General features: G+C 37.4%; 103 protein-coding genes (2 of these 103 only partly in view). 17 read left to right on the top strand and 86 right to left on the bottom strand.

Translation table 11 applies throughout. The annotated features are described in order from the left end of the window. From WC623_RS05925 to WC623_RS05815, 23 genes are all read right to left on the bottom strand, one after another. Positions 1-2301: the 5' portion of a PAS domain S-box protein gene (locus WC623_RS05925; RefSeq protein ID WP_372848912.1), read on the bottom strand. 60 nt of this gene lie to the left of the window's left edge; only the first 2301 of its 2361 coding nucleotides appear in the window; the start codon lies at positions 2299-2301; the stop codon falls past the left edge of the window. Positions 2302-2607: 306 nt separating this feature from the next. Then, positions 2608-3693, bottom strand: coding sequence for a metallophosphoesterase (locus WC623_RS05920; RefSeq protein ID WP_372848910.1), 1086 nt, complete (start codon positions 3691-3693; stop codon positions 2608-2610). 41 nt (positions 3694-3734) lie between these two features. Next, on the bottom strand, positions 3735-4517 hold the full coding sequence (locus WC623_RS05915) for a hypothetical protein (protein ID WP_372848908.1): 783 nt from the start codon (positions 4515-4517) through the stop codon (positions 3735-3737). A 78-nt stretch (positions 4518-4595) separates the two neighbouring features. After that, on the bottom strand, positions 4596-6821 hold the full coding sequence (locus WC623_RS05910; protein WP_372848906.1) for an alginate lyase family protein: 2226 nt from the start codon (positions 6819-6821) through the stop codon (positions 4596-4598). A 13-nt stretch (positions 6822-6834) separates the two neighbouring features. Continuing rightward, complete coding sequence (locus tag WC623_RS05905) at positions 6835-7800, bottom strand: DUF5017 domain-containing protein (protein ID WP_372848904.1); 966 nt, start codon at positions 7798-7800, stop codon at positions 6835-6837. 20 nt (positions 7801-7820) lie between these two features. Continuing rightward, positions 7821-9710, bottom strand: a complete 1890-nt coding sequence (locus WC623_RS05900; RefSeq protein ID WP_372848902.1) for a RagB/SusD family nutrient uptake outer membrane protein — start codon at positions 9708-9710, stop codon at positions 7821-7823. A gap of 17 nt (positions 9711-9727) precedes the next feature. Beyond that, the gene (locus tag WC623_RS05895) at positions 9728-13150 is read right to left on the bottom strand and encodes a TonB-dependent receptor (RefSeq protein WP_372848900.1); all 3423 of its coding nucleotides are present in this window, start codon (positions 13148-13150) and stop codon (positions 9728-9730) included. 200 nt (positions 13151-13350) lie between these two features. Continuing rightward, entirely contained in the window at positions 13351-14484 is a 1134-nt protein-coding gene (locus tag WC623_RS05890) for a FecR family protein (RefSeq protein ID WP_372848898.1), read from the bottom strand. Between the two features lie 76 nt (positions 14485-14560). Continuing rightward, on the bottom strand, positions 14561-15127 hold the full coding sequence (locus WC623_RS05885) for an RNA polymerase sigma factor (protein WP_372848895.1): 567 nt from the start codon (positions 15125-15127) through the stop codon (positions 14561-14563). Between the two features lie 6 nt (positions 15128-15133). Further along, positions 15134-16258 (bottom strand): SGNH/GDSL hydrolase family protein, encoded by a 1125-nt coding sequence (locus tag WC623_RS05880; protein ID WP_372848893.1) that lies wholly within the window; start codon positions 16256-16258, stop codon positions 15134-15136. A 136-nt stretch (positions 16259-16394) separates the two neighbouring features. Then, a complete protein-coding gene (locus WC623_RS05875; RefSeq protein ID WP_372848891.1) occupies positions 16395-16739 on the bottom strand; it encodes a hypothetical protein in 345 nt (114 codons plus the stop codon). 6 nt (positions 16740-16745) lie between these two features. After that, a complete protein-coding gene (locus WC623_RS05870; RefSeq protein WP_372848889.1) occupies positions 16746-17093 on the bottom strand; it encodes a hypothetical protein in 348 nt (115 codons plus the stop codon). A 164-nt stretch (positions 17094-17257) separates the two neighbouring features. Next, positions 17258-19597: a serine aminopeptidase domain-containing protein gene (locus tag WC623_RS05865; protein WP_372848887.1), complete on the bottom strand. Its 2340-nt coding sequence runs from the start codon at positions 19595-19597 to the stop codon at positions 17258-17260. A 216-nt stretch (positions 19598-19813) separates the two neighbouring features. Next, positions 19814-20557 (bottom strand): iron-sulfur cluster repair di-iron protein, encoded by a 744-nt coding sequence (gene ric, locus WC623_RS05860; protein WP_372848885.1) that lies wholly within the window; start codon positions 20555-20557, stop codon positions 19814-19816. A gap of 123 nt (positions 20558-20680) precedes the next feature. Then, on the bottom strand, positions 20681-21277 hold the full coding sequence (locus tag WC623_RS05855) for a Crp/Fnr family transcriptional regulator (protein WP_372848883.1): 597 nt from the start codon (positions 21275-21277) through the stop codon (positions 20681-20683). A 181-nt stretch (positions 21278-21458) separates the two neighbouring features. Beyond that, positions 21459-22283, bottom strand: coding sequence for a formyltetrahydrofolate deformylase (purU, locus tag WC623_RS05850; RefSeq protein ID WP_372848881.1), 825 nt, complete (start codon positions 22281-22283; stop codon positions 21459-21461). 9 nt (positions 22284-22292) lie between these two features. Then, positions 22293-23429 carry a GDP-mannose 4,6-dehydratase gene (gene gmd, locus WC623_RS05845; RefSeq protein ID WP_372848879.1) on the bottom strand — a complete coding sequence of 379 codons (1137 nt, stop codon included), beginning with the start codon at positions 23427-23429 and terminating at the stop codon, positions 22293-22295. A 56-nt stretch (positions 23430-23485) separates the two neighbouring features. Beyond that, positions 23486-24760, bottom strand: a complete 1275-nt coding sequence (locus WC623_RS05840) for a nucleotide sugar dehydrogenase (RefSeq protein ID WP_372848877.1) — start codon at positions 24758-24760, stop codon at positions 23486-23488. Between the two features lie 154 nt (positions 24761-24914). Further along, positions 24915-26801: a redoxin family protein gene (locus tag WC623_RS05835; RefSeq protein ID WP_372848875.1), complete on the bottom strand. Its 1887-nt coding sequence runs from the start codon at positions 26799-26801 to the stop codon at positions 24915-24917. Between the two features lie 29 nt (positions 26802-26830). Continuing rightward, entirely contained in the window at positions 26831-28279 is a 1449-nt protein-coding gene (locus WC623_RS05830; RefSeq protein WP_372848873.1) for a RagB/SusD family nutrient uptake outer membrane protein, read from the bottom strand. Positions 28280-28290: 11 nt separating this feature from the next. Continuing rightward, complete coding sequence (locus WC623_RS05825; protein ID WP_372848871.1) at positions 28291-31518, bottom strand: TonB-dependent receptor; 3228 nt, start codon at positions 31516-31518, stop codon at positions 28291-28293. Between the two features lie 234 nt (positions 31519-31752). Further along, positions 31753-32754 (bottom strand): FecR family protein, encoded by a 1002-nt coding sequence (locus WC623_RS05820; RefSeq protein WP_372848869.1) that lies wholly within the window; start codon positions 32752-32754, stop codon positions 31753-31755. 101 nt (positions 32755-32855) lie between these two features. After that, a complete protein-coding gene (locus WC623_RS05815; RefSeq protein ID WP_372848867.1) occupies positions 32856-33437 on the bottom strand; it encodes an RNA polymerase sigma factor in 582 nt (193 codons plus the stop codon). 168 nt (positions 33438-33605) lie between these two features. Between WC623_RS05815 and WC623_RS05810 the strand changes: the two genes are divergently transcribed. Beyond that, positions 33606-35381: an aminopeptidase P family N-terminal domain-containing protein gene (locus tag WC623_RS05810; protein WP_372848865.1), complete on the top strand. Its 1776-nt coding sequence runs from the start codon at positions 33606-33608 to the stop codon at positions 35379-35381. Positions 35382-35463: 82 nt separating this feature from the next. On the opposite strand, the gene WC623_RS05805 is transcribed toward WC623_RS05810, so the two are convergent. The 22 genes from WC623_RS05805 to uvrB form a co-directional block, all read right to left on the bottom strand. Next, positions 35464-36246: an SDR family oxidoreductase gene (locus tag WC623_RS05805; protein WP_372848863.1), complete on the bottom strand. Its 783-nt coding sequence runs from the start codon at positions 36244-36246 to the stop codon at positions 35464-35466. 12 nt (positions 36247-36258) lie between these two features. Beyond that, on the bottom strand, positions 36259-37089 hold the full coding sequence (locus tag WC623_RS05800) for an amidohydrolase (protein ID WP_372848861.1): 831 nt from the start codon (positions 37087-37089) through the stop codon (positions 36259-36261). Beyond that, the gene (locus tag WC623_RS05795; protein WP_372848859.1) at positions 37076-37933 is read right to left on the bottom strand and encodes a fumarylacetoacetate hydrolase family protein; all 858 of its coding nucleotides are present in this window, start codon (positions 37931-37933) and stop codon (positions 37076-37078) included. Before WC623_RS05795 ends, WC623_RS05800 begins: the two co-directional genes overlap by 14 nt. A gap of 211 nt (positions 37934-38144) precedes the next feature. Then, on the bottom strand, positions 38145-38909 hold the full coding sequence (locus tag WC623_RS05790) for an SDR family NAD(P)-dependent oxidoreductase (protein WP_372848857.1): 765 nt from the start codon (positions 38907-38909) through the stop codon (positions 38145-38147). Between the two features lie 9 nt (positions 38910-38918). Next, the gene (locus tag WC623_RS05785) at positions 38919-40571 is read right to left on the bottom strand and encodes a UxaA family hydrolase (RefSeq protein WP_372848855.1); all 1653 of its coding nucleotides are present in this window, start codon (positions 40569-40571) and stop codon (positions 38919-38921) included. 2 nt (positions 40572-40573) lie between these two features. Further along, positions 40574-40915 carry an L-rhamnose mutarotase gene (locus WC623_RS05780; protein ID WP_372848853.1) on the bottom strand — a complete coding sequence of 114 codons (342 nt, stop codon included), beginning with the start codon at positions 40913-40915 and terminating at the stop codon, positions 40574-40576. Next, entirely contained in the window at positions 40908-42164 is a 1257-nt protein-coding gene (fucP, locus tag WC623_RS05775; RefSeq protein WP_372848850.1) for an L-fucose:H+ symporter permease, read from the bottom strand. Before fucP ends, WC623_RS05780 begins: the two co-directional genes overlap by 8 nt. A 531-nt stretch (positions 42165-42695) precedes the next feature. Beyond that, positions 42696-43556: a glucose-1-phosphate thymidylyltransferase RfbA gene (gene rfbA / locus WC623_RS05770; RefSeq protein WP_372848848.1), complete on the bottom strand. Its 861-nt coding sequence runs from the start codon at positions 43554-43556 to the stop codon at positions 42696-42698. Between the two features lie 51 nt (positions 43557-43607). Further along, positions 43608-44174 (bottom strand): DUF3109 family protein, encoded by a 567-nt coding sequence (locus tag WC623_RS05765; RefSeq protein WP_372848846.1) that lies wholly within the window; start codon positions 44172-44174, stop codon positions 43608-43610. A gap of 4 nt (positions 44175-44178) precedes the next feature. After that, positions 44179-44955, bottom strand: coding sequence for a DUF3108 domain-containing protein (locus tag WC623_RS05760; RefSeq protein WP_372848844.1), 777 nt, complete (start codon positions 44953-44955; stop codon positions 44179-44181). A gap of 28 nt (positions 44956-44983) precedes the next feature. Further along, on the bottom strand, positions 44984-45499 hold the full coding sequence (locus tag WC623_RS05755; protein ID WP_372848842.1) for a DUF2480 family protein: 516 nt from the start codon (positions 45497-45499) through the stop codon (positions 44984-44986). 72 nt (positions 45500-45571) lie between these two features. Beyond that, entirely contained in the window at positions 45572-47668 is a 2097-nt protein-coding gene (locus WC623_RS05750; protein WP_372848840.1) for a peptidylprolyl isomerase, read from the bottom strand. 72 nt (positions 47669-47740) lie between these two features. Continuing rightward, positions 47741-48343 (bottom strand): hypothetical protein, encoded by a 603-nt coding sequence (locus WC623_RS05745; RefSeq protein ID WP_372848838.1) that lies wholly within the window; start codon positions 48341-48343, stop codon positions 47741-47743. A 10-nt stretch (positions 48344-48353) separates the two neighbouring features. Next, positions 48354-49673: a hypothetical protein gene (locus WC623_RS05740; RefSeq protein WP_372848836.1), complete on the bottom strand. Its 1320-nt coding sequence runs from the start codon at positions 49671-49673 to the stop codon at positions 48354-48356. After that, the gene (locus WC623_RS05735; protein ID WP_372848834.1) at positions 49636-50388 is read right to left on the bottom strand and encodes a type III pantothenate kinase; all 753 of its coding nucleotides are present in this window, start codon (positions 50386-50388) and stop codon (positions 49636-49638) included. The genes WC623_RS05740 and WC623_RS05735 overlap by 38 nt, the downstream gene beginning before the upstream one ends. Before the next feature lie 74 nt (positions 50389-50462). Continuing rightward, the gene (locus WC623_RS05730; RefSeq protein ID WP_372848832.1) at positions 50463-51443 is read right to left on the bottom strand and encodes a DUF6427 family protein; all 981 of its coding nucleotides are present in this window, start codon (positions 51441-51443) and stop codon (positions 50463-50465) included. 23 nt (positions 51444-51466) lie between these two features. Then, positions 51467-52453, bottom strand: a complete 987-nt coding sequence (locus WC623_RS05725) for a glycosyltransferase family protein (RefSeq protein ID WP_372848831.1) — start codon at positions 52451-52453, stop codon at positions 51467-51469. A 62-nt stretch (positions 52454-52515) separates the two neighbouring features. Continuing rightward, positions 52516-53370 carry a UDP-2,3-diacylglucosamine diphosphatase gene (locus WC623_RS05720; RefSeq protein ID WP_372848829.1) on the bottom strand — a complete coding sequence of 285 codons (855 nt, stop codon included), beginning with the start codon at positions 53368-53370 and terminating at the stop codon, positions 52516-52518. 189 nt (positions 53371-53559) lie between these two features. Further along, positions 53560-56055 carry a hypothetical protein gene (locus WC623_RS05715; RefSeq protein ID WP_372848827.1) on the bottom strand — a complete coding sequence of 832 codons (2496 nt, stop codon included), beginning with the start codon at positions 56053-56055 and terminating at the stop codon, positions 53560-53562. 107 nt (positions 56056-56162) lie between these two features. Continuing rightward, entirely contained in the window at positions 56163-56423 is a 261-nt protein-coding gene (locus WC623_RS05710) for a DUF4834 family protein (protein WP_349788350.1), read from the bottom strand. A gap of 97 nt (positions 56424-56520) precedes the next feature. Continuing rightward, positions 56521-56721, bottom strand: a complete 201-nt coding sequence (locus WC623_RS05705) for a YwbE family protein (protein ID WP_372848825.1) — start codon at positions 56719-56721, stop codon at positions 56521-56523. A gap of 9 nt (positions 56722-56730) precedes the next feature. Then, positions 56731-58773 carry an excinuclease ABC subunit UvrB gene (gene uvrB, locus WC623_RS05700; protein WP_372848823.1) on the bottom strand — a complete coding sequence of 681 codons (2043 nt, stop codon included), beginning with the start codon at positions 58771-58773 and terminating at the stop codon, positions 56731-56733. Between the two features lie 206 nt (positions 58774-58979). Here uvrB and WC623_RS05695 point away from each other — a divergent pair, with 206 nt between their 5' ends. Genes WC623_RS05695 through WC623_RS05685 form a run of 3 tightly spaced genes read left to right on the top strand, consistent with a single transcriptional unit; the run spans position 58980 to position 61374 of the window. Next, a complete protein-coding gene (locus WC623_RS05695; protein WP_372848821.1) occupies positions 58980-60005 on the top strand; it encodes a hypothetical protein in 1026 nt (341 codons plus the stop codon). Further along, positions 59986-60630, top strand: coding sequence for a uracil phosphoribosyltransferase (upp, locus tag WC623_RS05690; protein ID WP_372848819.1), 645 nt, complete (start codon positions 59986-59988; stop codon positions 60628-60630). Before WC623_RS05695 ends, upp begins: the two co-directional genes overlap by 20 nt. 54 nt (positions 60631-60684) lie before the next feature. Continuing rightward, on the top strand, positions 60685-61374 hold the full coding sequence (locus tag WC623_RS05685) for a YjjG family noncanonical pyrimidine nucleotidase (RefSeq protein ID WP_372848817.1): 690 nt from the start codon (positions 60685-60687) through the stop codon (positions 61372-61374). Between the two features lie 13 nt (positions 61375-61387). Here WC623_RS05685 and WC623_RS05680 read toward each other — a convergent pair whose 3' ends face one another. The 4 genes from WC623_RS05680 to WC623_RS05665 all read right to left on the bottom strand — a co-directional run bounded on the left by WC623_RS05680 (position 61388) and on the right by WC623_RS05665 (position 65437). Further along, entirely contained in the window at positions 61388-62137 is a 750-nt protein-coding gene (locus WC623_RS05680; RefSeq protein WP_372848815.1) for a glycosyltransferase family 2 protein, read from the bottom strand. A 13-nt stretch (positions 62138-62150) separates the two neighbouring features. Then, positions 62151-63422: a glycosyltransferase family 4 protein gene (locus tag WC623_RS05675; RefSeq protein ID WP_372848813.1), complete on the bottom strand. Its 1272-nt coding sequence runs from the start codon at positions 63420-63422 to the stop codon at positions 62151-62153. 20 nt (positions 63423-63442) lie between these two features. Next, the gene (locus tag WC623_RS05670; RefSeq protein ID WP_372848811.1) at positions 63443-64360 is read right to left on the bottom strand and encodes a glycosyltransferase; all 918 of its coding nucleotides are present in this window, start codon (positions 64358-64360) and stop codon (positions 63443-63445) included. Between the two features lie 63 nt (positions 64361-64423). Continuing rightward, on the bottom strand, positions 64424-65437 hold the full coding sequence (locus WC623_RS05665) for a glycosyltransferase (RefSeq protein WP_372848809.1): 1014 nt from the start codon (positions 65435-65437) through the stop codon (positions 64424-64426). Between the two features lie 95 nt (positions 65438-65532). Here WC623_RS05665 and WC623_RS05660 point away from each other — a divergent pair, with 95 nt between their 5' ends. Further along, positions 65533-67020: a polysaccharide biosynthesis protein gene (locus tag WC623_RS05660; protein WP_372848807.1), complete on the top strand. Its 1488-nt coding sequence runs from the start codon at positions 65533-65535 to the stop codon at positions 67018-67020. Between the two features lie 2 nt (positions 67021-67022). On the opposite strand, the gene WC623_RS05655 is transcribed toward WC623_RS05660, so the two are convergent. From WC623_RS05655 to WC623_RS05645, 3 genes are all read right to left on the bottom strand, one after another. Further along, positions 67023-67802, bottom strand: coding sequence for a class I SAM-dependent methyltransferase (locus WC623_RS05655; protein WP_372848805.1), 780 nt, complete (start codon positions 67800-67802; stop codon positions 67023-67025). Positions 67803-67949: 147 nt separating this feature from the next. Further along, complete coding sequence (gene typA, locus WC623_RS05650) at positions 67950-69755, bottom strand: translational GTPase TypA (RefSeq protein WP_372848803.1); 1806 nt, start codon at positions 69753-69755, stop codon at positions 67950-67952. Positions 69756-69856: 101 nt separating this feature from the next. Next, on the bottom strand, positions 69857-70771 hold the full coding sequence (locus tag WC623_RS05645; protein WP_372848801.1) for an alpha/beta hydrolase: 915 nt from the start codon (positions 70769-70771) through the stop codon (positions 69857-69859). A gap of 81 nt (positions 70772-70852) precedes the next feature. Between WC623_RS05645 and WC623_RS05640 the strand changes: the two genes are divergently transcribed. The 9 genes from WC623_RS05640 to WC623_RS05600 all read left to right on the top strand — a co-directional run bounded on the left by WC623_RS05640 (position 70853) and on the right by WC623_RS05600 (position 78131). Then, positions 70853-71560: an esterase family protein gene (locus WC623_RS05640; protein WP_372848799.1), complete on the top strand. Its 708-nt coding sequence runs from the start codon at positions 70853-70855 to the stop codon at positions 71558-71560. Positions 71561-71606: 46 nt separating this feature from the next. After that, a complete protein-coding gene (locus tag WC623_RS05635; protein ID WP_372848797.1) occupies positions 71607-72584 on the top strand; it encodes a RimK family alpha-L-glutamate ligase in 978 nt (325 codons plus the stop codon). A 55-nt stretch (positions 72585-72639) separates the two neighbouring features. Then, positions 72640-73743 carry a carboxylate-amine ligase gene (locus WC623_RS05630; protein ID WP_372848795.1) on the top strand — a complete coding sequence of 368 codons (1104 nt, stop codon included), beginning with the start codon at positions 72640-72642 and terminating at the stop codon, positions 73741-73743. Between the two features lie 5 nt (positions 73744-73748). Continuing rightward, entirely contained in the window at positions 73749-74588 is an 840-nt protein-coding gene (locus WC623_RS05625; protein ID WP_372848793.1) for a type 1 glutamine amidotransferase, read from the top strand. After that, entirely contained in the window at positions 74581-75768 is a 1188-nt protein-coding gene (locus tag WC623_RS05620; RefSeq protein ID WP_372848791.1) for a hypothetical protein, read from the top strand. The genes WC623_RS05625 and WC623_RS05620 overlap by 8 nt, the downstream gene beginning before the upstream one ends. 50 nt (positions 75769-75818) lie before the next feature. After that, positions 75819-75980 carry a FeoB-associated Cys-rich membrane protein gene (locus tag WC623_RS05615; protein WP_372848789.1) on the top strand — a complete coding sequence of 54 codons (162 nt, stop codon included), beginning with the start codon at positions 75819-75821 and terminating at the stop codon, positions 75978-75980. Between the two features lie 17 nt (positions 75981-75997). Then, positions 75998-76588, top strand: a complete 591-nt coding sequence (locus tag WC623_RS05610) for a Crp/Fnr family transcriptional regulator (protein ID WP_372848787.1) — start codon at positions 75998-76000, stop codon at positions 76586-76588. A gap of 92 nt (positions 76589-76680) precedes the next feature. Continuing rightward, a complete protein-coding gene (locus tag WC623_RS05605; protein WP_372848785.1) occupies positions 76681-77211 on the top strand; it encodes a YceI family protein in 531 nt (176 codons plus the stop codon). A gap of 47 nt (positions 77212-77258) precedes the next feature. Further along, the gene (locus WC623_RS05600; protein ID WP_372848783.1) at positions 77259-78131 is read left to right on the top strand and encodes a pirin family protein; all 873 of its coding nucleotides are present in this window, start codon (positions 77259-77261) and stop codon (positions 78129-78131) included. 390 nt (positions 78132-78521) lie between these two features. Here WC623_RS05600 and ispF read toward each other — a convergent pair whose 3' ends face one another. Together ispF and porV are read right to left on the bottom strand one after the other, a co-directional pair. Further along, positions 78522-79001, bottom strand: coding sequence for a 2-C-methyl-D-erythritol 2,4-cyclodiphosphate synthase (gene ispF / locus WC623_RS05595; RefSeq protein WP_372848781.1), 480 nt, complete (start codon positions 78999-79001; stop codon positions 78522-78524). Between the two features lie 68 nt (positions 79002-79069). Then, positions 79070-80251, bottom strand: a complete 1182-nt coding sequence (gene porV, locus WC623_RS05590) for a type IX secretion system outer membrane channel protein PorV (RefSeq protein WP_372848779.1) — start codon at positions 80249-80251, stop codon at positions 79070-79072. A 224-nt stretch (positions 80252-80475) separates the two neighbouring features. On the opposite strand from porV, the gene WC623_RS05585 reads away from it, so the two are divergent. Then, positions 80476-82044, top strand: coding sequence for an SUMF1/EgtB/PvdO family nonheme iron enzyme (locus WC623_RS05585; RefSeq protein ID WP_372848777.1), 1569 nt, complete (start codon positions 80476-80478; stop codon positions 82042-82044). An 84-nt stretch (positions 82045-82128) separates the two neighbouring features. On the opposite strand, the gene WC623_RS05580 is transcribed toward WC623_RS05585, so the two are convergent. From WC623_RS05580 to WC623_RS05440, 29 genes are all read right to left on the bottom strand, one after another. Next, positions 82129-82623 carry a biotin/lipoyl-containing protein gene (locus WC623_RS05580; protein WP_372848775.1) on the bottom strand — a complete coding sequence of 165 codons (495 nt, stop codon included), beginning with the start codon at positions 82621-82623 and terminating at the stop codon, positions 82129-82131. Positions 82624-82625: 2 nt separating this feature from the next. Then, the gene (locus tag WC623_RS05575) at positions 82626-83276 is read right to left on the bottom strand and encodes a DUF4159 domain-containing protein (RefSeq protein WP_372848773.1); all 651 of its coding nucleotides are present in this window, start codon (positions 83274-83276) and stop codon (positions 82626-82628) included. Beyond that, positions 83273-83977: a 16S rRNA (uracil(1498)-N(3))-methyltransferase gene (locus WC623_RS05570; RefSeq protein ID WP_372848771.1), complete on the bottom strand. Its 705-nt coding sequence runs from the start codon at positions 83975-83977 to the stop codon at positions 83273-83275. The genes WC623_RS05575 and WC623_RS05570 overlap by 4 nt, the downstream gene beginning before the upstream one ends. Before the next feature lie 9 nt (positions 83978-83986). Further along, complete coding sequence (locus WC623_RS05565) at positions 83987-85393, bottom strand: hemolysin family protein (RefSeq protein WP_372848769.1); 1407 nt, start codon at positions 85391-85393, stop codon at positions 83987-83989. Between the two features lie 17 nt (positions 85394-85410). Beyond that, complete coding sequence (locus WC623_RS05560) at positions 85411-85962, bottom strand: inorganic diphosphatase (protein ID WP_372848767.1); 552 nt, start codon at positions 85960-85962, stop codon at positions 85411-85413. A 2-nt stretch (positions 85963-85964) separates the two neighbouring features. Beyond that, entirely contained in the window at positions 85965-86627 is a 663-nt protein-coding gene (locus WC623_RS05555; RefSeq protein ID WP_372848765.1) for a DedA family protein, read from the bottom strand. A 45-nt stretch (positions 86628-86672) separates the two neighbouring features. Beyond that, positions 86673-88046, bottom strand: a complete 1374-nt coding sequence (locus WC623_RS05550) for an NADH-quinone oxidoreductase subunit N (protein WP_372848763.1) — start codon at positions 88044-88046, stop codon at positions 86673-86675. A gap of 4 nt (positions 88047-88050) precedes the next feature. Then, the gene (locus WC623_RS05545) at positions 88051-89517 is read right to left on the bottom strand and encodes a NuoM family protein (protein ID WP_372848761.1); all 1467 of its coding nucleotides are present in this window, start codon (positions 89515-89517) and stop codon (positions 88051-88053) included. A gap of 21 nt (positions 89518-89538) precedes the next feature. After that, positions 89539-91431, bottom strand: coding sequence for an NADH-quinone oxidoreductase subunit L (gene nuoL, locus WC623_RS05540; RefSeq protein WP_372848759.1), 1893 nt, complete (start codon positions 91429-91431; stop codon positions 89539-89541). Positions 91432-91450: 19 nt separating this feature from the next. Further along, positions 91451-91780, bottom strand: a complete 330-nt coding sequence (gene nuoK, locus WC623_RS05535; RefSeq protein ID WP_372848757.1) for an NADH-quinone oxidoreductase subunit NuoK — start codon at positions 91778-91780, stop codon at positions 91451-91453. Next, positions 91780-92277, bottom strand: a complete 498-nt coding sequence (locus tag WC623_RS05530) for an NADH-quinone oxidoreductase subunit J (protein WP_372848755.1) — start codon at positions 92275-92277, stop codon at positions 91780-91782. The genes nuoK and WC623_RS05530 overlap by 1 nt, the downstream gene beginning before the upstream one ends. Positions 92278-92328: 51 nt before the next feature. After that, positions 92329-92829 (bottom strand): NADH-quinone oxidoreductase subunit I, encoded by a 501-nt coding sequence (locus WC623_RS05525; RefSeq protein ID WP_372848753.1) that lies wholly within the window; start codon positions 92827-92829, stop codon positions 92329-92331. Positions 92830-92864: 35 nt separating this feature from the next. After that, positions 92865-93902, bottom strand: a complete 1038-nt coding sequence (gene nuoH, locus WC623_RS05520; RefSeq protein WP_372848751.1) for an NADH-quinone oxidoreductase subunit NuoH — start codon at positions 93900-93902, stop codon at positions 92865-92867. After that, positions 93902-94906 carry a 2Fe-2S iron-sulfur cluster-binding protein gene (locus tag WC623_RS05515; RefSeq protein ID WP_349788309.1) on the bottom strand — a complete coding sequence of 335 codons (1005 nt, stop codon included), beginning with the start codon at positions 94904-94906 and terminating at the stop codon, positions 93902-93904. The genes nuoH and WC623_RS05515 overlap by 1 nt, the downstream gene beginning before the upstream one ends. 26 nt (positions 94907-94932) lie before the next feature. Further along, on the bottom strand, positions 94933-96297 hold the full coding sequence (gene nuoF, locus WC623_RS05510) for an NADH-quinone oxidoreductase subunit NuoF (protein WP_372848749.1): 1365 nt from the start codon (positions 96295-96297) through the stop codon (positions 94933-94935). After that, the gene (gene nuoE, locus WC623_RS05505; protein ID WP_372848747.1) at positions 96297-96809 is read right to left on the bottom strand and encodes an NADH-quinone oxidoreductase subunit NuoE; all 513 of its coding nucleotides are present in this window, start codon (positions 96807-96809) and stop codon (positions 96297-96299) included. Before nuoE ends, nuoF begins: the two co-directional genes overlap by 1 nt. Beyond that, positions 96802-98016 carry an NADH-quinone oxidoreductase subunit D gene (locus WC623_RS05500; protein WP_372848745.1) on the bottom strand — a complete coding sequence of 405 codons (1215 nt, stop codon included), beginning with the start codon at positions 98014-98016 and terminating at the stop codon, positions 96802-96804. Before WC623_RS05500 ends, nuoE begins: the two co-directional genes overlap by 8 nt. A 4-nt stretch (positions 98017-98020) precedes the next feature. After that, on the bottom strand, positions 98021-98524 hold the full coding sequence (locus WC623_RS05495; protein ID WP_372848743.1) for an NADH-quinone oxidoreductase subunit C: 504 nt from the start codon (positions 98522-98524) through the stop codon (positions 98021-98023). After that, on the bottom strand, positions 98524-99066 hold the full coding sequence (locus WC623_RS05490) for an NADH-quinone oxidoreductase subunit B (protein WP_372848741.1): 543 nt from the start codon (positions 99064-99066) through the stop codon (positions 98524-98526). Before WC623_RS05490 ends, WC623_RS05495 begins: the two co-directional genes overlap by 1 nt. A gap of 106 nt (positions 99067-99172) precedes the next feature. Beyond that, complete coding sequence (locus tag WC623_RS05485; protein ID WP_372848739.1) at positions 99173-99544, bottom strand: NADH-quinone oxidoreductase subunit A; 372 nt, start codon at positions 99542-99544, stop codon at positions 99173-99175. Positions 99545-99622: 78 nt separating this feature from the next. Continuing rightward, positions 99623-101347, bottom strand: coding sequence for a hypothetical protein (locus WC623_RS05480; protein ID WP_372848737.1), 1725 nt, complete (start codon positions 101345-101347; stop codon positions 99623-99625). A 69-nt stretch (positions 101348-101416) separates the two neighbouring features. Next, complete coding sequence (locus tag WC623_RS05475) at positions 101417-102325, bottom strand: substrate-binding domain-containing protein (protein ID WP_372848735.1); 909 nt, start codon at positions 102323-102325, stop codon at positions 101417-101419. 249 nt (positions 102326-102574) lie between these two features. Beyond that, on the bottom strand, positions 102575-103396 hold the full coding sequence (locus tag WC623_RS05470) for a TonB family protein (RefSeq protein WP_349788299.1): 822 nt from the start codon (positions 103394-103396) through the stop codon (positions 102575-102577). Between the two features lie 34 nt (positions 103397-103430). Then, positions 103431-103967, bottom strand: coding sequence for an ExbD/TolR family protein (locus WC623_RS05465; protein WP_372848734.1), 537 nt, complete (start codon positions 103965-103967; stop codon positions 103431-103433). Positions 103968-103979: 12 nt separating this feature from the next. Then, a complete protein-coding gene (locus WC623_RS05460) occupies positions 103980-104594 on the bottom strand; it encodes a biopolymer transporter ExbD (protein ID WP_372848732.1) in 615 nt (204 codons plus the stop codon). Between the two features lie 86 nt (positions 104595-104680). Next, positions 104681-105508 carry a MotA/TolQ/ExbB proton channel family protein gene (locus WC623_RS05455; protein WP_372848730.1) on the bottom strand — a complete coding sequence of 276 codons (828 nt, stop codon included), beginning with the start codon at positions 105506-105508 and terminating at the stop codon, positions 104681-104683. 273 nt (positions 105509-105781) lie between these two features. After that, a complete protein-coding gene (gene pckA, locus WC623_RS05450; protein ID WP_372848728.1) occupies positions 105782-107386 on the bottom strand; it encodes a phosphoenolpyruvate carboxykinase (ATP) in 1605 nt (534 codons plus the stop codon). A gap of 144 nt (positions 107387-107530) precedes the next feature. Beyond that, positions 107531-107884, bottom strand: coding sequence for a translation initiation factor (locus WC623_RS05445; protein ID WP_372848726.1), 354 nt, complete (start codon positions 107882-107884; stop codon positions 107531-107533). Further along, positions 107874-108764 (bottom strand): diacylglycerol kinase family protein, encoded by an 891-nt coding sequence (locus WC623_RS05440; RefSeq protein ID WP_372848724.1) that lies wholly within the window; start codon positions 108762-108764, stop codon positions 107874-107876. Before WC623_RS05440 ends, WC623_RS05445 begins: the two co-directional genes overlap by 11 nt. 229 nt (positions 108765-108993) lie before the next feature. Here WC623_RS05440 and metK point away from each other — a divergent pair, with 229 nt between their 5' ends. Next, positions 108994-110244 carry a methionine adenosyltransferase gene (metK, locus tag WC623_RS05435; RefSeq protein WP_372848722.1) on the top strand — a complete coding sequence of 417 codons (1251 nt, stop codon included), beginning with the start codon at positions 108994-108996 and terminating at the stop codon, positions 110242-110244. Between the two features lie 400 nt (positions 110245-110644). After that, complete coding sequence (locus WC623_RS05430; RefSeq protein WP_349788291.1) at positions 110645-110989, top strand: hypothetical protein; 345 nt, start codon at positions 110645-110647, stop codon at positions 110987-110989. Positions 110990-111010: 21 nt separating this feature from the next. On the opposite strand, the gene WC623_RS05425 is transcribed toward WC623_RS05430, so the two are convergent. The 3 genes in view from WC623_RS05425 to WC623_RS05415 are tightly spaced (at most 51 nt apart) and all read right to left on the bottom strand, a layout consistent with a single transcriptional unit that may run on beyond the window. Further along, positions 111011-113650: an outer membrane beta-barrel protein gene (locus WC623_RS05425; RefSeq protein WP_372848720.1), complete on the bottom strand. Its 2640-nt coding sequence runs from the start codon at positions 113648-113650 to the stop codon at positions 111011-111013. Positions 113651-113652: 2 nt separating this feature from the next. Beyond that, complete coding sequence (locus WC623_RS05420) at positions 113653-114681, bottom strand: FecR family protein (protein WP_372848718.1); 1029 nt, start codon at positions 114679-114681, stop codon at positions 113653-113655. 51 nt (positions 114682-114732) lie between these two features. Continuing rightward, on the bottom strand, positions 114733-115343 hold the 3' portion of the coding sequence (locus tag WC623_RS05415; protein ID WP_372848716.1) for an RNA polymerase sigma-70 factor. The gene runs 13 nt beyond the window's last position; the window shows 611 of its 624 coding nt (coding positions 14-624); its start codon lies off the right edge, out of view — the gene reads right to left on this strand; its stop codon occupies positions 114733-114735.

Here is a 115343-nt window from a genome sequence, read left to right as displayed (position 1 = left end):
ACCACCCATCGCTTCAATTTGGTTTTTAGCTATAAAAAGACCAATGCCCTTGGCATCCGGATTTCCATTAAATGTTTTATACATCCCAAACAGCTTGTCACCATGCTTTTCCAGGTCAATCCCGATTCCATTATCTGATATCTGTAAAACCAACTGATTATTTTCTTTGAAACAATCAATTTTTACTTCCGGCTTTCTACCGGGATGACTATACCTTATGGCATTAAATATAAAATTCTGTAGGATGCTTTCCAGGTAGGCAGGATTATAATCGACTAGAACATCACAATTTACAGGCTCCTTAATAACAGCATCCTTGGCAACGATTTCCTGATGGAGTGCGTTAATAGTTTTACTAATGTAATACTGAAGATTTAATGGTTCAACATTTATATGGATACTGTTTTTTATATTAACAATCTGGTTGAGGTTCATCAATGTTTCATTGAGTGAGGTTGAGGCTCTTTTCAACATACTCCCCAATTCTTTTCTTTCTTCCTCATTGCTAGCTTCGGCAATTAAACTTATTATGCCATCTATATTACTGGCATGGGAACGTAAATTATGTGAGACGATGTAGGAGAAGTCGACCAACCTCTTATTCTGTTCTGTAACCAATGTAATGGAATCATTCAATATTTTCTCTGCTTCTTTATGGGCAGTTATATCAATCATAATTCCACGTAACAAAGTGGGTTTCTGCCCATCAGAAATCACATTAACAATATCCCTTAACCAAACTAGAGTCCCATTCTTATTTAACATTCTATATTCGAATTCGTGAGACTTAAGTTCTTTTGTACACATCATACAATAATCCACAACCCAACTTCTATCATCCGCATAAATATGATCTGCCCAAAATGTTGGTGAAGCCAACCATTCTTCGGGAGTATAACCTAGTATTTGCTCCGACTTTTTACTGATAAAAGTAAACTCGAAATTGTCAGGTCTACCTTCCCAAACAATTCCATCTATGGTATTGATCAAAGAGGCTATTCTTAATTGCGAATGTTTCGCTTCTTGTTCTGCAGACATCCTTTCCGTCACATCTTCAACTATGCCAATGTGACTAGTTTGAATCCCTACATCATTCCATAATGATTTAACAGTTAAATTAGCCCATAATAAATGTCCGTCTTTATGCTTATAGCGCTTTAACAGTGTAAACTCATCAATTTCACCAGATTTCATTTTTTTCATCTTTTCAAAATCATCCGTTAGATCATCCTGAAAAGTGATAGACTGAAAATCGGTTTGATAAAGTTCTTCTTCAGTATATCCTAAAATAGAGCAAAATTTATGGTTAACACGGATGAAATTCCCTGTTTTCGAATCTACCTCCGCAATGCCAATTGGTGCTTTTTCAAATATGGTTTTAAAACGAAGTTCACTTTCCATGAGTTCATTGGCTTGTTTATTTACCAGCTGTCTCAATTTTTCCGGTTTCTGAAATAACCTATAGGCTTGTAATCCAAATACAGTTGCAAGTGCAAGTCCCAGTAAGAAAGAATAAACAAGCTGTATCCATATTCCGTTTTCATCGGCAACTACTATATATAATTTCCAGTCACCATCTGGTATAAGGATACTTTCGTAAGTAGCATTTTTGAAGTCCTTTTTAGTGCGTAAAAAGAATGTTTCCTTGCCATTCTTTTCGTTTTTCTTTGAAAATTGAAAAAAGAATTTGTTATTTTTATTGTTATAAATTCCTGCTTGTTCTAAAAACTTGTCTAACTTAAGTACAACCGCAGAAAACCCCCAGAATTTCCCATTATCAAATAATGGTAAACGCCCAATAATTCCGTATCCACCTTGTACCAATGGAATCGGACCGGAAAAATACATCCTTCTGCTATTTATAGTTCTTAAAGCACCGGCTGCAACTTCATTTGATCCTTTAAGGATATTTAGGCCTAAAGCTTTTTCGTTTCCTTTTAAAGGGTAGGTATATTTAATAGTGCCACCTGGCACCAACTGCACAGTCTGGATCATTGAATTCGAATCCACTAATTTCGCTCCCACTTTTTCGAAATCCACTGGTACTCCATTTTCGTCAAGTGTTATAGCAAGTGTTAATGTAGCTGTATAACTGTTCTTTAAGGATTGCTCTATATTTTGCTTTACAACATTAAGAATGCTCAACATTTCCTGCCTTTCAGCATCCCTAATGATAAGGTATTTCTGTTTCGTTATGAAACCTATAATAAGGAGCAGGAATAAAAACACGGATAAACCGGCAACTTTTGGTCGACTAAAAACCGCAGCCAACGAATCGAAAATACTTTTCTTTGAACTCATACAATTTGCATCATCAGGAACTAAAATTAGTTTCTGCAATGGGAGTCTCTAATATAACAAAATTGATATTGATATTTTAATGTGTCTACATCATCTGATTTTATTTATAATGATACTATTTTTACTTAAAATGAAGCTAATTAAGATTATTTTTAAGAAATTGACAACTGAATCTATTCCCATATTATAAAAGCGATGTTCCAAAGGATGAAAACATTTCTTAGTTTCCTAATCGCATTATGCTTTTTTGCCTGCAATTCTTAGACAGAAAAACAGTTGACCATTGAGGGGTTACAAATGCATTTCTTAGTGAAGCTTTTCAGAATGGATTGTTATGGGCGAAATACGATTTACGGTGCCATTAAACCCTGTAACACTCTTTGGTAAGCTTTCATGTTGAATCTGACTATGAGCATCTGCTTTATAGCCTTGGATCTCGGCTTTTCCAGGACTAGATTTTCTAGCTATTTTGATAATCTCATAAGATTTATAAGCGGGCTCATCATGGCCAATCAAACTCCTTGGGCCACCTCCCAGGCAGCCAGAATGCAAAAGTGTAACTTGTTCCTTCGATGCTGGATAATAGACATGTTGATGTCCTGATATATACATATCTACTCCATGATTTTTTAAGAAAAAAAGTGTCTTATCCGCCTCATCTAATACTTCTCCAGGTTTATTCTTTGCATCAACAATAGCATATAAGGGTAGATGTCCCAAAACAATCTTTCCCCGTGCTTTAATAGCAACTGAAGATAAGAGTTGACCTTGCATCCAGGTTTTGACTTCATCTGGAATAATTGCAGAAGAGGCATCCCAACTTATAAAGAATATATTATTCTTTATATAGGAAAAGTAATATGGGAAATGATGATCATCCACAAAAGTTAGGTTGATCTTTCTCTTATTCTGCAACCAAAATTTAGAAGCCGAGTTTCGATCATTAATGTAATTAGGCGAGGCATCATGATTACCAAGCGTAAACCCAAATGGGATACCTTGTTTATGAAGCGGATCTAACACAGTCGATTGAAAGCCATTCCACATGTTGTCCAATTGTTGGATGGTAAGTGATTTCTTTTGCCCTGCAACCATATCTCCTGCACATAAGACAAGATCAGGTTTAATGATTTCAATTTTGCTAATGATATCATGTACCTCGTTGCTATAGCTTACTGACCCATAACTATCATTCAAATCCGAAATCAATAATATTTTTAAATCCTTGTTACGTTTCTCTTTGTTGAGCCTGCTTGCGGAATTCAACTGGTAAGCCTTATCCTTGGTCCACATCTGTGTATTTTCAGGATGGGATTGTGCAGAGCTACTCTGAAAAAAGAGATTTGTCAGAACCAATAAAAACAGGCTATTTTTTAAAAGCATCTTATACATTTGATTATGTTAATCATGAAAGTTCAAATAGATTGTAGTTTTTACATTCTACTAAAAGTACGATGACGATTCTTTAAGCCATTTATCGCTACGAAAATAAAAATAATAAGCCCAACAATATAGCATGTATATACAATAGATTCATTTTCCTGATTACTTTGATTAGAGACTGAGATTGCTAGCAAAGCCCAAATACCGACCAACGCATACTCACGGAGATTTCTCATTCTGATCATAATAATATTGATAAGACCTGCAATACAAATCATGATTATAGTCCAGCTAAGATCAGAAATACCCCATCCGTCCCAATTGATCTTGGTAAGGAAAGCTGCAATATTAGCAATCAAAGCAACAGAAATCCATCCAGCATACAGTGCAAATGGCCAAAATACCAAAAGATACTTGATAAATGGATGTTCATCTAACTCCATACGTAGATTGATAATTATTTTTAACAGAGAAACCAGTATAACCACCATAAGAAGTACAGACATGCCTGTATAATCATACAACCAAGCTATGACCCACAGAGAATTAGCCATACACGATAATACAAACCACCAACCTACTTTACCTAATAAAGGATCCTCAACGTCTTTTTTAAAAAGTCCCCGCCCTGTGTAAAAAACAAAACCCAGTAAGCCAAGATAAATAAGTCCCCAGATAGAAAAGGCATATCCTGCTGGAGTAAAATAGTTGAAATATTTATCCGACATAGTTTTCATTGTATTACCGTTTAATATGCCGGTGTTAGAAAGGTAGTTAATCACTATGGTGAAAACTAAGGCAATGCCATTGGTTACTGGAAGTACTTTCTTCATATTTTCAATTATCACATCAGCACTTAATCAAAAAAATAAAAGCGCTGATATGATTACAACAATGACATCGTATTTGTTTTATTTTACTATCTCAATTTCATCACCTGTGCTTTTCATCCTAACTTTTATTCTTCCCGAGGTCGTTAAGTCAGCACCTGAAATTACTTTGCCAGCTTGCTGCTGTGCGATAAATGATAGAGATAACCCATTAGGACCAATCAGCTTTGCTCCTATCCCTCCATCAACAGGTATCATTTTAACCTGGTGCGCAACAGAAGCATTCTTTTCTCCTGGGATTATAAAATAAGCCTGGACAGTTTTCCCTTTCGATTTCTGGTGGATAACTCCTGTAGATATTGGAGTGTTTTTCTCTTGCTCTACTTTATAAATCCAACCTCTTCTTAAAGGCTCGGTTTGTCCACTCGCCGCACTTGCCTGCAAGCCATTTCCTTTAGTCGGCACCGGAAGTATTTGAAGATTAGATTTTTTACCCGTTAATACCAGGTTATCCTTACTAACCTGGTATTCAAATTCACTTTGAAATAGGGACTCGTACAAATGCTCCTTTGTATCTTCAGGATCCAGCCAGTCTAACACCAGCCATACCCCTGGTTTAATAAATAAAATATCTCTTTGATGACTGATTTTAACCAGAGGATCTGGGTTCTTTTCACCGATATAACGATAATCTGCATAACCATTTTTGTAAGTGGCACTTAGAAAATCAGATTTATCATTACTTACCCAGATAGCATCATTTGGTTTATTATTTTCATATAAAATCCGTTGTCCATAACGATACTGGCTTAATCCATCTGGAATGACGGTATTATGTGCCAAAGAAGATTGATAGTACTTTCTCCATGGGCTCTTTCTATTGTATATATAAAATCCTGGATCTATTAAAAATAGTTCACCATTGGCAAACAGCTCAAAGCTCAGTTTATCTTCCTGTTGATGAGCAGCACCATATGGCCCTGCTTTTATTACCATATAGTTATCATTTTTACCCCAACCAGACCGCATGACATAATAACCAGCCCAATTTAGCGCTACAGAATTATAAGGGGGTTTAGTCCCACTTGTCCCGCTGCTACCAAACCAATTTAAAACACCATTATCATTTATAGCTCTGGAGATCCCCCTGATTTTTTTACGGATATCCTTACTATCGCCATGCGATTGTACCATTTCATTGAAAGCTGGAATAGTGCCATCTGGCCTGGAAATCTTAACCAAAAACTCTCCCATACTTTTCAGTTTCCCGGTAAATGCGTCAGGTGCAGAAATTCCGGCAGATTGAGATACAGCCATGAATTGTGCAAAGCTACCCATTACCCCTTGATGATACCTTGGACATAATTCCTTTTCCACTCCGTCCGGATAAACGACATGCTCCATCTGATCTAATCCTCTTTCTAGTGCCCATTTGGCCCATTCTGTAGATTTTTTTAGTTCAGGAATTGCTAAAGATGCTTTTTGTAATACTTGTGCATCTACAACACCCATATTATGATAGCCCAGATAAGGATATTTTTCCATCCTCAACAAATGATTGTTTATTCCCTGAAGAATGGTTACAAAGTCTTTACTACTTAAAGAAGGAGATTCCATCACCGAAAATAAGCCTAGAATGGTCGCGTTAAGCCTGGCTGATACTGATAACTTACTATAGACGAGCCAGTCTATTTCTACCGGAATGCGACTATCTTGTTTTTCATTTAAAGGAACCGGGAATTTCTCTATAAAATCCCGCATTAGATAAATGGCTTCTGCAGCAAAGCGTTCATCATTGGTTTTTCTATAAGCAGAGACAATTTCAGGTAGGACTCTAAATCTAACCGTATTTACAACCCATTCCGGATTTACATCCTTCCCCCCTTTGGCAGTTGGATTGTATAACCAATCAATTCCATTACTGAAAGTATGGGTGGCACCCTGATATGAATAAGTCCGCTCCAATAAGCGTTCTGCTTCTTTTTGTTTTATACCATCGGACCTTAACTCTGATATGCTATATACCTTTTGTGCATAGCTTTTGTGCTTAATGAAATAAGCATGGAGCTCCTTGGCTGCTTTTGAAAAATCTTTCTTTTCGACCGCAGACTTTACCTTGCTTAAACCGGATATTTTATAATCAAACTGACTGTAGAAGTCTTCCTGGCTTAAGGAAAAAACAGGGTAATCATACAAGGGCTTTTCCATCTTTATCAAGGCGGATACTTTGGTAAAACTGGAAAGCATAATGCTCGTTAGCAATAAGGTTAGTAACCTTACTAAATGTTTTTTTTCTATATAATTCATTCAAGAAATCTATTTAAGGCTCTACTTTAATTTCAACTTCTTTAACAATCTGCTGACTGGCATATAAATTTGTATTGGCAGCAATAAAAACTACCTTATAAATCCCATCTTTGGCAAATGTATAGCTGAAATCATTAACTGTAGGATTGCCATAGCCCTTAATTGCTGTGGCGTAATCAGTCCCGAGATTAATATCGTCAGCAAAGTATGCCGGACTGATTCCCCATTCATCTATAGTCGGTTTTTGAGGCGTTCCATTTGCGGGAGCTATTGGATTAAAAATCATGATTGAAGCTGACCATCCATCTGAACGGGAAGTGATCGGGTTATCGCGCGAAACCAATTTAAACTTAGTATTTGAGTAGGTCCCCAGATTTGAGCGAACTCCTGAAGCGGTTAATAAATCCAACTTAAAAGAAGACATCCTCCACCTCGTACTGGCAACAGCTGGTCCAGTTGGAGAGTCAAATTTAAATGCAATATAAAAAGGCTTTCCAGGTAGCTTTAAATCAGAAATATTAACCACCCCTGATTCAAACCAACCTAAATTACTTCCCCAGGCGCGAGGTTGAGCGATGATAAATCTACTGCTGATGTCTTGCCAAGTAGCATTATTGACATGATCATATTCATAAACCCCATCAAAATTTGTAGAGAACATCACCTTAAAAGTAGCTGGAGAAGCAACAGGCAATGATGGGGCAGTAGCCTCCTGGTCGTGTGTTTGAAAAGAAAGCGTCACTTCAGTAATATTATCTATCCGAGGCTCTTGTCTGAAACGATAGTCGCTACCAGCTTCTCCTGAGAAGAAGGATATCGTTCCCGGATCTCCTGAAAATTTAAACTTTACAGGCTCATTAACTTTAACGGTTGCAGATTCTACACTCACATCAAAGCTTAGCTCAGGCAGTTCTTCTTTTTTACTGCATGCTCCTAAGGATACCGTTAAGAGCAGTGCTAAATATATATGTAATTTCATCGAAATGTTTTTAGTAAATATTACCACCCTGGATTTTGCACTAAACCCTGATTTAAACCTATCTCCCTTGCAGGTATTGGCCATACCTCATCTTTCTGCCGAACATTTGTAAAATAGCGGCTATGTACTGACCATGTGCTGGCAGCACCTGTTACCATATCCTGGGCTTCATTTTGCATATTCTGATAGAATATCCCCCAACGTACCAGGTCACTCTTTCTTAAATTCTCAAATGCCAGTTCTCTGGTACGTTCATCTTGTAACAATTTGAGAAAATCTGCTTTGGTGCCAATCTCAGCAATGGTAAAATCTGCTTTTGTAGCTGCAATCTGGCTAATAACAGCAGTTGCAGTAGCACTTTTACCACCAGTACCTGTAATGGTAACTATCGGTGCAGAAGTATAACCAGAGCCCTCATCAGTGATGGAAATATCTGTGATCTTACCACCAACTACTGTTGCGGTTGCAGTAGCCCCTGTTCCACCTCCACCCGTAATAGCGACTGTAGTTGTAGCTGGATAGCCTGTACCTTGATTAGTAATTACTATATTTCTCACCAATTCTGCCTTCAGATTTTTCCCATATCCTCTTCTTCTTACTTTATTCAGCGCTTCTACTGCTTCAGGTGTTGGTCCTTCATTAACCATATTATCTGCCTCTGCAAACATCAGCAGCACATCAGAAAAACGTAATAAAGGATAGTTCTGAGGAGTATCATTTTTTGATTTAGGTTTAATCAGTTCATACTCCCTTCTCCATTTTCCGCTTAATCTGCGGTACATATCTGCAACTGTGGCTGGCGGATAAACTTTTGCTCCATTATGTGCAGCGCCATAGTAAAAAGGTGCTATAGTCCAGTCTCTTCTTAGATCATTAGAATATTCTAAAACTACCGATCCAATGGTTTTGCTTTCCGAACCATAAAGCATAAAGTGACTGGCTGTAGTTTGTATATAGCCATAAGCATATCCAATCAAATCGTTTGTTGCATTATCTGTGTGATGTGCCCTGATGCCATTGTTACTGCCCACCCGTTTAGACTCGGAATATGTACCATCTGCAAAACCCCAGAATTCAACCTCCCAGATACTTTCTTTCATATCATATAGATCCTGGGCATAATTGATAAAAATTTGCTTGTAACTGGGATTCAAAGCATGGACATAACCATCAGCAGGATCAGGATCCATTACCATTTTGGCCCATTTACGAGCCTCTGCATATTTAGACACATCATTAACAGGATGACCGGCCATGTGTAGACAAACCCTGGCCAGGATTCCTCTAACGGCCGACTTAGATATTTTACCACCAAAGCCAACTTTACCTGCAGTACTAACCATAGCTTCGGCTTCGGTCATTTCTTTAATGATAAAATCATAAATCTCTCTTTTAGAAACACGAGGGAAATTCGTTTCGGTCGGCGAATCGTTGGTTTTTATTTTTAGAGGAACATCGCCAAAATTAGTCACCAATAAAAAGTAATAATAAGCCCTTAAAAACTTGGCTTCTCCAATTATCGTATTTCTCTTACCTTCGTTCATTGTAGGTCGGCTGACGTTCTCCAATAGCACATTTGCACGATTGATACCATCATACATGGCTTGCCAAAATGCAGTCACCAATGGATCAGTAGCAGCCGTTTCGTACACAGAAACTCCAGTTTTTTCATTTCTTCCATAAAATGCCTGATCAGCATCCAGCCCCATCCGGCCTAACATATTTGAGCCATAAGTATTATTACTCCCCAAAATATCATAAACAGAAATCAGAGCTCTGTTTAAATGGTCTTCTGTAGTATAGTAATTCTGTTTGGATAGAAAATCTTTAGGCTCTGTATCAAGAAAGCTTTTACAACCACCTAATGCAAAGACTACAATAAGTACAATAGATTTAAATATATATTTCATATTCGTTGATTTTAATATTAAAACGTTACCTGTGCACCAAAAACAAATGTCCTCATACGTGGATAGGATGACCAATCGAGCCCCGGAGTAAGGATACTATGACGAACTGAAACCTCTGGATCCATCCCCGAGTATTTTGTCCATGTGAATAGATTTTGCCCGGATGCAGATAAACGCACTGTACTTATCTTTGCTTTTGAGGTCAATCTCTTTGGAAGAGTATAACCTAGAGCAACTGTTTTTAGCCTGAGAAAAGAACCATCCTCTATTAATCGTGTGGAATAAACTCCTGCTGGCCCTCCGCCATTGACCCTAAAAATTTTACTGGAGGTATTTTCTTCTGTCCACCGATCTTGATAGGAAGCAAATTGATTCAATAATATTCTGCTCGACTGATTTCCTTCAAAAAAAGCTTTGTTCACATTCAGGATATCATTCCCATAAGACCATTGGAGAAATACGTTAAGATCGATTCCTTTATATGCGAATGTGTTTGAAAAACCTCCGGTATGTATTGGTGCAGTTCTACCAATATTTACGCGGTCATTGCCATTAATTACACCATCACTGTTGACATCGCGATACTTGATATCCCCTGGTCTAGGCTTTATTGTAACATCAGGATTATTTGTAGGCAATCCGGGTTTTAAAATGTATTTCCCATCTGGGGCAACATCAAAATCTTCATAACCATATACCCCTTCCCAGATCATCCCAAAAAAAGTAGCGGCTGATTCACCAACACGTGCTATATATGGGAAGTCTGTATATAAATTATCAAAGGCAACAGATGAAAGCATAAACTGCTCATCTTTTGTTAGTGCCAGGATCTTGTTCCTGTTGAAACTGATGTTAAAACTACTGGTCCAGCTGAATTTCTTATTTTTAACATTAATTGTTTGCAAAGTGATCTCTAAGCCTTCATTTTGAAGCTTCCCTATATTCTTATATGCAGTTGAAAACCCAGTTACATAAGGAACATTTGCATTTAACAATAGATCGGAAGTCGTTTTTCGGTATACGTCTACTGTTAATTCAATTTTATTCTTTAAAAAACCTAAATCTATCCCCAAATCTGCTTGTGTTGTCGGCTCCCATTTCAGGTCTTTATTACCCATATTAGTCTGACGGATACCAGGAATAGGAGTTGCATTATTAAAAGAATAAGAGCCATCAAATGGCATTCCTAAGGCGGGGTCATAGCTAAAGTCGCCAACCCTATTGTTACCCGTCACTCCAATACTTGCTCTTAATTTTGCGTCTGAAATGAACTTGATATCCTTCATAAAAGATTCCCGACTCATTCTCCATGCTAAAGCAGCTGAAGGAAAATACCCCCATTTCTTTAAAAATTTTGAAGAACCATCTGCACGGTACGTTAGGGTCGCCAGATATTTACTATCATAAGAATAATTGACACGACCAAATACAGATGTCATAGTTGACAAGATGTATCTGGAAGAATTTGGACGTGGAATTCCTTCATTTAATCCCCATACACCCAATTGTTCATTAGGCAAATTCTGGGCACTTAATCCAAACCCTTCTCCAGTTATAGATTGTAAACTAAATCCTCCCATCACATCAAAACGGTTTTTCTTATTCAAGATCTTTTTCCAGGTAATGGTATTTTCATTTGAATACACTCCCCTTTCTGAATAGTTGACACCTCCATTTACACCGGCTGTATTTCCTGGGCGATCAGGAGTACCACGATGAGTTTTAGAATTGTAAAAAATCTTACTCTTGTCCAATACATTATCTATTCCTCCCTGTATTTTTATCTCCAGGTCTTTCATAAGATTATATGTAAACCATGCATTTGTACGAAAGTTAGTTGTATACCGTTCTCTGAGTTCGTTTTCTACAGACAGCATTGGATTGATTCTATAATCTGCTGTTTGGTCTATACTAGAGTCGTATAAATCATCTTCAATATCCCAATCTTCTTCATCTACCGGTCCAATACCTTTAACCGGTCGATAGCCCCATGCCGAATAGAAAAGAGAGCTACTTGCAGCACTCGCAGCCCCTGTAGATGAAATCAAACCATAGTTCATATTATGGCTATAATTAACATCAATTCCGGCCCTTAATTTTGAATTTACTGTTTGTATCAAAGCCACTTTACCTTGATACCGTTTAGATCCGGAATTGATAATACTACCACCTTGATTAAATATAGAGCCTGATACAGCATAACGAGTTTGTTTTGTACCTCCTCTTAAAGCCAGACTATGAATATTTGTGCTCCCATTTTGCAATATTTTATCCTGCCAATTTACACCTTTAATGCCTCTATAACGTTCCAGATCACTGACTGTAGCAATTCCATCTACATCAAAAATATCCCTGAAAAAGACCTGAGTAGCGATAGAAGGTGACCTTTCCAATTCATATTTAACAAACTCAAAAGGATTCATCATTTCCATTCTTTTATTGGCTTGCGCAATCCCTACTCGTCCGCTATAAGAAATTGTCGGCATGCCTTCGTTACCTTGCTTGGTTTGTACTACGATAACACCATTTGCACCTCTGGCTCCATAAATTGCCGTCGATGAAGCATCCTTTAAAACGTTAATGGATTCAACATCATCAGGGTTTAGTGATTTCGCATCAAAATCTTCAATCGGGAATCCATCAATTACATATAGTGGGGCAGTACTTTGTGTTAATGAGCCTGCTCCACGTATTACAATATTCATCCCAGATCCCGGCTGGTCTTCATTTGAAGTTACATTCACTCCTGCTACTCTACCCGCCAAGGCCTGCTCAAAAGATTGAACTGGCGCATTTGCTATGTCCTTTATACTTACAGAACCTACTGCTCCAGTAAGATCACCACGTTTAACTGTTCCGTACCCAACAACCAATACTTCGTCTAAGTCAGTCTGTATCGGTTTTAAAGCAACATTAATAGTAGTTCGGACACCGACTTTAAAAGATTGGGGAGCATAGCCTAAATAAGAGAATATCAATATGTCTTCAGGATTTGCTGAAATACTATACCTCCCAATGTCTCCTGAAACTACTACTTTGTTTGTAGTTTTATTTTTTATGCTTACTCCAGATAAGGGTTCTTTTGTTTCACTATTGATGATTACTCCCACTATATTTTTAACGACGGCTTGAATAGCCGCCGGTTTATTCCTTTCACGAATCATTACAGCCTTATCTTCTATTTTATAGATGAGTGGCTGGTCTTTAAAACATATATTAAGAATTTCCTCTATCGAAGCTCCTTTAATATTTATGGTTACCGGCTTCGTACTTTTTATGAGTTTTAGGTCATAGAAGAAGTCATAGCCACTTTGAACCCGAATGGTATTGAACACCTTCTCCATAGATTCATTTTTAACATTCATGGTTATTTTTTGTGCAAAGCTGCTTGCACTAACCTGTGAAATCATTATAGTTAAAAAGAAAAAAATCAATCTCATAACCTGTATTAATTTTGTTAAAGCGGAAACAGAACCGTGACGCTTAAATTGAGTGTAAAATTCCATACATTTGATTTGTTGGGTTTGGGTTTAAAATGTTGATTGCTTAATATTTATCCTTGTCAATAAGGCAAAAGACTCAATTTATAGCCAGAGGTGTTCCTACGCACTTCTGGTTTTTTATGCCTCTGCCAGTAAAATTATCTTGTAACTGTTACCACCCTCCCCTCTACTTTAAAATGTACCTTTCCGGTATATTCCATAATTTTTAATATCGCATCAATATCTCTGGTTCTTGAAATTTTACCAGCAAAAACCAGGTCTGCATCGGGTTTTAACTCATACACAACATCCACATTATACCATCTGGAGATCTTATTCATAATGCTCTCCAAATTTTCGTTGAATTTAAAATAACCATTTTTCCAGGCTATGACATCCTCCAGATCAACCTCTTCATTTACCTCGATTTCATCACTATTATATACCACTGATTGTTCACCAGGGGTTAATAATTTTGAATATTTAGCATTACTAACTTTAACAGAGCCCTCAATTAAGCTTGTTTTTATTACCTTTTCATCAGGATAGGCCATTACATTAAAATGTGTCCCTAAAACTTCAATAGTTTGTTCTGCACTAAATACCTTAAATGTTTTATTCTTTATTTTTGCGACTTCGAAATAGCCTTCCCCTTTCAGCTCCACCCTACGTTCATCCCCAATAAACTTAACAGGATAGCGTAATCTTGAAGCTGCATTGAGCCAAACCTTTGTTCCATCAGGGAGATAAACCTGATATTGCCCACCTAAAGGAGTTTCAATCGTATTGTATTCCATTTTCTTGCTCGACTTTGCTCCGCCCGCAACTTCAACAACCTTATAGATCAACTGCCCATCAGCTGTTTTTGAAATGCTGATTCCTGATTGTTCAGCAAGCTGTCCATGTGTTACATCTGAAAGATTAATTTTACTTCCATCAGCAAGTGTAAGTACCGCTTTATCTCCACCCGGTTTAATCTCCTGGGCATAATTGCTTTGATCTTTTTGAGGTGTCTTTTTAAAAAAGTAAAACAATAATCCTGTACTTAAGGCAAGAATGATCATACCAGCCGCAGCGATCCTTGGCCATAGCTTACTGATTAAGTGTTTTTTTGAATGAATTGGCAAACTATTCCAGACTTCGTCCAGTTGCTTTTCTTTTTCTATTTCAGAAATCTCAGGCAAAGACATGTTTTGTCTGACATACCAGGTTTCAAGGATAGCTATTTCTTCTTCAGAACAAATACCTGCGCAATATTTTTTTAATAATTCTTTAGCCTCTGAATCTTGCATAATAATAGAATGTTTTCCCTATTTATACTAAGACAGCTAGCTACCAGGCCAACAGGTAGATGAAATGAAAAATAATTCAAAAAAAGAAGAAGAAAAAGATATTCAACTTTACTTTTAGGATTTTAAGCGCATTTGTAATTTGCTTAGATACGGTTTGTTCTGAGATCTCTAATTGTTCTGCGATTTCTTTATGAGACAGGTACCCTTTTCGACTCAGCTTAAAGACCATTTGCATTTTTATTGGTAATGCATTGATTTCCTGATCAATCATCTCCGAAAATTCCTTCTCTCTGATTTGGAGATCAGTGACATAATTGGCTTCATTTATAAATTCCTGAAGAGACTCTATATACCTGGAAGAGACATTACGATGAGCAATGATATTAAATGCCTTATTACGCACAGCAACATATAAGTAACCAGAAAGATTTATTGTTTCCGGAAGCTCATTTCTTTTTGTCCACAGCTGAGTAAAAAGCTCCTGAAGCACATCTTTAACCTCTTCAAAATTGCCTAGTTTTTTATAAACATGATGCTGCAGAATACTTTTGTACCGATTGTAGATCTCTGCAAATGCTTCCTTATCATCATTTCTTAGAAGTGATATTAGTTCAGAATTGCTTAAGTCATGGTACTTAGACATTTTAAATTATTTAGTGCCTAATATCTTTTTTATTAATGTCTCGTATGCCGTTGCATACCTTAACATTCCCAAATCAGTCGGGTGTGAACCATCAACGGTACCATCTGTGCCTAATCCTATTTCCTGAGTGGACAATTGATAAATATCTTTTATCCCAGCTTTCACAAGCTGTTGGTATGCCGCAGCAGAGGTTTGGTTGGAAGTCGTAACAGTTCTACGGACTGCTGCATCCATTCTATTTTCTATAAACCCAGCATTATCAGTAAGGATTATAGGTGTTTTAGGATGCTTTTTTCTCAATGTATTAACCGATGCCAATATCCTTTTACTTACTTCCTCAGGTTTAAATCCACCCAGGTTTGGTAAGCAATCTAACACAAAAACACTGGCATCAATCTCGGCAATTAAATCAATCAATTCTTTCTCTAACTGTCCATTACCCGAAAAGCCCAGATTGATCATAGGAATTCCAAGTTTTCTTTCCAGAATAGCTGTCCATGCCATACCAGGACGTGAAGCACATCCTCCCTGGGCTATAGATGTTCCGTAGACTATTACCGGCTTCTCTTTACGAGGGGCTAAGGGTAAGAAATCTGCATTTTCAGCAACTCCAACCTCTAACCAGGACACATTGTTGTATAAAGGCAGATAAAGGTGGTATTCCCTCCCATCCTTATATTTCTTAGTATCAAGATCTAAATTGCTAAAAGTATAGGTTATGGTATCACCAAATTTATACTTCCCATTTGCCCAGGCCCAGCTTCCATCATTATTTGGGGAATATAGATCGACACCACTGACACCTGTAGCAGGGAAGTGAAGCATTGCAAAATTTTTCTTTTCAACTATGTATCTGACCACAATTTGTCTGGCCTTTGTTTTAAAGCGAAATTTTAAACCGGCAGAATTTCTGGAAAGGCTCCACACTGGTTTTCTCAAAGCATTTTCTGCTCTAACTGGAATTCTATCATAGAAATTTTGCAATCCCTTACTCCAACCTTGTCCTTCTAAGACCGGAAATTCATTTTTAGAAGGGTTCCACCATTTCATTTTTACATTTGAAGTTTGGGCAAACACCGGCATGGCAAAAAGACATACAACCGCAAACGCTATTATTTTTTGGATTCTCATGATAAGCTTTGATAATATTTCCAATTGGTGTCTACCTTCATCAACTGGTGTTAAGATTGACAATATGACTAAAATGAGCATATTGGGTAAAAAAAATAAGCTGTATCCTGGTTTCGATACAGCTTATAAGCAGTTATTATTTGGTATTATTTTTATTCATTTCGGCCTGCATTACTTTCAATTTAGCTTTCTGCTCCTCTGTCAAAATTTTAAAATACTTAACAGCCCTCTCGCCATAAAGCACTTTTAATTTGGCCTTTTTCTCATCTGCAGTTAAAGATGCATCTTTATTAACTTCAATAAGTTGAGGTTGGAATTCTTTAACTAAGGCCACAATTTTTGCCTTTTGGTCTGCTGTTGCCCCTATTTCATCCAGCAATTCAGTATCATAGTATTTAAGGACAGCTGGCTTCTTCTCCTGTGCGCTTGTAGCAAAGTTCAATGCCAGCAGCACCATAGTCATTAATAAAACCCTCTTCATGATGAATTATTTGTTTGCTTTATTTTTTTCTATTTCTTTTTTCATCTCTATTAATTTGGCCTTCTGCTCTGCATTTAAGATTTGATAATAGATTTTGCCCCTATCCCCTGAAACGGCTTTGAGTTTAGCCTTCTTATCCTCTGGACTTAAAGATGCATCATTATTTACTTCATCAAATTTTGGTTTAAACTCTTTAACCAAATCAGCAATTTTTGCTTTCTGCTCAGCTGTTGCTCCTATTTCATCCAATAATTCAACATCGTAATATTTAATGTTAGTACGTTTTTTTTCCTGAGCATCTGCCGCAAAATTTAATGCAAATAACACCATTGCAGTCAATAAAATTTTTTTCATGATTAATTTTTTTAGGTTAAAATTTGGTTCATCTTACACAATAGTGGAAAACACTTATCGTGTACGTACCCTAAAATAGAGAACATATATATTAAATCCAAATATTATTTTTTCAATAATAACATTTACAATATATTTCCATCATAAATCCCAATACATTCACATCATCTGCCCTTTTCATACAAATTTTCGTAGAAGTTTGCGAGCTCAACATTCATTCCATCTGATAATCTATTTATTTCATTCGGATATTTTGCTATCAGATTATCTTTTTTATTGTACAAGTTATAGATTACAGATGCAGACTGTATGTCTTTTTTCACCGCTGGGATATCAGCATATCTATCCAGGTTGGGAGCAATAATCATTATAGGTTTAGGTGCTACTGCCGCTATAATTTCAGCAAAATCGACTGGCACCCGCTCTGGTCTTTCAGCAAACAGCCCTAATCTTGGCATAAAGCCATGCAGGTGCGAGTAGTTCTTTAAGCTTTCATATTGCTTACTTGAAGTTCTCCAAGGCGAGAAGGCAGCAACAATTGCTAGTCCTGCGACACGATCATCTAGAGCGGTAGTCATTAATGCTACACTACCACCAATTGTATTTCCCAATAAATAAATACCATTATGGTCTATATAATCAAGGCTTTCCAAAGCGTCGATACATCCTTTCACATCACTGATCATTTTCCCCATTTTAGACCATTGCGGAAACCTGGTATAAAAGTTTGTGGCCTCATCTATTCTTGTTCCGAAACCAAACATATCAATAGCCAGTACTGCAAAACCTTTTTTCACCATTTCCTGGAATAGCAATTTATTAGCCATCCCACCATTTTTTCCATACCCTTTGGCGTACCCGGTTGAATGAGCATACTGATGTAAATAGATCACCACTGGTATCTTGCCCTTTTCAGTACTGATCTTTCCCGACTTATCTGCCGGACAATATAATATACCAGCAACATGATCTCCTATAGCAGTATATGGGCCTAGATAAATCTCCTTAGCACCATTAACTTCCGGTCTGCCAATGGTTTTATCGATCCAGTCGCGTCTTGACGGATCCGCTACAGCCACATTTGCTGCCTTCACACCAGTTGGTTCATCTCCAAGAATCCATTTAAGATTTGCTATTATTTTTTTCCTGTCTCTAGAAAAAGTAACTGTGTCTGAATAAGCCCCTTTTAACTTAATAGGAGATATACTGATTGCCAATTTCTGATCTGCAGGATGTTGTTTTTGCCAGTCAGCATAACTATAAGTATAATACAACTGATTATGCCATATTAGGTTATTTCGTTTAAACTGAATATCGAGAAAATCTATAGTTTTTTCGACATCCCTTGCAGCCACTGCATGTTCGCCCATTCTAGTCAACACCCCTATACTATTTGGAGCATTCAAAAAGTCGTAAACTTTCTTTACCGAATAATAATTTTGTTCATTGGCCCAGGGATTGAGGCCTCGTTCTACTATAGAGTAATGATAGAGCAGCCCCCTTGGCGCTATTAAAGCACCTAACAGATTCTGATCTACAGGTAACTTATCTTCTCTACCTGAAAAAAACCGCAGGCGTGGATGAAACCAATGACCGTTTAGTGCCGTGACATAATCCAGGGTCTCACTTACATATTGAGGGTCGCTAAAACGCCAGGGAGCATCCCCTCCTGTGCTTGAACTATTTGATATTGCAGCAGCAATTCTTTCATCAAACGCAGCTGCCCATAATGATTGTTTCCCATTCCGCGAATGTCCTGAAACTGCAATCTGTTTTTTATTAACCTCTTTTCTTGTCAGCAAATAATCGACAACCCTGGAAGCCCCCCATGCTCTTCTCATTAACATACTAAAATCGTAATCAGGATAAAGTGCCTGATAAGCTTCAGTATCATCCTTTGAATCCGCAGCAGCGTATACACAAGCAATGTATCCTCTTCTGACGGCCAGTTGTGCCCATCCCCTATGGGTCCATTGTGTCATGTATACCGGCAATACACCTTTTGCTTTAGGAATCATCAATTCAATATTCATGACAGCTTTATCCTGAGGTCCGAATTTAAGTCTGATTCGTTGTATCAAAGTCTCACCTTCTGTCCGCTCTGAAAGTATCTCGGCTTTTACACTCTTTGGAGCAGGAGGAAATTGTCCAGATATCCAGTGTTGATATTCTTTTTTAATCCATTCTCTCTTTTCTTCCCATTCTTCCTTTGTTTTGATCTCCACTTCCTTGCCATACTTATACTGGATTAATGGATCTGGCAGCATTGGAGAAGAACGCATTTTAGAAAAATCTGGAGGTAGTTCCTTTGTTCTTGTTAACCATTCCTGCCAGGTACTATCTTTTAAATTAACGCGTCTTGTATTCTCCTTAAAGCGCTGAGGGAGATTAATCTCCAAAATATCCTTCAGATATTGCTGTTGTCTTTCCATGGCATTCTGGGCCAAAATATTTCCAGACATACAGAAAGCAATGCAAAAAAATAATCCAATAGCTTTGATCATACAGTTTAGGTTTGGTTAGCGCCCTCAAATCAGGCAAACCACAATAGGTTAGAACAATTTGGGTACGTACCCGAAATTATTAAAAAAACTAATCCAATCAAAATATTTAAACTGTGAGAAAATAGACTATGTGCATAACAGCTCAATTACATCTGACTATCTCAGTAATTGAGCTGTGTTTAAATCCTCAATTGGTCATTTTGAGGTATTATAAAATTAAACTCCTGAAGCTTGTAACTCCTCTTCAGTTAAAATTGATTTAGGAAATAAGATATTATTCTCGAGGTGCACATGTTTATGCAAATCATTTTCAAATTCATCTAATTTTTTATAAAGAATGGTGTATGAGTTACATGCATCTGCCGGAAGGGTAAAATTAGCTGTAATCTCACGGATAATTTTCAATGCCTCTCCAGCCTCTTCATGTTCTAATTCCATCATTCGAATAGGATTAGCCACTTTACCAAATGCACTTGTAGATAAAGCACCTCCGTTACGCTGAACAGTAGCCAATTCCTTTATAAAAGGAAAAAGCATTTTCTCTTCTTTGTTTAGATGTGAAATCAGCTCCATTGCTACTTGCGTAAAAATCTGTGCGACTCTTATCAGTTCAGGATGTTGGCTACCATGAACCTTTGCCACTTTATTAGCCAGTTCCATGATAAACTGAGTATTGTCTTTTACATATTGATGATGAGTATTGATGATGTAATCTGTCAAAAATCCTATATCCCATTTTTGATAATCATTTCCTATACTGTCCACCCTATCGGCTACTTCTTCAAGTGCTTTTTTAAGTGCATTAACCTCTATACCTTTACTTTCACAAACTTCAGTGATGGTCTTTTTACCCCCACAGCAGAAGTCGATATTAAAACTTTTAAATACCTGTGCTTTCCTATAATCCTGGGTTACGATTTCACCGACAGTTTCTTCCTTGATATTTATTAAATTATCCATTTTTGGTTATTTTAATGATAACTGATTTTGTTAATTGATATCAAAGTTACTGTACTATAAACCTATTTTTTATGACTGTAATCATAAAGAACATCGATTATAAATATGATTTTTACATGCTGTTTATCTGTATACTTTGCGATTAATGATCGTTAATTCGCCTTTCTTTTCTAATGCTTTTATAGCACGAATAACTGTTTCGACTCTTAGTCCGGTTAGATCAGCTATTTGTTGCCGGGTAATTTCGACCTTATACTTGGTGTTTATTGGTGTCTTATTTATTTTAGTTCTAAAATAATCAATGAGTTTTAAAACACGGTGCTCAGGTTCCTGAGATGAAATTTCTGATGCCATAATAGATTTGTAATAGAGTCTACGGGCTAGATTGGTAGTCATGCAGAGGTGAATTTGCGGATTAGCCATTAGCAAGTCCATAAATTTATCTCTTGATAAAAGATAAATCTGCGAATTTACAATAGCTTCTGCATTTGCGGGATAAGTATCTTTCAGAAAAAGAGGTGGCTCTCCAAAACTCTCCCCTGTAGTGAAAAATCCTTGAACGAACTCCTTTCCTTCATCGTTGAAGTTATTCATCTTCACTTCACCATTAAGGATCTGGAAGTAATATCTTGGTGTATCACCTTGACTAAATAAGATTTCACCTTTGTTAAAGGTTGCAAGCCTAGCCCCAAACTGAATCAAAAGTTTTTCATCAATCATACCTGTTAAGATACAAATGCCTATCCAAATAACATATTACTTTGAAGCTAATGTCCTCCTCTTACTGATTTTTAGAGGCTAACAGCTTTGGTTTTGTGTCCCTATATATTTTCTTGCATTATATAAAACCTACTTTCTTTAAGCCCAGCAAAGTGGAATAAGCATCAGCCGAAACAGCTGATTACTCAAAGACAACCGTTTTGTTTTTATAAACAAACACCCTATCATTAAATACTAGTCTTAATGCTTTGGCAAGTACAGCTGTTTCAATTTCTTTACCTGATTTCACCATATCAGCGGCTGTATAAGAGTGATTTACCGGAATGATCTGCTGTGCTATTATTGGACCTTCATCCAGATCATCTGTTACAAAATGCGCTGTTGCGCCAATCAGCTTTACACCTCTTTCAAATGCTTGTTTATAAGGGCTTGCACCTGCAAAAGCCGGTAAAAATGAATGGTGAATATTGATGATTCTATGGGAAAAGTTCTTTACAAAAGCTGGTGATAAAATTCGCATAAACTTTGCAAGAACGACATAGTCGGGATTATAGGAATTGATTTTTCTGATAATTTCCTGCTCAGAGATTTCTTTATCATCATGATAAGGAATCAAAAAGAAAGGAATACCAAACCGGTCGCAAATCTGTTGCAAGATCGAATGATTACCGATTACACTAAGAACAGTTGCACCGAGTGTCCCAAAGTTATTTCGTACCAATATATCTGCCAGGCAATGGTATTCTTTTGTAACCATTACCACAATCTTCTTATCTGGAACTGGGTTAACATGTATAAGAGCACCTTCTGGTAAGATCTGTTCCATCTGATCTTTCAGTTGTAACTCTTCTGCTGTGCCATCAACTTCCAGACGCATAAAGAAACGACTTTCTGCCTTATCCACATGCTCGCGCATAGAAACAATATTTAACTCTGCTTCTGATAAGATCCTGGAAATATCTGCAACCAGACCAACACGGTCCTTACATTGGATGATAACAATCATGCTTGCTCCCTATTCGAAATAATTAAGGGTTTTGAAGCCTCCTTCTTTCAGGTATTCATCTTTCTTCATCAGGTGCAAATCTGACTGAATCATATCCTGAACTAATAATGGAAGATCGTATCTAGGTTTCCAGCCTAGTTTTGTTTTAGCTTTTGTAGGATCACCTAACAATAAATCTACTTCTGTAGGGCGGAAATACTTTTCATCAACCTGTACCACTACAGTTCCAGGTTTTAGATAAGTATCGTTGAGACCAAGTTTGACAACCATTTGCTGGTCTACATCAATGATAACACCGCGCTCATGCTCATCTTTCCCACTAAACTCAACTTCAATTCCCAATTCTGCGAAACTCATTTTTACGAAATCTCTCACTGTTGTCGTTACCCCTGTTGCAATTACGTAATCCTCGGCTTGTTCTTGCTGTAGAATCAACCACATTGCTTCGATATAGTCTTTAGCATGTCCCCAATCTCTTTGTGCAGAAAGATTACCTAGATATAGGCAGTTTTGCAAGCCAAGTGCTATTTTACAGGCTGCACGGGTAATTTTACGTGTTACGAATGTTTCACCTCTAAGCGGACTTTCATGGTTGAACAATATTCCGTTACAAGCATACATCTTATAAGCTTCTCTATAGTTAACAGTTATCCAGTATGCATACATTTTAGCTGCTGCATAAGGAGAACGAGGATAGAAAGGTGTTGTTTCACTTTGTGGAACAGCCTGTACTAATCCATACAATTCTGAAGTTGAAGCCTGATAGATTTTAGTCTTTTTCTCCATCCCTAATATGCGGATGGCTTCCAGCAACCTTAAAGTACCTATACCATCTGCATTTGCTGTGTATTCTGGCATTTCGAAACTTACGTGCACATGGCTCATTGCTGCAAGGTTATAAATTTCGTCGGGTTGAGTTTCCTGGATGATACGGATTAGATTGGTTGAATCAGTTAGATCACCATAGTGCAATTTAAAGTTTACACCATTTTCGTGTTGATCCTGATACAAATGATCTACCCTATCGGTATTGAATGACGAGGCTCTTCTTTTTAAACCATGTACAAAATACCCTTTTTTAAGCAAAAACTCTGCTAAATATGCACCATCTTGTCCTGTAACACCTGTTATTAAAGCTACCTTCATCAATATTATTTTTTTTTAAATTGTTGGCGTAAACATACGGAATTATTTATTTTTTTCTAGAGCCTTGCATCAGCAAATCTGCGATCTATAAATGATTTAGTATCAAAGATAATCGCACCTCTTTCTTTATACTTTGCATAATCCAGATTTAAGAATTCATCATGTGCTACTGCGATGATAATTGCCTTGTAATCGATATCCATAATTTTCTCCTCTAAGGTAATACCATACTCTTCTTTAACTTCACTAGCAACAGCCCATGGATCATAAACATCTACATCCATTCCATATTGGCGAAGTTCTTTATAAATATCTACAACCTTTGTATTTCTTATATCTGGGCAGTTTTCTTTAAAAGCTACTCCTAATATCAATGCTTTCTGGTCTTTAATCAAAGAACCCTTTGCAATTAACATTTTTACTACCTTGCTGGCAACAAAAATACCCATATTTTCATTTACCATCCTTCCAGATAAGATAACCTGCGGAGAGTAACCCAAAGCATTAGATTTATGAGCCAGGTAATACGGATCGACACCGATACAGTGTCCTCCTACTAATCCCGGTTTATATTTTAAGAAGTTCCATTTTGTTCCGGCCGCAGCAATTACATCGGAAGTGTCAATTCCCATTTTATCGAAAATCAATGCCAACTCATTTACAAAGGAAATGTTTACATCTCGTTGTGCATTTTCTATGGCTTTTGATGCCTCCGCGACTTTTATGCTTGGTGCTTTATGAGTCCCTGCAGTGATGATACTAGAATATAATGCATCAATCCAATCAGCCACTTCAGGTGTTGAGCCTGAGGTAACCTTCATGATTTTCGTTAAGGTATTAACTTTATCTCCAGGATTGATCCTTTCGGGAGAGTATCCACAGTAAAAGTCTACGTTATACTTTAAGCCTGAATATTTTTCTAAAACGGGCACGCAATCTTCTTCGGTACAACCTGGATATACGGTTGATTCATATATTACAATATCCCCTTTTGATAGGAATGGAGCGAGCATTTTTGTAGCACCCAAAAGCGGTCTCAAATCAGGTGCTTTAAATTCGTCTATAGGTGTTGGAACCGTTACAATATAAACATTACAATCACTTAAAGATTTTGTCTCAGCAGAAAGTGCAAGTCCTTTGCCGAGTACCCCTTGCAGAGCATCTAAGTCAGCTTCCCTTGTGATGTCTTCATTTTTAGAAAGTTCATTTATTCTTGTTTCATTGATATCGAAACCAAGAACCTGATATTGTTTAGCAAATTCGATGGCTAGTGGTAATCCGACGTAACCTAAACCGATGATTGCGATGTGTGGCTTTTTTGCTGCTGACATGGCTGCAAACTTACGAAATAATTTAATTCAGTATAGGTGGGTTTTTATGAGATTAAAAATTCTAAGTAAAACAAAATGCCCCCATAAAGTGTCTAACTTTTTGGGGGCACTGCAAAATTTGACACAGGGCATTTTATTTAAATGATTTATTGCTTTATTCTAATAGAATATCAATCTGTGCAGCGAGCTTATGTTCCAACTCTGCTCCTTCGAAACCTATTGTCCTGAATTGCATGAGTCCTTTTTGATCAATCACCGCTATTGTAGGGATTAGTGTAAAACCAATTTTCTCTCCTATATCAGGATCATTGTTAAAGTAAAGAGGAAAAGTATACTGAGGGTTTTTAGCTTCCCAGCCAATGGCATCCTTGATGGTGTTTCGCGCACCACTGTTCACAACCATAAACATGACCTTTGGGTTATTTTTATACTTGTCATATACTTTTTGCAAATAAGGCATTTCCTGCATACAAGGCACGCACCAGGTTGCCCAGAAATCAAGAATAACAACTTTACCTTTCATCATTTCTGCTGTCACAGCTTTCCCTTTAAGATCGGTTAACTGATTTAATCCAGGCCCAGGCTTATTCATCATCTGTTTTGTCAGGGATGCTTTTAGCTGAGCTAGCTTTAATCCTTCCAGCTTTTTGAGTTTTGCATTGAATTCTGTTTCAGAAGAATTGAACTTTAGAAAATTAGTTTTCGCTGATCTGATTGCAACAGTATCCGAAGGATCTTTTAATAACACCATCCAAATGGCATCAAAAGCTTTTTCAGGTTTCCCCGCTAGTTCGTAAACTTGGGCTACATTCATCAAGCTCTCTTTATTTGCACCATTGCCTTCAGCTTTAACTGCAAGCTTTATCGCTTCGTCTTTATTTCCCAGATAAAACTTATTTAGGGCTATGATGGCATTAAGACTTGATTTTGCTTCAGTAACCGTCTTAATCCGCACACTATCGGCCACAAAAGGTAAAATATGACCGTACTCGGGAAAATACCTGATGACACCTACCGGCCACTGATCAGCAATCTTTAAAGATGCTTCGGCATAAGCAAGCACGGTATCGGCGGCGAGCCTTTGCGCTGTCAATTTTTCAGCAATCGTTTTTAATTTCTGAGGTGTATAGGGCTCTGGCGCCCCAATGCTTTTACGGGCATGATAAACGGCTTTCGCCTCGTTTTTGAGTTTGGCATAATGCTCAAAAAGCATCCGGTGGATTTCTGTCGAATTTTCACCTGATTCCCTACCTTTTTTTAGTAATGCTTCGAGTTGGGCTACTTTTTTGGTTTCATCCGTCTCTTTGGAAATAGCAGAGATCAGATAGTCTTTTGCCAGATCTGATTCGGGGAAACGTTTAGAAACAACCTTACGGATAGAGTCTAGCCTGTAATTTTCTCCAATAATCAGATAGCCCATGGTCACTTTATTGAGGTTACCACCGAAGGTGGGGTTTTCCTCAAACTTTGCGGCGATGATTTTTCTGGCCTCCAGGCGATGTTTCATCTTTTCCTCAGGCGTTTTAGCCAGAGTCATCAACACGCTTTGCTCACGTACTTTAGCTTCGTAATTATTGGGATAGTTGGTCAGCTCTTTTTTTAGTAATGCCAGCTGCAAGGCAGGCAATTTCGGCGATTTGGGAATCTGAACCCCAAGGCTATAGGATTCATGTAAAAACCCATCTCTTACCCGCTTATTACCATTATATACTGCAATTGTATAGTGCCGATCGGCCACAGGCTTATCAATGATTTCAGCGCTCTGCAGATAAAAGGAAGCAAAGGTAGCGTAACGCTGTAAAACAAAAGACGCGATCCATTTGTCGCCCTGTTTGGTCATCGCTAGCTTCCAGGGCTGATCGTAAAAAGTCGAATAGGTAAAGTTGACGATGATGCTGCTGGCATCTTTGCCGATTGCAGCTCCCGCGACGCCGGGATGATAGGTGATCGTCACCTTTTCTCCGCGTTGCGGCCTCTCGGGGGTAATTTGTACCACCTGTCCTTGTACTTGCAAAATTGCAAGTACAAGAAGGCAGCTCATTAGCATTTGTTTTAACATAGGGATGCGAATTAGTTGTATCCCGGATTTGGGACCAAACTGTTATTACTGTTTAAAGCTGTAGATGGGATCGGGAAAAGAATGGCAGTTGATTTCCACGCTGGTTTCGTCAGACTCAATACGTCATCTGCCCTGGTTTTACTTGGGTCGCCAGTAACGCTTTTCCAACGTTTTAAATCAAACCAGCGGTGGCCCCACTCCGTGAAAAGCTCCAGTCTTCTTTCATTTTCCACCTGTGCCATAGCGACAGCCGGATCTGCTGTTACTGGTAGCGGATTTAATCCTGCTCTCTGACGGATCACATCCAAATCTTCCTTCATTCCGGAGTAATTTTGCTGTTGCGCACGGGCTTCGGCACGGATCAGAAAGGCTTCTGCAAAGCGAAGTACCATGGAATATTCAGTAGGTGCACTAACAGCCCCCACCCTCACTTTGTATTTAAAGGGGAAATAATGAATCACCGGAGGAACGGCTGTTGTTGCATATTCTCCAACCCAATTTGTTTTCCTCAGGTCAGTTGTCCCAAATGCTTCTACTAAGCTCCCTGCACCTTTATTCAGTCGATAAAATGGCGCACCAGTAGATAATAGTGTATTGCCTTCCCAGGTATTTCTTCCAGTACTGGTATTAATAGCCTGCAGTTGCCATACCGCTTCTGTACTATTTTTCTGAAAAACCTTGGTCATGTGTGCCATACTATTAGGATCAAAAGCGTTAAGTATAGCGTATCCGGTGGTACTGATAACCTCAGCGGCTTCCTGCTCTGCAAGTGCATTGTTTCCGTTGTATAGATAAGCTCGGGCAAGCAACAGCGTTGCGGCCGTTTTATTTGGGCGTATGCGCTCCTTATTAATTCCCGGATAAGCAAGAACCAATACTTTTTTTGCATCTGTCAAATCCTTAATGATGGAAGCGTATACTTCGGCCTTTGGTGTTCTCGGCAGATTCGTATTTTTAAGCACATCAGAATCCAGGATCAATGGCACATCACCGAAAAAATTTACGAGGTAAAAATGGCAAAAGGCCCTTACAAACAAGGCTTCACCAAGCAATTGGTTTTTAACTTCGGGTGTGAGTGTGGTAGATGCGGATACACCTTCTATAGCCAGGTTTGCACGATAAATGAAACTGTAAGGTTGATCCCACATGATTTTGACATACTGATTTCCTGGAGTAAGTGAATTGTTCTTAAACTCATCAAAAGGTGCCGATGCAGAAGCATAGGTAAATTCGTCGGCAGCCATGGCACACATAAAGGTAGTGACTACATTAGCAAACTGATAGTTGAATCCGTTCATATCACTGTAAATCCCCGTTAGCACAGCTGTAGCAGATGCATCATTTACAAAGACTAGTTTACTGATCAGTTGATCTTTTGGATCATCAATATCTACAAATTTCTTACATGAACCCAGTGTGCTTAAAATCGCTATACAAAGCACAGAATATAATATTTTCATAATTTCTTTTTTTAAAATGCCAATTGTAAACCTGCGGTATAAACGCTTAATGGTGGTAATGCAAAACCCTTTGTTTCCGGATCAAAACCATCATATGAGGTGATGGTAAACAGATTCTGGGCCTGAACATATACACTAAGGTTCTTAAATTTCGAATTCTTTATCACATCCGAAAGGTTGTATTTCAGGGAAACATTTTTCAACCGGATAAATGAAGCGTCGACCCAATTGGCATTTGACAACCTATATAAGTTTTGAGAGGCATTAAAAATCGCCTTGCCTGAAGTTGCACTGGCCCCCGGAATGGAAGTCTCCTGCCCCGGGCTCTGCCATCTATCTAATGCACTCAGATCTTTATTCTTCAAAAGTCCATTAGAGGAAGCCAGGCTGCCATAGTTAAGCCCCGGTCCCTCTTGCTTAGCAAACTGGAAAAAGAAGTCGAGGCTAATTTTTTTGTATGTCAGACTATTCGACAATCCCCCGTAAAACTTCGGCATGGTATTGCCCATCACGACCATATCCATCTTATCATCAAATAATCCATCTCCATTCAAATCTCTGAATAAGGGTACACCTGTGGCGGGATTTATGCCAATAAAGTCATAACCTTTCACAATGGTAAGTGGCTGTCCGATCACATATCTATTTGAATTTGCAGTTGTAGCCAGGTTTGGATATTCTATCAATTTATTTCTGGCGATGGTCAGATTCGCGGAAGTATTCCAGGTAAAGTTTCCCCCACGCACATTGGCTGAAGTAATTTCGAACTCGAAACCCTGATTCTGCACCACTGCAGGTAAATTCGCTGTATATTCTGGAAATCCGGATTGCGGAGACAATGGGTAGCCAACCAACTGATTACCTGAACGGCCGCGGTAGAAATTTGCCGTTAGCATAAACCGATCTTGAACGAATCCTAAATCTATTCCAAATTCAAGTTTCTTATTCATTTCCCAGCTGTAATCGGGATTCGGGAAACGACTAGGATAAATTCCCGCAGAACCACCATAAGGAAGTGAAGTTGAGGACCAGCTGTCTAAGAACTGGTAGCTTCCGATCTGATCATTACCTACTGTTCCGTAGCTTGTCCTTAATTTAGCAAAGGATAAGAATTTCAACTGATCTTTGACAAAAGATTCATTGCTGATGAGCCAGGCTGCACCCACAGATCCGAAATTACCAAATCGTTTCCCTGGTCCGAACCTGGAAGAACCATCACGACGAAATGTACCGTTGATGATGTATTTTTCATCAAAATTATACGTTAAACGCCCGAAGAAAGAAGCATACCTGTATTTGGTGTAGGTATAAGTACGAGGTGTGACTACCGTTGCTGCTTTGATATTTTCTAATTGTTCATCGCTCACATAGCCTCCGCCGATCACTGATTGTGCTTCGGTAATGCTGTGCTGAAAAGTTCCCCCGGCCAGGGCAGAAAGATTGCCTTTTCCCAATTGAATGGTATAATCCAGCTGAGGCTCCAGGATATAGGAGTTGAATGAGCCATTTCCGTAGTTTCCAGAACTTCCGCTATAAGTAGCGGGATTGAAGCTGATTTTAGGCAGCGTTTGCACTTGTTTCGTTTCCAGACGGTTATATCCGGCACTTAATTTTGCATTCAATCCTTTGATAATGATATAGGCTAATGAGGTGTTGACAAACAGATTATTGGTATTGGTCACATTTGTGCGTTCGAGCAAAGCCATTGGGTTCTGCTCAACAGTGTTAAACCAATAATAATTGCCTTTTGCATCGTATATCGGCATATTAGGCGCCAGATTGAACGAACCGGCCAGATCTGTTATTGCCGTATTGTTCTCGTCAATCACATATTTTATTGAGCTGGTCATTCTGAATTTATTGTCTTTCGAATTGTAATTCAGTGAAGAATTCAAGGATCCTCTTGTATAACCAGTATTGCCAGGCAATACGGATTTCTCATTGCGAAATGCACCGCCAACCAGAAAATTAGTCTGTTCAGTTCCGCCACTTAAACTTAACTGTGCTTCGGTCAGACCTGCAGATTTTCCAAATAATTTTTCTTGCCAGTTCTGATCAAGATCCGGACTCCAGGTTAGCAGATCGGGAGCCTGCGTTTCAGTTGGCGTGACTGCATCATTTTTAAAGGCTTCGCGTCTCAATTCCAGATATTGCGCAGTATTGAGCATGTCAACTTTATGATTCACCTGCGCGAATCCCTGGTATACGTTCATGTTTACTTCCGCCTTTCCAGACCTACCTTTTTTGGTCGTAATTAAAATCACACCATTTGCACCTCTGGATCCATAGATAGAGGTCGCATCCGCATCTTTCAACACATCAATTCGTTCTATATCGGAGGGGTTGATGCTACTCAGAGGACTTTGCGTTCCATTTGCTCCGGTAAACTGGCTTAAACTTTCTGAAATAAATGGGATTCCATCCACAATATATAATGGCGAATTACCTGAGGATATGGAATTCTGTCCGCGCAGACGCACATTATATCCAGAACCAGGATATCCTGTTACCACAGAAATGTCTAAACCTGCCACTCTGCCTTGTAATGCTGCCAGTGGATCTGCTACCGGTTGATTTGCAATACTTTTAGCCGTGATGGAACTTACCGATCCAGTATTATTTCTTTTTGTTGTGGTTCCATAACCGATAACAACCACATCATCAAGCGTACCCACATCAGGCCTTAAAGAAACATTCGTCATGCGCCCGTTTTTTACCGGGGCTTCTGCTGTAACATATCCGATATAGCTAAAAACAAGTATCACATTTTCATTAGCGACTGTTATAATGTATTTACCCTCACCGTCTGTAGTAACCCCGGTATTTGTTCCTTTTACTTTAACAGACACCCCCGGCAATGGAAGGTTATTTTCATCCTTGACAACACCATTGATAGTTATATTCTGGGTCTTGGCAGGCGCTTCTTTAAAAATAATGACACTATTGTTGACCTGTTTATAATTTAAGCCTGTCCCTTTTAACAACTCATCCAACATACTTTTTACGGAACGATTATCTCCGTTAATGTTTAGATTTTTAAATTTAGCAATCAGCTCATTTCTGTAAGCAAACCTAAAATCTGTTTGCTTTTCAATCTGAGAAAAAGCAGAGCGAAGTGTTCCATTATTGATATCAATAGAGACATTCACATCGGAAAGTGTCTGAGCGGAACCCGGTGATGCGGTTAAGCTGCTAACTGTAAATAAGGTGATCAATAAGAGGATCGCATTCACTTTCATATAAAACTTTAATTTTTTAATATTAAAAGGAGCGTAAAATGCCGGAACACACCGGCTTGCAAATCGAGTAGAATTGTAATACATTGCGTTGGTTTTAGTTGGAACTGATAGGAAAATTTAAGACCAATGCAAACTCCGGTTGCAGCCGGGGTTTGCTTTTAATAGTCTGGACCACGAATGCTTTTATGGTGATGCTTTGTTGTTCATGTAGTTGTTTAGGTTTAGTTTATTGATTTAACATCCTGGACCATCAATAGTGACCAGATTATCTTTTAAAGTCAGCGTTGATCCTGTAATATCTCCTACTACACTCAGCACTTGATTGATATCATTTCGATTTAGAAAGGCTGCTGTAAATCTGCAGTTTTTAACCTTTTCATTCTTGAACTGAATTTTTACGCCATAACGATCAGCTATCATTTGCGCAGCGTTTTCCATGCTCATATCATCCATAATCAGATCATGTTTTTTCCATTCTACTACGGTCTCAGCTTTCACATTTACTTTTGTAGGTTCCGGAAGTTTAACATTCCATGCCAATTGCTGATCTGGTGTTAATACAGCCAGCACCTTCTTTTCGTCTTCAACTTTAACTTTACCTCTGGTTACTGTTACAGTTACTGATTCATTAACATGATATGCATTGATGTTGAAGGCTGTACCAAGTACTGTAGTTTTTATTTTACCAGTATAAATAACAAAAGGATGCTTTGCATCATGCTTAATGTCAAAATAGGCCTCTCCTGTCAAACGGACTTCCCTAAGGGCTTTTCCTCCAAAAGATTCTGGATACTCGAGATAACTATCTACATTTAACTGAACTGAACTTCCATCAGGTAATTTCACCCATTTATGTGTCGTATCTTTTGTCTCTTCAGATTTTTCATTATTCACTTCGGCTAGTCGTGGCCCCTCGACTTCAGGTTTTATAAGTAATAAGCCAATGCTCATGGCTAGAAAGACTAAAGCTGCTGCGACCAACCAAATGCGTTTTGTATTAAAAAAAGGTCTTTTTGTACCAATAGTGGTATTTATTTTATCAAAGATTCCCTCCTCATTTATAATCAATGATTGATGATCGGCATTTGCAAATTCCTTTTCTGTTTCTTCCATCGCCTCGAACCATTCCTGCTCATAGCCTCCAGAACTTACCATTTCCTTAACCTCTGCAATTTCCTGTGGACTGCAACGATTAAGAATGAATTTTACAAATAATTGCTTGATGGGATTTTCCAATTTGCTATCTGTTTTAATACATCTGTTTGAAACCGATATCGAACAGACCTATACATTACAAATAACTGGAGAGGTACATTTACTCTGATTGAAAATATTTTTTATTTAGTGTAGAACAATATCAATAATAAAGCTCCATTACGTACCATAAAATCTTTAATAGTCTTAAGTGCTTTTACCATCTGACTGTTTACAGTACTGTCCTTTATCCCAAGTTTATCGGCAGTCTGCTTATAAGAGTAACCATAATTACGACAAAGGTCGTAAATGATTCTACGCTGTGGAGGAAGCTGATCAACAGCCTTTCCAATAATCTCACCAGTCTGTTTCCGTTCTGTATACTGCAAACCATCCTCTTGCGCAGACTCCACATGTGAAAATATTTCATCGGAAATAAAGGTTTGCTTAGAAGCCTGTTTAATCACATTTAAAGACAAATTTCTAGCAATGGTAAAAAGAAATGGCTGAATAGAGCGATCTGATTTGATTGATGAAGCATGTTCCCATAACTTCACAAAAGTATCCTGCGTAACATCTTCGGCAAGGGAAGGAGATTTTAAAATTCCCAACGCATAGGCATATATTTTCTTAACATACAAGTCATACAGCTGCGAAAATGCTCTTGAATCTTGTAATTTAAGTTCTTCTAATAATTCTATTTCCCTATTGATGGACAATCGCATACTCTACAAATCTAGTAGATTTTATTTAAAACCCAACCCTTACGATTATTAAAACGAAAGTTACACAATTATTAACAGGATTTAAAATATAGAAGCACGGGGAATAGATGATCCCTTTGGGCTAAACATATTTTCCATAAATTTGCAACAGACATAAAAGAACTGACTATGACTTATCAGGAAAAACTAAAAGAAATACGTAATCAAATGAAGGCTGATAATGTACAAGCATACATTATTCCATCTGCTGACCCTCATATTAGTGAATATTTACCAAAGCATTATAAGTGCATCCCGTTTGCTTCGGGTTTTAAAGGATCTGCAGGAACATTAGTTATTACTCATGATCATGCTGGTTTATGGACCGACTTCCGCTATTTTGAACAAGCGGCGGATGAATTAAAAGGTAGTGGATTTGAACTGATGAAACAAAAGGTTCAGCATGCTCCCGAATACATTCAGTGGCTAACTGAGAAACTAGAAAAGGGAAGCATCGTTGCTGCCGATGATAAATTACTTTCTGTTTTACTGGGCGACCTGCTTACTCAGCAACTTTCTGTAAAAGGAATTAGCCTGAGTAGTAAAGATTATTTAAGTCCAATTTGGGAAAACCGTCCTGCATTACCTTCAGAAAAAGCATTCCTTATTGAAGATTTGCATATCGGTCAATCAGTTAGATCTAAGCTAGCTCAGGTAAGAACGAGCTTACAGAAACAAGGTGCGACACACCACCTCATATCTTCTTTAGATGATCTTGCCTGGCTGTTTAACATTCGCGGAAAGGATGTAAGTTATAATCCTGTGGTTTTGAGTTTCGCATTGATTAATCAAGATCACGCTACACTATACATGGATATCGATAAGCTTAGTGGAGCGGAAAAAGAAAATCTGTTAAGCAGTGGCGTAGAAATATTACCTTATGAAGATATTGAAAGTGCTATTTCAAATATCCCTGACAACAGTTCAATTTTTATTGATCCAAAACGTAACTGTTTTGCTTTCTATAAACTGATCCCATCATCAGTTAAAATCATTAAAGATACCAATCCGACCACAAACTTAAAGGCTATAAAAAACGAAACTGAGCTAGCCAACACTCGTAAAGCAATGCTTAAAGACGGTGTTGCCATTACTCAATTCTTAAAATGGTTATCAGAAAACATTGGTAACATTACGATTACCGAACTTTCTGCTGCTGCTGAATTGCGTAAATTCAGAGTTGCACAAGAAAGCTTTATTGGAGATAGCTTTAACACCATCAGTGCTTACAAAGCACATGGTGCTTTACCACATTATGGCGCTTCGGAAGAAAGCAATGTAGAGGTAAAAGCTGAAGGTCTTTTTCTGGTAGATTCAGGTGGTCAGTATTTTTATGGAACTACCGATATTACCCGTACTATCCCTATGGGTAATAATACTGAAGAAGAGTGTACAGATTATACCCTGGTTTTAAAAGGCATGATTGATGGATGTAAATTACGTTTCCCTAAAGGTACTTGTGGTTATCAGATTGATGCTATTACCAGGAAACCACTTTGGGATTATGCTATTAACTATGGTCATGGAACAGGTCATGGCGTTGGTTATTTACTAAATGTACATGAAGGCCCTCAGGTATTTAATCCTACTCCTAACCCAATAGCTATTGAATTAGGCATGATTACTTCAGTTGAACCAGGTATTTATCGTCCGGGGAAACATGGTATTCGTATCGAAAATCTTGTGAACACAATTACTGATATCAGTAATGAGTTTAATGAGTTTTATGCATTTGAGGCTTTAACAATTGCCCCGATCAGCACTAAAATTGTAAAAAAAGACTTGTTAGAGAAATCGCAAATTGACTGGCTAAACAGTTACAACGCTTTGGTATTTGAAAAGCTTAGTCCACTATTAAATGCTGATGAAGCAGCCTGGCTAAAAGAAGAAACTAAAGCTATATAATCATAACCACCTAAGCGATTAGCAAAAAACCTGATATGTTGCGAAAAGACATATCAGGTTTTTTAATATTTATGCGTTATGTTTAACTAATAGACCTATCCAGATGTACATACCCTCCATCAACATAAACCAACTGACCGGTTGTATGGCTGGATGCATTGGATAATAAGAATACTGTTGCATTTCCAATTTCTTCAGACGTTGTCATCCTTTGTCCAAAAGGTATTTTGGCCTTAATAGATGCTAATGTTTCTTCAGAATTTGGCAGAGAATTAACCCAAGTTTGATACAAAGGTGTAAAACACTCTGCTACAATAACCGCATTTACACGAATCTCATAAGGCAATAGTTCCAATGCCCATTCTCGTGTTAAAGCGTTCCTTGCACCATTAGAAGCAGCATAGGCAGAAGTTCCGCCTTGCCCTGTATCTGCTACTTTAGAACCAATATTTACAATTGCTCCTTTTGAAGCTTTTAAAGCTGGCAAAGCATGCTGTGCCATCAAATAATAATGGATTACATTTTTATGCAAACTCTCCACAAAACCCTCATAATTACCATTTTCCAAACCAATTCCATCATTTACTCCGGCATTATTTACCAACCCATCAATTCTTCCAAATTTCTCCAGAACCTGTGCAATTGCCTTTGCTGAATCTGTGGGCTTTGTAAGTTCTGCAACAACCTGAAAAACCTGTCCACCATCTGCAATGATATCATCAGCCAATTTCTGATTATCTTGTGCATTACGCCCTAAGATAACAGGAATTGCACCCTCCTTTGCCAAGACCCTTACAATGCCTTCTCCAATACCTTTTGCACCCCCGGTAACAATGACTACCTTATCTTTTAATTGCAAATCCATAGCAGCTGAAATTTATAAGTTGTAAAATTTTGTTGCATTACCACCCCAAAACATCGCTTGTTCATTGGGAGATAATTTTAAAGTATATTCTTCCATAACGTCAACCACCTGATTATAGGTAGCTGCGACAAGACAAACCGGCCAGTCTGATCCATACATGAGTCTTTCTACTCCAAAAGCTTCAAAAACCACATCCAGATAAGGATTAAAGTTATCTGCTTTCCAATGTTTCCAGTCGGCTTCTGTTACCATCCCTGATACTTTACAGTAAACATTTTCATGCTTTGCTAGCTCCGCGATATCTTTTTTCCACTGATCAATTACTCCGTTTTTAATATCTGGTTTAGCAATATGGTCAAGTACTAAAGGCTGATCGGGGAACATCGCTGCAAACTCTGCAGCATATTTCAGCTGATCCGGAAAAATGAGGATATCGTAGGTATAACCAAATTGTTTTAGTTTACCAATGCCATTTACAAATTCTGGCTTTAGCATTAATGCACGGTCTTCTTCACCTTGTAAAATATGACGAAACCCTTTTAGCTTATTATGAATGGACCATTCAGATAACTGTTCTTCAACATCTACGGCACACAGGTCAACCCAACCAACAACCCCTTTTATGAAGGCATTGTTGGCCGCGTTTTCAAGTTGAAATATATTTTCAGCCGGAGTTTGGTCCGACTGGACCACTACACTTCCATCAAAATTATGCTGCTGAAGCTCAGCTAACAAACGATCGGGGCTGAAATTATCCCGGATTATAGACATATCGTCTGTAATCCAGCTATCTCTTACCTCATCATATATCCAGAAATGTTGATGGGAATCAATTTTTAACATAGTTTTTCACCTTTTGCTTAGATGTACCCAGTCCGTCAATACCCAACTCTACAACATCACCCTCTTTAAGGTAAATTGGCGGATTAAAGCCCAGGCCAACACCTGCTGGGGTACCTGTAGAAATTACATCCCCTGGAAGTAAAGTCATGAACTGACTCAAATAAGCAACTACGAAAGGAACATTGAAAATAAAATTAGATGTATTACCATCCTGCATCTTCTGACCGTTAACTGTCAACCAAATACGGAGATTATCAACGTCAGCTATTTCCTCTTTAGTTGCAAGGAATGGGCCAAGCGGAGCAAATGTATCGCAGCCTTTTCCTTTATCCCAGGTACCATTTCTTTCCAGTTGGAATTCACGTTCTGACACATCATTGTGTAAAACATAACCAGCTACATAATCCAGCGCTTCTGCCTCATCAACATAAGAAGCTTTTTTGCCGATTACTATTGCAAGCTCTACTTCCCAATCTGTTTTAACGGAGTTTTTAGGAATTACGATATCATCGAAAGGACCAACCATAGAGGTTGTCGATTTCATAAAAATAATTGGCTCTGAAGGAATTGCAGCTCCTGTTTCTTTTGCATGATCGGCATAATTTAGTCCGATGCAAAGTATTTTTGAAGGACGGGCCACTGGTGAGCCTAATCTTGTTCCGGAAGGAATAACATTTAATTTGCCTTCATTAGCTTTCACAAATTCAGCAAGTCTTTCCAATCCGTTATCATTAAAAAACTGTTCGTTGTAATCTCCGCCAAAAGCAGAAGTATCATACCACGTATCATTTACAATAACACCGATTTTCTCCTGATCGGCAGCGCCCCATCTGATTAATTTCATTTTTTGTGTCTATTTAATTTTCAATTCAATAATGGTATCAATGTCGTCCATTGTTACCTCTTCTAAGTATATTATGGTTTGGTCTTTTGTTTGCTTAAATTTCAATTTCGTTCCACTTTACATTTCAGTTGCAGAAATCACTTTTTCTTTAAGCTCTGGTAAAGTAATAAAAGGTTACCCACTTTTTAGCATCATAAGCCGTAGGTTGTTCTTAATTATTTAATTTTATAAAACCGCCATCTAAAGGATAGTCATTTCCTGTTACAAACCCTGCTTCAGCAGAACATAGATAAAGTGCTAACGAAGCAACCTCTTCAGGTTTCCCCATTCGGCCTATTGGCTGACTTTTAGATAATTTTTCAAATATTTCTGCTTCCTGACCCGCATAGTTCTTAGCAATAAAACCATCTACAAACGGAGTATGCACCCTTGCAGGAGATATACTATTGCAACGAATTCCATCAGCCATATAATCCTTCGCAACAGAAAGCGTCATTGCATATATCGCCCCTTTACTCATAGAGTAAGCAAAACGGTCTGATAAACCCACTAATGCACCTATAGAAGCCATGTTTAGTATCACACCATAATTATTTGCTTTCATTACCGGAATGGCAGCAAATAAGCAGTTGTAAGCACCTTTAACATTTACATCGAATACTTTATTGAAATCAGCCTCATTGGTATTATCAGCTCTACCAATATGTGCAATACCAGCATTATTTACCAGGATATCAATTTTACCTATTTGCTTAAATACTGACACCACAGTTTCCTGATCCACTACATTGCAACTGTGAACATTGGCCAGTCCCCCCGCCTCTTTGATTTCATTTACAGTCTGTAGACCTGCGTCTTCATTCAATTCAATAATGTGAACATGGGCTCCTTGTTTGGCAAAAAGCACTGAAATTGCTTTCCCGATTCCACTTCCACCACCTGTAATAATTGCTGATTTTCCTTTTAAACTAAACATTTTTAATAATTATAATGAAACTCCTCTTTTCCATGGAATAAAGTCGTCCTGGTTCAATTGCACTGCCTTAGGTATTTCTTCTCCACTCGCCGCTTTAATACAGTATTCAAGAATTTCCGTCCCCATCTCTTCAATCGTTTTCTCTCCGCGGATAATTGCCCCTGTATCAATGTCAATAATGTCGCTCATTCTTGTTGCTAAAGCTGTATTTGTAGCTACTTTAATAACCGGACAAACCGGGTTTCCTGTTGGGGTACCCAATCCGGTAGTAAATAAAATTAATGTCGCTCCACTTGCTGCTTTCCCTGTTGTTGCTTCCACATCATTCCCAGGCGTACAGACCAAACTCAATCCAGCTTTTGTTACCGGTTCTGTATAATCCAACACATCTACCACAGGAGATGTCCCAGCCTTTTTTGCTGCCCCAGTACTTTTAATCGCATCGGTAATCAGGCCATCTTTTATATTCCCAGGTGAAGGGTTCATATGAAAACCTGATCCTACAGCGTGTGCCTGTGCATCATACTCTTGCATCAAACGAATGAACTTCTCGGCCGTAGGTTGATCTACACTTCTATCAATTAAATTTTGCTCGGCACCACACAGTTCCGGGAACTCCGCCAACAGAACTTTAGCCCCTAAAGCTACTAATAAATCTGAAGTATATCCAACAGCAGGATTAGCACTTATACCACTAAACCCATCGCTACCTCCACACTTAACTCCTACACAAAGTTTGCTCAATGGCGCTGGCTGTCTTTCTATTTTATTGATTTCTGTTAAACCTATAAAAGTTTGAAGGATTGCATCTTTAATTAGCTGTTCTTCACTCTGACTTTTTTGTTGCTCAAATACCAGCACAGGTTTATTGAAAGATGGATTTCTTACTTTAATATCATCCAGTAAATTTTGAGTTTGCAGGTGTTGACAACCCAGACTTAATATAGTAATTCCGGCAACATTAGGATGATCTGCGTAAGCAGCCAATAGCTGACTAAGTAATGCCGAATCTTGCCTTGTCCCACCACAACCGCCTTGGTGATTTAGAAATTTGATCCCATCAACATTTTTAAAAACCCTTTTCTTTAAAGGTTCAACTGGAGCCAGTTTATCGATTTCAAATGCTGAAACATCTTCACAAGATTGGTAGGCTTCCAACAGTTGCTCAGTAAACTGCTTGTACTTGTCGGTTACAGTATAACCCAAATTGTTATACAGAGCTTCTTTTATCACGTCCAGATTTCTGTTTTCACAAAAAACAGTTGGTACAAAAAGCCAATAATTCGCTGTTCCTACACTGCCATCAGCACGATGGTAACCATTAAAAGTTCTATCCGTAAAATTTGAAACATCAGGGGTATTCCATTCATAATTCACTTTGCGGTAAGCATAATCCTGGGAGGCATGATGCACATTTTCAGTCGTCATTAACCCACCTTTAGGAATAGCTATGATTGCTTTCCCAACTAGCACCCCATACATCAAAATTTCATCTCCCTCCTCCATCGCATCAATAAAGAATTTATGCTTGGCGTATATATCATCCTGTAAGGTGATCAACTGTCCATTCCAATCTATAATTTGTCCTTTCGGCAAATCCTTCAAAGCCACCAAGACATTGTCTTTAGGGTGTATTTGCAAATAGCTTTTTACTTTATCCACTGCTAATAATCCTTTAACTCAAATATTCTATCCATCATTATCCATTTCTCTCCAGGCTTTGCTCCTGGAACAGGCTGTTGATATTTCCACATCAGCGTTTCCCACTCCTGTACCTTTTCATTAACAGCATCCATGTTCGACTTACGATCGAAACTAAACGTATCATTTACCTCCATAATCATAACCAATCGGTTTCCTGTTCGATAGATTTGCATATCTACAATTCCTGAGGAGGTAATGCTCTCAATTATTTCCGGCCACACCTTGAGGTGTATCGCTTCATATTCAGCAATGAGTCTTTCATCAGGTATGAGATCCAGTGTTAAACAATATCTTTTATTCATAATCCACTCTTTTAACAACTTTATGTCCTTTTAATCCAAACACAAGTACCACCACAAAACAAACTAGTGGGACGATGTATCCGATTTGAATATTATGCGTTACATCAGCAATATAGCCCATTACTGGTGGCAATATTGCCCCCCCAACAATAGACATGATAATTAGGCTGCTTCCTAATTTCGTATCACGTCCAAGGTCTTTGATCCCAAGAGAAAAAATAGTAGGGAACATGATTGACATAAAAAAAGAAATGCCAATTACGGAAACCAATGCCAATATCCCCCCTGCAGTAATTGCCACGATACACAAAGCCACATTGATCAATGAATAAATCACTAATAATGATTCGGCTTTTATAAATTTCATCAATGATGTTCCAATAATCCTCCCGAATAAAAAGGCAAGTCCCATTCCATAACCAGCATAGTCTCCAGCTGTTTTCTGGTCAATACCTGCCGCTTCAGTAGCATACAATATAAAAAAACTGAAGACACAGACCTGAGCACCTACATAAAAGAATTGTGCAGCAACTGCCCAGCTTAAATGCTTATGCCTTAAGGCATGGAATATTCCCTTTTTCTCTCCTTGTTTTTCTTCCTCTTCTATAATTTCAGGTAGTTTTAAGAAGATAAATATGACGGCAATTACCAAGATTATAGCCCCTAAAATCAGATAAGGCATTTTTACCGATGAAGCTTCCGAAGCTAAAGCCAATTGCTTGGCCGACTCTGTCATCTTACTCAACTCTTCATCTGTAGCTCCCTGTATTAAAATTACCCTAACACCAATCATAGGTGCTAATGTTGCAGCCAGTCCATTGAAGGTTTGCGCGAAGTTTAAACGAAACGTGGCACTCTCTGGCGGCCCCAATAAGGACGCATAAGGATTTGCAGCTGTTTCAAGGATAGTAAGCCCGCAAGCAATAACAAACAATGCTCCTAAAAAGAATACATATAATTGCGTATTGGCTGCTGGAATAAATAAAAATGAACCAATTGCGAAGACAATCAGTCCTATAATAATGCCTGTTTTATAACCATACTTCCTCATGATAAAACCTGCAGGCAATGCCATAACGAAGTATGCAATAAACACTGCTGAATCTACCAGGGAAGCTTGTAAAGTACTCAGACTAAATGATCTTTTTAAATGCGGAATAAGAATAGGATCGAGATTATGTACAAAACCCCACATAAAGAATAGTGAGGTAATCATTATAAAGGGAAATAGATATTTATTTTTCGTCATTCGATTAAATATTTGGTTATTCAAAGGACGGAAATTTAGAATGTATTTATTTTATGATATTATCTAATGATTAAGCGATTTTAGCATGAAAAATAACCATTCTCTTCAGCGTCTGGCATCTGTTGCTGAAGGGCAACACCGCCTAAGGCCGCTTCAGAGAAGGTGATTTTTCTGTCAGCAGGGAGCAGAAGTAAAGCGCAAAACTGTAGTGCAAAAGCAAATTCCATAAGCACAAGTAGGGCGAAAGTATCTTGTAAAGAACAGAAGCAAAGCGCAAAACCAGTTTAGCACAAAACAAAAAAGCTTCGGTTTCCCGAAGCTGTAACTTTATAATTAAACCTTATGTGCTATAAATATATCCCCATAAGTAATTTTAAATAACAATGTATCAACTCTTCTGCACTTTCCACAACCTCCCTCTCTCTGCATCATGCTTAAAGAAAAAATCACCTTCTCTGAAGAGCATTGGAACTTTTGTCCTCCTTCAGAGCAAAAGATTCCCGTGATGAAGAGAACGGTTATTTTTTCCCTTTACTTTATAATTTTCAGCAAATACGCTCCATAACCACTCTTTACTAAAGGCGTTGCAACCTCACGTAACTGTTCTTTGTCAATGAATCCCATACGGTAAGCGACCTCCTCAATACAGCCTATCTTTAAGCCTTGTCTATCTTCAATAACCTGGACAAACTGACCTGCCTGCATTAATGAAGCAAAAGTTCCGGTATCTAACCAGGCTGTTCCTCTGCTCAAAACGCCAACCTTTAGTTTTCCTTGTTCCAAATAAACTCTGTTTACATCGGTTATTTCATATTCCCCTCTTGCCGAAGGCTTAATATTCCTGGCAATTTCAACAACACTATTGTCGTAAAAATACAACCCAGGAACTGCATAATCGGATTTGGGAACGGCAGGTTTCTCTTCAATAGAGATCGCCTTATTATCTTTGTCAAATTCGACAACGCCATATCTTTCAGGGTCAGAAACTCTATAAGCAAATACTACGCCACCGTCAGGATCTGCACTTGATTGAAGTAATTTCGACATTCCATCACCATAAAAAATATTGTCACCAAGAACAAGAGCAACCTTATCATTGCCAATAAAATCAGCACCAATTACAAATGCTTGAGCCAGACCATTTGGTTGTTCTTGTACAGCATAGGAAAACTTACAACCTAAACGAGAACCATCTCCCAATAATTTTTCAAAATTGGGCAGATCATGTGGTGTTGAAATAATCAAAATCTCTTTAATGCCTGCAAGCATTAAAATAGACAATGGATAATAAATCATCGGCTTATCATAAACAGGCATCATTTGCTTGCTCATGACTAACGTTAAAGGGTGAAGTCGGGTACCGCTCCCTCCAGCTAAAATTATTCCTTTCAATGGGTATATGTTTGAGGTTAATACTTGTTATAGACTGTTTTACAGAATAAACTACTTATCCGAAGATACACTATTTTCTAACTCCGTATACCATTCAGCTCCATATTTTCTAATAAGTGGACCTTTCAAAAATTGATATACTGGCACTTTTAGTTCGCGCCCAAATGAACATGCATCATGACATATGTGCCATCTATCATAATTCAGTACATCAAACTCAGGGTACTGAGTAATTCTGATTGGGTATAAATGACAGGAAATAGGCTTTTGCCAATCTACCAAACCTTGCTCATAGCCTTTTTCAATACCGCATTTAGTAATGCCATTTTCGAAAGTAACATAAGCACATTCTTTATTCCCATCAACACAAGGAGTGGTTAAATCACCATCAGCATCAACAACTGAAGTCCCCTGTTCTTCAATAGCTGCAATCCCCTTAGGTTCCAACAGGTGCTTAATTTTTGGATAAACATCCTTTAGAATTGCTGTTTCAGCAACATCAAGCGGTGCTCCCGCATCTCCTTCTACACAACAAATTCCTTTGCACTTGCTCAGGTTACAGACAAACTGTTCTGTAATTACATCTTCATGAACAAGTGTATTTTGTACTTCTATCATTATATTATTTAACTATAGCTAATGGATATTTTAATCCAGCAGCCGATTTGATCTCCATGGTTACAGATCCAACTATAATCTCTACCTGAGCCTTTACAGGCACCCTGTTTCCATCGTCTGTTATCCAAAGGTATAATTTACTGTCTTTTCTAAAAACACGCCCAGGCTTGATAGACGGGCTGAATTTTAAACATTTTATTTTACCCAACTTGGTCTTCACCACTTCTCTTCCTACAAACTGTATTTCCAATTGACTAATCTCATCTCCCAAAAAGTAATTCAGCTTCACAAAGTCGCCAATTTTCATTTTAGAGATATCCAGGCTTCTTGCAAAGTAATAAGCAGATACCAGGTCAAAAGTCTGAGTAGTTGGCGTGGTAAAAGTACCCTGAGTAGCTACCACTTTCTTTCCATCCTGATTAAACCTAGCCTTATCCTGTCTTCGGTATCCACCTTCACGTATATTTTCCTGGTAGAAAAATGGTTTTAAGTTCTCTTTATCGATAAAAGAATCATAATGATCTCTTATTTTGTAGAATATATCAAATGTACCAGAGGTCTCTCCATCAACCAATAACTTAAAAGCAGGTTTACCATCAAATTTAATATCAGACTCCTGCACCTTTAAAGTCCCTTCAGCAGCAGTAATAAACCCGTATTTCAATTTATATTGGAGAACCTCACCGGCCTTGAAAACAGGCTCCTTTACAAAAGGCAACTCCTGTGCCTGCACTTTGAAGCTTAGTAATAAAATAAGGACACACAATAAGGATTTTCTCATAACTAAGCTAAAACAAAAAGCAAACCAATTAATCTTTACGCTTATAAATAGGCACCGTAGAGCATGGCTCACCATACATGATGCTCTTAACCACAGGAGTAAGCAGATTCGTAATCTCTATATAAGCAGCAACGGTAACATCAATATCAGCACACCCCTTAATTACCACACGTTCGTTAGCAAATGCAGACACATCGATTTTAGCAAGGGCTTTTGAAAAAAGTACTGCTTCAAGAGTTTCCAGACTTCCAAAAACGACCTCATTAGCAAAGGGTTTCATTCGATTAGCCAGTAACATATAAGCCCATGTTGGTACAATTGCATCTGCACTACAAATTATAGCAATGTTTTTACCTGTATACACTGACCAGTCATGGGTTTTAATGAATTCGCGAAAATCTTTCTCTCTCAGCATCAGTCCATGAAAAAGATTCTCTTTAATATCATAGACGATTCTTTCCCCTGAATGAAAGTAATCTTCAAGGTTGAGTGTAATCAACCCACTTGCAGCTACCTTATTGACAAAATTCTCCTGAATATCCATGGTACAAATATTTTAAATATAAAAAAACCGGAAGCTAAACAACTTCCGGCTACAAAATTACGTAAAATAAGATTAATAGAATTTCACCCTATTGTCTTTTATCGTACTTCTATCTTGCAATGCCTGGAATGCAGCTCCTAAGGAACGTTGTGCATTACCTTGCATCATAATTTCTTTTTGTTTGTAAGCGTTTGCAAGAGGAGCTGGATTGCTGAAACCATCAACACTAAACACATACACACCCTGGCTACCATCAATGGCTTTAGAAAGTTTTCCTGGCTGAGAACCGAAAACAGCTCCTACCAATTTGTTTTCTTGAGCAGCACCAGGTATAATCGGGTTAGCAAACACGATATTCTCTACTGGAGCAACCTGCTTTCCTAATTTCTGAGCTACCTGTTCAATTTTAGAAGAGCCTTCTAATGCTTTATTTATTTTCTCGGTTAACATTTTAGCTTTAACTGCAGTGCGTACCATTGGTTCGATATCTTTTTTCACAGCGTCAAGAGATAAAGCACCTTTTGGTTTAATGTCAGTTACACGCGCAACAACATAAGCATTATCCATTTGGTAAACCTCTTTAAGCACATCACCTTTGTCTGCATCATATGCATCACGAATTAACTGACGCGGATTATCTAATCCAGGAGCAAATCCTTGTGTAGGGGTAACTCTTTCAGCAACACCAACAGTAAGCCCTTTTTTCTTTGCTACCTCTGCAAAGTTATCGCCTTTAAGTTCATTAAGGAAAGCACTAGCTTGTTTGTAAGCAGCATCTCTGGTTTTATTACTTGGAACCAATCCTTTTTCTATATAAGCCAGTTTCGCAACCTTTGAAGAACCAATTTGTTTTTCAATTTTGATTAAATGAACACCAAACTGAGACGTTACAACTTTAAGATCGCCTGGTTTACCATTGAATGCAGCATCCTCAAATGCAGGAACCATTTGTCCACGGCTAAATGTACCTAGGTCACCACCATTATCCTTAGAACCGTCGACACTGTATTTTTTTGCTAATTCTGCAAAATTAGCACCACCTTGAACCAAGGTTCTTAAAGAGTCGGCTAATTTAATAGCTCTATCTGCACCACCTAAACTAGATGGGTTAATTAAGATATGGCTTGCTTTTACTGAATCAGGAGAAAAACGAGTATCAATAACTTTTACAAGTTTATAAGAGTTCCCTGAGAATGCAGGTCCGTAATAACTACCAGCAGGCAAGTTGAAAATAACTGAATCTACAGCAGGGTCTAATTTACCTTTTGACATATAAGCATAAGGTACTTTTACGTCAGAGTTTACAGCGGCAAATAATGAATCGTTTGTTGATGTTCTGAAATCAGCAGCTAGTTTTTCAATTTGTGTTTTAACAGCAACAGAGTCAGCTTTTGTCGGATTTACACTAAAAGAAACATATTCGAATGAACGTGTTTCAGTTGGATTTTCGAAACGCTTTTTGTTTTCGTTATAGTAATCTGAATAATCAGACTCTGTAAGCTTTACATCTGCATCAGGAACTGAAGCATAATCAAGCACAGCATATTTGAAGCTAGCCAGTTTATTACGGTTCTGATACTCATCATTAGCTTCCAAAGTAGTTACATACATTGAGTTGGTGATCAGATTTGCATATTTTTTCTGTAATGCCTGTTTCTCTATCTCTTCCTGTAACATATCCCACTGTTGTTTTAACTGAGGATTTTGACCTTGTTGTTTTAAGGAATTGATTACTTCCGCACGGTTTATTTCACCAGTTTGGGGGTTACCAAAATACTGAACGATAAGTGGACTTGGATTGCTTCCCTGAAGCAAATCAAAAAGTTCATCACTTGAAATAGTTAATCCCAATCTGTTATATTCTTTACCTAAAAGAACACTGGCTACCTCACCTTGCCAAACATTATCAACTGCCATTGCCTGCATTTGCGCATTACCTGATCCGCCGTATTGTTGTTTAAACTGTGCAAGGCTTTGGTCTACTTTAGGTCCAAACTGATCTATGCTAATTTCTTCACCATCAATTGATCCTACAACCTTTTGAGACGCACTCCAAAAAGGCTGCCCCGCTTGCATTGCATCACCAACTAAAAATGCAACAATTGCAAAACCGATGGCCCCTATCAAAATAAAGCCAGCGCGATTCCGCAAAAATGTCATTAATCCCATAATATTCTTATTTATAATTCTTTTTTAAGAGCGCGCAAGATACAACTTTTGCGAAAAAAAGAAAACATTAAATTATTCGCCAAATTTTTCCTCAATATATGTTTCTCCAAAACCACTTCCAGCTTTGTAATAACTGAAGTCTTGTGGTGCGCTAAAGTTCACTGCATCAGCAAAAGAGCCATCTGGTTTTGTTACTATTCCTTTAGGTGAAAAGAACATTCTTTTATTCTCATCCCATATTAACTCTTCTGTATTAAATGTTAATGATTGATTTACGACCACCACATTCCTTCTGAAGATGGTCAACTTTTCCGTTTCCTTTGCAATTGCATAATCAGAAGTGATGGTTCCTGTTATTTGTTGATTTTCATCTAAAAATTCAATTTTAACACCCTTTGGCATCTCAGAAAAGGCCGCTCCGGTAGCTGGAGTTATCTTATCCAGCACACGCGCAAAACCTTTTGCCTTTACCTTTGCGGAATCACTGTAAATAATTTCTACACCGATAGTCCGATTCGTATCCAGACTAATTTTTTTTGCAAGCTTTGCTGTTTTTTTCAAATCATCATCCCCACAGGAGCTCAAGTACAATAACAAAAAAAAAGCCATACAAAAAATCAAACCCGGACTTTTTATCCAGGTATAATTATTTAATGATGGAGATGGGCTTACCATAAGATGGTTATTAGTCAAACTTAAATCGTCTGAACCAGGTATCATTTAGCGTAAATCCTAAATGAATGTTAATATAATTCTCCTGTACCAGACCGTTGGTTAAAGTTCCTCTTCTACCAAGCTCTGTAGTCAAATTCAATTTATGAAAAGCGAACCTATTGAATGCCAATGGCAATCCTAAACCGAAAGTAACAGCCATCTGCTTAACATCCTGATTTCCGATACGGATATAGGTTTTATCGTAAGCAAATCCAAGTCTATAATCTACACGGTTAAAGTAACTACCAATTGAAGTCATATCAGGTGTAAGTTGCCCACCAACAGAGGCACCCCAACTATCTTCCAGACCATTATTTAATCCGTCGATACTTAGTTTAGACCAGTTTCCAGTTCTAAAGTCTGCCCCTATTAACCATTTATTATCCTTTTGGATAGCGATACCGAAATTATGTACTAACGGTAATTTCAATTTTGCTGAAGCATTTTCTGAAAATGAAGGAGTGTCAATTGCGGTGCCTTCATCACCAGAACTCTGTCTAAGATATTGCGTTACGACAAATGTTTTCTTAGAGTTAACACTTGATGGTGAAGATCCTGAGTATCCAAGTGTGATTCTGCTTTTGGCACTAAGTGGGATTTCATATTGTGCTCCATAAGAGAAACTGATGCCACCTACACTATTTTTATCTTGCTGCTTTGTATTTACAGATGGTACACTTTGGAGCTCTAAAGCACGATTTTCAACCAAGTTACCAAAAACATATTCAACATTTACCCCAATTCTGAAATGATCACCAAACTGCTGACCTAATCCAAAATATGCTTTAGTTAAACCACCTTCACCTGAATACAATTTATTTACACCAGTGGTATCATTTGGAAGTGTCCCGGTATTGCTGAACTCATATCCAAGATCAGTATATGGCAATAATCCAAAGCTTAAACCTGTACGGCCATTTTTAATCGGAAATGCAAGAGCAATATGACTTAAGGTCGAGTTAAAACTTCCTTCAGATAAGTTATCCTTTTTAAGTTGTTTAAAACCCCCACTCATACCAATATCTACTGTAGTTAACGTAATACCAGAATAAGATGCAGGGTTCTGCATATTGATGTTACTATAATAATTATTAGGCTTGTAAATAGCAGTAGATATTCCACCCATTGCCCTGAATTGAGGAAGCAATAATCCTTTCACATTTCCAAGGCCATATCTTGAATATGGTGATTGAGACGTTACCTGTGCTTTAACACTAACACTGGTAAACAAGATGATTACCGCTACTATATAATTAATTCTTTTGTACATATTCAAATGCAATAACTTCATTTAATCCCTTTAATACCAAATACGGATCGTGTATTATTTGAGGCGCAAAGATGCTGTTTTTTAATTGTTCTAGCAAAAAAGCTGCACTCCCCCCTGTTAACAATACCGTAAGGCCAATATTTTCTTTATTATAAGAGGATATAAAACCCTCAACTTCATTTATTACTCCTTGTAAAACACCATTTTTAATTGCCGAACTGGTATCTGTACCCTTAGGAATTTCTGCTTCCTGCTGCCATTCTACAAGTGGCAATTTACCTGTAAAGTGGTGCAATGCTTTAAAGCGCATATCTATCCCTAAGCTAATGCTCCCTCCAAAATACTTATTATCATTACTTAATAAATCGTAGGTAATACAGGTTCCTGCATCTATCATTAGACTATTTTGGCCAGGATAACAGCTATGGGCTGCTATAACTTTAGCCCACCTATCTAAACCAAGTGTTGAAAGCGTCTGATAATAATTTTTTATTCCTGTGTTAATTTTGGTAGAAAAAGGAATATAATTAGTGTGGGACTCTAACACATCAATTACTTCCTGTAAATCTTCTCTAACAATAGAAACAGAGGAGTTTTTCACCTTATATTTTTGTATTAAGCTAATGAGCACGGCAGGCTCAATCTCTTTAAGAATTTGGTAGTGAACCAACATCTTTTCATCGAAAATAGCAAGTTTACTATTTGTATTACCAATATCTATAACAAGATTATGCATTAACAGCTCCAAACTTCATTGCACAAAGCTATCAATCTTTAGGTATTTTCAACGGTTCAATTTGTTAAAAAAAGTTAAACAAATAAAAAGTACTGAATGGCAAAAACAAGGATGAGAAACAAGCTCTCATAAAACCATCTCTTTTTTGCATTTGAAAAATAATATGCCAGCAATACGGCTCCTGGCGGCACGCATAACAAGAAGTGATATAACCTGAAATCTGGCTTTGTATAAAAGCTCCCGACGCTTACAATAAACATAAAAAAAAGCATTTGAAACGCTTTCCTGGTATTGATAAAGCTTCTGAAAAAATTCTCACGTAGTTGAACAATTGCAAGGATCATCATAACCAATACAGGCACCAATACCAGATAATCGTTATAATTAATCTTAAAAACAGAAGGGAATTTATTTGCCAGAGGTAGCCATATTTTATAGAACATTGACAGGCTGTCATTCCAGTAATAGAATACAGCTACAAAAAAGAATATGATTAAAAAACCCACCAATCCAGAAACCCACTCCCGCCAGTTGAAAGACCTATACAACAGTAAAGCAAGCCAAATCATGATCAGCATTACAATGAACGGGAAATAGATCAACGTTCCTATAGCAATGATCATCCCAATATCAAACATAATCATTATGGCATTTGGAGATTTACCAATTTTAAGAAATTTATCCATCATCCAAATCAATAAAAAATTACAAATCAAGGTTGGACTCAATACTAAAAAAGGCATAAATAGACTGGCACCACTGATATACATCAAAGCAGGTAAGAACCCGGGTTTATTTAACAATCCATGATTATTTACAACCCTGTTAAACAGTATAGCCTGAATATAAATAATGATTCCAGCGAAGAAGACATTGCTAGCTGGAGAAAAGAAACTTTGAACAGGGATTTTGATAAAGAATCTGGTGTAAGACTCTAAAAACTCGAAATTCAGCTGAGCCGGAAGATCTGCAAAAAGGGCTATTCGCATAAAAAAAGTATATGCGAACAGGATTAACAGGTTTACAGGGTTTAAGTTTCTAAATTGATTAATCATGCCTAAAGGCAAAGTAAAGCAAATTATCTGGCAAACTGCTTTACAACTTTATCAATTACTGAAGCAGTTTCATCTGGGAATTGAAATTGATGCATTTGTGGCTGTGTTACCCAATCTTTAATTATTGGAAGCCAGTTCTTGTTGCTTCCCCATATCACTGGTAAACCAAACTGTTTCAATGCATAAGCGTTACATTGCTGTTCATATTGAAATTTCATTGGCGCTACCAATAATTTCTTGCCTAAAAAAAGTGCTTCAGCAGGACCTTCAAAGCCTCCACCAGTAAACAAACCTTCACAACTTGCTAAACTCGAATTAAACAATTGGTTGTTTACAGGATGTACGTCAACATTTCCATCTACATAAGCCTGTTTACAATGTTTAGAAAACACCTGCCAGTTAACCTGAGGTATTTGCTTAAGCATAGGTACAAGATATTGATCATCAATAGCTGGAAGATAAACTGTATAATGTCCCAAATTACTGGTCAGCATATTTCTAATTTCAGCCCTGATTACTGGCGTGTGAATAAAATCGTCGTAACGTTCAAAATGAAAACCTACATAGTGCGTAGCAGGTGCATAATATTTCATAACCAACTGTGCCCAATCTATGCTTTTAGGTTTCGGAACTTTTTTAGATTGAAAAGAAGCCTGGTGACTTAATCCGACACTCTCTATTCCTTTTGTTTTACAAGCCCAGGCAGTAACAGGTTCAAAGTCGTTCAAGATCAGATTGTATTCCCTTAAAGGAATACTCCTCATATCTTTCAAAAAACGTGGAAGGTCCATACTTTTCCATGTTTCATAATGATTCACTCCACCCTTTTTACCAAAAATAAAGCTAAAGCCATGCAGTTGATACTTCACCTCCTGTGTTAATTTCACATCTGCCTGTGTTCCGCTGATTAACAGATCAACATCACCATGTTTTTGTAATAAAGGTACAATCTCTCTTGCCCGGCTTATATGCCCATTGCCCGTACCCTGTATGGCGTAAAGTATCTTCATCCGCACCGAATATCTGTAATTTTCGTTGAAATATATATTTGTTTTTTGTAATGGTTTTAACCTCAAACAATTTCTAACTTAATTTTTTGCAACAAAATATTGACGTCTAGCTTACTACGCAGATCTTCGCTATCAGACAAATCCCCTTCTTCAACATCATCTTTTTGGAAGTCTTTTTGATCATACCTAAATATTTTCCATGATTGACCATAATACTCAAGTGCGGTAAGATTTTCAACCCAATCACCACTATTCAAATAAGTTACCTTTCCATTTTCTGTGACTATCTCTCTCATTTCGGGTTGATGAATATGCCCACATACCACGTATTGGTAACCATTTTCAGCAGCTAAGTCAGCCGCGGTATTTTCAAAACCATTGATAAACTTCACAGCATCTTTGAATTGGGCTTTAATTCGTTTAGAGAAACTCATTTTTTCTCTCCCAACCGATACCAAAAACCAGTTTACAAAACTATTGATCAAAATTAAGCTGTCGTATCCTACCGCCCCCAATTTTGCCAGCCATTTAGAGTGTTGCATCGTTACATCAAATATATCTCCATGAAAAAACCATGCTCTTTTACCATCCAATTCCAGTACTAGCTTATTTTGAATGTGAAATGTACCCAGGTTCATGTCAGCAAATTTCCTCAACAACTCGTCATGATTACCTGTCAGGTAATAAACAGGCACTCCTTCTACTACAAATTTCATGAGCTTTCGAACCACTTTCATATGTGTCTCAGGCCAATATCTTTTACTAAACTGCCAGATGTCGATAATATCGCCATTTAGAATGATTATTTTAGGCTTGATGCTTTTAAGGTATTTTAACAATTCTTTAGCATGGCAGCCATATGTGCCTAAGTGTACATCCGAGATTACGGCAATATCTAGTTCTCTTTTAGATGTCATGCGGATTCATATTGCATACTATTTTACGCTACAAAAGTGCAAGGACTAAATTAACAAGGCATTAAGAGAACATTAAATATTAAGAGAAGGAAGGTAATTAAAGCGGAGCTTTAAAAGCATAAAAAAAGGTTGCTCATCTTTTAATTGATGACACAACCTTTTTAAGACGACTGCGAAATATGAAAAAAATTAAGCAGTCTTTTTATTTTTATTTTCTGAATAAAATGCGAATCCTAAGCATGCAAACAATAATATAGAGCCTGCCAATGATATTTTCTCACCCATATAATAAGAAACAGGTTCGAATTTAAACTCAACCTTATGGTTACCAGCTGGTAATTGAGCAGCGCGTAAAACATAGTCGGCTCTGAAGTACGGTTTTTTAACATTATCAACATACATGTTCCATCCCTTATCATAATAAATCTCAGAGAACACGGCTATTACGTCGGTAGGTGCACTATAGCTGTAAATCAAATGATCAGGATTATAGCTGTCCAATTTTATTAAAGCACCTGTTCCTGGACCTAAACGTTTTTCATCTAACAAACTTTTGTATCTTACATCAACAATTGCTTCTTTCTTTGGATCGAAACTACTGATTGCTTTCATTTCTTCATCAGCATCTTTAGCAAATTGAACATGAGGTACAATCCAGGCGTTTCCTGCTGCTGTCGAATTACGTTGCATTTTGTAAGAGCCGTTTTGCTGATCCTGGGTGATGATGTATTTAGTATTCAACATATCTAAAACATCTTGGTTTATACTTTTTGAAAACTGATGCTCTATTAATTCCTGATATCTTTTCAATTTAGCGGCATGGTAACCACCAATAGTCTTATGAAAAGCCGAAGGACTTGCGTCCTGAAAAGTACTGACTGTTAAATCCAACACTCTAAAATTAGGATCTTTATCCGCAGCTATAAATGTATCAACATCTCTCGGCTGATAATGATTCGTTATATTACTTTTAGTAGTAAAGTTACTATTGTTTAGATAACGACGATCTACCTGCCACATATCAAACAATACAACAGCCGCCAATAGGCCACAGGCCATTGTAACGCTCATCTTCTTCGTAATGAATGCCCATACCAAACCGAAGCCAATAGCGATCAGGATAAATGAACGAAAGGCATCAGAACGTGCAATCGCTATCCGGTCATCGATCAGAGCATTCGCTATCTTGTGCGCAAGTGCAGTATTATTTTGAACACTTTGTGATAAAGCCTGAACAATTTCAGCATGATTGACTGTAGTGAAGCTGAAGAATAAAGTCGGCATAATTGCAACTATCAATGCAAAACCTCCAGTAATTGCAGCAGACAATTGCAATTTTTTAACCAATGTTTTTTGATCAATATTTCCATCCTGCGCTTCTTTAACAGCTAGAATAGCCAATAGAGGGACCATTAGTCCTACTACAGCTAAAATTGATTCTACAGCTCTAAACTTACTATACAATGGGAAATAATCGAAGAACAGATCAGATATAAATGGGAAATTCTTTCCGAATGACAAAAGGATAAATAACACTGTGGTTGCCACAATCCACCATTTCATTGGACTTCTTACTATGAACAATCCGAATACAAAAAGGAAACATATAATGGCCCCAAAATAATACCCTCCCGATGTGCCTGGTTTTTCACCCCAATATTGCTGCATATTCAGATTTCCAGCCAGTTGCTGTATGGCCTGAGTAGTTTGATTAGGATCCCCACCTGTAAGTTCTGAAATTGCTTTATACATGTGACTTTCTGGCTTAACAAGCTCATTAATACTTGTGGCACCACCATAAAGATCTGGAATCAGGAAAGTAAAACTCTCTCCAACACCCTGGCTCCAACCATAGGCATATTCCTTCGCCTTTGCATTGCTTGATCCGCCATCACCGGGGGCTGCAGTTAAATTTGATTTACCTCTATTAGTTTCGCCTGCATACTCGGCGGTTGTCCACAATACACCAGCATTTACCATTACTGCTAAGAGAGCCGCAGCAGATAAGGTACCAACAGCTTTTCCAAATGCGGGTAATTTTTTTCCTTTATAAGCATGATATAACTCAATACCCATAAATATCAAAATAGACAGCAATAGATAATAAGTCATCTGCACGTGATTAGCCCTAATCATTAAGGCTAAGAACAATGCGGTCAGACTACCCCCCAACAAATATTTGCCCCTCAATGTTAAAATAAAGCCAGCTATGATGGGTGCAAAAAAGCCAATTGCCAATACTTTATTATTATGACCAGCGGAGATCAACACAAAATTATACATGGTAAATGCAAATGCGATTGCACCTGCAGCGGCCAGCCAAGGATTTACTCTTAATACTATAAACATGAAGTAAGCACCTGTTAATAACAATAAAACAGTACCTATCGGACTTGGAAATGTATTTACAATAAGCCTGATTCCGTAAGATGCTCCATTGTAGGCATACTGCGCCCAGATCTGATAAGCAGGCATACCACCAAACATTTGATTGGTCCATAATGGAGCCTTGCCGTCTTTAGCTTTAAAGTCCATGATCTCCGTTTGCATGGCTTTGGCAGCCAAAACGTCACTCGTAGCAGGGGCTTTGCCTTGTAATACAGGGCTGAAATAGACGAAACAAATGATTACAAAAAATCCAATTATGGCCAGATGAATGCCATTCGCTTTAAACCAGTTATTCATTAAGGGTTTGTTTAAGATTAAACTAACCCCAAACTTAGATAAAATGATTTATTTTTTTAGCCTTGGACGATTTTTTTAAGAAAAATCTTTAACTAGCTAAAGCACAGCTATTTTACCTCTTCATAATCTACGAAATCTCCCAATTTATCGGTCTTACCTGTTTTAGCACTTGGAGGTACATAGTCAATTGAGATAGATCCTTCTGGTTTTGTATTTTGTTGTCTTGATTGACCTTGGGCTTGATTTTGTGCTTGCTGTTGTACTTTATTGAACATATTCCTAAGCACCATTGGAAATACCAGACGAAGAATAATTCGTATGATATACATGATCAGTAAGGTGATTAATATGAATTTTATAAATCCCATTTTGTTTCTTTAATAAGTATATAATGTTAGACGGATCCGAAATTTCAATATTACAATACCGTCCTGTTTATTGCATAACAATTACAATACCACCCATTTAATTGTCATTCATCACTGCAGCTACTCTGCCGATTTGTCCGTCTTCCAGCCTCACCTTTATTCCGCGGGAATGAAATGCTGCCGAAGTAAGCAGACTTGCCACAATCCCTCTAGTCAACTTTCCACTTCTTTGATCTTTTTTAAGGATAATATCTACTTCCAATCCTGGATATATATCTTTTCTGCTCTTTCCGTCCATCTTACAAACTTACGACTTAGCAAATCTTTCTTCAAACATTTTTTCCATTGCAAACATTTCATCCCTCAATCTTGCGGCAAGTAAAAAGTCCATATCTTTTGCAGCTTTACTCATCTCTCTACGTGTTTTATCAATAGATTTCTGCATTTCAGCCTTGGTCATATATTGAACAATTGGATCCGCAGCCATACTCACCTCATCAACCTCTACATAAGCTTTTGCACGTTTTGTTTCACCAGAGCTAAAATCAAGCACAGAAGTTTGCTCCAATATAGCTTCTCTACTTTTGCCTACAGTTTTGGGTGTAATCCCATGTTCAAAATTATAAGCAACTTGCTTTTCTCTGCGTCGATTGGTTTCATCAATAGTACGTTCCATTGAATCAGTAATCTTATCAGCATACATAATTACCCGTCCTCTGTCGTTTCTTGCAGCACGTCCAATGGTCTGAATCAGGGCTCGATCTGAACGAAGGAAACCTTCTTTATCTGCGTCAAGAATAGCCACTAAAGACACTTCTGGCAAATCCAGCCCTTCTCTCAGCAAGTTAATTCCGATTAATACATCAAATTCACCCAAACGTAAACCTCTTAGTATTTCTACACGTTCTAATGTTTTTACTTCTGAGTGTATGTAGCGGCATTTAATATTAAGCCTATCCATATACTTGGTCAGCTCCTCAGCCATTCTTTTTGTTAAAGTAGTAACCAAAATACGGTCTCCGAGCTTTATGGTTTTATCAATTTCATCTAATAGATCATCCACCTGATTGATTGCCGGTCGAACTTCTATTAAAGGATCTAATAATCCTGTTGGCCTAATCACTTGCTCAATTACCACTCCCTCTGTTTTTTGCAACTCATAATCTGCCGGAGTCGCACTTACATATATAGTTTGTGGGGCAAGTCTTTCAAATTCATCAAAATTCAGTGGGCGATTATCTAATGCTGATGGCAAACGGAATCCATATTCTACAAGAGATAATTTACGGGAGCGGTCGCCACCATACATCGCTCTGATCTGAGGCACTGTAACATGACTTTCATCAATTACCATTAGATAATCTTCAGGAAAATAATCCAGCAAACAGAAAGGACGCATACCTGGAGTACGTCCATCAAAGAACCTGGAGTAGTTCTCAATTCCTGAGCAATATCCTAGCTCCTTCATCATTTCTATATCGAAGTTAACCCGCTCTTCTAATCTCTTTGCTTCTAACAAATGTCCGTCGCCTACCAATTGATTTTTACGAGCCTCGAGCTCTTCCTGTATACCCCAGATTGATGAATTGAATCTATCCTTTGGAGTTACGAAAAGGTTGGCAGGATAAATAGCCATATCTTCCAGCTTTTCCAAAGTTTTTCCGGTTACGGGATCTATTGCACTCAATTCTTCAATATCATCACCAAAAAAAGATATTCGGTAAGCATTATCAAGGTAAGCTGGAAAAATATCAACCGTATCTCCTTTAACCCTAAAAGTCCCCCTTTTAAAATCATTGGTTGTACGTGCATATAAAATCTCTACCAGACTGTGTAAAAATGAGTTTCTTGAAATTCTGGTACCGACAGAAAAACGGAATACTGATCTTGAGAAGTCTTCAGGGTTTCCCATACCATAAATACAGGAGATAGAAGACACAACAATGATATCCCTACGACCCGACATCAATGCCGAGGTGGTCCGTAATCTTAGTTTCTCTATTTCTTCATTGATACTTAAATCCTTCTCTATATAAGTATTGCTACTTGCAATAAAAGCTTCTGGTTGATAGTAATCATAATATGAAACAAAATAGTTAACTGCATTTTCAGGAAAAAACTGTTTGAATTCTCCATAAAGTTGTGCAGCAAGGGTTTTATTATGACTAAGAATCAATGTCGGTTTCTGTGTTTCCTGAATTACGTTTGCAATAGTGAACGTTTTACCAGATCCGGTTACTCCTAACAATGTCTGATAGTGCTCTTCGTTATTCACACCTTCTACGAGTTGCTTAATTGCACCAGGTTGGTCACCTGTAGGTTTGTAATCAGAAACAATATTAAACTTCATCCTTAAATCTTTATATTTAACAAGTTAGATCCGAACCCATGCGAAGCATTAATAGCTAACGATGTACAGTTCGTAACTATCAAATATAAGGATTTATCAAAGCCTCCTTAAATTATCATTAAGAAAAACACTATAATTTAACCATTATATGTTAAATTTATATTGGCCATCCCTAGTCGATTAATTCATATGAAACCCCCTAACGGATGAAACTTTTGATTTATGTTCCCCTGATTAGTCCAAGGATTAAATACATTTTCAGCTTCATATTTAATGATATATTAAGGGCTGAAATAGACTTTACCATAAATAAAGAAGAATTCCTGCAATCGACTTTACCTAAAATGAGCTATGCAGAACAGCCCATAGGAAATGAATTATTTTTCAAAAGCAAACATCTTTTGTATGAACATAAGATTATAGCTCAGCGAATTAAAATAACAGATTTTGGAGAAATGAAAGTCCCTTTCTCAGTCTCCAAAAGCATCCTACCTTTTGATATTTTTGCTGCATCATTCTATTTTCTTAGTCGACACGAAGAATATATTTATAATGAAAGTAAAAATGGCGAACCTTATCCTTTTAAAGACAGTTTACAGTATAAATTGAAACTATTGAAAATCCCAATCATTGACAATTGGGCATTAATCTTAAAAAACATTCTTTTGAAGCGTTTCCCCGATCTAACCTTTGGAGCTAAACAGTTTTCTTTTAAACCAATATTCATCCGTCATTTACAGAAAAAAGCAAAGAATAATTTTATCACTAATACCGCCACACTCATTAAAATACTTATTGACAAAAAGTTACATTCAAAAAAAGACAAAATAGCCACCATTAAGCAGATTATAAATCATAATAATGATTTTGACCACGTAACTACTGTTAATGGCCTTAGCCTATACAATAATCACTTTATTGGCCAATTGCAGATCCCTAAAAGCTATATTAAATTGTTAAAAAATGCTACAAAAAGTGATTATAGCATGTATTACCCAGATTTTCCAGGCTTTAGAGCTGGCACCTGTACACCCTTTTACTGGTACGATCTACAATTAGAGAAAAAAACTCAATTATTGCTACATCCTGTGGCAACAACAGATCTCAATTTACTAAAGAACAAAACACCTGAAGCATTGTTGTTACAAATGAATGAACTGGTTAGTAGCGTGAAACTGGTTAATGGCAATTTATTTTTTTTATCTTTAAGTAATGATATTCGACCTCAGTAAGACCAATTCCATTGCAAATGTTTTTATTTCTGAAATCAGGGATAAAAACATTCAGAAAGATGCCATGCGTTTCCGTACAAACATGGAAAGACTCGGCGAGTTCTTTGCACTGGAAATAAGTAAAACACTGGAGTATCAACCAATAGAAACTCAAACCCCTTTAGGTATAGCAAAAACGGTAAAACTTGCTACACAGCCGGTTTTGGCAACCATTACCCGTGCAGGCATCCCCATGCACAAAGGCATGTTAAATATTTATGACCAAGCGCCATCTGCTTTCATTGCAGCCTATCGCAGAGTGCATAAAAGTGGAAATCTGGAAATTGCAATTGAATACATTTCAACTCCTGATTTAACTGATCGTATAGTAATTATGGCGGACCCGATGATAGCAACAGGGATGAGTATCGTACTTTGTTGTAAAGAATTAATGAATAGGTACAAGATTAAAGAGCTACACATTGTATCGGCCATTGCAAGTTCAGAGGGGTTAAGACATTTAAGAGCGAATCTTCCTAAAGCAAAGCTATGGTTAGGGGCTATTGACGAAGAAATGACAAGTAAATCGTACATTGTACCCGGATTAGGTGATGCAGGCGATTTGGCCTATGGGCCCAAAATTTAGGGCTACTTCTAAGTTACTAAAAATGGTTCTCTTGCTTTTAAAATATGAATTGAAATGATTAAACACATATTCTTCGATTTAGATCATACCATTTGGGATTTCGACCGAAATGCAGAAGAGACACTCAAAGAGCTTTATCAATTGTATGAGTTGGAGAAATTAGGCCTCCACTCCTGTAAGGACTTTATTGATACTTATACGACAAACAACCATCAGCTTTGGACCGAATATCATGTAGGAAGAATTACAAAAGAACAATTAAGATCTGAACGCTTTCATAAAACATTTAGACAGCTTGGAATAAAACCTGATAAAATTCCGATGCAGTTTGAAGAAGATTATGTCCGCATCAGCCCGACAAAAACCAATCTATTTCTAGGCTCGGAGAGGGTATTGGGATATCTTTATGAAAAATATACCCTACACATCATTTCTAATGGTTTTAAAGAAACTACCTTGACTAAAATGGATGTCTCTGGTCTGAATCCATATTTTAGAAATGTGATTATTTCTGAAGATGTTGGTGTAAACAAACCGCATAAGGCCATATTTGAATACGCTTTAAATAAAGCCGAGGCAGAAAAACATGAGAGCATTATGATTGGAGATAGCCTGGAAGCTGACATTCGTGGCGCACAGGATTTTGGAATGAAGGCAATTTATTTTAACCCACTTAAAAAGGAAAAACCAGGTGATGTAGAATGGCAAATTAATGATCTGGAAGAGCTCCTGCTTCATTTTTAACCATTCTTAAAAATCAATCGTTCGTTTTACGGTGACGAACAAAGTACTGTGCTAGATTAATGGCTATAAACACATGATTAATCACATTTGGAAGTAGTCCATAATACTTGGTAAAGATCTTAAATCGCTCTTTTAGGCTAGCTATATGTTTTTTCTTTGAAATACCTCCGACCAGGTATTTTGCTACATAAGCATGCGTATTTACAATGCTTGAAGCTTTTTTGGCCACGCGGATGATCCAATCAATATCAGCGCTATATTTATATTGAAGATCAAATGGTTCAGCAATGCTCCTTTTGACATATATTGCCTGATGACTAATATTCATCCCATATCTAAAGCTTCTCCAATTAAACACTAGCGGAGCATGATGTCTTCTTTGTCCAAGGCTCGTCCAATTTTCATCAAACATCTCTGTCTCTCCATAATAAATATCTGCAGAAGCAGCTGTTTCAAATACCTCAGCTACTGTTTCTAATCCATAAATCTCATCTCCAGAGTTCATAAATAAAACATAATCTCCAGTTGCTAATGACAGTCCTTTGTTCATGGCATCATAAATTCCTTTATCAGGTTCAGAAATAAACTGTGCAAGTCTGGGTTTATAATTGTAAATCACATCCTTTGTCCCATCTGTAGAAGCTCCATCAATTATGATATATTCTATATTGAGATAAGTTTGATTTAAAACCGAAAGCATAGTGCGTTCAATATCTTTAACATTATTATAAACGATAGTGATTACACTTAACTTTGGCTGCATGGGCTTAAAACTATTATTTTGGTTGCAAATCAATAAGGGACTGATACAATAATAAGTGTTTTTCTGCAATAACAACTTCAGAGAATTGATTTAATATAGTTCTTCTTGCTTCTTTCTGAATATCAGGAGCATTTTCATCATGATACAACCATTCAATACCTGTAGCCAGGTCTTCAGCTGATTTATAGTCGGCCAGATAGCCATTCTCAAGATGCTTTACCATATCCGGAATTCCTCCGGTTTTAAAAGCAACCACCGGTGTTGCACAAGCCAGGCTCTCCATCACTGTATTCGGCAAATTATCTTCAAGCGATGGCGCTATAAATACATCCGCAGCTGAATAGCATTTTGCTAAGTGATCATCATTATTTATGGCACCCAGAAAAGTTGTTTTAAATGGAAACACAGGCATCTCAACATTTGGCTTATTGCCAAATATCACCAATTCTATATTTTCTTTAATGATGCCTGGTCTTGTAGCCAGGTCATTTAATGCATCAATCAAGTAAGATGTGCCTTTATGTTTATCATTTCGTGAGGGCATAAAGCCACTCATCATCACAAATTTATCGGGATTAATCTTTAACATTTTCTTAGCCTCCGCTTTTACATAAGGCTTAAACACATTTGTTTCAATAGTATTAGGAATTACTGTAACCTCCCGAAAGCCCATTAAACTACTCAATTTTACTGAATTGGCCATCCAGTTGCTGGGAGCTACAATGTGACAGTTTAACTCAGAATATGCCTTTTTTTTACGCAACCAGTTTTTATGAGAAAAGTCATCTTTGCCACTAAATCTAAGTAGAGGACAAAAGCCACATTCCTTATGATAGTTTTCACAATCATACCTTACATGGCAGCCACCAGTAAAGGCATTACTATCATGAAATGTCCATACAATCGGTTTTTCCAACTCATCCAATTGCGCAAGGAACTTAGGGGAAAGAAATCCATGGTTTACCCAATGTAAATGGATAACATCTGCTTCTTTAACAGCAGGGTGGTTAATTATGGATCGTCCGAACCACTGTATAGAGAAGGGAGTTTTAACAGCTTTAGATATTGCCTTAGATAAATAACGCTCCGCGAGAATATTGAAAATTGCTCTGGATTTTTGAAAAAGATTCTTACTAAAAGTACCTGTTTTTGTACTCTCTTTGAACTGAAAGTAAACCATCACCTTTGATGACACTTCGACAGCGTTAAGTGCATCACTTAATCTCAGGCAAGCCCTTCCAGCACCTCCATTTCCTTCATAAGTATTCAGATGTAAAACCTTCAATCTTATCCTCCTTATATGCGCTAAGCGCGTTTCATTTTGATTTTTGTTAGTACATGATTCAAATATCGTAAACCTCGCTGAATATAAGTTCCTTTGCGATGTTTTAGAAAGTTTCTCACTGCCTGATAACCGGGTTTATATTCCTCCAATTGTTCTGGAAAACTATTAATTCTGAAATTGTTAACAGCCCCTTTATAAATTGTACTTACCCCAGAATGAACTCCAGAACCATCGTGTCCAATATTTTCTATGAGTGATAAAGCAGGGTTAACAGATAGGCCTTTTTTCAGAAAAACAGAGGCATACCATCTGATAGCCCATGAATTATTTCTGCCATGCTTAAATTCCATAATATGTTTCCAAAAATTCATGCCGCCTTCCAGTTCAAACTGATGCTTTTGCTGATCGTCAAATCGGGAAATAATCTTGTCAATATCCGGTTCAAAATTCTTCCATGCTCGATCCCATGTCGCCCATGCCTGACTACTGGCTATTCTTAGAAAAAAAGTCTCAGGAAGTCCTTTATGAGGAATTGGATACATATAGGCAGTAACATGCATCACCTGATCCTGTTCCTCGTATCTATTTAAAGCATCATTGAAATATTGAAGTGTATAAGGTGAAGTCAATACATCATCTTCTAACACAATAGCCCTACCATAAGTAGAGGTTAATCTACTTACGCCATCAATTACCGAATTTGCCAAACCAAGATTTTGTGAACGTTCAATTACCTCTACCGACTTAAAGCCGGTGATGCTATGCCCAAGCTCTCTAACCGCATTTACATTTTCTTCTTGTCCAGCTTTTGCTCCATCAGAAAAGATGAATAGTCTCGACTCCTCAGCCAAATGATTTTTTTGAAGAAAACTAAGTGTACGACGTGTATGTTCTGGACGATTGTAAACAAATAGGGCTATCGGGGCAAATTTTTGCATTCGCAATGGATTAAATAATTATACAATGAACGCTCATAAGCGTAATAAAATTACACTTCAAATCTAACTATATTTTTCTGGATTCACTTTCCCTAAACTACCTGTTAATCCGTCATGAATTGCTTTTAAAAGCTTATTATAATTAGCCTGTTTACTTGTTAACTTGCTAATAATCCATTGTCCGGACAAAAATAGCCACTTATTAAATCCATACACCAGACGATTACTTACATTCACCTGGTCATAAAAATAAACACTATTGCGGACTTGGTAATAGGTACGAAAACCCCAGAGATCCAGATATATTGATTTCCAGAACTTCCGCTTATAAGTAATCCCATATGATTTATCGATATCTGTAATTGTACTGCCAGGAATGAGCCAGATTTGCCCTCCCTTTTCGGTGATCCGATAAGTATATTCTGAATCATCTGCATATACAAAAAATTCTGCTTCAGGATATCCTATCAAATCAATCATTCGCTTATGAAAGAACATTCCACCGTAAGGTGCATAGGGAAGCCTTGCATTTTTCTTAACCTGATTGCGCTGGAACAATCGATCACGTAATTTATAATATTGATTAAGAGGTGTTCTAAATAGGTTAAAGCCCATGAAACTATTGGCCACCATATAAAAACGCTTTGCATCTTCGCCCTGAGCAATCATTACATGTTCCTTCCTATCTGGTCGGAGCGAAAAGAGCGCTTTCTGCTGATCATGCCCAGGCATAGAAGCCCATTCTCCGGTAAGTTTATCAAGTGCATCAGGAGCCGGCATGTTGTCATCATCAAGCAGCCAGACAAAACTAGCAGCCGTTTTTGTCATGAAGTGCTTTAGCCCCACTTTGTAACCACCGGCTGAGCCTTCATTTTTGGCATTAGCAATGACCGTAATGCGCTCATCTTGTAATAAATTACAATTTTGTGCAACACTATAAGTTGAAGCGTTATCAACCACTATAATATTTGTTACGTTTTCGAGCGTAGTTACCCGCCTCAATACCTGTTCTAAAAATTGCCACCTATTACTGTAGGTAACAATTAACACACAAATATTATATGTTATCTTTGCCATCTTATTATTGCAAGTTTACAACATAAACGCACATATTACAATACGGCAGAAAACTAATTTGCATTAAAAATATACTAAAACGATCTATATCAGGGATGGGCATTATTCAGCAACAGACAATAAAAGGAACCTTTTACTCATATCTGGGTGTTTTAATTGGCTTTTTTTCCGCTTATCTTATACAACCTCATGTTTTAAGTCCCGAACAAGTTGGCTTAATAGGCTTGTTAACTACGTTTTCTGTATTATTTGCTCAGGTATCAGTTCTTGGATTTAATGCTACTGCCAGAATTTTCCCTTACTTCCGCAATCCAGAAAATCACGATAATGGCTACTTGGGTTTGGCATTCCTGATTTCTATTTTAGGCTTTGTATTATTTTGTATTGCAGCATATTTTTTAAAAGATCAAATTGTACAAGACAAGGATGATCAGAATAACTTATTCGCGACCTATTACTGGCAACTCATTCCTTTAACGTTTTTTACTATGGTTTTCAATATTCTGGAACTCTACTCCAGAATGCAATATGATACTACCATGGGTAAGGTTTTAAAGGAATTTACCAACCGTTTATTAGTATTAGGCGCATTGTTGCTGCTATTGGTAAATTCCGTGAGCTTTGAAACCTTTATGTGGGTTTGGCTGATTGTTAACATCATTCCGACAGGAATGATTGCCTATCGCTTACATAAACGAAATCAATTGTCATTTCGCCTAAACCTTAAGTTTATTGACAAACCACTTAGAAGACAAATCATTCATCTCTGCTTTTTTGGAATTCTAACCGGCACAGCTCCATTTCTTATCCAAAATATTGATAGGTATATGATTAATGAAGAGTTTGGTTTAACAAGTACTGGAGTTTACACTTTAGCTTTTACAATTGGAACTATCATCAGCTTGCCCGCACGTTCCCTATACAGTATCTCTTACACAGTTATTGCAGAAGCATGGAAAAATGAAAACACACAGGAGATTAAGTCTATTTATAAAAAAAGCTGCATCAACCAGCTGATTGCTACCCTCTTCTTATTTTTATTGATCTGGGCAAATATCCATAACATCTATCACATATTACCTGCTGCATACGACTCCGGACAATATGTAATCTTTTTTATTGGCATTGGTTATTTGATAGAAGCATCCACGGGCGTAAATGGTGTGATCGTAGCAACATCTAAATTTTATAAATATGAGTCTTACTTCAGCCTTGCAATGATAGGTGTAACTATTATAGCTAATCTAATCCTCATTCCGGTTTATGGAATAACAGGCGCAGCCATTGCTTCTGCGGTCACCCTACTCATTTTCAATTTATCGAGATATTTGTTTATACTTCTCGTTTTTAAAATGCAGCCATTTTCTTACAAAACTCCCATAACGATAATTACAGGTATTGCAGTTTACGCGATCGTAAATGCAATACCTTCATTCTCCAACTTTATTTTAGACAGTATTCTTCGCGCCGGATTAATTACATTGTTGTTTTGCGGAACAGCCTATTACTTACGCTTATCCGAAGACATTAATAATTTAATAAACAATCTGGTAAACAAATATTTAAAAGGAACAACTAAGTAAAACTAGTTTAAGTTCCCCTTATCGTTGGTGATAAATTTATTCTCAGGCCTTCCAAATAGCCTGCCTTTAATTTTCATCCATATCGTTTCCTTTTTCAATTCCGGAGGAGTATACGGTGGATTTATTTTATTGCCTTTTCTGATATGAAAAGCATTGGGACGCTTTAACTTCTCAAAAACAACCACACTATCAAAAAAAGTAATACAACTGATATGATCAGTAATCTCGTTTAAAATCAACTGATCTTGTTTCAGAATATGATCTCTGTATAATGAATCAATCAGGTTTTTTGAATATTCAATAAACGTAGTTTTCTTCTTATATCCACCATGAAACTCGTACCAATATGAAGTGTGTGTATCTTCTACCATATATACTCCACCCTCTTTCACTTTTAGGTACAACATTTCAAATGAAACCTTTTGCTGGATCATAGTATGTCCACCATCGTCAAGAATAATATCCAGCTCAGGCAGTTGGTCAATAACCCTTTTAAGAAAAACCGGGTCGCTTTGTGATCCTATAAAAATTTTAGTATGCTCATCTTCAAACTTTTGGCATTCAGGATTGATATCTATTGCATAGATATTTACATCAGCACCAAAATACTTCTTCCACATTTGTAATGAACCTCCATGAGAGATCCCTATTTCAAGTATGTTCAGTTTTTTACCTTTATACTTAGAGAAGTATCTTTCATAAATCTCAAAGTAATGGTCCCATTTATGAATTAAACGTCCTTCATGTTGATAAAAAATATCTCTCAACGTACTATCTTCCATACTTCATTTTTGTTTTTTCAAATGTATCAAAACTTTGCAAAAAATGGATCAATATCTTTTGAATGTACTGGCCAAAAAGTGTCTTATTTTTTCAAAAAAAAAGCTACCCTGAAATACAGGGCAGCTTTTCATTAGCTTATCTAAGTATTAAACGAACTTCTTAGCGTTAACTTTACGCTCGTTTTCTGTTAAATATATTTTACGCAAGCGCATGCTTGCTGGTGTTACTTCTATATATTCGTCAGCCTGAATATACTCCATTGCCTCCTCTAATGAGAATTTAATAGCTGGAGCAATACGTGTATTATCATCTGTACCTGAAGCACGCATGTTAGTTAGTGCTTTACCTTTAACAATGTTAATCACTAAGTCATTATCGCGAATGTGCTCACCAAGGATCTGTCCTTCATAAATATCAACTCCCGGATCAACAAAGAAACGTCCACGGTCTTGCAATTTATCAATTGAATAAGCGGTAGTTGTACCTTTATCCATAGATACTAATACACCATTTAACCTACCAGGAATAGTTCCTTTCCAAGGCTCATAAGCTTTGAAACGGTGTGCCATAATAGCTTCTCCAGCAGTAGCTGTCAAAATGTTATTTCTTAAACCAATGATACCACGTGATGGAATCTCGAATTCCAAGTGTTGCAAATCCCCTTTAGGCTCCATAACTAATAACTCACCTTTACGCTGAGTAACCAATTCAATAACCTTACCAGCAACTTCACCAGGAACATCAACGATTAAAGTCTCAATTGGCTCACATTTCTTACCATCAATTTCTTTAACGATAACCTGTGGCTGTCCAACCTGAATTTCATATCCTTCGCGACGCATGGTCTCAATCAATACTGATAAATGGAGAATACCTCTTCCATACACCAAATAAGCATCTGGAGATTCCGTCTCAACCACTTTAAGGGCTAAGTTTTTCTCCATTTCCTTATATAAACGCTCTCTGATTCTTTGTGAAGTTACAAACTTACCTTCTTTACCAAAAAACGGTGAGTTGTTGATCGTGAACAACATGTTCATTGTTGGCTCATCAATTTTGATTACAGGTAATTGTTCCGGAGCATCAAAATCAGAGATAGTATCACCAATTTCAAATCCTTCTATACCTACAACCGCACAGATATCGCCAGATTTCACTTCAGTAGTACGAATCTTACCCAATCCTTCGAAAGTATAAAGCTCTTTTACTCTTGATTTTACAACTTTACCGTCACGTTTAATCAAGGTAACTGGTTGATTTTCTTTAATGCTGCCGCGATGTACACGTCCAATTGCAATACGACCAACAAAAGATGAATAATCTAAAGAAGTAATCTGCATTTGTAAAGTTCCATCATTTGTTGGAGCAGCAGGAATATTAGCAACAACAGCATCTAACAATGCAAAAATATCAGTTGTTGGCACTTTCCAATCAGTACTCATCCAACCTTGTTTTGATGACCCATATATTACCGGGAAGTCTAACTGCTCTTCGGTAGCCTCAAGATTAAAGAACAATTCGAAAATTTGCTCATAAACCTCTTCAGGGCGACAGTTTTCTTTATCTACTTTATTTACAACTACAATTGGTTTTAGTCCCAATGCTAAAGCTTTCTGCGTAACAAAACGTGTTTGAGGCATTGCACCTTCAAATGCATCACACAGTAACAACACGCCATCAGCCATTTTCAATACACGCTCAACCTCACCACCAAAATCGGCGTGACCAGGAGTATCGATAATGTTGATCTTTACATCTTTATACTGTACGGAAACGTTTTTAGATACGATGGTAATCCCTCGCTCACGTTCCAGATCATTGTTGTCAAGTATTAAATCTCCCGACTGTTCATTATCACGAAAGATTGAACATGAATGTAAGATCTTATCAACCAGTGTAGTTTTACCGTGGTCAACGTGGGCTATGATAGCTATATTTCTGATTTTTTGCATAAAATGCGTATGATTTTTGCCGCAAAGATACAGTTTATGATCGACATATCAAGCGATTAGCTATGTCCGATGTAGAAAAAACTTACAAAAAAAAGATAGCTTTATGTCTGAGGCTTCCGACCAAACGCCCACATTAGGAAGGGAAGCATCGCTTTTCCCCAAGTCTGAATATCATGTTTACCACCAACCATTTCGTAATAAGTAATATCATCAGGTCGCTTATAGCCCTTTATAAGTAATTCCTTTATCACATCAATAGAATCATCGATAGAGTCTATAATGAAGTTCCTATTACGGTCTGCTTTCTCATCTTCAGTACCTGTCATCAACCAAAATTTGAGGTCAGGCTTGGATCCTGTAATCCTAATGCAATGATGCAATATGCGGTCCTCATCCGTGTAACCATCTTTTAAATCTTTTTTACGCCACCAGAAGGCACCGGAAAATACGCCAACAGCATCAAAATAATTATCATTGTTCCAGGCGATATCAAAAGCAGTTAGCCCACCTAAAGAAAAACCTGCAAACGCCCTTTTACCATTAATAGGAAAATCAACCTCGCCTTGTATAAAAGGCAATAACTCGTTAATGATGAATTCTGTATAGATTGAAGCCTTAGCTCCACGTCCTAAATAGTCAGGATTCCCAGCTATGCCATACTCCTGTAAGCGATCTGCAGAAGCCTTAATTGCCACAACAACAAGCGGCTCTATTTTATTGGTTTGATAAAGGTTATTTAATGTCTCGTGAAGACAAAGACCATCGGTATCCTGTCCATCATTAAGCAACAACAGGTTTAATATTTCATTACCCATTAATCCTTCTGGGATAAAGAACTCTAATTCAACATCCCTTTTCAGATGAACAGATTTAAAAATACATTCAGTTTTTATAACTTCCGGAAGTAACATCACACTATACATAATCCAACAAATCCCTATCTCAAAAAATAATCGAACAAAGGTAATATTCTCAGCACGACAATAGTTAGCTATAGCTTTATTTTTACATTTCATCCAAAATCTTAGAATAAAAGTATTGAATACTTGCTGTTTAACAAATTGTTTTTCTAACTTAAAGCATCTAACTATTAAGGTATGGAGGAAGCATATAAAAAATGGTACAGTCACAACCTGAATGCTGATTTTGAACTCCTCACTTTTGGGCATAGTGGTTATCCGGTTCTGTTGTTCCCTACCAGCATGGGTCGGTACTATGAAAATAAAGATTTTAAAATGATCGACTCAATAAGTTGGTTCATTGAAGAGGGTAAAGTCAAGATCTATTGTGTAGACAGTATCGATAAGATGAGCTGGTATAATATGAGTGCTCATCCTGCGGAAAGAGTAAGGAATCATATTTATTATGATAAATTGATTCTTGAAGAGGTATCAACCCTTGCACGCCAAGAAACAGGTCACGCCAGGATCATTACTGCAGGCTGCAGTTTTGGAGGCTATCATGCTGCAAATTTTGCTTTTCGCCACCCATGGCTTGTAAGTCATATGTTTAGCATGAGTGGTGCTTTCGACATAAGAGGACAGCTAGAAGGTTTTTACAATGACGATGTTTACTTTAACAATCCTGTTGATTTTATTCCAAACGACAACAATCCGGATTTATGGCAGATGAGAATTATACTGGGAACTTCTGACAGAGACATCTGCAGAACAGATAACGAACGCCTCTCACAAACTTTAAACGAAAAAGGAATTAATCATTGGCTTGATATAAGACAAAATGCTGATCACGATTGGCCTATTTGGCGACAAATGTTACCTGAATACCTTGCTCAATTACCATAAATAATCAAACTAATCTACTAAAGAATATTATACATCTATTATACCTATGAAGAAAATTGGAATCTTATTTGGCAAGGAAAGATCTTTTCCTGAGGCTTTTGTGAAGCGTATAAATGAAATCGGGGGTGATGAATTTAAAGCTGAAGCTGTTAGTATTGACAAGATATTTCAGGCAGAGCCTTTAGATTATGCGGTGATTATAGACCGCATCTCACAGGGTGTTCCTTTTTATCGGGCAGCTATGAAGAATGCTGCAGTTACCGGGACAGCTGTAATCAACAATCCGTTCTGGTGGAGCGCTGACGAAAAATTCTTTAACAATGCCCTTGCAGAAAAATTGGGCATCCCTGTACCGAAAACGGCTCTACTTCCCTCTTACGAACAACCAGACGACACCTCTGATGAGTCTTTCAGTAACCTTGCATTCCCCCTTGATTGGGAAGGCATTTTTAATTATATAGGTTTCCCCGCTTATATGAAGCCTTTTGATGGTGGTGGCTGGAAAGATGTGTACAAACTCAATGACAAAGAAGATTTTTTCGACAAACACAGTCAAACGAAACAAACAGTTATGATGCTGCAAGAGGAAATCATTTTTGATGAGTATTTCAGATGCTATTGTATAGGTGGCAAACATGTTCATATTATGCAGTATGAACCACGTAATCCTTTTCACTTAAGGTATGTTGTAGATGCCCCTCCATCTAACGCACAACTCCTTCAAACTATTCATGATTATGTTATAAAGTTGAATAAATATTTAGGATACGATTTCAACACAGTTGAATTTGCAGTCCGTGATGGTATTCCATATGCTATTGATTTCTGCAATCCAGCTCCTGATGCAGATATAGCTAGCGTGGGCAAGGAGAATTTCGACTGGGTGGTAGAAACAAGCGCACAATATGCAATTGAAAGAGCAAAAGCACATGTTGATGGCCTGGACAACCTGACATGGGGTGAGTATATCAGAACTTCAGCAGCAGGCTTACCGCTAATTAAAAAAAGTATCGCTAAGAATTAATGGCCAGAACTTTAAAGGAAAAAGAAAATAACGCTAATCAATCGGAGGGAAAGACATGATGAACGAATTTACACTCGGCATAGAGGAAGAATATATGATTATAGACCCTGTAACAAGGGAACTAACATCTCATGATCAAAAAATAGTTGAGGCTGCTCAAAAGATCCATAAAGACCAGGTAAAAGCCGAGATGCACCAGGCAGTAGTGGAAGTCGGCACTGGCATTTGCAGGAACACAGACCAGGCACGTGAAGAAATTTCTCAGCTCAGATATACCGTTTCGCAGTTAGCTGGTGAACAAGGTTTACGTATCGGAGCCGCAGGCACTCACCCTTTTTCTCATTGGGAGAAACAACTTATTACCGAACATCCGCGTTACAACGAAATCGTAAATGAACTACAAGAGGCGGCTCGTTCAAACCTGATTTTCGGATTGCACGTGCACGTCGGCTTTCAGTCTAGAGAACTTGCGATTCACATTGCTAATCAGGTAAGGTACTTCTTACCTCACGTATTTGCATTGTCAACCAACTCCCCTTTCTGGGAAAGCAGAAATACAGGATATAAATCATTCCGAACAAAAATATTCGACAAATTCCCACGTACAGGAATTCCAGATATTTTTAACAGCATTGAGGACTATGATAACTATGTAAAGCTGTTGATTAAAACCAATTGTATCGACAATGCTAAAAAAATATGGTGGGACATACGGGTGCATCCATTTTTTGAAACCATAGAATTCAGAATTTGTGACTGCCCTATGTTGATCGATGAAACCATGGCTTTCACTGCTTTGTTTCAAGCTTTATGTGCTAAACTGTATAAACTACGACTACAAAATCTAAACTTCATTAGTTATTCAAGAGCACTAATCAACGAAAACAAATGGAGAGCAGCTCGGTATGGTATAGATGGAAGCCTGATCGATTTTGGTAAGGAAATGGAAGTCAACTGTCGTAATCTGGTATTAGAACTTCTTGATTTTGTTGATGATGTTGTCGATGAATTAGGGTGTAGAAACGAAATTAACTATGTGTTAAAAATACTTGAACACGGGACTGGCGCAGACAGGCAATTGGCTGTTTACGAACAATTTGGTAACTTTGAATCCGTGGTTGACTATATCACCACACAAACACTAATTGGGGCTAAATAGTTAACATGACTGATAGAAGAAAGATAAAGGTTGCGGTTATTGATATGAATAATGGCGTAACCAACCAGGGGATGCGTGGAATACAGGAAGTCTTGTTGCGCTATCAGAAGAATTACGAAATTACGTTATCGATTAACATATTCGATTTAAGACAAAAAGGCGAAATACCAGATTTGGAATATGATATATATATATCGAGCGGTGGGCCTGGTAGCCCTTATGAAGGAAAGGGCCTTAAGTGGGAAAATGATTTTTTTAATCTGCTTGATCTTATTGAATCTTTTAATCTTACAAATGAGCATAAGAAAAAGCATGTCTTCCTAATTTGCCATTCGTTTCAGATGGCCTGTAGAAAGTTCGGTGTAGGGCAAGTCATAAAAAGACGTTCAACAGCCTTTGGCATATTCCCGATATTTCTAACCGAAGAGGGAGAAAATGATCCAGTATTTAATGGATTAAACAACCCTTTTTATACCGTAGACAGCCGTGACTGGCAAGTAACAAATCCTGATGACCAACCCTTTGCTATTAAAAATGCTAAAGTTTTGGCTCTCGAGAAAGACAGGCCCCATATTGACCTGGAACGTTGTGTAATGTCTGTCCGCTTTACAAAAGAGATTGTAGGAACCCAATTTCACCCTGAAGCAGATCCCATCGGCATGAAGTCATACCTTTTACAGGAAGACAAAAAAAGAGCTATCGTTGAAAATCATGGTGAAGAAAAATATCATGATATGTTAAATAGCCTTGATAACCCTAATAGAATTGCATTAACACAGCAAATCGTACTACCAAATTTTTTAAACGAAGCTATAAACACCTTACAGGAAGCATCATATGATTGATCGTTACAGGAGTATATTTAACAACTCTTTTTCTGAAGCAAAATACTTAAATTTTTTATCTGCAATTGAAAGTGGACTAACTAAAATTCCATTTAGAGTAGCAGAAACACCTGTTTTTATCCCCAAAGATCTTAAAGAACAGTTAATTGCTGCTGGACAGGAAATAATAGACCTCATTAAACAACCTGATTTTAAAACGCTTACAGAGAATTCCATTCCCGAACAATGGAATGTCCCGGATGAAAATGACCATCCACACTTCCTTACTTTCGACTTTGGCATTTGCAAAGATGACCATGGAAAAATAATACCAAAATTAATCGAGATGCAAGGCTTTCCTTCTCTATACGGATTTCAACCTCATTTAGCTAAAATCTATAAAAATAGCTATGCATTACCAAATCCTTTCACTCCTTATTTTGAAGGATTAAATGAGGAGAGCTACATAGCCATGCTTAAACAAGTAATCGTAGGAATGCATCAGCCTTATGAAGTTGCATTAATGGATACTGATGCATTAAATCAGAAAACAGCGATTGACTTTTTATTAACGCAGCAACTTTTAGGGATTAAAATATTAAGTCTGACAGACATTATTAAGGAAGGTAAAAATCTTTTTTACCAGGAAGGTGATAATAAAATACAGTTAAAACGCATTTACAACCGGCTTATTTTTGATGAAATTGCTGATCAGACGGATATATTTAACAATAGCTTTGATCCAAGGGAAGCATTAAATATAGAGTGGATTACACATCCAAATTGGTTTTACAGAATCAGCAAATACACGATGCCATTTCTGAAAAGCAATTTTGCTCCTGAAACACTCTTTCTTAACAATTTAACCGAAATCCCTTCTGATTTGGAGAATTATGTATTGAAACCATTATTTTCTTTTGCCGGCATGGGCGTAATTATAGATGTAACCAAAGAAGATATACAACTTATTAGCGACCCTGAGAATTGGATATTGCAAAAAAAAGTAAATTACGAGCCGTTGGTACAAGCACCTGATGGAGGAGTAAAAGTAGAAATCCGACTAATGTATCTATGGCCAGACAATGCTGAACCAAAACTTTGTATAAATCTTGCGCGATTAAGTAAAGGAAAGATGATTGGAGTTAGATACAACCAAGATTTTGATTGGGTTGGAGGCACAATTGGACTAATGGAAAGCTAAATTGACATTCAACAGACTCCAATTGACATGGGGCTTGTTATTTTTGTATTATGGACATTCAAAGCATATTAGTGACCTTATTGTTTGTAGCCGCTATATTTTATATTGGCCGCATCATATATCGCTCTGCTTTTCCTAAAAGTGGAAGCTGCGCCTCAGGTTGCGGTAAATGTGGAGTCGACTTTTCAAATATCAAACCTGATAAAAAATAGATTTCATCTATAACCATATGCTGGAACAATTTAAAGCCTATTTACAAGACAAGGTTGCCATTACAGATGAGCAGTTTAATCTCATTTCCGATAAGCTAAAGGTCAAGCGCTTTGAAAAGAATGAAATGATCCTGATGAAGGGGGAAGTTTCAGCACATGGATATTTTGTGGTAGATGGCCTATTACGCAGCTATTCTATAGATAGCAAAGGGAAAACGCATATTATACAATTTGCCCCTGAGCAATGGTGGCTATCTGATAGAAATGGCATGCTTTTTAATGAGGCTTCGGAATTCTTTATCGACGCAATTGAGCATACAGAAGCCATCGTAATTCCTAAAGACTATATTAACGAATCAGCTAAAGTCGTCCCTTGCATGAACGATTTAAATCACACGATTCTTAATAACTCTATCAGATTTATGCAAAAACGCATCAACATGCTGTTAAGTGCAACTGCTGAAGAGCGATATCTGAATTTCATAAAACTTTACCCCAACCTAACTTTAAGAGTGCCACAATGGATGATTGCCTCATATTTAGGCATTACTCCTGAGTCTTTAAGTCGTGTCCGCAAAGACTTGGCTCACAAGCATTTCAAACCTTAACATTTTCTTATCATACATCAATGTCTGGCGATACATAAGCCCCTAACTTTGTGTTATTAAATTATTAACTAAATAAAATAAAACATAAAATTATGGCAACTACTAATTGGACATTAGATCCTACACACAGCGAACTTCAATTTAAAGTAAAACACTTAATGATTACTACTGTTACTGGGAGTCTTAATGTTTTAACAGCATCATTAACTTCCGAGTCGGATGATTTTGAAAATGCACAAGTAAAATTTGAGGCAGAGACCGCATCGATAGACACAGGAAATAATGACCGTGACAATCACCTGAAAAGTGGCGATTTCTTTAATGCTGATGAATTCCCTAAAGTTTCTTTTGAATCTACATCTTTAACTAAAGACGGTAGTGACTATACATTAAAAGGTGACTTAAGTATTAAAGGTGTAACAAAACCTGTAAAATTAGCAGTAGAATTTGGTGGTATCGCTACAGATCCATGGGGAAATACAAAAGCTGGTTTTACTATTAGTGGAAAAATCAACAGAACAGACTTTGGTTTAACATGGAATGCTGCTTTGGAAACTGGTGGCGTAATGGTAAGTGAAGAAGTTAAGATTTTAGGTGAATTACAATTCGTAAAACAAGCTTAATTAAAAGACAATTAGCATCCAGGTCATAAAACAAGAAAGGAGACAAATTGGAAGCAAATATTAAACAGGTATCGGCCGTGTTAAGCGCGCCGGCACCTCATATGGTTGGGGACGGATTTAGAGTTCATAATTTCTTCCCAAAAGGATATAAAATTAAAATGAGCCCTTTTTTCATGCTCGACTACAATTCTAAAATTGTATTCTCGGCCAGGAATGAACCGCGAGGAGTTGATGTACATCCACATAGAGGGTTTGAGACAGTAACAATTGCTTATCATGGGGCAGTAGCACATCATGATAGTGCAGGAAACAGTGGTATAATTTACCCCGGAGATGTACAATGGATGACAGCTGCCAGTGGAATATTACACAAGGAATACCACGAGCCAGAATTCAGTAAAAAAGGGGGCTATTTTCAAATGGTACAACTATGGGTCAATTTACCGGCAAAAGATAAAATGAGCCGCCCAAAATATCAGGGTATCAAATATGAAGATATTGCTAAACATGATCTAGCTGATGACGCGGGAACTATTGAAGTAATTGCTGGGACATATGAGGACACCAAAGGCTCAGCCAGTACCTTCAGCCCTCTTAATGTCTATAATGCCAGGTTAAATGCTGGTGGTAAAGCAAAGTTTAGCTTTCCATCAAACTATAATACTGGTATTGTAATTATTGAAGGAAGTATTGAAATTAATGGCAATGAAGTTGCCAATGCTGATGAGTTTGTTTATTTCAAAAATGAGGGAACTGATATTGAAATTGAAGCCCTCGAAAACTGCATAGTACTTGTGCTTAGTGGAGAACCTATTAATGAGCCTATTGCTCAGTACGGCCCCTTCTTAATGAATACTACAGCGGAAATCCAGCAAGCACTTGCAGATTATAATGAAGGTAAGTTCGGGTATTTAGAATGAGGAAAACAACCATTCTCTTCAGAATCTGGCATCTTTTGCTGAAGGGCAAAAGCGCCTGAGGCTTCTTCAGAGAAGGTAATTTTCCTTTTCAAGCAAGCTAATTAAGGATAGTGCAGAAACAATGTGTAGTACCGCTTCAATTCCTTGCAAAGGTTATAAGTATAGTGTTGATCTTTATAAGCTTTCAATACAGATTAAGCACCAACATATTAGTAAAATTAAGGATATCAAACAGGGAATAAATAAGTTTAGCAAGGGCAAAAACTAAACATCCGGCTTTCTAAGCTCCCTGCTTGACAGAAAAATTACCTTCTCTGAAGAGCATTGGAACTTTTTCCCTTCAGAAAAAGATTCCCGCGATGAAGAGAATGGTTATTTTTCAATGTTGTTTTAAGCCTTCTGAATTAAGCACACCGCATACGCCACTACTCCTTCTTCTCTGCCAATGAACCCCATTTGTTCATTTGTAGTCGCTTTGATAGAAATATCATCAATAGAAATTCCGGCAGCCTCAGCAATATTTTTCTGCATTGCAGGAATATGCGGATTAATTTTAGGCGCTTCCAGACAAAGGGCAGCATCAATATTACCTATTTCATATCCTTTTTCCTTTAGCAGTTTAACACTTTCCTGTAATAGAATTAGACTACTGATCCCTTTCCAACGATCATCTGTATTTTGAAAATGATAACCAATATCTCTTAAGTTGGCAGCTCCAAGCAACGCATCACATATTGCATGCAAAAGTACATCAGCATCGGAATGTCCAAAAGCCCCTCTATGATGTTCCAGATCGACTCCTCCAACGATAAATGGATGATTGTCTTTTAATTGATGAACATCAAACCCAAATCCTACTTTAATTTTCATTTTATCTAATTTGTTTTTACTCAAAATAATACATCAACCGATATTTTTCTTCCTTTTTATAGAAACCACTATTGCTGTGCCTTTCCAAAATTAAAAAGCAGCGAGAACCTAAGTGTATTAGCTAAGGGGCTGTCTTGTGAATTAGCAAGTAAGTAGGCAATATCAATATTAAAAATATTATACTTTAATCCAGCTCCTAATGTAAAATAACGCCTATTTCCCTTCTGGGGGCTTTCATAAAAATAGCCTGCTCTAAAAGCAAATTGCTGATCATACCAATACTCCATTCCAGCGGCAATATTTATTTCTTTCACTTCCTCCTTAAACCCACCTGGTGCGTCGCTAAATGAACCAAATATACCAGCAGGAACTGACCTACCAGGATCTCTTCCTGCAATTATTCTTCCATCAACATCATAAATCGGCTGAGTAGGAACCATTAATTTATTAAAATCAAGTGCGAAAGTAAATTGACTAACATCATCAATAAAGAATGTAGATGCCCCACCAATTTTCAGATTTGTAGGTAAGAAAGAAGCATTTCCCCGTTCAGAATAGCTTATTTTAGTTCCAATATTCGACAGATAAAGTCCAGCAGAAAGTATAGCATCACTACCTAAAAAAATCGTCGGCTTCTTAAAATAAGCTGACACATCTACCGCTACAGCCGTTCCAGCTTTAGTTTGCTGTACAGAAGAAAACTGTCCGGAAGTAAGATTCGAATGAATATATCTTAAGGAAGTTCCTAAAGAAAAGGACTCACTCATTTGTCGTGCATAAGTAACATCAAAAGCCAATTCATTAGGACTATAAACACCTAATTCTTGTTGATTAACGTCTGTTAGCTGGATCTCTCCAAGGTTAAAATATCTCAATGAGGCCCCTAGAACTGTTTTCTCATCTAACTTATAAAATCCACTCAAATAGCTCAGGCTAACATCAGGCACCAGATTCTTTAACCAGGGGCTATAAGAAATTGAGAACCCATATTTACTTTCCAAAAATGCAAGTTTTGAAGGGTTAATTCCCATTGCATTTCCATCAGGTTGCACTGCTACGCCAACTTCTCCCATCCCTCCCATTCGGGCATCAGGAGAGATAAGTAAAAATGGCACTGCAACAACGATATTATTACGGTCACTACCATTGGTCAGGGTTCCTGATTCCACAACCTGACCATACAGTTCTGTATAAACTGCAACCAAGAAAAATAAGCTTAAAGCAGTTTTTACAAAACACCCTAGATTCATCCCTGTAGATAATTTAACAATTATTGAACGCAAGTTACCATAGTGTTTATTAATTTCAAAGTATTACTCAGTTAACCCATGGTTTTAAACTGATAGACTATTTTAACTTTATTAATTATCTTCTTGCAGCATAATCCTTTTTTTATGTAATTTTATCTCTTATCATTGTCAATGCTTATTTGCTCTACTTGATAAAAAATAAAGATCGATTTATACAACAATAAATGAAAAGAACATCCTTATATTCAATCATTTCTCTCATGGCAGCTGCCTCTTTAGTTTCCTGTAAGTCCAAATCAGGAACTTCAGATAAAACGGGAATGGCCTACAACAAAAAAGAATATGGTGGTTTTACAGTTAATAACCGATACAAAAGAGGTCCGGGGCCAGGTTTGGTAGAGATTGAAGGTGGTGCATTTGTAATTGGTGGTAGTGCAATTAATGTCCCAGGTCAGGAGTTAGGAAATTACAATCACAAAAGAGAAATTACGGTTAACTCTTTTTATATGGATGAAACCGAGGTTTCAAATACCAACTGGCTTGAATATCTAAATTGGATCAAGACAAATTTCCCAAAAGACTATGAATATTACTATAATGAGTTACCCGACACATTGGTTTGGCGCAGACCATTATCATATAATGAGCCTTATGTAGATAACTATTTAAGACATCCAGCTTACCAGGATTATCCTGTAGTTGGTGTTACCTGGGAACAGGCAGAACGTTATTGCGAATGGAGAACTGACAGGGTTAACGAATTACTACTTCGTGAACGCGGCTATATGACAAGCTTTAAAGATAAGAATGGAGGTACAGCAAATGCCACTGCTTCTACTGGCTCTCAAGGTCCCTTCAGTACCGGAACCTATTTAAACAACCAAATAGATGATAAAGGTAAAAGAGCAATGAAGGACTTAAACCCTTCAAATGCTGAAAATGGCACTGGAAAAAATATGGCAACAAGAAATGTCAGACTTGAAGACGGTATTTTAAAATCAGCTTACCGTTTACCTTTTGAAACGGAATGGGAATATGCTGCATTAGGACTTATTGGAAATACCCAATACGAAAACATCAATGATAACAAAATTTATCCATGGAGTGGTTTAGGTTTAAGCTCTGCTAAAAAAAGTACCAGAGGTTTAATTCTTGCCAACTTTAAAAGAACCAAAGGCGACTATATGGGTGTTGGAGGTTCCTTGAATGATAAAGGAGGAATAACTGTTGCCGTAAGATCGTATACACCAAACGATTTTGGTCTTTACAATATGGCAGGGAATGTAAATGAATGGGTTCGTGACGTTTACCGTGCAAACACATTCGAGGCTGCTGATGCTTTCAACCCGTTTAGGGGTAACTTATATCTGGATAAAAAGATTTCTGATCCTACTACAGGGAAAATCGCTGTAGATAAATATAACAGACCAGTGATGACAGAAGCATTATATGCTAAAAAACAAACCTGGGCAGAGAAACAAGCTGCTGCATCAAAACCTGCAGACTCTTTAAAGAACAACTATGCTGATCAAAGAGGTTTTAGAGATCCTCAAAGTGAGCTTTATGGCGAGATTACTCTTGTAAATGACAAATCGAGAGTATACAAAGGTGGTTCTTGGAACGATCAGGCATTATGGCTTAATCCTGCTAGCAGACGTTTTTTACAGCAAGATGAATCATCGGCTGATATAGGTTTCCGTTGCGCAATGGACATGCAGGGATCTCCAGAAATCAGATCTTATGGAAAGCCACAGTTTAAGGCTAAGCCTTCAAAACCATTCAGAGGCAGATAAAATATCATGTAATAGCAAAAAAGTCTCCGACTTAAAGTTGGAGACTTTTTTTATGCCTGCCTGTTGGCTAAATTAGGCACACGATTAAAACTGAATTAATATCTCATTCTTTTCAACCTTATCGCCCTTACTGACTAAGATCTTTTTTACAGTTCCACTACTTGGTGATTTAATTATATTCTCCATTTTCATCGCTTCCAGAATCAGTAAATTATCCCCTTTATTAACCTCTTGTCCAGCTTCCACAATAACATTCAATACCAAACCAGGCATTGGTGCTTTAATTTCAAGCATTTTATTACCCTTAGCTATATCAAAGCCAAGTTGCTTTAATAAAATATCATATTGATCTTCAATAGTCACTTTATATAGCCTTCCATTCACCTTAATCAAACTTGTTTTCTCTTCTTTATCTTCAGAAACAAGTTCCACTTTATAAGATTTGTTCTTATGCAGGATATGGGCGTGTCCAACAGAAAGACCAGCTACATCTATTTGAAGTTCAGCTCCCCCTACGCTCAACACTTGCTGTTCTACCTCAACCTCAAAGCCATACCTGTCATTTACTTTTACATTCATAGTTACTGTGTTAATGCATATTGAATTAAATTTGCGCCCATTTTAAGCGCAGTAGTTCGCTTTTCCTGTGTATCATCAGGGTAAGTTCCAAAATCCTCCCAACCATTCCCTAAATCGCACTCAAACGTGTAATAACAAACGACTCTCCCTTCCCAGATCAGAGCATACCCTTTTGCAGGTTTACCATCATGTTCATGTATTTTAGGAAGCCCGTTAGGAAATTTAAATTTTTGATTATAAATACTATGATTTGCTGGCAATTCTGTAAAAGACAACTCAGGAAAAACCTTTTTCATTTCAATACGGATAAACTTATCCAAACCATAATTATCGTCAATATGCAGAAAACCTCCCCCTGTTAAATACTTCCGTAGGTTATTTGCTTCAGCACCACTAAAAACAACATTTCCGTGCCCCGTAAGATAAACAAAAGGATAATTGAAGATATCTTTACTTCCCACTTCAACAATGTCTTCCTGAGCCGCAAAATTAGTTTTAAGGTTTTTATTACAGAAGTCTATCAGATTAGGTAACGCAGTACGATTGGCATACCAATCGCCCCCTCCATTATATTTAAGCTTAGCCATTTTATAGGTCGGCATTCCAAAACTGCTCAGCAGCACCCATAAAAAAAGTAAAGCTCTTATCTTCATCTGTTTAAATAATTCACTTCAAAACAAGCAGCTAGTCCAGCTGTTTCTGTTCTTAATCGTGTATTACCTAAAGTTAAAGGTTTATAGCCAATTGTCAAAGCCATTTCAATTTCATTGGTCGTGAAATCACCTTCGGGTCCAATTAAAATGGTATAACGTTCCCTTGGCTTGGCGACATCAGAAATAAACTGTCTGGGCTCATTGTTCAGGCAATGCGCAATCATTTTTACGCTCTCGTTATTCTGTTTTAAGAAGGCAGACAAAGATATCTGTGGATTAATTACTGGATGATATGCTTGTAGGGATTGCTTTACAGCAGATGTAACCACTTTGTACAATCTATCTTCCTTAACGACTTTCCTTTCCGATCTGTCGCAAATAACAGGAGTGATTTCTTGAATGCCCATTTCTGTAGCCTTTTCGAGAAACCACTCCAATCTGTCTATATTTTTTGTAGGAGCAATTGCAATATGAAGATGATGATTAGATTTCTGATACTCATGAGTGGCTTCAATTACCTTTAATGTAACATGCTTTTTATGTTCACCAGTAATTTCAGCTTTATAAAGACCTCCAACACCATCAATCAGATAAACAACGGTCCCAATACTCAAACGCAAAACTTTAATACAATGCTTGCTTTCTTCCTCATTTAAGACATACGCATTACCGTTGATATCAGGGGTATAAAAAACGTGCATGATTTTAGTTTAATGTAAGTCTATCGCATCACTTTTATTAATAACAAGCTCCATCTTTATTGTCTCAATATTTTGTTCGGTTTTCTTAAGAATGGTAAATAAGTAACCATAGCATTCTTCACTATCTCCTACCTCCGGAATCTTTCCAAAAGCATGAGATACTAATCCACCGACAGTATCAAAATCTTCATCTTCCGGAAGGTCGTGAGGTAAATGCTCATTCACATCATAAACCGTTGCGTAAGCATTGATGATAAATTCTGAATCCGAAATCCTTTCTACGATCGGTTTTTCTTCATCATACTCATCCTGAATCTCACCAACAATCTCTTCAACAATATCTTCAAGTGTAACCATTCCAGCCGTTCCCCCAAACTCATCAATTACAATAGCAATCTGAATGCGTTTTTGTTGAAGCTCACTAAGCAGGTCATTAATTTTTTTAGTTTCTGGCACAAAATAAGGCTTTCTGATGATGTCACTTAACACCCAGTCCTTGTTATCAGCTAGCAAAGGCAAAAGGTCTTTAGCATGCACAATACCGATGATCTTATCGATGATAGTATCATATACTGGCAAGCGGGAATAACCTTCAGTTATAATCTTCGACACGACTTCCATTTTTGGAGTATTTAACTCCACCCCAGAAATTTTTGTCCTCGGAACCATAATATTCCTTACTACACGCTCATTAAAATCGAAAACATTTTTAATCAGCTCATGTTCATTGTCTTCTAAAGCACCGCTTTCTTTACCCTGATCTAATAAGTATTGTAGTTCTTCATTACTATGCAAAGATTCATGTCCACCAGCAGTATCAATTCCAAATGGTTTTAAAATAATAGCCGCCAGGCTATTCAACGCCCAAATGAACGGTTTTAAAACAACGTAAAAGATTTGTAATGGAATAGAAATAAACAAAGTAGTTGCAACGGGGCGTTGTATTGCTAAAGATTTTGGTGCCAACTCTCCAAATACAATGTGCATAATTGTAATGATAGCAAAGGCCGTGATTGTAGATGCAGAATGAATTACAGCATCACTAACATTAAGATTGAAACTAATAAACATATTTTGGAAGATGGTATGCATCACACCTTCACCAACCCATCCCAAACCAAGAGAAGCCAATGTAATTCCAAGTTGCGTTGCTGCTAAATAACCGTCCAGGTTATGGACAATATTTTTAGCCATTTTACCAACCCTACTCCCAGATTTTGCCTTAATCTCTATTTGCGAAGCACGAACCTTAACTATTGCAAATTCTGCTGCAACAAAAAAACCATTTAGAAATACAAGAAATAATGCAAATAGCAGACGCCAGCCTACTGGATCTGCGTCTGCAGCACCGGGGGTAACCAATACAGTTACTATCGGTACTGGTAAAAATGCACTAAGAAATGTAATAGCAGACATACTGACGGGATAAATCATTAAGGCTTATTTCTAAACGTCTTATCGTAAAGCTCTATGCTTTCTTGTATTACTTTGTGTGCATAACGTACACCAAGTAAATGCTCAATAGTTACTTGTTTCTCTTCTAATGCTTTGTAATCCTGAAAAAACTTCACAATCTCTTTCATCGTATGTGGAGGTAATTCAGCAAGATCATTAATATAATTTACAGACATATCATTTTTGGCAACGGCAATAATTTTGTCGTCTTGCTCGCCATTATCAACCATATGCATTACACCTATAACTTTAGCTTCAATGATGGTCATAGGATAAACATCCACAGAACATAACACTAAAATATCAAGTGGGTCATTATCATCACAATATGTTTGTGGGATAAAACCATAATTAGCAGGATACATTACTGATGAAAATAGTACGCGATCTAACTTAATAAGGTTTGATTCCTTGTCTATTTCATATTTTGCTTTCGACCCTTTCGGAATCTCTATAATCGCATTAACTGTCTCCGGTAAATTGTTACCTGGAGATACACTGTGCCATGGGTGATGGTCGTCTTTACTCATTTTTATTGTTCAGTATTTGATAATTTATCATTGTCGTCTTTAACTACTCTCTTTTTCACAAAAGCGAAGATTAACGGAATAGTAGTGATGACAACGAAACCTATAATTATATATAATAAATAATCGTTAATCTCTTTTTCAAATCTCTTGCCAAGAAAATATCCCAGCAAAGTTAAGGATGCTATCCAAATAATTGCACCTGCAAAGTTATATAATGCAAATCTTTTAAAGTCCAATTTGACTACACCAGCAAAAATCGGTGCAAATGTTCTAACAATTGGAACAAATCTGCCCATAATCAATGCGAAAGCTCCCTGTTTGTTGTAATATTCTTCAGCTGCCTTTAAATAACGGCGCTTAAAGAAAAAAGATTCCTTTCTATGATACAACATGGGCCCCGTCTTTCGACCAAACCAATAGCCCACAAAATTACCTGAAACTGCAGAAACCATTAGACCAAGGATAAGTACCCAGATATTTACATCGAGCTTTCCTGTAGCAACAAACATCCCGGCAAGAAACAATAGATAATCTCCTGGAAGAAAAAAGCCAAAAAACAAACCTGTCTCGGCAAATATGACGAACATTACAACGTAAAAACCACCTTCTTTAAGTAATTTTTCGGGATCAATGAAATGCTGTAATGAGTTCCAGAAATCGTGCATATTTCAATTATTCGTAAAACTACAAATAATAATCTATAGAAGTGCCTATATCAGATTTAAAATTACTGACGGATATACTCCTAAAAAAACAGTAATCAATACTGATAATACCAATACAAACTGATATTGCACAGGAGTTTGTAAGTCAGTATCATTACCTTCTTTGAAATACATAGCCACAATGACCCTAAAATAGTAATAGAAACCAACCAGTGCATTTAAAATTGCAAAAGCAACCAGGTATACATGGTAATTGGTCATTACATTTACAAACATCAGATATTTCCCTATAAATCCAGCAGTTAAAGGTATTCCAGCTAAGGATAACATCGCTACAGTAAGGACTAATGCTGTTAATGGATTACGTTTAGCTAAGCCATTAAAACTATTGAAATGATCATCTCCAGTTTTTTGCTTCACCAAAATCAATACCGCAAAAGCAATGATACTAGCAAAAGTATATGCAGCAACATAAACCAATACATTGTTTGATGAGCTTGCTGTCAAAGTAACCAAAGAGAATAAAAGATAACCTGCGTGTGACACACTTGAGTAGGCCAACATCCTTTTAAAGCTCTTCTGAAATAATGCTGTAACGTTACCAATAAATAAAGTTAAACATACAATACCCATTAATGGTGGAAGCCAGAAGTCATGTAAAGGTGCAAATGTACCTGCAAACAAACGTAGGAATGCAGCAAATCCAGCAACTTTCACAACTGTCGACATAAACGCCATGATCAATGTAGGTGATCCTTCATATACATCCGGAACCCAGAAGTGGAATGGAGCAGCTCCAATTTTAAAGCACATTCCAATCAATAGCAAAATTAATCCAGGGTAAAACAATGGAGAAACAGCCTTATAGTTACCTACCAGATATTGATTGATCACATCAAGATCAAAAGATCCTGTTGCGCCGTAAATTAAGGCAATTCCAAATAACAGGAATCCTGTAGAAAATGCACCCATCAAAAAATACTTTAATGAAGCCTCGTTTGAAGCAAAATTAGTTTTTCTGATTCCTGCAAGGATATATAAACTGACAGACATGATTTCCAGCCCTATAAACAACATCGACATGTTTTTATAAGAGACCATAACCACAATTCCGGCCAGTGCAAAAAGTATCAGTGTAAAGTATTCAGCAATATTTTCACTGTTAGCAGCAAAATAGTTCTGAGTAAGCAAAAATATAAATAGTGTCCCTAAAACAGTCAGCCCTGTAAAAGCCAATGCAAAGTTATCCATTTGCATCATTCCATAATAAGTTTGATTGGTATTCCAGGCAGTAACAACAAATGCCAGTGAAGTAAGCAAACCAACCAAGGTAAGAGGTAATAACGCTTTTTTAGCTTTAAACAAACCTGCATAAAGCACTACCAAAGCAGTAACAGTTATTGTTATAATGATATTCATTTCCTTAGTTTACCGATGTTAATTTTTGTGTTACCTGTTCTATTAAATGCTGTACTGAAGCTTCTGATAAGTGTAAAATCGGCTTAGGATAAACACCCAATCCAATTACCAGTGCACAGATGATATACAATACAACCTGTTCCGACCCTTTGATGTCTGTAAATTTAACGGTTAGCTCATTTGTTTTGCCCAACATTACATTCTGATACATTCTAAGCAAATAAACCGCGCTTAAAATAATAGTTAATCCAGCGAATACTGCAGCCCATAAGCTATATTGATATACGCCCAGTAATAAAAGGAACTCTCCGATAAAGCCGTTCATTCCCGGCAAACCCACTGCACCCAAAATGATAATTAAAAATACAATGGCAAGTTTAGGTGCCTGTTTTGCAATTCCGCCCAGATCAGCTATTTTTCGAGTTTGAGTACGATTAGCAATAATGTCAATCACAAAAAATAAACCGATAACGTTTATACCATGACCTAACATTTGTATCATTGCTCCTTGCATACCTTGTACGTTTAGTACAAACACACCTGCTGATATCAGACCTACGTGACCAATAGATGAATAAGCGATCAATCGTTTCGCATCCTTTTGTGTAAATGCAATAATCGAAGCATAAACAACACCTATAATTGATAAAATAATAGCGAATTGCCCCCAGTCTTGAACACCCCCAGGTACAATAGGCAATAACCATCTGATCACACCATAAATACCCATTTTAAGCATGATACCTGAAAGCAACATTGTTCCTGCAGCAGGAGCTTCTGTATAGGTATCAGGTTGCCATGTGTGGAAAGGAAATACTGGCATCTTAATAGCAAAAGCCACAAAGAAAGCCCAGAATATCCAGGTCTGTTGTGTAGAATCTAAGCTTAAATTATAAAATGCCTGGATATCAAAGTTATTCGAAGGATTCTGTAAGTAAAGATAAATGATCCCCAAAAGCATAAATAAAGATCCAGCGATAGTATAAACAAAAAACTTCATGTTTACTTTAATCCGGTCTTTACCACCCCATACTGCACAAATAAAGTAAATAGGAATCAATGCTGCTTCCCATCCAATGTAGAACAAGAAAGCATCCATAGCAGTAAATACTACTAACAACCCACTTTGCATAAACAAGATTAATGCGAAAAAAGCATTTGGCTTACTATATTGATGCTGATAGGCCGTAAGAATAATCAATGGAATAAGCACATTGGTCAATAATATAGTGATCAGGCTAATCCCATCTACACCTGCATGAAAGCTGATCCCGAGATCTTTTATCCAGGGAAAGTTCACAACAAATTGCATGCTTGCATCCGGTGTAAAATTACATACCATTGCAAGAGCAAGGCCTAAGGAAGCGATTGCCGATACCAATGCGACATGTTTTGCTGCATTTCCGGAGAATGCGGTAACCAAGGCGCCAACCAATGGTAAGAATATAAGAAGTAATAAGACTTGTTCCATTATTTTTTCTTGAACGATCTTTTATAGAGATAAATAAGTATACAATAACAATGAGATGATTCCTATCACCATCATAAAAATATAAGCGCCAACATTTCCTGTTTGCAGTAAACGTAAACCTTTGCTCGCCTCATTTGTAGTCCAGCCTAGACCGTTTACAATACCATCCACAATTTTATTGTCAACAATTTTATAAAAGAAAACCGATATTGCATCTAAAGGCTTTCTAATTATGGCATCATAAATCTCATCAACATAAAACTTGTTGTAAGAAAGGTTGACTAAAGCCGAACGCTTGCCTTCGTCTGCCACAGGAATATCGTTTTGCTTGATATACTTGTTATAAGCAACACCAATCGAAATCAAAACTCCTATCACCGAAACTGCCATTAACATATACTCTGTAGCATGATCTGGAGCCTCACCTACATGTTTAATAACCGGAGATAACCATTGAGATAACCAATGACTACCACCTAGTGCTTCCGGAATACCTATCATACCTCCAAAGGCAGATAAAACAGCCAAAACGATTAGTGGTATAGTCATAGACTTTGGAGACTCATGAATTTTCTCTTCAGCATGATGAGTACCACGATACTTCCCATAAAAAGTAAGGAACAACATTCTGAACATATAAAAAGCAGTCAAGAATGCAGTAAATACAGCAATTCCCCACATTACTTTATCATGCATATAAACATGAGCTAGAATCTCATCTTTAGAGAAGAATCCAGAAAATGGAGGTAAACCTGCAATAGCAATAGTACCAATCAACATCGTGATAAATGTAACTGGTAATTTCTTACGTAAACCACCCATATGGCGCATATCCTGTTCATGATGTAAAGCATGAATTACAGAACCAGCACATAAGAACAATAATGCTTTAAAGAAAGCATGCGTAATTACGTGGAAAAAAGCGCCATCGTAAGCACCCACACCTAAGCCAAGGAACATATACCCTAACTGGGATACTGTCGAATAGGCCAGTACCTTTTTAATATCATTTTGCGTTAATGCAATAATAGCTGCAAACACCGCTGTAGCCAAACCAACAATGGCAATGATGTGCTGAATGAATGGGGCAAGATCAAAAATCAGGTTAGATCTTGCAATCATATAGATACCCGCTGTAACCATGGTAGCAGCGTGAATCAAGGCAGAAACCGGAGTCGGTCCAGCCATCGCATCTGGCAACCAGGTAAATAAAGGCAACTGTGCAGATTTACCGCAGGCACCAATAAATAAGAATAAAGCAATTAAAGCAATCGTACCATTTCCTGGCAACATATTAGCAGCTTGCGGGAATATTTTACCAAACTCAACACTTCCAAAAGTAGTGAAGATCAAAAATACACCAAGTAGAAAGCCTAAATCACCAATACGGTTCATTACAAATGCTTTTTTCGCTGCTGATGCATAACTGCTATTTGTATACCAGAACCCGATCAATAAGTAAGAACAAAGCCCTACACCTTCCCAACCAATAAACATTACAATATAGTTTGATCCCAAAACCAGCAACAACATAAAGAAGATAAACAGGTTCAGGTAGGCAAAAAACTTACCGAAACCTTCATCGCTATGCATGTAGCCGATAGAGTAAATATGGATCAAAAAGCCTATGCCTGTAATGATCAGGAGCATTAATGAGCTTAATGGATCAACCAAAAACGACAATGGAATGTGTAAGTTCCCTGCGCTAATCCAATCAAAAAGAAATATTTCGTGCGATTTATTCGCATCCGCACCCAGTTCAAAAAATATCCCAAGGCTTATTGCAAACGAAATGAATATGACACTGCTCCCTATAAAACCAATCAGGTTTTTGGATAATGAATTTCTCCCAAGGCCATTAATTACAAAGCCCAAAAGAGGAATCAACGGAACCAGCCAAACTAAATTTATCATCTTATATTCTTCTTAATAATTACCACTTAAGGCGATTCAACACATTAATATCTGTAGATTGGGTATTTCTGTAAACCATTACAATAATACTCAAACCAACGGCCACCTCAGCTGCTGCCAGGGCCATAATAAAGAACACGAATACCTGACCCGATGGATCATTGTTATGTACCGAAAAAGCAGTTAACAATAAATTCACGGCATTTAGCATCAGCTCTATAGACATGAAAATAACAATTGCATTTCTACGTGTTAAAACACCTATAACACCAATGGTGAAAATGATTGCACTTAACCAGATGTAATGGTTTAGCGGTACCCCTTGTAAATGATGAGTAATGTCGCCCATTATACTTTCTCTTTTTTAGTTAATAATATCGACCCTACCATTGCCGAAAGCAATAAAATAGAGCACAGTTCGAACGGCAGCATAAATGGTCCGAATAATTCCTTTCCCAGGTTTTTTACCAGACCAAGATTTGGATTTTTCAATACAACCGGATCAGAAATTGCTGTTGCCTTTAAAGCCCCTGCTAAAGTCACCAGTAGGCAACAACCTGCAATTACGCCAACAACCTTTATCAAAGTCGATTTGAGTTGTTCATTGTCTTTATTCAGGTTCAGTAACATCAGTACGAAAAGGAATAAGACCATAATCGCCCCCATGTACACAATAAAGTTTACTACTGCCAAAAACTGTGCATTCAGCAGAACGTAATGTACAGTAAACGTAAAGAATGTAACAATCAGGTAAAGCACGCTATGCACTGGGTTTTTTGCGAAAATAACCATCAGTGAAAAGAAGATACTTAGTGTGGCAACAAAATAGAATACCGATGCACCCATTAATATATATTTAATCTGTTTATTAAATAGCCCTAAAGCTATATGTGTTTATTATTTCTTATTCAAAGGCTGTTCAACCAGCTTATCTTTTCCGTAAATGAAATCCTTACGCAAATAATCTGAAGGAACAATTGGTCCATCCAGGTAAATAGCCTCTTTCGGACAAGCCTCTTCACATAAACCGCAGAAAATGCAGCGTAACATATTGATCTCATATACCGAAGCATATTTCTCTTCGCGGTAAAGCTCTTTCTCTTCTGGCTTACGCTCAGCAGCAATCATAGTGATTGCCTCCGCCGGACATGATAAAGCACATAAGCCACAAGCTGTACAACGCTCTCTACCTTCTTCGTCTCTTTTCAAAGAGTGCATACCCCTGAAATTAGTCGAGAATTCACGCTCTACCTCAGGATACCTGATCGTCGCTTCTTTCTTAAAAAAGTGACCAATCGTAATAGCCATTCCTTTAGCAATAGCAGGCAAGTACATGCGCTCTGCTAATGTCAAGGGCTTTTGTTCTAATACTTTCTTTTTACTGGTTAATGGTTCCATTAAACCTCCTTATTATTATTCCACTAATGTGGATGTTAAAATCCTTCAATTATTGCAATTACCACACCGGTAACTACCACATTCGCTATAGCCAAAGGAATTAATACCTTCCAGCCTAAATGCATCAGTTGATCGTAGCGGAAACGAGGAATAGTCCAACGTACCCACATAAAGAAGAATATGAATGCAAATATTTTAACAAAGAATACAGCTACTCCAAAAAGCGGTGCCCAGGTTGGGCCTAATAAACCGGCCATATAATCCATCCCTGGGTAATTATAACCACCAAAATATAAGGTAGCCATTACTGCTGCAGATACAAACATGTTAATGTATTCAGCAAACAGGTAAAAACCCAATTTCATAGATGAGTACTCTGTATGATATCCACCAATCAACTCTGTTTCACACTCAGGTAAGTCGAAAGGTGCCCTATTGGTTTCCGCAAAAGAACATACCATAAATAGAAGAAATCCTAGAGGCTGATAAAGGACATTCCAGCGCCAGCCATGCTGACCGTCCACAATTTCTTTCAAGCTCATAGAACCCGTTACAAGCAACAAAGCAATAATCGACAAGCCCATTGCAATTTCGTAACTAATATTTTGTGATGCTGCTCTGATGGCACTTAATAAAGAGTATTTATTATTTGATGCCCATCCACCGATCATCACACCATACACACCTAGTGAAACAACACCAAAAATGTATAACAAACCAACGTTGATATCAGTTACCTGTAAAGGAACCAACCTATCTCCAATCTGCATTGGACTACCCCACGGAATAACAGCTGTACCAATACAGGCAGTTAACATAGCAAGGCCTGGACCAACCATAAACAGCCATTTACTTGCATTTGAAGGAATAATCTCCTCCTTCATGAACATCTTTACACCATCGGCTAAAGGCTGCAAAATACCGAAAGGGCCAGCTCTATCCGGTCCCAACCTGTCTTGTAAAAAAGCAGCCACCTTCCGCTCCGCATAGGTAGAATACATAGCAATCACAAGGCTAATCCCAAAAATGATAGCTACAAGTACAAATTTTTCTATTACAAAAGCTATATCCATTAGAATTTAGTGGTTTTATCTAGTTCAACCTGATTTGCTTGCTTCAATTTAGGGTTATCCTGAATTACTGGCAATGGCTTTAAAGTCTCGTAGTGATTAGAAGAAATTACTGAAGTATCACTAACAGGAGTAGGGTGTTCAATTACCCAATCTGCAGTCTTTTTCTTATCAAATCTGCAAGTATTGCAAATGAACTCTTCTACTTCACCATACACATCCTTACGTGCTGTTACTCTTAAAACATCCTCACCCTTGTACCATAAAGTTACTTTACCGCTACAAGTAGGGCAATCTCTATGTGCATCAATAGGCTTTGTAAACCAAACACGGTTCTTAAATCGGAAAGTTTTATCTGTCAAGGCCCCAACCGGACAAACGTCGATCACATTACCTGAGAAATCATTATCTACTGCCGTTTGAATATAGGTAGAGATTTCAGAATGATCACCTCTGTTCAGGATACCATGTACCCTTTTATTCGTAATCTGATCAGCTGTAAACACACAACGATAGCATAAAATGCATCTATTCATATGTAACTGGATCTTATCTCCAATATCTATCCGCTCAAAAGTCCTGCGTTCAAACTCATATCTAGTTTTCTGCAAGCCATGTTCATAACCCAGGTTTTGAAGATCACACTCTCCTGCCTGGTCACAAACCGGGCAATCAAGTGGATGGTTGATCAATAACATCTCTACCACACCACTACGTGCTTCTAGTACTTCCGGAGAAGTAATGTTCATTACTTCCATACCGTCCATTACAGCAGTACGGCAAGATGCAACCAGTTTAGGCATCGGGCGAGGGTCCTTTTCCGAACCTTTACTTACCTTAACAATACAAGTACGGCATTTTCCACCGCTTCCTTCTAATTTTGAATAATAGCACATAGCCGGTGGTACAATATCTCCACCTATTTGCCTTGCAGCATTCAGGATAGAGGTACCCGGAGCTACTTCTACTGTTATTCCGTCTATGGTTACCTTAACTTTATCACTCATTGTTAAAGATATTCTTTTGTCTGATGTTAATTATCTGTCGTAACGGCTTTGGCAATCGGGTCAGCATAATTTGCCAGACCATAATTTGTATTTAAGCTCTTTACGGGCTCATTCACATGCCACTCAAATTCGTCCCTGAAATGTCTGATCGCACTTGCAACCGGCCAGGCTGCTGCGTCACCAAGCGGACAAATAGTATTTCCTTCTATCTTTTTAGACACGTCAACCAGCAAATCAATATCGCTCATCTTACCATGTCCATATTCCAATCTGTGCAATACCTTTTCCATCCATCCGGTTCCTTCTCTACATGGCGAACATTGTCCACAACTCTCATGATGATAGAAACGCGAGAAGTTCCAGGTGTTTCTAACCATACATTGATCTTCGTCGAAAGCTATAAAACCTCCTGAACCCATCATTGTACCAGTTGCGAAACCACCTTCGGCAAGAGACTCATAGCTCATTAACCTTGGTTCGCCATTGGCTAGTTTCAAACTTAAATTTGCTGGTAAAACAGGAACTGATGATCCACCTGCAACAGTAGCTTTTAGGCGCTTCCCATTGGCAATACCACCACACCACTCATCAGAATAGATAAATTCCTCAACAGGTAAACCCAACTCGATCTCATAAACACCTGGTCTAACCAGGTTACCTGAAGCAGAAATCAATTTTGTTCCTGTACTTCGGCCAATGCCAATTTTTGCATACTCATCCCCACCATCATTAATGATCGGAACAACAGCTGCAATAGATTCCACATTGTTTACTACAGTCGGACAACCATATAATCCCGCAATAGCAGGAAATGGAGGTTTAATCCTTGGGTTTCCTCTTTTACCTTCAAGTGATTCCAGCAAGGCTGTTTCTTCACCACAGATATAAGCTCCACCACCAGGCTGAACATATAGTTCCAGATCATAACCTGAACCTAAAATATTCTTACCTAAGAATCCTGCTTTTTTTGCTTCTGCAATTGCCTTTTCAAGAATACGAATCTGCGGCATCATTTCTCCACGTACATAGATATAGGAAGTGTTTGCACCAAGCGCAAAGCTGGAAACAATCATCCCTTCGATCAATGCATGAGGAATATAAGTCATCAGATAACGGTCTTTAAAAGTGCCCGGTTCCGACTCATCCGCATTGCAAACCAGGTAACGAGCAACGCCCTCTGGTTTAGCTAAAAAGCTCCATTTCATTCCCGTAGGGAATCCTGCACCACCGCGACCGCGTAATCCAGACTTTTTAACTTCTTCTACTACCTCTTCAGGCGTAAGAGTCTTTAAAGCTTTCTCAACGGAACGATACCCGCCTTTTTGGCGATAAACATCAAGTGTATTGATGCCAGGTACGTTTATATGTTCTAATAATAGTTGACGGCCCATTATTTCTTGCGTAAATCCTCAATCAATTTGTCCACCTTTTGCTCGTTCAGGTTTTCGTAAAATGTATATTCAGGGCCAATCTGTAAAACCGGACCGTAACCACAGGCCGCCATACATTCAACACCTCTCCAGCTAAACAAACCATCTGCTGTTACTTCATTTTCTTTCACACCCAGCTTGCTTTCAATATGACCCATGATTTTCTCTGCGCCAACCAGACAGCAAGGTCCTGTTCTGCATACTTCAAGCACATATTTACCTTGTGGCTTTAAGAAATACATGGTGTAAAATGATGCTACCTCATAAACTTCAATATCTTGAATGTCTAAGTAAGCAGCAACTTTATCCATTGCAGGAACACTTACCCAGCCATACACCGCCTGCACTTCGTGCAAAATTGGCAATAAGGCCGACTTCTGTTTCCCTTCAGGATATCTTTTTACGATTTCATCAAACTTTTCAATTAAGGCTGATGAAAACTCTACAGGTTGTTGTTCTTCTACTTTAAGCATCTAATTCTCCTGCAATAATATTCATGCTACTCATGTTGATAATGGCATCTGACAACAGCATACCTACGCTCATGGGTGCAAACATTTGATAATTTATAAAACTAGGCCTTCTAAAGTGCAGACGGTAAGGAGTTCTTCCGCCATCATTAATCAGGTAAAAACCAAGCTCACCGTTACCACCCTCTACAGCATGATAAACTTCAGCTTTAGGTGCATCAATTTCTCCCATCACTATTTTAAAGTGATAAATCAACGCTTCCATATTGTTATATACTTCCTCTTTCGCTGGCAGATAAAATTCAGGAACATCTGCATGGAAAATACCTGCAGGTTCATGTTTCAATTTCTCCATCGCCTGCTCTATAAGGCGTAAACTTTGCCACATTTCCTCGTTACGAACTAAATAACGATCATAAATATCACCATTTGTCCCTACTGGAATTTCAAAGTCAAAATCTTGATAAGAAGAATAAGGCTCACTGATGCGCACATCATAATCAACCCCAGTTGCACGCAACAAAGGACCTGTCCAGCCATAATCCAGTGCTTTTTCTGGAGTAACACAGGCAACGCCAGCAGTACGATCAATAAAGATTCTGTTTCTATTCAATAATGCTTCAAATTCTCTTAAAGCAGGAGGAAAATCTTTCAGGAACTTATTGATCTTTGCAAAAGCGATATCATTGAAATCTCTTTCAAAACCACCGATACGACCAACATTCGTTGTTAAACGCGCACCGCAGATTTCTTCATAAATCTCGTAAATATGCTCTCTGAACTGAAAAAGGTACAAAAAAGTAGTTGTAGCACCAGTATCTTGTCCTATGATCGTATTACAAATGATATGATCAGCTATACGAGAGAGTTCCATGATAATTACCCTCAGATAATCTACACGTTTTGGCATTTGTATGTTCAGCAACTTCTCTACCGTCATGTGCCAACCCATATTATTAATAGGTGAAGAACAATAGTTCAAACGGTCTGTCAAAGGAGTAATCTGATAAAACGGCCTGTGCTCTGCAATTTTCTCAAATGCACGGTGAATATACCCAATGGTAGAAACACCACTCACAATACGCTCTCCGTCCATCTGTAAAACATTCTGGAAAACGCCATGCGTCGCCGGGTGTGTTGGCCCCAGGTTAAGGGTTACCAATTCTTCCTGCGGATCATTATCTGTATATACTGGTTGATTGTGATTCATAAACTTATCTACCAAAGTATTCGTCTTTTTTATCTACTCTATTTGGATCTTCCAAAGGATATTGTTTCAACATAGGAAAAACACCTAAATCATCCATGTTCAGAATCCTTCTTAAATCAGGATGACCTTCAAATTTTACCCCGAAGAAATCATATGTTTCACGCTCCATCCAATTTGCAGCATTCCATACAGTCGTTGCGGTAGGGATACTTGGATTTTGCGAATCGATATATACTTTAATCCTGATTCTGATCTTTTTCACCATGCTATGCAGGTGGTAAACCACTGCAATTCCATGTCTCTTTTCTGGATAATGCACTGCTGTAATATCTGTGAGGAAATTAAAGTTTGCCACTTCGCTTTCCTTCAAAAACTTCAGCACATCGATAATTACGTCTTTAGTCGTTTCAAAAGTAAGTAAGCCATAAGGCTCATTTACACCTATGATTTTATCACCAAACTTTTCGCTTAGTAATGTTATCAAATCTTGATTTGTTACCTCTGCCATTATAAAATTCCGTAAGAAGCCAACATTTCCTTGTACTGATCTGAATTTCTTCTTCTCGAAGATTCATTCTTCACTAATTCCTGAATTTTGCCAAAACCATCTAAAATAGCTTCAGGTCTTGGTGGGCAACCAGGGACATACACATCAACAGGAATAATCTCATCAATACCCTGTAAAACAGAATACGTATCAAATATCCCACCACTAGATGCACATGCACCAACAGCAATCACCCAACGAGGTTCAGCCATTTGCAAATAAACCTGTTTTAAAACAGGGCTCATTTTCTTAGCAATGGTACCCATTACCATTAATAAATCGGCCTGACGTGGAGAAAAACTTAAACGCTCCGACCCAAAACGGCCGAAATCATAATGAGAACCCATAGTTGCCATAAATTCAATACCGCAACATGAAGTCGCAAATGGAAGAGGCCATAATGAATGGGAACGAGCCAAACCAATAACTTTATCTAAAGAGGTGGCAAAAAAGCCAGATCCTTCAATGCCTGGCGGCGCTTCTACTATATTGATGTCACTCATGATACAAAACGAAAAAGGCTCATTCCTTTAAAGAATGAACCACAAATTTACAATTTTTTGAAGCAAAAGGCCTACGCTATATGCATTTAGAATCGATCTAAATAGATTAATTCCAATCCAGGGCTTTCTTTTTCAAAACGTATATAAAGCCCAATAATAAGGTACCCATAAATATAAACATCTCAATCATACCCGTCATACCTAAATCCCGGAAGTTAACAGCCCATGGGTACATAAAAATAACCTCTATATCAAACAATACAAACAAGATTGCAACCAAAAAATATTTGATAGAAAAAGGCTGGCGCGCATTTCCAATGGTTTTAATACCTGCCTCAAAAGTTTCCAGTTTATCTTTAGTCTTCCTTCTTGGGCCCAAAAAGTGAGTCGCAACTAAAGTCACAACAACAAAACCTAAGGCAACAATAACTTGAAAAATGATAGGTAGAAAATCTACAGGTACACTTTGCGTTTCCATTTGAAAAATATTTTAGGACAAAAGTAAAACAAAAAGGCAGGATATCAACCCTGCCTTTTCAATTATTATATATTTTAATTATTTTCTTTTAACAGGAGCTTTAGGAGCTGGTGCTGCTAATTGCTTCAATCCCTCAGATGCAGTAGCATTTTGAGGCTCTAATGCCAAGGCTTTATCCCAGTACAATTTAGCTTTTTCTTTATCGTTTTTGTACAAAGCAAAACCTGCTATCTGGTTATAAGCCTCTACCATACTTTTAACTGGTGGAGCTGGTTGAACATTATTTTTTAAACGAACTTCTGCTGAATCCAGGTATTGCTGATAGAATGGCAATTTCAATCCTTTAGGATCTGTATCACTATCCATCAAATTATTTACTCTGGCCCTCCAAAGAAATACATCAATAGTAGTCGGAGCCTCTTTCAACACTGCAGCAAAGGCAGTATCAGCTTTAACTAAAATATCCTTAGATGGATTTGTTTTCGCACTATAACCTTGTCCATAAAGGAAATAACCAGCAAGTCCACGGTAGAAGTAATTATATAATGAACCTTTTCCATTTGGATTATACTTATTCACAACATCATAAGTTTCAATTGCTTTAGGATAGTCTTTCGCATCATAAAATGCTTTTGCAACTTCAGCTAATTGCTCAGCATAAGCAGAGTCCAACTGAACAGCTTTAATCAAGCTAGTCATTGCTAAATCATCTTGCTTATTTTCTTTTTGTGCCCTTCCTAGGTATAAATAATCTGAAGCTATTACACGAGAAGTGTCTTTTGCTTTCGCAAAGAAATCGTTCATATATTCCAAAGCTTGAGGATAGTTTTTATTCTCAAATGCTGAATAACCACGTAACCTAGAAACTACCAAAGCTTTTGGATCGTTAGGATTACTTGCCGCAAGACTAGAAGTTACTTCTTGTAAAGTTTTATAATCCTTTGCATAAAATAAGAACTGAGCATAACGTAATTTAGACTCAAATGAGTTATCAGTTAAATCGATATACTTTTTGTAATTCTCAGTTGCCTGAGCTGATCTAGCATCAAATTCACTCGCCATCTGAAGTGCCCATTGCATATAAAGCTCAGCAATTTCACGGTAAGCTGGTCCATAGTTAGGATCTTTTGTAATTGCTTCCTTCAATTGCTCTTCTGACTCTGTAAAAGCTCTTGACTCTTTGTACATACGACCAATTTGAACCGTAGCTCTAACCAACGATTCGTTGATATTTAATGCACGCATATAGTTTTGTAATGCCTCAGAATTCTTCTTTTGCAAAGCATAATAATCGCCTAGTGCTAAGAAAGTTTCTGCATCTTTATCTTTGTCATCCAATTCTTCTGCTTTTTGCAAATAAGGCAAAGCAGCTTCAAAATCTGGTTTATCGGTTGAAATATATGCTTTTCCGATATACAACTGAGGCACCCAGTCTTTCTTCGATGACACCTCTACAGCTTTTGCAAAATTAGTTTTTGCAGAAGCAGCATTGTTATCAATTAAGTCTGCCTCACCTAAACCGATATAATTTAATGAATTTTTAGGATCTGCAGTTACACCTTTTGTAAATACAGCACGTGCTGAATCCACATACTCCATACGCAAATAAACCTCACCCAAATTATAATAATTCTCTCCTTTGCTAGCTTGTGAATTTACAAGTGTTTTAAGCATTGAAGCGGCTTTCTGATACTGCTCGGCATCTATTGCCTTCTTTGCGTCACTTAAGCTCTGAGCAAAAGAGGCAGAACCCATCACTACTAAACCTAAACTTAAGGTTATCGCTTTCTTTGTCATTTTCATGGTTCGTATATTGTTTTTTAGTTATCAAGAAGTCCATCCACGTGGGGCTTCAAAGTTCAAATATAAAATTTAGTTTGTATTCTTAAAATTAAAATCACGAGAAGCCATTTTATGTGGCCCTAATCCGGATTTGAGTACAATCAGTTGCCCCCTCGGACTTACCAACCAGGTTGCGAACCCTGCTCCCAACCCATCTCTACCTTCAGCATTTATAATATATATATTCCTTAAAAAAGGATAAATTCCACTAATTAAATTCGCCTGAACAGGCTTATAGAACTGATCATCCCCTTTTTTACCTTTAAGGTTTTTCACTCCCATCATTTTCACCTTATCCAGGTCACCAGCCATCTCTTTCTTATTATCGATAAGCCAGTTAACCCCAACAACACCTATAAATCCTTTATTTTCTGCAATATACTTAATCACATCATTATTGGTGTTTAAAGTATAAATACCTTTTGCCGGCAAAACTTTAATCCCTGCCAGATCTTTAAAATAACGTAATGTGCTGGAATAGGCATTGTCAAACACCAACTGCTTACCACTAGTAGAAGTCCCCTTTAATATATTAACGACTTCATTTACAGTAATATTGCTATCCAAATTAACTTTATTAGTAATTAATGCAATTCCATCTATTGCAAATCTGGATGTTTTCGGCACAATACTTCTATTCCTGTATACCTTATCTTCAGCTTCAGTAAGCATCCTTGACATGACGATCACGCGAATACTATCATTTAAAAAAGTAGGTATTATTCTTTGTTCATTACCTTCAACAAGCGTAAATTTTGTATCCGGATAATCCGTTTTAAATACTTCAATCTGGTCGGCCAATACTTCCGAAAAAGATTCATCGACTAATACACTAATCGTACCAGAAGTACGCGTTTCTTGCACTTCATTTGCAGGTTTTGGCTTCTGTTTACAGGCAACAAAAACAGTTAGTAAAAGTATAAAACTAAGATTTTTCATTTATCAAGCATTAATTGTTACTCTTCTTCAGGTTTCTGATTTATTAAGCGTACGAACCGGATCAATGCGTAAACGATAAGCAAGCAACCCAACATGATCCTGTATTTCGTTTCTATCTGGTTGAGGACTTGATTTCCGAAGATCAACATACCCCCTAGCACGATGTAGAAGAAAAACATGACCAGGCCTAAAATGAACAGAAATCGCTGTTGAGGCGATTTCTGCATAAATGTTTTAAAATTAAACATTCTAATTTGATAAAGTAAAGCTAATTGGAATATTGTATTTTACACGTACCGGTTTACCATTTTGGATACCCGGAGTCCAACGTGGACTAGCTTTAAGTACTCTGATGGCTTCCTCATCGGTACCACCACCAAGTTTTCTTTCCACTTTAATATCTGTCAAAGATCCGTTTTTCTCTACTACGAAAGATAAGAACACTTTACCTTGAATATTATTTTCTTGTGCCATTGCAGGATATCTCACCGCTTTTTTCAAATAAGCATAGAATTTCTCCATACCACCTGGGAAGCCTGGCTGAGTTTCGATACTTACGAAGTCATAAACTTTAGTATCTTCCACTACTGCTGCCTGTTTTGGACCATCTCCAACCGGACCAGCGATAACGATATCAGCTGTTGGGTCACCTTCAATTGTTTTCTGACCAGGGTCAGCCTTTTTCAAATCTTCAATTTGAACAGGTTCTTTATCTACTACCTCATTATCCGGTTTTACAATCGGAGGAGGGAATTTCACCTGATCTTGTTTCGGTGGCGGTGGCTCAACCGGTGGTGGCGGAGGTGTCTCCGGGTTTACCGGTGGAGGTGGCGCAACCGTAACCTCTACCTGTTTTACTATCTCGTCTTCGGGCAACTTGCCTTTGATCAAGCCTACGAGCTTAGGCGCCACAAACAACAGTATAAATACTGATGATGCGAGGACTAGAGCCTTGGTGGTATTTGCGCCATTTTCTCTACGTAGCTCGTAAGCTCCGTATTTCTTATTCTTATTTGCAAATACAACATCAAGCCACTCTGTCTTTAGTAAGTCTATTTTAGAACCAAACATAGCTTAAATTTTTAATATCGTTAATTTGTTTTTATTATAAAATTCCGCCTTGTTTCATGAAATCCTTTTCACCATCAGTGATGTTTTCATCATCAATTGCTGGTGCTGTTTTGATTTTAGTAATCGCCAGCTCATCCATAATATCCACAAAATTCTTATAAGTAGCTCCTGAAGTTGGTTTAATCACCATAATGATCTGCCTTCCGCCAGTAGCATCTGCTACTTTCTTTTTATTATCTAATATTGATTTTCTGATATCAGAAAAGCTTTCAATAGTAGGTTGAGCATTTTTTGCTTCTCCCATATACCAGGCTACTTTATTGTTTTTACCCAACAAGATGGTCATGGTTTCTGAAGCACGCAATTCATTTCTTTCTACTGAATTGTCTTCTTTATCAGGCTTTGCAATGTCCATTGCAATTGGTTTCGATAGGGAAGTAGTAAGCATAAAGAAAGTGATCAACAAGAAAGCCAAATCCACCATCGCAGTTAAATCTACTTTGGTACTTTGTTTCTTGGTTCTTACTTTTTTACCTTGTTTTCCCCCACCGGAGGTATCTAATTCTGCCATAATATATAATTATTATTCCCCGCCTTCGGCAGATGTGATTAAACTGAATTTGTTAATTTTCTGTTTCTGAAGGATATCGACAACCTTTTTAATTGCTGGATATTCTTCAGCTCCATCTCCTTTGATACTTACACGCATTTGTGTAGAATGAAGTTCTGCAACAGAGTGGCGCGATTGCATAATCCATTCAGCCAACTGATTGTTAGTTGAATCTGTGGGAATACCTTGTAATGACTTTTGGAAAGCTGCTCTTTTATCTCCATCCAGTTGAATGTATTGTTGTAAATTCTGGATTGGAACACCGAAAGCCCCTATTACACTAAAACGTTTTCTCTCTTCAGGACTGAACTTGATGTTGTATTTCTCGCCCATCTTGTCCAGCGTAGCCATCTTTATGTCGGCTCCTATGATTTCATAGTACACTTGTCCTTTACCTATTGACAATATTCCCATATCCAAATCAGGAACCTTTAATTTATAGGTTGATGAAGGAATAGATACTTCCAAAGGGTCAGGCTGACGTGCAGTTGCTGTTAATATAAAGAAAGTCAGCAATAAGAAAGATACGTCGCACATCGCGGTCATATCTATCGCAGTACTCTTTCTTTGGACCTTTGCTCTTGGCATAATTTTTTAAAATTACTAATGTTTTAAACTAATGATGTTTATTCCCCCGGTTTTCCATAAAGCCGGTAAAAAAAATTCATTATTTTTTATTTATGCGTACTAGCGTAAGTCTGGATGATGCTGAAACCTGCTTCATCAATTGCATAAGTCAACTTATCAATTTTAGAAGTAAGGATGTTATACATGATAATTGCAAGAGTTGAAGTACCGATACCTGTAGCTGTACACATTAGGGCTTCCGAGATACCTACCGCAAGTGCAGCTTGATCCGGTGCACCAGAGTTAGCCAAACCAGCGAAGGCCTTGATCATACCTGTTACTGTACCTAATAGACCCGTTAACGTACCGATTGATACCAAAGTAGCAATTACAGTTAAGTTTTGCTCCAACATTGGCATTTCTAAAGTTGTAGCTTCTTCAATATCTTTTTGGATACCTAAACATTTCTGATCTGTATCCATGTTTGGCTCAACTTCCATTTCACGGTATTTTTTCAAACCCGATTTAATAACGTTAGCAACAGAACCTTGTTGTTTATCACACTCAGCCATTGCAGACTCAATGTTGTTTGAGTTTAACAAAGCTTGAATTTTTTTGATGAATGCATCTAAGCTTCCTTTACCAGTAGCTTTACCAATAACAATCATTCTCTCCACTGAAAACACAATAACCATCAGCAACAATCCGATCAAAATTGCTACAATCGGACCACCTTTGTATGCCATACCTGCATAGTTTCCAACTTTTGGTAAATTTTCAATGTTATCATCAATAAAGTTTTTTGGATCTCCAAGGATAAACTTAAAAATACATATCCCAATGATGATACAAATTGGAATAGTTAATGTAGCGAATAAATTCGAAGCTGTAGAGCTTTCCTTTTTTACTGTTGTCGGTTTTGGTGCGTTTGCCATTTTTTTTTAGTTTTTTAGTTTTTAGTACTTTGTTTTTTAAAATTAGATAAATAATCTGTAATACACACAACGACCATTATAAACAATTGTTGTTACAACAAATTTATAACTTTGATTTTAATACCAAATTAAATTATTGTTAGTCTATTACCCCGAGTATTTCCCTTCACGTAGTTAGTATAATTAAAAAAGATTGTCCCGGTGGAGAGACAATCTTTCGCAATTAAAACTAAAAAAAAATTGATATGCAAATTTTTCGGAAAAAAAATGCGTTTAATGTGCGTTTTCAACAACTTTAGGAGCCGATGCAAGCATTTCCTGTGTTGCACTTGCTTCAAACTGCTTAAAATTGTTCACAAAGGCCAATGCCAGTTCATTTGCTTTTTGATCATATTCTTTCACATCAGACCATGTATTTCTAGGATTCAGAATTTCCGCAGGGACATTGGGACAACCAACCGGAATGCATAATCCAAATACCGGATCCGCTTCAAAATCGATGTTATCAAAATCACCTCTCAGTGCTGCCGAAATCATGGCCCTGGTATAAGCCAGTTTCATCCGTTTCCCTACACCATAAGCACCTCCACTCCATCCTGTGTTAATTAACCATACATTCACTTTATGTTCGTGCATCTTCTCACCGAGCAGACTTGCGTAACGCGTTGGATGCAATGGTAAAAAAGCTTTCCCAAAACAAGCAGAGAAAGTAAGTTGAGGCTCTGTAACCCCTGCTTCTGTTCCTGCTACTTTAGCTGTATAACCTGAAATAAAGTGAAACATAGCCTGGCCGGGTGTTAATTTAGATATTGGAGGCAATACTCCAAATGCATCTGCTGTTAAAAAGAAAATATTTTTAGGCATTCCGCCAATAGATGGTATAACTGCATTATCAATATATTCAATTGGATAAGCGACCCTAGTATTCTCAGTCTTATCTATGTTAGAAAAATCTACTGTACGTGTTTGCGGAAAGTAATTCGTATTCTCGAGCAATGACCCAAATTTTATGGCATTAAAGATTTGCGGTTCCTTTTCGACGGTCAGGTCTACGCACTTTGCATAACATCCTCCTTCAAAATTAAACACACTATCTTCACTCCAGCCATGCTCATCATCACCAATCAGACATCTTTCAGGATCTGCAGATAATGTTGTTTTCCCAGTACCAGAAAGTCCAAAAAAGATCGCTGTGTCACCATCCTTACCGATATTTGCAGAGCAATGCATTGATAATGTTTGTCTTTGCTCAGGCAAAATAAAATTCAGCACCGAAAATATCCCCTTCTTAATTTCACCAGTATATCCAGAGCCTCCAATCAATATCATCTTTTTAGTAAAGTTCAGAATGGAGAAATTGGGTTGCCTGGTACCATCAACTGTCGGATCAGCAAGAAAAGTTGGTGCTGCAATAATAGTCCATTCAGGCACAGAAATGATTTCCTCATCTTCCAGTCTTAAAAACAAGTTATTGGCAAAAAGATTCTGATATGCTGTTTCAGTAACAACTCTGATGGTAGTTTTATATTTCGGATCTGCACAAGCATACGCATCCCTAACATAAAAATCACTCTGATTCAGATGTGTTGTGATTTTCTTAAAAATTGAATCAAAATTTTCTGGATCAAATTTAAAGTTAATATCACCCCACCAAACGGTGTCCTTGGTAATGTCATCACAAACAATAAATCTGTCTTTCGGAGAACGCCCGGTAAATTTCCCAGTGTCAATTGCCAATGCCCCGCTATCGGCAAGCGTACCCTCTTCATTCTTCAAGGCCTCTTCAACCAATTGTGCTACATTAAGCTGAAATAGAGCTTTATCCGAATCCAGATTCAGATAGCTCAAATTAGGCTTAAGCATAAACGCTTTGCTCATAAATAATAAGTTAGTCCGACAAAGTTATACAGATTAAAAGGGAAAACGCATGATTTTTCCTGAAAAAATTTACTTATTGTCGCCGATACACTAACAGATAATCAACTGACTAACAAACACTTAAAACGATTTCATATAGCGATTTTATCCGCCTGATTTTTTTACTTTGTAACCTTCTTTTTGCAATAATTGTATCACTTTATCTCTAAAGTCCCCTTGGACAATCATCTCCCCTTCTTTAGCAGACCCACCTACTCCACACTTGGTTTTCAGCATCTTACCCAATTTTTGAAGTTCTTCTTCCGTACCAATAAAGCCTGTTACAAGTGTAACGGCCTTCCCTCCTCTATTCTTTTTATCAAGTGTTACCCTCAAATCTTGCTGATTATTTGGCAAGGCTTCTGCCGGTTGAATATTTTCGTCTTCAAATACAAAATCAGGGTCTGTTGAAAACATAATTCCACCAAGGTCACTCAATGATTTCTTTTTAGGCTTCATAATCAGGTATAATAATATTTAAAGACAATGGCTTTACAGATACAGCGATTTCTTTTCCCATAAAAAAAGGCTCTCCATCGATATGTATTGCATCTTCCTGTATTCTAGTTATATGTATATTTTTTCCTTTGATAATTTCTACCAATTTAGAATTATCAGTCTTAGCACTTAACATTTCATATGCTAGTACAGGTAACTTATACATAGGAAATTCCTTTACGATGCATACATCAAGCCATCCATCCGTAACGGATGCTGCAGGCGCAATGTGTGCATTGTTCCCGTACTGTGATGAATTTGCTACGCTGATTACAAATGCAGTCCTTATGTATTCCATTCCGTCAATAGCAATGTGATAGGTTTGAGGCTTATAACTTAACACTTCTTTAAGTCCCAGTTTTACATAGCCGCTTAATCCGCGCCCCTTATTTCCTGCAAATACAGAACTGATATGTGCATCAAAGCCCATACCCGCCATATTAAAAAAATACCTGTCATTAAAAGTTGCCGTATCAATCACAGTTACGTTGCAATTGTTAATCACCTTTATTGCCTTTACGGTATTCATTGGTATTTTAAGGAATCTTGCTAAACCATTTCCAGATCCAAAAGGCAGGACACCTAGAATCTTGTTCTGCTCCATTACTTTTCCAGCCACCTCGTTGATTGTCCCATCTCCACCAACAGCAACAATAATATCAAAGTTTTTACCAGCAGCCTCTTCTGCAATTTCTGAAGCATGACCAACATACTCCGTGAAAGCAAAATTTGCATTAAACTTTGAACGATCCAGATTTGCATCAATCAAAGAAGGTATCTTTAATTTATCTTTCCCCCCAGATATCGGATTTATTATGAATAGTATATTTTGTTTCGACAAGATCTTCCAAATTAATAGGATACAAAATAATCGATATTTTTTGACTATTTAAATATATAGTGTAATTTTGCACTATTAAAGTGGACTGATTTGCGATGTTATGTAAAATAGCGGGATTGCAACCACGTAAAAAAAAGTGCTAACCTATTACACACTTCGATTTACTACCTGTTTCAGAGGATCATTTCCATTTTATATAATTGTTTACTCATTAAATTAATTATTTACAATGTCGTATTTATTTACATCAGAGTCTGTTTCTGAAGGCCATCCGGATAAAATTGCAGATCAAATTTCAGATGCCCTTATTGATAATTTCCTGGCTTTTGATGCGGATTCAAAAGTAGCTTGCGAGACACTGGTTACAACTGGCCAAGTAATTCTTGCAGGAGAGGTAAAATCTAAAACTTACCTTGATGTACAGCAAATTACACGTGATGTAATCAGGAAAATTGGCTATACAAAAAGTGAATATATGTTTGAGGCGAATTCTTGCGGTATCCTTTCGGCTATCCACGAGCAGTCTCAAGACATTAATCAAGGTGTTGACCGTTCGAGTAAAGAAGAACAAGGCGCAGGTGATCAGGGAATGATGTTTGGCTATGCCACCAATGAAACTGAAAACTATATGCCATTGGCTTTAGACCTTTCACATAATTTATTGCAGGAACTGGCTATAATCAGACGTGAAAATCAGGAAATCACTTATTTACGCCCAGATGCTAAAGCTCAGGTGACTTTAGAATATTCTGACGACAATAAGCCTGTTCGTATTGATGCGATTGTTATTTCTACTCAGCATGATGATTTTGATGAAGAAACAGCAATGCTAGCTAAGATCAAAAAAGATCTTGTTGATATCCTAATTCCTCGTATCATAACCAAATACCCACAATACGCACATTTATTTAACGATAAAATAGAGTATCACATTAACCCAACCGGTAAGTTTGTGATCGGCGGTCCACATGGTGATACTGGTTTAACTGGTCGTAAGATCATTGTTGATACTTATGGCGGCAAAGGTGCACATGGTGGTGGTGCTTTCTCTGGAAAAGATCCAAGTAAAGTAGATAGAAGTGCTGCTTATGCAACACGTCATATTGCTAAAAATCTGGTTGCTGCTGGTATTGCTGACGAAATCCTGGTACAGGTGAGTTATGCAATTGGGGTGGCTAAACCAATGGGTATTTACATCAATACTTACGGAACAAGTAAAGTGAGCAAAACAGATGGCGAGATTGCCAAAATTGTAGAAGAAATTTTTGACATGCGTCCTTACTTTATTGAGCAACGTTTAAAGCTAAGAAATCCTATTTATAGTGAAACTGCTGCTTATGGACACATGGGACGTATACCAGAAACAGTTACCAAAACTTTCAGAACCCCAAATGGTGAAGAGAAAGTGGTTACGGTTGATTTGTTTACCTGGGAAAAACTTGATTTTGTAGATAAAGTAAAAGTAGCTTTTGCCTTGTAAAAAACACTTGAATATTATTATACGGAAAAGGGTTATATCAGTTTGATGTGACCCTTTTCTTGTTTTACACCTATCGGGCGCAGCCTTTGTACAGCCTGAAAGCTTTGAGATAATTACAATATAACTACCAGATAATTACAGGATGATTACAGGGTTGCGCTACCCTTGAGCTACCCTTGAATTACCGTTACGCTACCGTTGAGCTACCCCTAAGGTATCTCAACCCTATCGCAAGGGTAGCTCAAGGGTAGCGCAACCTAGTCGTCAGATAGTGATCATCCTGTAATTATCCTATAATCATTGTTTTATTTTCATATAGCTATAAGAGATGAAACAGCTAGTTTTCAATCAAATCAAACTATTTTATAATCCAGATGTTTTATAAGCATAACCTACTATTATGGAACATCCAGCAGAAATGAACACATTAAGTCAGATTTTAGAAAAATTGAGACTTAAAGGAATAGACAATGAGATAAAAATGACTGACCACGGTAAGATGCAAGGTGTCGGTCAAAAAATATATAGCCCTGAAGATTTATCCATCATAAAAACATATCGTTTTGAGGGGGATTCTGACCCTGGAGACAATGCTGTACTTTATATATTAGAGGATAAGGATAAACAAATTGGCTACATCCTTGATGCGTATGGTATGTACAGTTCTCAAGAAAACACAGGATTTGATGATTTCTTAAAAAAAATCCCTACAGCAGACAGAGACATGCAAGAGCTATTAAGTTAAACACAGCATATGGGACGAAGATCAATTGCCAATTCTGCGTTTTTCTTCGTCATTACTTTGCTCAATCTTTTTATTACTGAATTTTTTACCTGAACTAAAATTATAATTTACCGATATGCTAAAAGTGCGTGTAGGTCTTTTCTGGTAGAAATCTATTCTAGTTCCGGAAAACTCTGTTAAATCCATTTCTCTTGAAGTGTTAAATGGATCTGATATAGAAAAACGCAACATTAAACTTTTGTCAAGGAACCTTTTGGACATACCCAGGTCAGTATAGAGTTGATAGGCTATTTTTGAATTTGCACTAACATATGGAGAACGGTAATCAACCGCTGCCTCCAAATCGAACAATCCTTTCAACTCAACCTGATGTTGGGATCTGGCATAGAATGTCGACTGCCTAATCCGGTAACCATCAAGATTGTAGCTAAGGTTATAACCTGCTACTGAATTGTTTGTCGTCCAGCCCTTCATGATTTTAATTGGGGCATTAAAAGAAAAGCCATATTCATTACTACTATCAAAGTTTCTTCTCTGATATTCGATAACATTCCCTTCAACCGGATTAGCCAATTGGCCAATTTTATCATTTGTTAACGCAAAATAGATGTCAGCTGAGAAGCCTTTCCAAAAAACCGTTCCAATTTCAAGCTTGTGAGTATATTCAGGTGTAAGATTTGGATTTCCAAGTTGCGTAAGGTAATCATCAAACTGTAGCCTATATGGATTAAGATCCGAAAAAGATGGTCGCTGTAGCCTTCTGGAATAATTTAGGTAAACCGCACTCCCCTTTTGCTCATTCAATTTTTGGGAAATAAAAACTGAAGGAAAAAAACCTAAATAATCCCTTTTAAATTTTTCATTTCCAGTTATTGAATTTCCGTCCATACCTGTATGTTCAGCTCTTAACCCAAGCTTGGCACTTAATTTACCCCAGGCTTTTTCTAAAGATGCATAAGCCATTGAAAGATTTTCCTTATAAATAAAACGATTACTCAAGTTAGAATTCAATTCCCAGTTCCCGTTGATAAAATTCTCATTCAAGACCTCGTTATCCCTTTTAGTACTAGCAAACTTAAGTCCTGCTTTAAAAGAAACCGCATTCTTAAAAACCTTGGTATAATCTGTCTGCAAACTATAAAGATTAGTCTTATTCGGTGTATTATTACGATAATGTGAATTTTTCTGGGTTAAAGTATATACAGAGATAAAATTATTCAACTCAGTTCTTGTGCTATTAAGATAATCGGCAATAACCTTTAAACCCGAGCCTAGACTATCCGTTTTTAATGAGTAATTAAATGTTGTCCCATTAAATGAGGGCCTTCTGAACCATTCAGATTTTGCAAATCCTGTTAAGGATTGGACACCAATAAAAGAAATATCAGTATCAAAATACTGATTCATTTTGTTTTCAGTTCGTACTGATTGAATACCAATAGATTGGTTCTTATTAATATCATAAGCTGCTCCAATCCTGTACATTAATCTCCCATTGTTGTTGTACCTATTTGTACTACTGGAATAAAAATCCTGGTTTGGATAATTGATTTTAGTACTAGCAACATAGTCGCTTTCATCTTTTCCAGCAGATACACTTCCTGAAAGATAAAAGCTTTTAAGTTTATAATTTAATGAAACTCCTGCTCCATAGGCAGGTCTTTTTTCCTGTTGCCGATACTGACTATATAATGATCCGATCAACCCATCTTTACGAGTTTTTTTTAGTACGATATGAATAATACCGCCAGAACCTGCAGCTTCAAATTCTGATGGGGGACTAGAGATAATTTCAATTTTACTGATATCTTCCGATCTCAATGTGCGCAAATATTCAGCAAGATCATTCTCCGACATCCTTTGAACGACATCATTTATCATTACCATTACTGACTGATTTCCTCTGATCTTGATTGAACCATCACTTCCAACCCAGATTCCTGGAGATTTCTGGAGCACTTCGAGCCCATTATTACCAGTCCCTAAAGCACTTCCATCTACATTGACAATATAGCGATCAGTCTTTCTTTCTATCAATGGTCTTGCACTGTTAATATTTACAGTTTTTAGGGTCTGCTGATCTTCATTAATTACAATACGTCGAACCATTACGGTGTCAGGATATACAAATTCTAGTTTCAATGGCTGATAGCCAATTGACGAAATTTTTAAGACGTAACGATTCTTCGGAACAAATTTATGGGAGAACTGATACTTGCCAGTTTCTCCACTTACAATACCTCCCAACAGTACATCGGATTCAAAAAAGCCGATGGATGCGAATGGGATTCCCTTTCCCTTTTGATCAACTATCGTTCCTTTAAGAGTCACTTTTAAAGTCTGATCATCCTCTATTGATATTTGTTTCTTTCGTCCAATTGCAATCAGTTTATCTGATACCATTTGATAGGTAAACCCATTTTCTAACAGAACTTTTCCCAATACCTGTTTAACAGTCTCATTTACGACATTTATGGATATCTTCATTGTATCTGAAACCACTTCATCACTATAAACGAAGTTGTACCTACATTGATCTTCAATTTGTTTAAATAAAGAAGAAATAGGTTGATCCTTTAGGTTTAATGTCAATTTTCGATCTTGTCCATAAAGTTTAGCATGGGCAAATATCACTAACAGAAGTATGATGTATCTACTCATCTCTAGTCATTTATTACTACCAATCTATTATTGATCGTATAAGTTAATGGATAGGAAAGTTTGAGTGCTTCTAGCGCCTGTTGTATGGTTTCATTGGTAAATGTTCCACTAAATCGCTTTTCCTTTAATTGTTTACTTTGTATTTCTATCTTAAGATCATACTTCCTCTCCATTTTTATCACGAGATCCTTAAGCTTTTCTTTATGGAAGACTAATGTATCAGCGACCCACTTCGTATCCATTGACAATAAGTTTGAGTTCATTGAAAATACCCGGAAGTTATTTCGAATACGGCTTTGCGTCTTAGAATAGATAAGTTTTTCATTAGGTCTAAGTTGCACCTTGTTATAATTGTTTAACCTATCTGTTACCTGAATTGAACCTCTGATCAATGCAATCTGTACCTCAGGGATACTTTTGTATGCATTCACATTAAAAGCTGTCCCTTTAACTTCTATTTCAATATTCCCAACATGTATAAATAATGGGACTTGGCTATTTTTAGCTACATCAAAATATGCTTCCCCATCTAAAGTTATTTCACGTTTGTACTTCCCAAAGGCTTTGTTATAGCTTATAGTAGATTTTTTGTTTAGCCATATCCCAGTTCCATCATCAAGCATTTTGAAAATTTTCTCATCATTTGCTACTACCTTATTGAGAATTAGATCATTATCTTTATTGATCAGATGATTCACCAACAGACCAACACTAATAAAAAGAATCAGCATCGCTGCAATTTTCATCAAGAAAGCATTAAAAAACGGATTGTTTTTTGGTGTCGAATAATCAAACCTCTCTCCGATACTTTCATTATCGACAGCTTTAATCATTTCCCATATATGACCAAGTTGATCTGTATTTATCTGGGGGTTTTCTTTGTGATTGAAGTATTTCTCAAATTTTATGGATAGAGATCTATATTCTTCATTATTCTCCATTACCCAATCAAACACCCTTCTGTCTTCAGCAGAGATTTCTCCAGATAGTTTTCTGGATAACATTTCTAAAAACTTTTCTCTTTTCATCATTTAGAAGCTTATAAATTAAAGACACCTATAAGCAGCAGATTACTTACTTCTTTACAAAAAAAATAATGAAAGATCTGAAAGTGGCTGCTTTCTGGATATTTTCACCTGTGGATGGTACCCTAAATAACCACTAATAGAATCCGCTAATGTTTTTACTGCCTTATAAAGTTGATTTTCAACTGTTCTTATTGAAATCCCTAAAATCTTAGCAACATCGCTGCTCTTTAACCCATGCTCTTTAATGAGGGTGAATATTAACTTCCGCTGTCTTGGAAGGGCAGCAACAGCTAAATCAAGTAACTTCATAAGTTCCTTATCCTCTGCTACAAAATTGTACTTATCTGATATATGCTCAAATGATTGTTCAGCGGTCTGTTCTGCAAATAATAGGTGTCGTTTTCTATCAGATCTTATCAGGTTAAGACAAGCATTCTTAATTGATATATATAGATAAACCTCTGGATTGAGCACTTTTGATAAGCCTTCTCGCTTAAGCCATATTCTTACAAAAAGTTCAGAGGTCACCTCCTCCGCGCTTTCAAGCTGTTTGATATATTGTCTCGCGAAAGCCAGGACCTTATTGTAATACAAGGCAAAAAGCTCATCAAATGCGGCCTTATTACCGTATTGGATTTCCTTAAACAATAGCACAATCTTACTTT

Source organism: Pedobacter sp. (assembly GCF_041645105.1).
Taxonomy (GTDB): domain Bacteria; phylum Bacteroidota; class Bacteroidia; order Sphingobacteriales; family Sphingobacteriaceae; genus Pedobacter.
Note: the sequence above shows the minus strand (reverse complement) of the source record. Positions and strands in the feature narration are given on the sequence as shown.

Bases quoted from the DNA above. Each gene is read 5' to 3' on its own strand.
- WC623_RS05905 (WP_372848904.1), bottom strand. From the start codon at position 7,800: ATGAAATTACATATATATTTAGCACTGCTCTTAACGGTATCCTTAGGA.
- WC623_RS05705 (WP_372848825.1), bottom strand. From the start codon at position 56,721: ATGGACGGAAAGAGCAGAAAAGATATATATCCAGGATTGGAAGTAGAT.
- WC623_RS05885 (WP_372848895.1), bottom strand. From the start codon at position 15,127: ATGTCTAAGTACCATGACTTAAGCAATTCTGAACTAATATCACTTCTA.
- WC623_RS05685 (WP_372848817.1), top strand. From the start codon at position 60,685: ATGATTAAACACATATTCTTCGATTTAGATCATACCATTTGGGATTTC.
- WC623_RS05485 (WP_372848739.1), bottom strand. From the start codon at position 99,544: ATGGAAACGCAAAGTGTACCTGTAGATTTTCTACCTATCATTTTTCAA.
- WC623_RS05755 (WP_372848842.1), bottom strand. From the start codon at position 45,499: ATGGATATTCAGGAGAATTTTGTCAATAAGGTAGCTGCAAGTGGGTTG.
- WC623_RS05740 (WP_372848836.1), bottom strand. From the start codon at position 49,673: ATGAAGTTATTGCATTTGAATATGTACAAAAGAATTAATTATATAGTA.
- WC623_RS05480 (WP_372848737.1), bottom strand. From the start codon at position 101,347: ATGAAAATGACAAAGAAAGCGATAACCTTAAGTTTAGGTTTAGTAGTG.
- WC623_RS05805 (WP_372848863.1), bottom strand. From the start codon at position 36,246: ATGGATTTGCAATTAAAAGATAAGGTAGTCATTGTTACCGGGGGTGCA.
- WC623_RS05620 (WP_372848791.1), top strand. From the start codon at position 74,581: ATGATTGATCGTTACAGGAGTATATTTAACAACTCTTTTTCTGAAGCA.
- WC623_RS05725 (WP_372848831.1), bottom strand. From the start codon at position 52,453: ATGAAGATACTTTACGCCATACAGGGTACGGGCAATGGGCATATAAGC.
- WC623_RS05525 (WP_372848753.1), bottom strand. From the start codon at position 92,829: ATGGAACCATTAACCAGTAAAAAGAAAGTATTAGAACAAAAGCCCTTG.
- WC623_RS05565 (WP_372848769.1), bottom strand. From the start codon at position 85,393: ATGTCTGCTATTACATTTCTTAGTGCATTTTTACCAGTACCGATAGTA.
- WC623_RS05515 (WP_349788309.1), bottom strand. From the start codon at position 94,906: ATGAGTGATAAAGTTAAGGTAACCATAGACGGAATAACAGTAGAAGTA.
- gmd (WP_372848879.1), bottom strand. From the start codon at position 23,429: ATGAAGGTAGCTTTAATAACAGGTGTTACAGGACAAGATGGTGCATAT.
- WC623_RS05555 (WP_372848765.1), bottom strand. From the start codon at position 86,627: ATGCACGATTTCTGGAACTCATTACAGCATTTCATTGATCCCGAAAAA.
- WC623_RS05655 (WP_372848805.1), bottom strand. From the start codon at position 67,802: ATGGAAGATAGTACGTTGAGAGATATTTTTTATCAACATGAAGGACGT.
- metK (WP_372848722.1), top strand. From the start codon at position 108,994: ATGTCGTATTTATTTACATCAGAGTCTGTTTCTGAAGGCCATCCGGAT.
- WC623_RS05815 (WP_372848867.1), bottom strand. From the start codon at position 33,437: ATGCGATTGTCCATCAATAGGGAAATAGAATTATTAGAAGAACTTAAA.
- WC623_RS05750 (WP_372848840.1), bottom strand. From the start codon at position 47,668: ATGGGATTAATGACATTTTTGCGGAATCGCGCTGGCTTTATTTTGATA.
- WC623_RS05865 (WP_372848887.1), bottom strand. From the start codon at position 19,597: ATGATCAAAGCTATTGGATTATTTTTTTGCATTGCTTTCTGTATGTCT.
- WC623_RS05880 (WP_372848893.1), bottom strand. From the start codon at position 16,258: ATGAGAATCCAAAAAATAATAGCGTTTGCGGTTGTATGTCTTTTTGCC.
- WC623_RS05460 (WP_372848732.1), bottom strand. From the start codon at position 104,594: ATGCCAAGAGCAAAGGTCCAAAGAAAGAGTACTGCGATAGATATGACC.
- WC623_RS05895 (WP_372848900.1), bottom strand. From the start codon at position 13,150: ATGAGATTGATTTTTTTCTTTTTAACTATAATGATTTCACAGGTTAGT.
- WC623_RS05670 (WP_372848811.1), bottom strand. From the start codon at position 64,360: ATGCAAAAATTTGCCCCGATAGCCCTATTTGTTTACAATCGTCCAGAA.
- WC623_RS05660 (WP_372848807.1), top strand. From the start codon at position 65,533: ATGGGCATTATTCAGCAACAGACAATAAAAGGAACCTTTTACTCATAT.
- nuoE (WP_372848747.1), bottom strand. From the start codon at position 96,809: ATGCTTAAAGTAGAAGAACAACAACCTGTAGAGTTTTCATCAGCCTTA.
- WC623_RS05580 (WP_372848775.1), bottom strand. From the start codon at position 82,623: ATGAATGTAAAAGTAAATGACAGGTATGGCTTTGAGGTTGAGGTAGAA.
- WC623_RS05640 (WP_372848799.1), top strand. From the start codon at position 70,853: ATGGAGGAAGCATATAAAAAATGGTACAGTCACAACCTGAATGCTGAT.
- WC623_RS05730 (WP_372848832.1), bottom strand. From the start codon at position 51,443: ATGATTAATCAATTTAGAAACTTAAACCCTGTAAACCTGTTAATCCTG.
- WC623_RS05625 (WP_372848793.1), top strand. From the start codon at position 73,749: ATGACTGATAGAAGAAAGATAAAGGTTGCGGTTATTGATATGAATAAT.
- WC623_RS05470 (WP_349788299.1), bottom strand. From the start codon at position 103,396: ATGTTTGGTTCTAAAATAGACTTACTAAAGACAGAGTGGCTTGATGTT.
- WC623_RS05570 (WP_372848771.1), bottom strand. From the start codon at position 83,977: ATGCACGTTTTTTATACCCCTGATATCAACGGTAATGCGTATGTCTTA.
- WC623_RS05720 (WP_372848829.1), bottom strand. From the start codon at position 53,370: ATGACATCTAAAAGAGAACTAGATATTGCCGTAATCTCGGATGTACAC.
- WC623_RS05680 (WP_372848815.1), bottom strand. From the start codon at position 62,137: ATGCAGCCAAAGTTAAGTGTAATCACTATCGTTTATAATAATGTTAAA.
- WC623_RS05695 (WP_372848821.1), top strand. From the start codon at position 58,980: ATGAAACTTTTGATTTATGTTCCCCTGATTAGTCCAAGGATTAAATAC.
- WC623_RS05825 (WP_372848871.1), bottom strand. From the start codon at position 31,518: ATGAAAGTGAATGCGATCCTCTTATTGATCACCTTATTTACAGTTAGC.
- WC623_RS05735 (WP_372848834.1), bottom strand. From the start codon at position 50,388: ATGCATAATCTTGTTATAGATATTGGTAATACAAATAGTAAACTTGCT.
- WC623_RS05630 (WP_372848795.1), top strand. From the start codon at position 72,640: ATGATGAACGAATTTACACTCGGCATAGAGGAAGAATATATGATTATA.
- purU (WP_372848881.1), bottom strand. From the start codon at position 22,283: ATGATTGTTATCATCCAATGTAAGGACCGTGTTGGTCTGGTTGCAGAT.
- WC623_RS05840 (WP_372848877.1), bottom strand. From the start codon at position 24,760: ATGTCAGCAGCAAAAAAGCCACACATCGCAATCATCGGTTTAGGTTAC.
- WC623_RS05765 (WP_372848846.1), bottom strand. From the start codon at position 44,174: ATGATAGAAGTACAAAATACACTTGTTCATGAAGATGTAATTACAGAA.
- WC623_RS05920 (WP_372848910.1), bottom strand. From the start codon at position 3,693: ATGTATAAGATGCTTTTAAAAAATAGCCTGTTTTTATTGGTTCTGACA.
- fucP (WP_372848850.1), bottom strand. From the start codon at position 42,164: ATGACGAAAAATAAATATCTATTTCCCTTTATAATGATTACCTCACTA.
- porV (WP_372848779.1), bottom strand. From the start codon at position 80,251: ATGAATCTAGGGTGTTTTGTAAAAACTGCTTTAAGCTTATTTTTCTTG.
- WC623_RS05810 (WP_372848865.1), top strand. From the start codon at position 33,606: ATGACTTATCAGGAAAAACTAAAAGAAATACGTAATCAAATGAAGGCT.
- WC623_RS05910 (WP_372848906.1), bottom strand. From the start codon at position 6,821: ATGAATTATATAGAAAAAAAACATTTAGTAAGGTTACTAACCTTATTG.
- WC623_RS05500 (WP_372848745.1), bottom strand. From the start codon at position 98,016: ATGAATCACAATCAACCAGTATATACAGATAATGATCCGCAGGAAGAA.
- WC623_RS05490 (WP_372848741.1), bottom strand. From the start codon at position 99,066: ATGAGTGACATCAATATAGTAGAAGCGCCGCCAGGCATTGAAGGATCT.
- WC623_RS05430 (WP_349788291.1), top strand. From the start codon at position 110,645: ATGGAACATCCAGCAGAAATGAACACATTAAGTCAGATTTTAGAAAAA.
- WC623_RS05425 (WP_372848720.1), bottom strand. From the start codon at position 113,650: ATGAGTAGATACATCATACTTCTGTTAGTGATATTTGCCCATGCTAAA.
- nuoF (WP_372848749.1), bottom strand. From the start codon at position 96,297: ATGGGCCGTCAACTATTATTAGAACATATAAACGTACCTGGCATCAAT.
- WC623_RS05915 (WP_372848908.1), bottom strand. From the start codon at position 4,517: ATGAAGAAAGTACTTCCAGTAACCAATGGCATTGCCTTAGTTTTCACC.
- WC623_RS05645 (WP_372848801.1), bottom strand. From the start codon at position 70,771: ATGAAATGTAAAAATAAAGCTATAGCTAACTATTGTCGTGCTGAGAAT.
- WC623_RS05900 (WP_372848902.1), bottom strand. From the start codon at position 9,710: ATGAAATATATATTTAAATCTATTGTACTTATTGTAGTCTTTGCATTA.
- WC623_RS05780 (WP_372848853.1), bottom strand. From the start codon at position 40,915: ATGAATAAAAGATATTGTTTAACACTGGATCTCATACCTGATGAAAGA.
- WC623_RS05420 (WP_372848718.1), bottom strand. From the start codon at position 114,681: ATGATGAAAAGAGAAAAGTTTTTAGAAATGTTATCCAGAAAACTATCT.
- WC623_RS05495 (WP_372848743.1), bottom strand. From the start codon at position 98,524: ATGGCAGAGGTAACAAATCAAGATTTGATAACATTACTAAGCGAAAAG.
- WC623_RS05445 (WP_372848726.1), bottom strand. From the start codon at position 107,884: ATGAAGCCTAAAAAGAAATCATTGAGTGACCTTGGTGGAATTATGTTT.
- WC623_RS05870 (WP_372848889.1), bottom strand. From the start codon at position 17,093: ATGAAAAAAATTTTATTGACTGCAATGGTGTTATTTGCATTAAATTTT.
- typA (WP_372848803.1), bottom strand. From the start codon at position 69,755: ATGCAAAAAATCAGAAATATAGCTATCATAGCCCACGTTGACCACGGT.
- WC623_RS05710 (WP_349788350.1), bottom strand. From the start codon at position 56,423: ATGGGATTTATAAAATTCATATTAATCACCTTACTGATCATGTATATC.
- WC623_RS05875 (WP_372848891.1), bottom strand. From the start codon at position 16,739: ATGAAGAGGGTTTTATTAATGACTATGGTGCTGCTGGCATTGAACTTT.
- WC623_RS05575 (WP_372848773.1), bottom strand. From the start codon at position 83,276: ATGAAGATAAGAGCTTTACTTTTTTTATGGGTGCTGCTGAGCAGTTTT.
- WC623_RS05715 (WP_372848827.1), bottom strand. From the start codon at position 56,055: ATGAATAACTGGTTTAAAGCGAATGGCATTCATCTGGCCATAATTGGA.
- WC623_RS05465 (WP_372848734.1), bottom strand. From the start codon at position 103,967: ATGGCAGAATTAGATACCTCCGGTGGGGGAAAACAAGGTAAAAAAGTA.
- nuoL (WP_372848759.1), bottom strand. From the start codon at position 91,431: ATGATAAATTTAGTTTGGCTGGTTCCGTTGATTCCTCTTTTGGGCTTT.
- WC623_RS05665 (WP_372848809.1), bottom strand. From the start codon at position 65,437: ATGGCAAAGATAACATATAATATTTGTGTGTTAATTGTTACCTACAGT.
- WC623_RS05830 (WP_372848873.1), bottom strand. From the start codon at position 28,279: ATGAAAATATTATATTCTGTGCTTTGTATAGCGATTTTAAGCACACTG.
- pckA (WP_372848728.1), bottom strand. From the start codon at position 107,386: ATGAGCAAAGCGTTTATGCTTAAGCCTAATTTGAGCTATCTGAATCTG.
- WC623_RS05635 (WP_372848797.1), top strand. From the start codon at position 71,607: ATGAAGAAAATTGGAATCTTATTTGGCAAGGAAAGATCTTTTCCTGAG.
- ispF (WP_372848781.1), bottom strand. From the start codon at position 79,001: ATGAAAATTAAAGTAGGATTTGGGTTTGATGTTCATCAATTAAAAGAC.
- uvrB (WP_372848823.1), bottom strand. From the start codon at position 58,773: ATGAAGTTTAATATTGTTTCTGATTACAAACCTACAGGTGACCAACCT.
- WC623_RS05545 (WP_372848761.1), bottom strand. From the start codon at position 89,517: ATGGAACAAGTCTTATTACTTCTTATATTCTTACCATTGGTTGGCGCC.
- WC623_RS05760 (WP_372848844.1), bottom strand. From the start codon at position 44,955: ATGAGAAAATCCTTATTGTGTGTCCTTATTTTATTACTAAGCTTCAAA.
- nuoK (WP_372848757.1), bottom strand. From the start codon at position 91,780: ATGGGCGACATTACTCATCATTTACAAGGGGTACCGCTAAACCATTAC.
- nuoH (WP_372848751.1), bottom strand. From the start codon at position 93,902: ATGGATATAGCTTTTGTAATAGAAAAATTTGTACTTGTAGCTATCATT.
- WC623_RS05550 (WP_372848763.1), bottom strand. From the start codon at position 88,046: ATGAATATCATTATAACAATAACTGTTACTGCTTTGGTAGTGCTTTAT.
- upp (WP_372848819.1), top strand. From the start codon at position 59,986: ATGATATTCGACCTCAGTAAGACCAATTCCATTGCAAATGTTTTTATT.
- WC623_RS05475 (WP_372848735.1), bottom strand. From the start codon at position 102,325: ATGAAAAATCTTAGTTTTATACTTTTACTAACTGTTTTTGTTGCCTGT.
- WC623_RS05455 (WP_372848730.1), bottom strand. From the start codon at position 105,508: ATGGCAAACGCACCAAAACCGACAACAGTAAAAAAGGAAAGCTCTACA.
- WC623_RS05800 (WP_372848861.1), bottom strand. From the start codon at position 37,089: ATGTTAAAAATTGATTCCCATCAACATTTCTGGATATATGATGAGGTA.
- WC623_RS05790 (WP_372848857.1), bottom strand. From the start codon at position 38,909: ATGTTTAGTTTAAAAGGAAAATCAGCAATTATTACAGGTGGTGGAAGT.
- WC623_RS05585 (WP_372848777.1), top strand. From the start codon at position 80,476: ATGAAAAGAACATCCTTATATTCAATCATTTCTCTCATGGCAGCTGCC.
- WC623_RS05530 (WP_372848755.1), bottom strand. From the start codon at position 92,277: ATGGGTGCATCGGTATTCTATTTTGTTGCCACACTAAGTATCTTCTTT.
- WC623_RS05615 (WP_372848789.1), top strand. From the start codon at position 75,819: ATGGACATTCAAAGCATATTAGTGACCTTATTGTTTGTAGCCGCTATA.
- WC623_RS05605 (WP_372848785.1), top strand. From the start codon at position 76,681: ATGGCAACTACTAATTGGACATTAGATCCTACACACAGCGAACTTCAA.
- WC623_RS05855 (WP_372848883.1), bottom strand. From the start codon at position 21,277: ATGATTGATGAAAAACTTTTGATTCAGTTTGGGGCTAGGCTTGCAACC.
- WC623_RS05745 (WP_372848838.1), bottom strand. From the start codon at position 48,343: ATGGTAAGCCCATCTCCATCATTAAATAATTATACCTGGATAAAAAGT.
- WC623_RS05610 (WP_372848787.1), top strand. From the start codon at position 75,998: ATGCTGGAACAATTTAAAGCCTATTTACAAGACAAGGTTGCCATTACA.
- WC623_RS05835 (WP_372848875.1), bottom strand. From the start codon at position 26,801: ATGAGCTGCCTTCTTGTACTTGCAATTTTGCAAGTACAAGGACAGGTG.
- ric (WP_372848885.1), bottom strand. From the start codon at position 20,557: ATGGATAATTTAATAAATATCAAGGAAGAAACTGTCGGTGAAATCGTA.
- WC623_RS05890 (WP_372848898.1), bottom strand. From the start codon at position 14,484: ATGCAAGATTCAGAGGCTAAAGAATTATTAAAAAAATATTGCGCAGGT.
- WC623_RS05560 (WP_372848767.1), bottom strand. From the start codon at position 85,962: ATGAGTAAAGACGACCATCACCCATGGCACAGTGTATCTCCAGGTAAC.
- WC623_RS05795 (WP_372848859.1), bottom strand. From the start codon at position 37,933: ATGAAATTAATCAGATGGGGCGCTGCCGATCAGGAGAAAATCGGTGTT.